Source organism: Prevotella sp. E13-17, from assembly GCF_022024035.1.
Taxonomy (GTDB): domain Bacteria; phylum Bacteroidota; class Bacteroidia; order Bacteroidales; family Bacteroidaceae; genus Prevotella.
The window spans coordinates 2,760,001-2,875,343 of the sequence record NZ_CP091787.1; the positions used below are offsets into that span (position 1 = coordinate 2,760,001).

Below are 115,343 nucleotides of genomic sequence, written 5' to 3' on the forward strand. Positions count from 1 at the left end.
TGCAACTTTCCAGATGCTTCTCCTCGTCATTCAAGTACCACACCGTGGTCCTACTACCCCGGCTATGCGTTGCCACACAACCGGTTTGGGCTCTTCCCCGTTCGCTCGCCACTACTAGGGGAATCATTGTTTATTTTCTCTTCCTGCAGGTACTAAGATGTTTCAGTTCCCTGCGTTTGCCTCTGTACTCGTGTACAGATAACAGGCCTTCAGCCTGCTGGGTTGTCCCATTCGGAAATCCTCGGATCAAAGATTATTTGCATCTACCCGAGGCTTATCGCAGCTTATCACGTCCTTCATCGCCTCCGAGAGCCAAGGCATCCACCAGACGCCCTAACTTACTTTCGCCTATTATAAAGATTGAAAAATTGAAAGATTGAAAAATTGAATTCTTCAAATCTTAAACTCTTCAATTCTCTATAGCTCATACCTTTAGCTGTATTGAGATTTAAAAATCTACTCAGTTCTGACTTAAAGTCTTTACTTACAGTCTTGTGTCACAATATGTCAAAGATCTCTTGAAGAAAATTGAAGAGCTAAAAAGTTGAAAGACTGAAGACTTCAATTCTTCCATTCTTTAATTCTTCCATTCTTCACAGTGGAGAATAACGGATTCGAACCGTTGACCCCCTGCTTGCAAAGCAGGTGCTCTAGCCAACTGAGCTAATCCCCCAATTTCAGAGTTTCATTTAGCTTGTAGTCCCAGGCAGACTTGAACTGCCGACCTCCACATTATCAGTGTGGCGCTCTAACCAACTGAGCTATAGGACTGGCTTCAAGCTGTGGGCGCTACATCTGCGCTCAGCTCATCTATTCTCTAGATATAAACAAAGTAAGTAGTAAGAAGCCTAGAGGTTAACTACGAACCTTTAAGACTTTCTTTTGTTCAGGCCCCCATCCCCCCTAACTTAGGGGGCAAAGGGAAGATAGTCATCTCCAGAAAGGAGGTGTTCCAGCCGCACCTTCCGGTACGGCTACCTTGTTACGACTTAGCCCCAATTACCAGTTTCGCTCTAGGCCGATCCTTGCGGTCACGGACTTCAAGCGCCCCCGGCTTTCATGGCTTGACGGGCGGTGTGTACAAGGCCCGGGAACGTATTCACCGCGCCATGGCTGATGCGCGATTACTAGCGAATCCAGCTTCATGGGGTCGGGTTGCAGACCCCAATCCGAACTGAGGAAGGCTTTAAGGATTTGATGCACCTTGCGGGACACCATCTCTCTGTACCTCCCATTGTAACACGTGTGTAGCCCCGGACGTAAGGGCCGTGCTGATTTGACGTCATCCCCACCTTCCTCACACCTTACGGTGGCAGTGTCTCCAGAGTGCCCAGCTTAACCTGATGGCAACTGAAGAGAGGGGTTGCGCTCGTTATGGCACTTAAGCCGACACCTCACGGCACGAGCTGACGACAACCATGCAGCACCTCCACAGGCGCCCCGAAGGGCCTCATCATCTCTGAATCGTTCGCCTGCAGTTCAAGCCCGGGTAAGGTTCCTCGCGTATCATCGAATTAAACCACATGTTCCTCCGCTTGTGCGGGCCCCCGTCAATTCCTTTGAGTTTCACCGTTGCCGGCGTACTCCCCAGGTGGGATGCTTAACGCTTTCGCTTGGCCGCTGACTGTATATCGCCAACAGCGGGCATCCATCGTTTACCGTGCGGACTACCAGGGTATCTAATCCTGTTCGATACCCGCACCTTCGAGCTTTAGCGTCAGTTGTAGCCTCGCCAGCTGCCTTCGCAATCGGAGTTCTTCGTGATATCTAAGCATTTCACCGCTACACCACGAATTCCGCTGACGTCGAATACACTCAAGGTAACCAGTTCGCGACGCACTTCCACAGTTGAGCTGCGGCATTTCACGTCACGCTTAATCACCAGCCTGCGCTCCCTTTAAACCCAATAAATCCGGATAACGCCCGGACCTTCCGTATTACCGCGGCTGCTGGCACGGAATTAGCCGGTCCTTATTCTTCAGGTACATGCAATAGGAAACACGTTTCCTTTTTTATCCCCTGACAAAAGCAGTTTACAACCCATAGGGCCGTCATCCTGCACGCTACTTGGCTGGTTCAGGCTCTCGCCCATTGACCAATATTCCTCACTGCTGCCTCCCGTAGGAGTTTGGTCCGTGTCTCAGTACCAATGTGGGGGACCTTCCTCTCAGAACCCCTACTGATCGTAGGCTTGGTGGGCCGTTACCCCGCCAACAACCTAATCAGACGCATCCCCATCCCTTAGCGATAAATCTTTGCTTTACTTCAGATGCCATCCGTAAAGAACATAGGGTATTAATTCGACTTTCGCCGGGCTATGCCCTACTAAGGGGAAGGTTGGATACGCGTTACTCACCCGTGCGCCGGTCGCCATCTTCAAAAGCAAGCTTTCGAAATGCTGCCCCTCGACTTGCATGTGTTAAGCCTGTAGCTAGCGTTCATCCTGAGCCAGGATCAAACTCTTCATTGTATATGTTTGTATCTTTAGACTGAATCCCAACCAACCTAAGCTGGAAAAGACCCATCTGTTATCTGTTTCAGAATGACTATCCAAAAAGTATCAAGTCTATCAACCTATATTATATATAGCATTGACGGTTCGTTTACTGTTACCCAAGTACCTCTCCATAAGGATTAGTACTCGCTTCTTGTACTACTTCTCTGTCTATGTAAATCTTTCAAAGAACTCTTTTTTGTTTTGCTTGTGAGGAGGTGTTCCTCGTAAGCGGATGCAAAGGTACGGCTTTTTTCGGAACCACCAAAACTTTTTCGAGAAAAATTTGAGAAATCATACAATTTTTATATTGGTCTTGATATATATCAATGTGGTGATTATACACTCTCCTTATATTATATATGCGCGCGAATGACGCCCCACCCTGAGCCGCCCGAGAATAAGATGACTTTTACCTTGATTTTTCATCGAAATCGAAGTATGAAGCTACTCACGGGCCAAAAAGAAATAAAGAAACCTGGCATCAGACCCCAGATTCGTGCCTTCGCAACACAGAACAAAAAGGATGGCGGTGCGAAAGCACAGCTCTCGCAACCCAATACTCACGCTTTTGTAACTTTCGACTTAAGTCAACAGATCTCACGACTTAAGTCAACAGTTCTCACGACTTAAGTCGAAAGATCTCACGGCATAAGTCGTAAGATACCAAAGTACCACTATTGCATTGCAACAGTGGCGCTATAAAACCGTAATAGTGGCCAAATAAGAAGAATAAGTAGTGTTTTTGCCGATGAATAAGTTTTTCAATCTATCATACGAAGCTATCCAATCGTTTCTTTATAGCCTCGAAATCAGTGTTCAAATCGAGAGTTCTGAACCTTTCATCGGTCAATTCCTTGCGCACCACAATACTCTTGATACGCTGATTGACCAACGCATTGGAATAGAAGTTTCTTTTCTGCAAATAAAAAACCAGCACCTCGTTTCAAGATGCTGGTTGTTATAGTGGGCGAAAATAAGGTTACTGATTATAGATAGTTTGAGGTTTTATGACGGAAGAAGTACGAAAAAGTTTGGAAGATAAGATAAATATACTTATCTTTGCAGTGCGAATGAGAGTTGCATATAGGCGCGATTACATCAAGCTCCGCAACCGTTCCTTATATACAAAGCCGTTGGTCGAGCACCTGCGGCTTTCGTTTTTAATAATTGAAACATGTACCAGGTACCTGTTTTATTCATTATTACCCAAGAACGCGATGCGCTTCAGAGGCAACAAATTCTTGTCATCGTCAGACATTTTATCGTAGTACTCTTGCCACATGTCAATGAAGTCATTACCGTCAATCAAGCGAATGAACTCTCGTGAACTGGTGCTAGTATTACGAGCGTCAGGCGAGAAGGTGCCACTGGTCACAAAGAGAGCAATATCACCAGTACGCAGTACGCCCAAGAGTGCTCGTATATCTGAAGCCCCAATTGCGGTCTCAGGCTTATGCTTTACCTGAACCTTGATACGAGGAGTCTGTGCCCCCAGCGGATCCACATAAGCTATGATATCGATACCACCATCTTTGCCCTTGGGAGCAATGAAAGGAGTATGATAGCCCATAGCCCGAAGTAGAGCAGCAACCATATCCTGAAACTCATAAGGACTCTTCGATACTATGAATTGCCGTATTCCTTCACGAGCGTCCGATTCCAGCAAATCAAGATTCATGCCATTGTCCTTTTCGGCAGTCTCATCGTCTGGTTCTGTTTCAGGCTTTTCTTCTTTGGGATTCAGTCGTCGCCATTCATGATATGCATCATTGGCTATGTTCATCACCGCTTCAGGTGTCTTCTTCAAAGCTGCCTCACCTTCTGGTGTCAAATACCAATTACCATTCTTCTTCACGATGAAGCCTGCTTTCTGATAGTCAATGGAGTAGAACTGGAAGCTGTTCGTCCAACGAATATACTTCATTTTTCCTGCTGGTTCCTTTTCCCAATCCGTCAGTTCTACGTTTTCATTCACAAATGGATAGAGTTCCTTAGCGGGCATACTACCACCACGGCGACTCATTTCCTTCATTACTGCGTATAGCGTCTTGGTAGCACAGGCTTTCGTCCTGCTGAATTTTTCTTTTGTCATATCTCGTTGTTTTATCTATTCCCTTTTGCTCTGTTATGCGTCTTGCAAAGCATTTGGCAGTTTTCGATAGAAGTGCTACCACCATTGCTCCAAGCCGTCACATGGTCGGCATCCATTTCTGTTATCTTATAGATCTTGGTGCGCACATTCTCATGTCCCTTTGCACATTCAGGACAGTTGCTGATGCCTTTCTCACGCGCTTCGTTTGTTTGACGTGCATAGACTGTTTTCTTCACGCTATCCTCAAAGACGCGTATATTTAGCAGACTATTCTCTATCTCACCGCCAAGCAGATATTCAAAAATACCACGTTTATTGGTCACGGCCTCGTCGGCATATAGCTCATTTACTCGTTGCTGCAAATGTGAAGGATTATAAGAATTGGCATGATATTTCTCATAAAACGCTCCCCATTCCAATCCTCTCATTTCACTCTTTGGCTCACCAAACAGAGTCTTTGCCCATTCAATTACGGTATCGAAATAGGTTTTCAGTTCTTCTATGCTATCCTCATTACGATGCTGACTCATGTAGCCGCCAACGTTTTCTTCTCCTTTTGCCACCCATACAAGCGCCTCATGAAGTATTTCCTGGCGATTAGCGTTCCCCTTAACATAACAGCTCCACTTTTGCAGTTGCGGATGGCGCGAGTTGCTGAAGGTTTCCTTTGCTTTTGTAACGAATGGTCCTGAATAGGTGGCATTCAGCAGTTCCTGCTTGTTTAGTGGCACACCAGCTATGTTGATAGTCTCAAACCATTCCTTTATTTCCTTCTCTGTACCATTACAGATGTAGATAAGGAGTTTATAGTTGAGTATTTTCTCTTGTTCTTCAGGGTTAAGTCCAGTGAAGTATTGCTCCATGCCAAACTTATCCTTTATAGCAAACTTTCCAGTAACAAATCTACCTATACTTGTAATACGCTGTTGCCCGTCAAGTATCTCATAGCGTCCAAATTCTGGTTCATTAAAATATATCAGTCCAATTGGATAGTCCTTCAGCATGCTTTCTATGACAGCAACTTCTTTCTTTCCGTCATTTTCAGCATATAGGTAATTGCGCTGATACTCTGGCTGAATAGTCAGTTTTCCAGACCATCCGAACAGGCCTTTGCCTTCTAATTGATTATATACAAAGCCCTCACATATTTCTTTGACCGTAAGGTCGGTCATCAATGTCGTTTGCATAGCTATTGTTTTTTGCGGATTATAATTCTACCAAAAGGCTTTTGCGGATAGCCGTTTTCATCAATATAATAAGGCTGACCATCTCGCAGACTTTTGTTTAATTTTCTCAATTCACGAGGATATGGCTTAAAGCCAAGTTCTTTACCAGAATCCCCCTCAGCGTTACCAATAATTTCAAACTGGTCTGGACAGTATTTATCTAGGAATGTTCGTGGAACTCCCATTAATCCATCATAGTCAGATGGAATTGCATCAGTGTAAGGAACATCGATTGCATCATAATTCTCATAATGGACATAGCCTTTACCTTTGATTTCTTTATGCTTTGAATAAAGGATATTATCCTCCATCGTCATTAAAGGAAGTGGTTCATGGCGTCGACCATGATCGATGTTGGTATACCAGCAACAATTGCGAAATTTTACGAGATTCGTCTTTGCATCATAAACACCTTCCACATATTCTTTTGATGCCGTCTCTGGAATTCCAAAGAAAGCATTTCCTGCATTAAAGCCATTTCCTAACCAAATCTTATTCGTTTTAATTAAAGGGAAAATCTCTTTATATGCTACCGCATTCATATTTCCGATGCACACAAATAATTTCCTAGATTCTATTACCCACATCATAAATTCTCGAAATAAAGAGAAAGGTGGATTAGTCACAATGATGTCGGCTTCATCTCGTAACGTCCTTACCTCATCACTACGGAAGTCGCCATCGCCTTCAAGATAATTCCAATGCAAGTCATTAATATTGAAACGTCCATCATTATTAATATCTTCATCAAGTACAAATATCTTTCCATTTGTCCGGCTCTTGTCCGCATCATAATAGGGACTATCAGTTTCAAAAAGTGTCGGTTGCCAGTCCTTTATCTTCTTCGATTCAACAGCATAGCTTGTACTGATAAGCTTTTTTATGCCAAATGTCTCAAAATTCTGTGCAAAGAACTTGGTAAAGTTACTCCATTCTGGATCGTCGCAAGGTAATAGCACTGTCTTACCACGAAATACATCTGGGTTGTATTCCAGGTAAGCATTTATTTCTTTCTGAATATCTGCATATTGTGTATAGAACTCATCGTTCTTTGCCGTCTTTGCATTTGCAAGGTTCGTATTTGCCATGATTCGATTGATAGTTTTAAGTCATAGCATTGACTATCAATCACGCCAAGACGCAAAAAAGGCGTGATGCACCTTATTGCGTTCAGCTTCGAGGCAGCCTCGGAATGGAAACCCCGGCAGTCTTACAAGTATGCACCACACCTAAGTGTCAGTGCATTCGTATTTATAAGACTACACAAGATGTTCCACACAGAAACACCTCACCACGTATTATCTCGTTGCGTTTTTATTTCCAAGAAGTTTCCGAGGCTTTTGGCTGAACGCGAAATAATAGCGAATGCTTTTTGAAAGTTCGGATTTCTCCCCGAACTATCTGCAAAAGTACAAATTATATTTGAAATTTAGGATTCAAAAGAGAAAAAAAATAAAAAAAGAATGTATCTCCTCCAAAACTATCCTTATACAACAACCGCTGTTAATTCTCTACCAATTTTGCGAATTGCCTTCAGAATACGTTTCATCTGATTTGGTCGCGCTTTCTTTAGACCATTTGCGTATTGTGAAATTTAGTAACCAAACTTTAAACAGATTACATTATGGGAGGTAACGGAGCATATGATAAATATCGTAGCTACTCACTAGACATTTATCAAAAAGACAGATTTAAAGAAGTCGCAATGATTGGAAGCAATAAAGTTATAACGACTTCCGTTTATAATAACACAAGCATTCCTATGAATAGCTTCAATTCAAAGATGTATTATGTTACATCACCAAAAGATCTGACCAAAATAGTTGCTATCGCATTCTATAGCGGACGGACTCATAAAATAGTTAAGTCCATCGACCTGGTTTATGACAAGTCTGATAACCTCGTTCCATTTAAAGTGGTGAAGCGAAAAGGCAAGATTCACAAAGTGGGTACACATACACACAATTGGAATGGAAATAAAGAAAAAGGAGAGGCGAAAAGAAAAGCCCATGATAAGAATAATTTCTTTGAACCTTCGAAAACTGATATGAAGTTTATCAAGAAGGCACTAAAGTACAATCAAGAGCATAAAAAAAATAAATTATGATACGTAGAATATTAAAAAAGGACTTTTGGTGCCCTACGTTATGGAACGATGACACCAATTTGTATGAGGATCAACTGGGGTGGAATGATGCAAACCGATCGGATGCACATGCTCACGACTCATATAACATCTTGAAATGTTATCTGGATCGATTTGGATTTGACTTGGCACTATATCTGGTTGAAAAAGATGAGTTCTACTACATTGAAAACACTCAGCATAACGAAGTATTGAAACTCAAGAATCGAGATGACTGGGACGGTAAATACATCTTTGAAAGAGTAGAGTTCTCACATAGTCCAGAGCCAGAGCCTGATGTGATATATGAATATAAAGATAGCCGTGACCTTTGGAACAATCTGAAGATACACGAACTATCTTTAAAAGAAGTCATTGAAAAATCTGTCGTTCTAATAATGCACTAAACCTACTCTGCGCATTAGATAGGTCAGTTAACTCAAAAAGATAATTATTAGAGAACCTTATGATAGCGTGCCAACAAGTCTTTCTCTTGTTGGTGCGTTTTTTCTATAAACTCGCGATAGGTATCGCTTTCTGGATGGAAAGGTCGATGACCTAAGGCCTCTTTGATGGGCTTCCATTCTTTCAGAAACTGCTTGGCGCTGTCGCTGAACAGCGTTTCTACCAGCTTCTCCCAGATATATTCTACGGCCTGTGTCGATGGATGAATCATATCGGGTTGATAGAAACGGTAGTCGCGCAACTCGTCGAGGACGATCTCGTAGGCGGGGAAATAGAAGGCGACACCGGGATTGCGAGCCACCAACTCGTGGACCGCCAACAACAATGTGGCCTTAGACAACTGGCTCTCGTGGAAGCCGTACTTCTGATAACGGATAGGACTGACGGTGAGAACAACCTGAACGTCTGAACGTCTGGCGGAAAGCTCATCGACCACCTGTTGCAAGGCATCAACGCACTGCTGCACAGACAGTTCCTCTTCCTGGAAAAGACGCTGCGGACGCTTCTGACAGTTATCAACAATCTCGCCCGTTTCCTTCAGGCGATAGACGTGGTTGGTGCCCAACGTCAGAAACGCCACACGCGGTTTGGCGTCGGTTCGCATGACGGTGTGAAGCACCGATACGGGGTTGTACATCACACCGTAGGGATTGACAACGACCGGAAAGCGCTCCTCCTTGAAACGACTGCCGATGCTGTCAGCAAAGCAAGAGCCCACGAAGAGAATCTCTTCGAGGGGCTCAATGCTGAATGGATAGCTGGGAATATGAACCTTGGTTCTGAATTCCATATTTATTTTTGTTTCTTACGATAGGTAAAGAACAACAGTACCAGAACCAGAAGCGCGATGATGACCAACGAAACATAGGCAATGGCCTCGGTCGTGGTGATGCTTTGCGGGAAGAAGCTGAGCACAACCTCGTGCTCGCCACCCTCGATACGCATGGCACGCAGCACGTAGTTGACGCGTCCCAGTTCTACGGGCTGACCATCGACGGTAGCCTCCCAACCGGGATAGTAGATTTCAGAGAACACCAGTACGCCACCCTTGCTGCTCTTAACCTGATATTTCAGCTGGTTAGGCTCGTAAGCCGTCATCTTCACCACGGCAGCCGTGTCGAGCGGCGAGGCCTGTCCGAGCACGTCGGCAAACTGCTTGTCGGCCACAGCCTCATGGCGAAGGTTGATGGTGCGCAGCGCGTTAATCTCGGCAGTGGCATTATCCACATAGCTCAGCTTATCAACAAACCAAGCATTGCCCTGTGCATAGGGGTTAGGACGGTAGAAGTTCTGCTGTGCCAAGAGGAAATACTTTGTGTTCAACATGTTGAGCACAGGCCACAAGCTGTCACCTGGTGCTTCTTGCAGTTCACCGTTATATTGCTGGAGCGCTGCAAACACCTGGCTGTGCTCCCTGCTGATATAATAGTCTATCAGGTCCTGATAGCGGCGAAGTTTGGCGGCATGATAGCCACCAATGCTCTTATGATAGTATGACGTCTCGTTCTCGTTGAAGAGATTGCCAGCCAGATTCAGCACACGATAGTCGAGCGACGAGTCGTTCAGTATCTGACGGTCGGCATCGGTCATCGGACGCACATAGCGGCGCTCCACCTTCTTGATGAACTGATGCTCGTCGTTAGGGTTCAGATAGCGACGGTTTACCTGCCACAGATCGACCAGACAGAGCACCAAAAGGACAGCCACGACAGGCAGTGCCTTCAACTTTTTGGCACGATAGAGCAACAGCATCAGCGTGCCAATGACAATGATGATGAACGAGCGCCAGCAGTCGGCCGTGAAGATAGCCTGACGTGCATGGCTCAGTGCCGTGAGCAAAGACTGCGCATCGGCAGGTGCAGGCAGGATGCCACTGGCCAGCTTGACCTCAGCATCGGAATAGAAATCGAAGAACAGCGTAGGCATCAGTGCAAAGAGCAGTGCCATGCCGCCCGTTGCAGCAAAGGCACCATAGAGATAATAGATATTCTTGCCAGACAGCACCTCGGGCTTCTCAATCACCTCTTTGAGTGCCAACATGGCCAACAGAGGAATGGTAAACTCGGCGATGACAAGGATGGACTCGACGGCACGGAACTTGGCATACATCGGCACATAGTCGATGAAGAGGTCGGTCAGCCCCATGAAATTCTTACCCCATGCCAGCATGATGCTCAGAATCGTGGCTGCCAACAGCGCCCACTTCATGGGACCTTTGACAATAAACAGTCCGAGCACGAAGAGCATCAGCACAAAGGCACCCACATAGACAGGCCCCATCGTGCCATGAGCGCCAGGCTCCAAGCTCTCCTCCCAATACTGGGTGAAATAGATGGGCTGTCCGCCGGTGGCATCCTTGAAGTAGCCATTGGGATTAGCCAGCTCGCCAACCACCGCCAAGGCAGGTGCTTTCTGTCCGCCGCCCAGCTCCACCTGTTCTTTCTCCAGGATATCCTTGGCTGCCTCATCCTCCCATATCACGTGCGTAGAGGTGCCACCCTTCACATTCGGAACCAGCAAGCTCCAGGTTTCGCCGATGCCATAACTATAGTCGGTGATGTACGAACGCTCCAGTCCACCGGCAGTCTGATTGCCGGCATCGCCTTTCACCAGTTCGCTACCCCCACGCATGGTTTCCTGCGAATACTGCCAAGTGTGATACAGATTAGAAATATTAGCCAGAATGCCAAGCAGTCCGCCCACGACAACCACCGCCGTGGCCTTGCAGAAATGTGCCATCTGCCTCTTACGAACGGCATCAACGAGATAGGCAATGAGCATGAAGAGGATGACAAATAAATAATAATAGGTCATCTGCACATGGTTGGCCTGCACCTCGAGAGCAGCGAAGATGCTCGTCACGACGGCACCCAACAGATACTTACCCCTGTAGGCCAGCACGATGCCGCCAATCATCGGCGGCAGATAGGCCAGCGCCATCACCTTCCAGATATGTCCGGCAGCAATGATGATCAGGAAATAAGTGCTGAATGCCCACAAGATGGAGCCTAACGCTGCCAGCTGCTGACGGAAGTCGAAGGCGCGCAACAGGATGTAGAAGCCCAGTAAGTAGGCAAACAGATACCACACGTTCAGCGGCAGCCACAGGTGATAGGCATCGGCCACCTTGCTGATGGCCTTATCGCTATTGTACGACGGTGACAACTGATAGGTGGGCATGCCCGAAAACAAGGCGTTGGTCCAACGAGTGCGATCACCCGTGCGCTCCATATAGTCGGCCTGCTCCTGACCAGCGCCCACGCCAGCAGAGATATCTCCCTGGTTCAGCACACGTCCCTCAAAGTCGGCCGGATAGAAATAGGCAAATGCCAACACAACAAAAAACAACACTGCCACTGCATCCAGTAGCCATGGTTTCAACGATTTCATAATCTTGCAAGTTATTATTTATTTGGGCGCAAAATTACAAAATAAATTCGTACTTCCCACTTGATTTTAAAATATTTCAATTAACTTTGCCGTCAAAATACAACAGAAAAGAATGAAAATAGGAATTATTGTCGCAATGGACAAAGAGTTGCAGCAGCTGCAACAGGTTTTCAAAGACAGTGACGTAAGAGTAGAGAAATGCGGCATCGGCAAAGTCAATGCGGCCCTTGGCGCCCAGCGCATGATCAACGAGTTCCAGCCCGACATCATCATCAGCAGCGGTTGTGCCGGTGGCAATGGCGATGATATCAACGTGCAGGACATCGTGGTGAGCTCTGAACTGTGCTATCACGACGTCTATTGCGGCGCAGCCATCGATGACAACACCGTTTACGGCCAGGTGCAAGGTCTGCCCGCCCGCTATCAGACAGACCGCGAGTTGCTGCGCAAAGCCGTCAGTTTGCAGACTGAAGACATCAAGATTCATGAGGGTCTCATCGTGACCGGCGACTGGTTTGTGGATTCCAAGGAGAAGGCACGCGAGATTATCGGTCACTTCCCCGAGGCGAAAGCCATAGACATGGAGTCGTGCGCCATCGCGCAGACATGTTATATTAATAAGGTGAAGTTCATTTCGTTCCGCGTGATCAGCGACATTCCCCTGCGCGACACCGACGCCTCGCAGTATCACGACTTCTGGAACACCGTAGCAGAGCATTCTTTCCAAACAACCCGTGCTTTCGTAGAAAGCCTGTAAATGCCCATTAACTTAAGAGGCAAAGGGGTCTGAACAAGCGCAGACTCCATAAACAAGTCAAACTACATAGGGGAACTGAAAACGCTTGTTCAGACCCCCATCCCCCTAACTTAGGGGGCATTAAAGAAATGGAAGTTATAAAGAGTTTTACAATAGACCATACCCACCTGAAACCCGGCATCTACATATCACGTGAAGACAAAGGGTTCACCACTTTCGACCTGCGCATCACCGAGCCCAACCATGAGCCTGCCGTGGCTCCTGCTGCCATGCATAGCCTGGAGCACCTGATGGCCACATGGTTTCGCAACAGCGAGGCCAAGGCCGACGTGGTATATGTAGGTCCGATGGGCTGTCTGACGGGTATGTATATCATCATGACCGGCACCTATACGGTGGAGGACATGCGCCGACTGACCATCGAATGCTTGGAGTGGATACTCACACAAGACCACGTGCCAGCCACCGAACCACAGACCTGCGGCAACTATCTGCTGCACGATCTGCCCATGTGCCACTGGGAAAGTCGCCGATACCTGGACCGTCTGAAAAACGATTTCCACAGCGAATACACGAAATTGGAAGTCAAGTTGGAAGACGGGCGCATCTTTGCCGATGCCTAAAAAGACAACATTATAAAGACAAAAGACATACTTGCCACCCGCTGGCAAGTATGTCTTTTTTTACATTCGATACTTTTTTAAAAACAGAAAAAAGATATTTACGAAAAAACAATGTAAATATTTGCATAACACTTAAAAAAACATTACCTTTGCCAAAATTTCAAACATACCTTAACATGAACAAACAAATAATGATGGTCATCGTGGCTGCAAGCCTGATGGTTGGCTGCGCACCAAAGATAACGACCGAGATGACTACGCAAGCACTGGCACCTAAAGCCACTAACCAGATCATGATACTAGGAGCCAAAGACACCATCCCCGACGAAGCACGCGCCATTGGACAGATAAAGATCAACAGCCGACATTCATCGTTGCGAAAAAACTACACCAAGATACTGAACTTAGCTGTCAAAGAAACGGCACAACAGGGAGGTAACATCCTGGTAGTGGACCATAGCGACATGGAGAAGAACACGCTAAAGGGCACGATGGCCTACTACGAAGGTGAAACAAACAGCGCACTGACAATCTCGCCCAGACGCATCAAATGCCTGTTGGCCATGGGAACACAGCAGAATCAGTCACCCATACGGGCCATAAGCAAAGAACAAGAGCAAATGGTGAAGCAGCGTCAGGAGGAAGCTGCACAGCAGGAAATGAGCAAATATAGCACATTGGCTGAGGTAGAAGAGCAAAAAGATGTGCAAGATACGACTATACAAGAGAGCTCTTTTGAAGATGCAAGCGACTATTTCGACATCAAGGAAGAGAACGAAAAACGAAAAGGCGTCATCAAGATTAGTGGTGGTCCGATGTGGACGCTATCGAAAATGTACCTCTCGTACGACGGTAGAGGCTACTTCACAGGCGCCAGAGGTACTGCTTTCGACCTGTCTATCCACAGCATTGGAGACCTGTGGGGCTATGGCTTTGACCTGTATGGCAGCCAAACAAACCTTTCAATAGGCAACTACTTCAAAACTTCGAAAGAGAGTTATAACTTCATCTATGCCGGTCCTAATCTGGTTATGGGCGGCACATTCGCACAACACTTCTATGCAGACCTTTCCGTGGGCATTGGCATCGGGTATTATCACGACAGTGGTTCCGACGAAGTGGGATTTGGCATGAGGGAATCGGTGGGACTCGGTGTGATGCTGAACAACCACTTTAGCGTTGGCATTGATGCAGCTATACAGATGGCCACATTCAAACGACCAGAAGGATTCAACCAACCTGAGAACGAAGCTTATGGCTTTAAATGTGCAACAGTGATGCTGACACTACGCACACACTTGTAAGACTACAACAATAAACCGAAAAACATACTAAAAATGAGAAAAAACAACGCGAGATGGATACTATGCATAGCCATGCTATTAGTATCACTAACAACCACCGCACAGAAGAAGTTCTGCATGACCTATGAAGATTTCATGGACAACAAATGGGAAGAACTGGACTCTATACACATCAAGACCCACAGTAAGTCGCATCAGATGTGGTGGGGCGGCAGTGACTTTGCCTTCACCACGGGCAACAAGTCTATTGACAAACTACTGAAAAAAGAAGCCTTTGCCATCGCTATCGACGACACACTCTACGTGAACTGTCGCGACCTAAGATTCGAAGGAACACCCTTTGGCAATGGTTATGTGAAGGCCAGACGCATTGGCAAGCGCAGTCTGCTGATAGTAAACAAGATTATCGGAAAGAAAATAGCCCAGTCAGAATTCGTATCTGCCTATATGTTTGGCGCCATTGGCGGAGCCATCAGTGCCAGCAACCACATGAAACGTCAGGTATGTTACCTCATCTCGCACGGTAGCAATGAGAAGGGTGTCATCGATCTGCGACTGATAAACGACAGACTAATGGAAAAGATGTTGAAGAATGATACCGATCTTTGCAACAAATACTACTCGGAAGAAAAGGACAACAAACGAATGCTGGCCAGCCATATCATCCCCATCTTGGAGGAAGCCGGCCTGTTCGACCAGAAACACGACAGTCAGGAATAAGACTGTAGCAAAAAAGGTCAGAATATCAGAATAAAAGAAGTGGCACAAAGGAATGAATCCTCTGTGCCACTTTTCTATTCCATCGAAAAGATGTATGTGCTTATTGCTTATTTGCCTTTTTGCGCTGGTCATGATCAAGGATCACCTTGCGGATACGCATAGACTTAGGTGTCACCTCTACCAGCTCGTCTTCCTTGATGTATTCCAGACACTCCTCAAGCGACATGACGACTTTAGGAATGATACGTGCCTTATCATCGGTACCAGATGCACGGACGTTGGTGAGCTGCTTGGCCTTGCAGACATTGACAACCAAGTCGTTGTCATGCACATGTTCACCCACAACCTCGCCCATATAGACGTCTTCTCCTGGATCGATGAAGAACTTACCACGATCCTGAAGCTTATCAATGGCATAAGCAAAAGAGGTGCCCGTCTCAAGCGCAATCATCGAACCATTGACACGACGTTCAATCTCACCCTTGTAGGGCTGATACTCCTTGAAGCGGTGAGCCATGATAGCCTCGCCTTGAGAAGCCGTAAGGACATTGGTACGCAGACCGATGATACCACGTGAAGGAATGACGAACTCAATATTGGTGCGCTCGCCCTGACTCTCCATCGAAGTCATCTCGCCCTTACGACGAGTAACCATATCAATCATCTTCGAAGCGAACTCCTCGGGAACATTAATCGTGAGTTCCTCGACTGGTTCGTGTTTCACGCCATTAATCTCCTTATAGATAACCTGTGGCTGCCCCACCTGAAGCTCGTAGCCTTCGCGACGCATCGTCTCGATGAGCACAGAGAGGTGCAGCACACCACGACCAGAAACCACCCATTTATCGGTACTGTCCTCAAAAGGTCTTACACGCAGGGCGAGGTTCTTCTCCAATTCTTTTTCAAGACGGTCGTTGATATGACGTGATGTCACAAACTTTCCTTCCTTACCAAAGAAGGGAGAGTCGTTGATCATGAAGAGCATAGACATGGTGGGCTCGTCAATAGCGATAGGAGGCAGTGGCTCTGGGTTCTCTATATCACAGATTGTGTCGCCGATCTCAAACTTCTCGAGACCGATGACGGCACAGATATCGCCACATTCTACTTCGTCGATACGCTGATGTCCCATGCCATCGAAAGTGTGAAGCTCCTTAATCTTGGTTTTCTCCATCGAGCCATCACGATGCGCAATGGTGACCTGCATGCCGTCTTTCAAGGTGCCGCGATGCACACGACCCACAGCGATACGACCTGTATAGCTGCTATAGTCGAGCGAGGTAATCAGCATCTGAGGTGTGCCCTCCAACTGTTTTGGTGCAGGGATCACCTCCACAATCTTGTCAAGCAGATAGGTAATGTCAGTGGTGGGGTTGTTGTAGTCTTCGCCCATCCAGCCATTCTTAGCCGAGCCATAGACAACAGGGAAGTCCAACTGGTCCTCAGTGGCGTTCAGAGAGAACATCAAGTCGAACACCATCTCATAGACTTCCTCTGGACGACAGTTAGGTTTATCTACCTTGTTGACCACAACAATAGGCTTCAAGCCAATCTCAAGTGCTTTCTGCAGCACGAAACGAGTCTGAGGCATGGGGCCCTCGAATGCGTCAACAAGCAACAAACATCCATCAGCCATATTCAAAACACGCTCCACTTCACCACCGAAGTCGGAGTGTCCCGGAGTATCAATGATATTAATTTTCGTTCCTTTCCAATTGATAGAAACGTTTTTAGAAAGAATAGTGATGCCTCGTTCGCGCTCCAAGTCGTTTGCATCAAGTACTTGGTTCGACAGGTTCTGTCCCTCACGGAAAAGATTTCCTGCGAGCATCATTTTGTCCACAAGCGTCGTTTTGCCGTGGTCAACGTGTGCGATAATCGCAATGTTTCTGATATCCTGCATAATTATTTTACGTAAAATCGGGTGCAAAGTTACAAAAAATGATAGTTTTAAGCAAATTTTTCACTTTTCACTTTTCACTTTTCACTTTTTTTTGTACCTTTGCACCCGCTTTTCGGAAAGTCCGAAGCATTCGACGACGTTTTGCACTCTGTGATTAAGGCGTCATGACGTCGGAAGAATGTCTGAGCAAAAAACGTATTAATCACATTTCAATTATGTATCTCGATCAAGCTAAGAAGCAAGAGATTTTCGGCCAGTATGGCAAGTCAACCACAGACACTGGTTCAGCTGAGAGCCAGATTGCTCTGTTCACCTACCGCATTAAGCACCTGACAGAGCACCTGAAGGCCAACCACAAGGACTTCGGTACTGCACGTTCACTGACCAAGATGGTAGGTCGTCGCCGCAAATTGCTGAAGTATCTCTACGATAACGACATCAACCGCTATCGTGCTATTGTGAAGGCTCTCGGTCTGCGTAAGTAATCGGCAGCACTTCGCGAAGCGGAATCATGACAAACTCCCTCTCCTGCATCAGCGGGTGAGGGATTTTTAGTTCCGGTTCATTGATTGTCAGGTCATCGTAAAGCAGTATGTCTATATCAATAGGACGATCCTGATATAGACAAACATCATGTGCCTGACGGATGGTGGCATGCGCTGATGTCTTCCCCAACAGGTGCTCGATGTGTTGAGTCTGGCGAAGGACCTCAAAAGGCGACAATGCCGTTTCCACGCGGATAGCACTATTAACAAAACCATTGGTCGATTGAAATCCCCATGGTTCGGAATAGAAAAAGGCTGATTGGCACACGATATGTCCAATCAGCCTTTCTATATATCCATAGGCCTGAAGAATATTCTCCTCACGCTGTCCGAGGTTTGACCCCAGACCTATATAGACATTATGCAATTTAATCATCGAGCATCAGCATGGCATCGCCATAGCATCCAAACTTATAGTCATTCTTCAAAGCCAGCTTATAGGCTTCCATCACGAGGTCGTAACCACCGAAGGCTGTTGCTGCCATCAGCATGGTTGACTCGGGATGATAGAAATTAGCGATTAACGCATTGGCCAGTCCATACTCATAGGGAGGGAAGATAAACTTATTGGTCCAACCCTCAAACTCCTTCAGCATGCCATCGGTGCCCACAGCCGACTCGGTGGCACGAGCAGTGCTGATGCCAACGGCACACACGCGACGACCATCAGCCTTGGTCTTGTTCACAATATCGCAAGCCTCAGCATTGATAATCATCTGTTCTGAGTTCATCTTGTGCTTGGTGAGATCTTCCACCTCAATGGGATCGAAAGAGCCCAGTCCGCAATGCACGGTGATATAAGCAAAGTTATAGCCACGAATCTCCATCATCTTCATCAGCTCTCGACTGAAGTGAAGACCGGTAGCAGGCGCCGTAACGGCTCCCTCATGACGGGCATAGATGGTTTGAAACTGCTCCATATCCTCGGGCTCTGCCTTACGGCGATCAACGATATATCGGGGCAAGGGAGCCTCGCCAAGGGAGAACAGTTCGCGCTTGAACTCATCGTGAGGACAGTCGTAAAGGAATCGTAGTGTACGTCCGCGACTGGTCGTGTTGTCGATGACCTCTGCCACCATGGGGCCTTCGCCATCGAAGAACAGCTTATTACCTATTCTGATCTTACGTGCGGGTTCAACGAGCACATCCCAAAGACGCAGTTCCTCGTTGAGTTCGCGCAACAAGAACACTTCGATCTTTGCATCTGTTTTTTCCTTTGTACCATAGAGGCGTGCAGGGAACACCTGTGTATCGTTGAAGATAAACGTATCACCCTCGTCGAAATAGTCCACGATATTGCGGAAAGTCATGAACTCCTCAGTATCATTGCCTTCAGCATCCTTCTTAAACATCTCGATCTTTTCGCTCTTACGGTGTATCACCATCAGTTTACACTGGTCACGGTTATAGACGCGATCAATCGTACCATCCTCATTCTCGAATGCGCGATGAGGAGGATAGAGAGCGACCTGGCTCTCTGGTAGTTTAAATTTGAATTGTGATAACTTCATTATCGTGTATGTTAATTGTTTGCTGTTTCTTTACTTCTCAAATCTTCTATATCCTGTTTTTCCAGCCACTCGTTGAACTCATCCAGCTTCACACAGTCCTCAATGCGCACTTGGCCCAAGCGGGTTCTGCAGAGAGCCGTCAGGAAAGCACCACTATTCAGTGCCTTTCCGATGTCGCGTGCCAACGAACGGATGTAAGTTCCCTTGCCACAAGCCACTCGAATGCTCATCTGCATGGTGTCAGGATTGAAATCGGTCAGCTCGATCTCATCAATTCTGACGGGCTTTGCCTTCAGCTCGACCTCATCACCTTTGCGCGCCAAATGATAGGCACGGTATCCGTCAACCATCACGGCCGAATAGACTGGGGGCACCTGCATGATATCGCCCTCAAACTGTTTCAGCACCTGAAGAATCAACTCGCGGGTGATATGCTTCGTGGGATAGGTCATATCCACCGTATGCTCGCGGTCGAACGACGGTGTCGTGGCTCCCAGTTGCAGGGTGGCAGTATATTCTTTACTCTGCAGTTGCAGCGACTCTATCTTCTTCGTAGCCTTACCTGTGCACAGTATCAGCACGCCTGTTGCCAGCGGGTCGAGCGTTCCGGCATGTCCTGTCTTCAGGCGTTTCACACGCAACTTCTTCGACAACCGGGTGCGCACAAAAGCCAGTGCGCCAAACGACGACATACGATAAGGCTTGTTGACGTAAATAAAAGCTCCTTCGTGGAAGTTCATATCAGTCAACCATTGCTAGTGAATGACCTGTCAACAGCAGTATGATGATAATGCTACCAACGATGATACGATACACCCCGAATGCCTTAAAGCCATATTTCGACAGGAAGTTCACAAACCATTTCATGGCAAGCAGTGCCACCACAAAGGCCACCACACAGCCCAAAAGCAGCATGGTGATGTTGTGAGTTGTGGCCCACGAGGTATCTTCCTTGAACAAATCCAGCAGGTCAAGCAATGTTGCACCAGCCATGGTGGGTACAGCCAGGAAGAACGAGAACTCGGCAGCGCGCTTGCGGGTCAGCCCTTGCGTCATGCCTCCCACGATGGTTGCCATTGAGCGCGACACGCCAGGAATGACCGAGATGCACTGATAAAGGCCAATATTGAACGCACGCTTCTCGTTGACAGCATTCTCGTCGGTTCCCTTATTAAAGAGTTTATCGCAGAACAGCATGAAGATACCGCCCAAAACCAGCATGACTGCCACCACTTCTACACTGTCGAGCAACCAGTCAAGCAGTCCCGACTTCTTCGCCAACAGGCCAATAACAACGGCGGGCAACACGCCAACAATCAGCAACCAGTAGAAATTGAACCGATGTTTCAACTTCTGCAGCAAGCTACTTCCTGCAGGCGCAGGACTATTGTCGAACTGAAAGAAATGCTTCCAGTAGAGGCATACCACCGACAAGATAGCGCCAAATTGGATGATGAACGTGAAGGCATGCACGAAAGGATCGCCCTGAGGCACACCCAACAGATTCTGGGTGATAATCATGTGACCTGTCGATGAGACAGGCAGAAACTCAGTGAGTCCTTCCACAATAGCTATGATGATGGTTTCAATCCAGGTCATTCGGCCTCCTCCTTCTCATCCTTCGACTTATAGACAACGGCATATATCATCGACACGAAGCCCAGCAGACAAACCACTGGAGCCACCTTGATGCGACGAGCGCTGAAGATATCAGGATTAAAGGCGTCGGCTGTTGAGCTGTCGCCACCCATCAGAATAAATCCTATGATGACAATGAGCATGCCAACTGCCAACAGGATGTAGTTCATCTTTCCAAATGCAAAATCTCTCTTATTCATGAGTTATTCAATCTTAGTTGCTATTTACTTAAATCTTATACACCTCGTTGGCTGTCATGCGCAGGAACTTGTTGACCGACAACAACGTGCAGAACAGCATAATGAGGAAGCCAGCCAAGAACACGCCACAGGCAGTGATGGCCATCTCGCGCCACGTCAGGATGTCGGTAATGCCGGGCTCGTAGCGGAACAAGGCATAGACCACGCCGCCAAGCACGATGCAAGCAATAAAAGCCGACAGCACTCCTATACAGAGCGAACTGCGCAAAAATGGTTTACGGATGAAGCCCCACGACGCGCCAACCAGCTTCATCGTGTGGATTAAGAAGCGACTGGAATAGACACCCAGCCTCACACTGCTGCTTATCAACGAGTAACTGACAAAGATGAGCAGCAGCGACAGGACCAGCAACACAACACTGATGCGCTGCACATTGCGATTGACGTCGTCTATCTGGTTCTCCATATAGGCCACATCCGTCACCTTGTCGTTGGTCATCAGTCGGTCGGATATCTTTCGCATGGAGTCGGTATCCACATAGTCGGCGTTCATCCGCACCTCCAGCTCGGCCTCAAACGGATTCACACCTGTAAACTCCTTGGGGTCGGCCCCCATCACTTCTGTCATGGTTTTCAGTGCATGCTCCTTGCTGATGTAAGTCACATGTTTGGCATAAGGCTGCGCCAAAATCATGTTGCCCAGTTCCACACCATCCTTGACAGACACTGTGTCGCCCAGCATCACGTTCATCGTCACGTTTTCACGCACAAAAGTAGAGAGGTTGCGGGCCGTCAATACAGATAGTACCACCAAGCCCAACATCACCAGCACCATTGTAGTGCTGATGCATAGTGTCACGACCTGCAAGCCATAACGGCGGCCGGTCTTCTTTTTTCTATTCTTCATTCGCTTTAAGGCGTAATACACCAAATTGTCTGCAAAGTTACGTCTTTTTTGGTAGTTTTGTACGACAAGCATGTTAAAAGGAGTTAAAGAGCCTCCTACTTTTTACCAAAGCTGCCAGAAAAAACTTACTTTTGCCGCCATTATGAGCACGATTATTTATCCTTCTCCTATCTTCGGACCCATACACAGCCGTCGTCTGGGCACCTCGCTGGGCATCAACCTGTTGCCAGCCGACGGCAAGGTGTGCACGTTCGACTGCATCTACTGCGAGTGTGGTTTCAATGCCGACCACCACCCCCGCCTGCCTATGCCCCACCGCCGACAGGTGGCAGAGGCCCTCGAGGCCAAACTGCAAGACATGAAGCAGAACGGACCCACGCCCGATGTGCTGACATTTGCCGGCAATGGCGAGCCGACGGCCAATCCAGAGTTTCCCGAGATTATAGACGACACGCTGCGATTGCGCGACAAATATTTCCCTCAGGCAAAGGTATCTGTGCTGAGCAACTCGACCATGATTCACCGTCAGCCAGTTCACGATGCCTTGATGCGTGTGGACAACAACATCATGAAGCTCGACACTGTTGACCCCACATATATTAATAAGGTCGATCGCCCCACTGGTCACTACGATGTGAATCAGATCATCGAAGACCTGAAGCGCTTCAACGGCCACGTCATCATCCAGACCATGTTTATGCATGGTGACCATAGCGACAACACGTCAGAGACGTATGTGGGTCCGTGGCTCGAGGCCGTCAAGGCGATTGCCCCTCGTCAGGTGATGATCTACACCATTGATCGCGAGACGCCCGACAAGCTTTTGCAGAAGGCCACCCACGAAGAACTCGATGCCATCCGCGACCGTGTGATTGCCGCAGGCATCCCCTGTCAGGCGTCCTACTAAGCAAAAGCAGTGCACTTCACATCAAAAAGCGCCACTTTGACGCCCCCATAGCGCCACTATTCGGATGGAATAGTGGCGCTTTTCTGCTGCAAAAGTGCCACTCTTGCATCGCATCCAGGGGCTGGAACTGGTCATTCTAGCCCCTGAAGCAGGTCGTTCCAGGGGCTGAATCAGGGTTCTCCAGGGGGTAGAAAATGTCATTCCAGGGGCTAGAATCGCCACAAGAGTGCTACTCTTGCATGGTCAGTGCATGACTTTTGCACCAAAAAAGTGCCACTATTCGCACGGAATAGTGGCACTACAAGAAGTTAAAAGTTTAATCTCTAAAACCATCCATGATGGCGGTGGGAGCACCTTTACTGCTGAAAGCCCCCAACTTATAAGCGCCAGGCAGACTCTGCGGTTCCCAGTAGAAAACGCCACGACAACGCCCGTTGCACTCATTGCGAGCTTCACGGATGATACGTCTGAGCTGCTCCCTACCCTGCTCCATCACCTCTGGATGCTGCTCGTCCACCAAGAAGCCTGTCTCCACAATCATCACGTCGCGATTAAACTTCTCTGCGACGCGACGGATGTTGGCCATACAGTCCATGATACACTGGTCAGCATCAGGCTCGCGGTTGGCTTCCATCGCCCAATAGGGATAGAGCGACATGCCAATCATGTCGAACTTGCCGCCATATTTCAGCACGATGCCCAGGTTCTCGTCGTAGAGATGCGGATCGAAACCATTGTCCAGATGAACGATCACGACAGACTCTGGCGACACTTTCTTCACGGCATCATAGCCAGCACGGATGAATCCTGCATAGCGACGCGGGTGCTTTTTGATATGTCCCATATCCCAGAGCATACCGTTGCTGGTCTCGTTGCCCACCTGCACCCAACGCGGTGTGACACCGTGTTGCTTCAAGAGCGTTATCACATCGGCCGTATGCTGGGCCAGCGCTCGGCGCATCTTGCGATAGCCGTACTTCTTCCAGGCCTCTGGAACAGGCTGTTTGCCTGGGTCTGCCCACGAGTCACTATAGTGGAAACAGAGCATCACATCCATGCCCAGGGCCTTTGCCCGCAGTGCTTTCTGCAACACATCATCGCGTCCGCACCATCCATCCTTGGGGTTCACCCACACACGCAGTCTGACGGCTCCCATCTGATAGTCGGTCTTCAGCAACTCGATGAGTTCTCGCTGGCGTCCAGTATTATCGTAGAATTTCTGTCCATGCTGTTCCTGTGCCGTCAGCCAACCAATGTCGGCTCCCTTCACAAAGTCTCCTTGAGCCTGCGCACTGCCGAGTGGCAAGAGCAAGAACAGCAAGAGTATTAGAAGTTCCATTTAACAGCCAATGTTGGGTTTACGAAGAACGACTTGTCGTTATATTCGTTATAAACGAAGTTGTTGCTCAGCTCCACCTCGGTACCAACACTCAGATGCTCATTGAAGTTGTACCACAACTGAGGTTCGGTCAGCACAACCAGCTGTCCGTGGCCGTCGGCCTTCTCGCCACGCCAGAAATCAATGAATCCGGCAAAGCGCCAGTTGTCGGCGAAGTTCAGTCCCCAGACGCCGGTCAACTGCAAAGAGTGGTAAGCGTTTGTATAATCATAGCTCTTGAAGTAGCGCTTATACATCAACTGCACAGAGTAAGTCTTCGAGAAGTCAGCATTATGACCGTTCCAAGCACCACCCAACAGAGCCGACTGCTGGAAGCTGCCGCCCTTGTTAAGGCCACCATCATACTCCACGTGGGCAGCAAAACCCTTGCTGCCGATATTGAACTCACGAGAGATTTCGGCGTAGGCAGCCTCCGTGAACTTACGGCTGAAGTCGATATCCACGAAGTAGAACCACGAACCCCACTTGTCTGCCTTAAACTGCTCCAGTGTCATGGTCACCTTCTGTCGGCCTGCCTCCTCATTAGAGTAGATATTACGACCGAAATCATAATGTAACTGTACATTCTGTGCACTTACGCACGTAGCGAGCATCATCAGCGCGCTCAAAATTGTTTTTCTCATTTAGTTTAATTGTTTAACAGGGAATGTAAAATAAGTATCTGGGAATGGCTCGTTCTTCAGTGTGAAGTGCCACCATTCGGAGTCAAGAGGATTGAAGCCATGACGCATCATGGCCTGGCGCAGAATCATACGGTTGGCGAACTGCTGTTCGGTGATTGAGCGTCCTTGCGGACTCTTGCTGTTATCACCGGTATATTCGCCAGTCTCTGGATTGCCGCAAAAGTCAGGATGGCTTTCAGGTCCGAACCAGTCGAACGTGCCACCCATATCGAGTTCCTTTTCCGTCTTCATGTCGAAGAGTGTCAGATCCAGGGTGCTGCCACGTGTATGGCCGCTGCGCTCGTAAATATATTCTTGTTCGAACAGTACGCTCTTGTTCAAGTCGGGATAGAAGTACTGCTTCATCAGTGTGTCTGCCACATCAGTAGCCCAGCGCACGAAGTGGTCCACTCCCTTCTGTGGGCGATAGGCATCATAGATTTTCAGTCGGTAGCCCTGTGCCATCACATCGTCGCTCACAGCCCGCAGACTGTCGGCAGCTACCTTGGTAAGCAGAGCTGTGGGTTGCTCGTAGCCATCAATGCGCTGTCCCACAAAGTTATACGTACCATAATAGCGTATCTCAAGAATAGCATCAGGCACCACGTCGGTCAGGTTCACAAACTGACTACTGTCGGCTGTTGGCAACAACCGGCTGTCATTGTTTTCATTGCAGGCTGCCACAGCATAGATGCCGAGCATCAGCACTGCCAATCGGAAGTAATAAATAGGTCTCATAGTAAATGATTTCACAGAATTTAAGTGCAAAGGTAGTAAATAAATACCAATATCAACACAAATCAACGCAAAAAGGTGCTCATGGAGCGAGCACCTTTTTACCGTCTTTTATCAGCAGTCCCGAACTGTTATCTCTTGCTTTCACGCCAGAGATACCATAAATCAGACCTGTCTGCTGACTTTTCTCACCGTTCTTGATACCTGTTTCAACGGGCAGTGGCTTGTAGCTGAGCGAGAAATTATCAAAGCAGCACCAGCTATCATCCTTGTGTCCACTGGCCTTCAGACCAATGCGCAACGACGACTTTGTTTTCTGCGTATATTCCATCTCGTTCAGATAAAGTCCCTCTGCGAAACGCATCTCGGCAGCGTGCATACTGTTGGGATATCCATTCAGATTGTCCACTCTGCCGTATTGCGAGGCCTCAGGCCACTCTTCCGAGTACAGCGACTTCACCTTTTCCATCTGGTTGTTCACGTAGAAATAGGCCTGCACGACTTCTGTTCCTGCTTTATACTTCCCATCGCCATCGTTCTTTTCTTCACGATAGAGGGCATGACACCTCACGGTATAGACACCCGGTTTCATGCCAGGAAGCATCTGATACATATCAAAGTCTTTATTGAACTCCTCGCCACAGCCAGAACGGTAGGTAGGACTGCCCATCCACCCCGTGTTAGATGAGAAGTCATAGTTGCTGATGAGCAGCGTCATATCGAGCGACTCGCCCTCTTTGGGTTGGGCATCAGCAGCCTTCAGGTAGTTTTTTACAGCGGTCTTCAGTGCATTCAGTGCGCTGTTGATTGCATTTTGCGTTTCGGCTTGCGAGAGCATTGTCTCGGAAGTTGCCATTGAGGTGTTCAGTGTGTTCAAGGCCTCCGAGGCAATGCTGACCGTCACGTTCTTCTCTGCTGCGTCTTTCCACAACTGAAACTCTTCGCAGAGGGGGACCACGGCATCCACCGTCTTCAGCATATTTTCGACCTCAGTCAGCACACCAGTCTTCTCGCTGGCTGCCAACTCGGCATCTGTAGCTTTTGCAACCAGACTCATGACCTTCTGTGAGAAGGCTGCTGGAAGACTGCTTTTGGCTTCCAGTGATTGCAGACGCGAGGCAGCCTCGTCCAGTCGGCGGTCAAGAACCGTCGTCTCACCCACCTTTTCCACCGTCATACAGTCGATGTTGGGCATCCAGGCATCTTCGTTATACAACTGGATACGGTTTGACCCGGCCTTCAGGGCCACCGTCATCTCATACTCTTTGAATTCGCCCCATCCAGGTGTCTGCACATCCACAGAGCCTGCAACGCCACCATTCACCTCGACGGTGAACGAGCGCTTGTCCTGAGAAGCCGTGCGGAAACGGACCACATAGTCGCCAGCCTCAGCCACATAGACGTCTTTCCACTCCAGATAGTTGCTGCGACGACCTCCCAGCCAGCCGGCAAAGGCGCGTCCACTGGCACCATCGCCCGTCTGATAGTTGGCGGTGCCCAGAGCTTCGTTGTTGGCCACCTCCTGGTAATCGCCCAGATAGGCGGTCTCTGCTTCATAGATATAGCGGGGCAAACGCTGTTCGGCAGTCAGGGTATAGATGCGGGTGCCATGGGCAGGCACCAGCACAGACAGGGCCTTTTCCATCGTTCCCAGATCCTGATGCTCGAACACATCGCGCACAGCGACCTTGCCACCCAAGTCCAGCTCACCGAAGCTGACACTCATCTGCACGGGCTTGTCTGACGGATTATAGAGGGCCACGGCACGTGTCGTGCCATGAAGCGTCAGGATGTCTTTTGCCATGACATAGGTGTCGCCAGTGTGCTGCACGACATATGCCTGCAGACACAGAGGGTCTTGGTTCAGTGCAATGAGTTCTTTGTTCTTCAGAAGTTCCAGTGCACGTTCGTTAATTGTGGCCATGTTGCAACCAATCAGCAGCGGACTGGCCATGATGCACCACATGCCGAAATGGGTTTTATCTTCTTCTGCTGTCATCGAGCGGCCGACCTCCAGCATGTCCATATCGTTATAGCAGCCGTCATAGCAATAGGCCGACATGTAGAGGTTCTCGTTCAGGATGCCCTTCACCGACTCCCATCCGTCGTAGATATCACCCGTGGTGCGCCACGATGTTGACACGTCGTGACACCATGTGCCGGGATAAGCCCAGCGACACAGGTTGTAGCGCACGTCGCGCCCTGTGTTGACAATGGCGTCATGAATGCGGGTGTATTGTTTCTGCTCATTCAGTCCAAGGTGGTTGCCACCGCAATAGTCCACCTTGATAAAGTCAAACTCACACTCTTTGAAGTAATAGTCGCAGTCAATTTGCTCGTAGCCATAGAGACCGACATTGGTATTCTTCACGTCGCCATTGCTGATACTGCCACAGGTGCAGTCGCCGGCATCACTATAGATGCCTGCCTTCAGACCCTTGGAGTGGATATAATCGCTCACCACCTTCAGTCCGTTAGGGAAGCGCTCAGGATGGATGCACACCTTACCTTCAGGCGTACGGCCATACTGGAAGCCATCGTCAATGTTGACATACTCGTATCCCACATCCTTCAGTCCCTGACTGACCATGGCATCAGCCTGTCCTTTGATGATGTCTTCGGAGATGTGAACAGAAAAGGTGTTCCACGAACTCCAACCCATGGTGGGACCTTTCACGTTTTTCGGAGCCGCGGCTCCATCGTCTGCAAGTGCACCAACAGTTGATGCCACAGCAAACACTGTCAAAAAGAATTTTCTCATTATTACTATTATTTAGGTTGATAAAACTAAGATCAAGTTATATTGGTTTTCAGTTCTTTGCAAAGCAAAGTTACATTAAAAATCCTTTAATCAGCCCTTCAACAAAAAAAAATGTGTAACTTTGCTCCCGATTTACGTAAATTAAACATAATTGCACATTTATTATGACTAAAATAAAGACTATCGGTATCCTGACTTCTGGTGGCGATGCTCCCGGAATGAACGCTGCTATTCGTGCCGTGACACGTGCAGGCATCTACAATGGTTTCAACATCAAAGGCATCTATCGTGGATACGATGGACTGATCAAGGGCGATGTCAAGCTGTTCACCACCGAAGATGTCAGTGGCATCATCAACCGCGGTGGCACCATTCTGAAGACGGCACGTTCGAAAGAGTTTATGACACCGGAAGGACTACAGCAGGCCTACGAGACCTGTAAGAAGGAAGAGATCGATGCACTGGTGGTGATCGGCGGCAACGGCTCGCTGACAGGTGCACGCAACTTCGGCATGGAGTTCGACTTCCCCGTCATCGGTCTGCCCGGCACCATCGACAACGACCTCTATGGCACCGACTCTACCATTGGCTACGACACCACCATGAACACCATCATGGAGTGTGTGGACCGCATCCGCGACACTGCCAACTCGCACGAGCGCATCTTCTTTGTCGAGGTGATGGGACGCGACGCTGGTTTTCTGGCGCAGAACTCTGCCATCGCCAGTGGTGCAGAGGCTGCCATCATCCCCGAGGACATGACCGATGTTGACCAGTTGTCGCAGTTCATGGGCCGCGGCATCCGCAAGTCTAAGAAGTCGTGCATCGTCATCGTCAGCGAGAGTCCTAAGTGCGGCGCACTCTACTATGCTGACCGTGTGAAGAAGGAGTTCCCCGAGTTCGATGTGCGTGTGTCAATCCTTGGTCACCTGCAGCGCGGTGGCACACCGTCTGCCCACGACCGCATCCTGGCATCACGAACCGGCGTTGGCGCCATCGAGGCCATCAAGCAGGGGCAGCGCAACGTGATGGTGGGCATCCGCAACAACGAGATTGTCTATGTACCCTTCTCTGAATGTATCCGCACCGACAAGCCTTTCGACAAGAAGCTCATCAAGGTGCTCGACGAACTAAGCATCTAATCACTGGGGGAACTACCTATGGAATATATGTCACAAGAGGGCTACGACAAGCTCGTAGCCGAACTGCGTCATTTGGAGAATGTGGAACTGCCACAGGTGAGGGATGCCATCGCCGAGGCACGCGACAAAGGCGACCTCAGCGAGAACTTCGAATACCATGCTGCCAAGCGTGAGCAGGGGCGACTGCTCAGCCAGATACGGTTCCGCCAGCGGGTGCTCGAGAATGCCCGTGTCATCGACAAAGCTGTACTGAACAACGATGGCATTGGATTGCTGAATAAAGTAGAGATGACCAATCTGGCCAACAATGCCCGCATGACCTACACCATTGCCAGTCCGCATGAGGCCAACCTGCGAGAGGGTAAGATATCTATCAAGTCGCCCATCGCCCAAGCTCTTCTCAACAAAAAGGTGGGTGACATCGTCGAGGTGCATGTGCCAGCAGGCATTCAACGCTTGCGAATAGAGAGCATCAGCTTATAAGCATCAGAACATGTCCTTCTGTTCCCCCACAGACCTCTGACTTATCAGCAAGGCAAAGTGGTCAGTCTCTCTTTGGAACTGGGGATTTGAGACTATCGGTTTTGTCACCGCTGTCTGTTACTTTTCGGCGGCAAAGGTACAATGATTCCGTCAAACGGGCTTTTCTATTTAGTCCAACTTTTGTTTAAAAGATGTATGTCTTCTCTACCCAATAGCACAGGATGCCGGCTATATAGCCCACGAAGGCAATCCAAGAGATGTGACGCATGTACCAGCCGAAGGTGATCTTCTCCAGCCCCATGACCACCACACCTGCAGCAGAGCCGATGATGAGCATCGAACCGCCCACACCGGCGCAATAGGCCAGCAACTGCCAGAAGATGCCATTGACGGCCATATCACCAGTAGGAGCCACGGGATACATACCCATGCATCCAGCCACCAGAGGCACATTGTCTACAATCGACGAGAGCATACCGATGATGCCAGTGATGAGATAGTGATTGCCGTCGAATGTCTCGTTCAGTCCTTGTCCCAGCATGGTCAGCACACCGATGGTCTCCAGACAGGCTACAGCCATCAGGATACCCAGGAAAAAGAGGATGGTAGACATATCGATGCGCGACAGCATCTGAGAGACACGCTTCTGCATGGCTCCTTTCTCCTCTGGCTCCTTCAGGTGGGCATAGAACACTTCCGTCACCGTCCAGAGCACGCCAAGCACGAGCAGGATGCCCACAAACGGCGGCAGATGGGTGATGCTCTTGAAGATAGGCACGAAGATGAGTCCGCCAACGCCCAGAAAGAAGATGACCTTACGCTGCGTGGCCGTGAGGTCGCTAGCCTGCACGGTCTGTGCCTGCTCGGCGGTGAAGGTCAGGCTGCCCTTCAGCGTGAGCGAGAGCACATAGGCTGGTATGACCATCGAGACGATGGATGGGATGAGCAGTTCGCTGATGACACCCAATGCTGTGATGACACCCTTGTTCCAGAGCATGATGGTGGTAACGTCGCCAATAGGCGAAAAGGCTCCACCCGAATTGGCAGCAATGATGACCAGCGAGGCATAGATGATGCGGTCCTTGTGGTCGCTGACCAGCTTTCGCAGAATCATGATCATCACGATAGAGGTGGTCAGGTTGTCGAGGATGGCCGAGAGGAAGAAGGTCATGAAGGTGATGCGCCAGAGCAGGCCGCGCTTGCTGTGGGTGTGCATCACGTCGCGCACAAAGTTGAAGCCGCCGTTCTGGTCTACCAGTTCCACGATGGTCATGGCACCCATCAGGAAGAACAGCGTGGTGGAGGTAGAGCCCAGATGACGCTCGATGACCTCGCTGACCACAGCGGCCAACTGTTCGCCAATGGCCGTCGGCAGATAGCTGTCTGGCGAAATCATGAACAGAGTCCAAGTTGCCACCAGCATCAACAAGGCAATGGCTGCCTTGTTGATTTTGGTGACGCTCTCAATGGCTATGAAGAGATAGCCGATGCAGAATACGATGACAATCGCTAACGTCAGTGTACTCATGACTTAGATCAGTTTGGTGAAGGGTTCCACATCCTTGCCTTCATAGAAGCGAGGCTCGAATACAGGCTTGTATTGGAAGTCGGCGAAGCGGAACAGTTGGAGGGCGCAGAACTGGTGGTCGTCGCTCAGGCAGAGCTCCAGCCGGAAGTTGCCGTTGGCACCAGCCACGGGCTTGCCCTTCTGCTGGATTTCGGCAGCCATCTTGTCGAGCGGCATGTCTAAAAGACGCGCTACGCGCTCTCCCTCCGAGGGACTATACTCCAAGATGATGGCCTTGGCCAGACTCTGTGTAGGCGTATAAATGGCCTTGGTGGAAAACAGTGATTTCTTGATCTCGATATGCTGATATGCGGAGAGGGCAGCAGCCATCTCCAAGTTTTTGATACTTGACATAGTTGTAGAAGCCCCCTAAGTTAGGGGGATGGGGGTCTGAACGACCACCCTTTAATTGATTAAATGTATTGTATTTTGTTAAACTCTTTCGGGTCTGCTAGTTCAGACCCCTGTTGTCCCCTAACTTAGGGGACTTTATTCAACGAATGATGTGCCTCAGTGCGATGACGTAATAGTCGCACGAGGCCGACAGGCAGAAGGGAGCCGTTTCCAGACGGCATCTGCTGTCGTAGTAGGAATAAAGGGGTGTGACTTGATGCTGCCGGTTGGCAAAACTGCCAAAGGGCGTGACAGTTCTTTCCGTCTTGGAACCTTGGGTAGGAAGGACACGCAGAGGACGGGAACTGCAGATGCGGTAAATTTGCGAGGCATCTGTCAGTGTGGCTTCCTGTTGATGCTGATGTTGCGGAGCCAGGACGGACGATTGGCGATGCTGATAGGATTCTGTGACAGCCGCATCATTATGGTTCTGCCAGTTTAGCAAAACCGTCAAGCAAACGGCGCAAAGAGCCGTTACTATTTTTGCAATTATCAGAGTCCGTCTCATTCTGGCAGCAAAGGTACTAAAATTATCTGTAATAAAAGAACTCTATCATAAAAAAGAGAGCAACACCCGATAGGATGCTGCTCCCTTTATTTATGCGGTTAATCAATGTCCGTTACGAGACCTCAATGGCCTTGGTGACTTTCTCCTTCGGCTCGGTCTTCGGCATCGTGATGGTCAGGATGCCGTCCTCCACCTTGGCAGAAATCTTGTCCTTCACAACATCGTCAGGCAGCACGTAGTTCTGCTCGTAGTTAGAGTAGCTGAACTCACGGCGCAGATAGTGATGATGCTTGTCCTCATGCTTGTGTTCTTGTTTGTTCTCAATGGCGATGGTGAGGTTGCCCTCGTCATTGATGCCTATGCGGCAATATTCCTTCTTGATGCCTGGAGCTGCAAGTTCCATCGTGTAGGCCTTCTCACTCTCCTTGACATTGACTGCGGGTGCTGTACTGTTGGCACGAGGCATGAAATCAGTGTTAAAGAAATCATCAAACATTGTTGGGAACCAACCATTGCTTTTCATTAATCCGTTCAACATAATCAATACCTCCTAATTATACTTTTGGTTTAACTTATTTGTTCTTTGACCTTTCGGTCGAGTCTGCTTTCGCTCGGAAGATTCAAAGCTCGCTTTAATCTTCTCTCGCTTAATCGCAGCCTTGATTGCCTCGGCTTTCGCTTCAGCTTTCACTTATAGATAAGCAAAGTACATGCCTACAGAACGAATCCGTGCCAGAATGACAATCGCGAAAGTCAATCTGGCACGGAATTTAAACTCGCTTAAACTATGCTGACAATTCTTTAAACTCAGTTAAACATTGAGGTGTTAACTTAATTCTTTCCCAAAAGGTGAAAGGGCCAGCTTTGACAGCCTAAAGTGCATCTTTCCGAATGGGATGCCAATGATGGTGATGCAAAATATGAGACCGTAGAAGATGTGGGTGAGCCATATCCAGATGCCGCCAACGAAGAACCACAGCACATTCATGAAGATGCTCAGACAGCCTGGTTGTGATGGTTTCCATTTCACCTTCGTACCGAACGGCCAGATGGCCAGCATACCCAGTTTCAGGCTCTGCAAGCCAAAGGGGATGCCGATGATGGTTATCATCAGTATCAGTCCTGCGATGAAATACTCCAAGGCTATGTGCAGGCCTCCGAATATGATCCAGATGATGTTTCCTAATGTCTTCATTGATCTGATTTCCTTTTAAAAGTTTCTATCTGTTAGACGCATGAAAGACAAGAAAAGTTCTTGCTTAGGCAAGCGGCAAAGCCGAGTGGCATCATTCTTCTTTTGTAAATTTGTAAATTGCCCACGTAGGAAGGATGACCAATAGCAGCGAAGCAATCTCGACAAAGATATACGAGTCAAAATAATCAACCAATGTCTGGAACTTCAGAACTCCATCTATAAGAAAGACCAAAAGGCCAAACCAACAGATAAAGAAGATGGTTGCGTAATTGATTTTTCTTTTCTTTAATTTCATTTGATGATTCCACTAAATTGGAATTTATTTGTATAGTCGATTTATCTCTTCTTGCAAATTGGAAAGGAACATTCCTGCGTGAGCACCATCCATCTGTGTATGGTGGAACTGGAAAGATATAGGAAGTTCGTACCGGAACCATCTCTTTCTGTATCGTCCCCATATCATAAACGGGTTATTGAAAATCCCGCTATTCATGCCAACGGCCCCGTCTATCTCAGTTTCTATAATGGCCGATGTGCCAATAACCATACACTCATCCGACAAATCCCTGTCAGTGCGACTTTCAGCAACCTTCAGTGTGTATTCCATATACTGCTGACTGAACACTTCTATGTTTTCGTTGAAGAGGATGTCACAAGAAGAAACCTCGCCCTCTTTGTTCTTGACGATGGTGTTGACTGCAAGACAGTCGTACTGCATTAGCTTGTCGCCGACAGGCAGTAGATAGAACTCTTTGACGGAAGAAGCGGCTTTGCCGATACACCAGTCCAGCAGCATGTTGAACTTGTATCCCTTCTTCCGGCTTATTCTTACCAATCGCGTAACATCAATCGTCTTGAAGAACGTGACCATCGGATTTGGAGCCTTCATCCATAACTCGAAGGCTTGGGCGCGACTGGTGTCTTTTGGATTTACTTCACGCATAAATTCCGATTTATCTGCCTTATTATTAAACTTTGTTCTTTTCCGTGAAAAGCGAATAAATTCGAGCGGCAAAATTAGTCATTTCCGCTAAAATCCGTGAATTTTGTGTAACCTCGTGCCTGATTTTAGGATGATTTATGAATTCTGGGATGACATGATGGATTTACGGAAAGCAAAGAATATCAGGTGATGGAACTTTTTCGATGCTTGAGCATCCCCAATTAACGGGGATGCGGTGGACTCCGACCTTTGCTCGCCTGAGCACCTACGGAGCGCAAGAAGCCAAAGGGGCAAACATACACGCGTAATTAACCCTAACTTAGGCCAGTCCCTTACAAAGGGGCTTCAAATTTTCATGCCATCGACTTACTTTATCGTTTCTCCGTATGCCTTGCCCATCTTTACACAGTCGCCGATGATGTCGCCTGTGCGCAGATACTTATAGGTGGGCATCTCGAAGAGCACGGGTTTCAGTTTCACATAGTCAGGCTTGCCCTTCTCATCGAGTTTGTCCTCCTCAACGTATGTGTTGAGAACAGTGCAAATGTAGTTCTTGAACCCATCAATCTCGTAGGTATCAATAACCTCACATTCCATCACGAGCGGTGACTGCTCAATGACAGGCATGCCTGCCTCGCCCAGATGATAGGGGAAGATGGCCGATTTGTCTGTCTTGGCTCCGCTGACGGTGCCCGTATAGTCGGCGGCAGAAACAAAAGCCTCGTCAATGATGTTGATGGAGAGCCGCTTCGTCTCGTCGATGGCCTTCACGCTGTGGTGTGAAGAATGTATGCTCAACAAGAGCTTCGAATGGCTGACGATGCCGACATGGGCTACGAGGAGCCAGTTTACCTTTCCCCCTTCTCCTACAGTCCCTACAACTGTGGCTGGCGTGGGATAGAGTGCCAGTTTCTGTCCGATGTTCTGTTTCATATTTGTTTCTTATATTTGTTTTTTGAATAACAGTTTCATTGGCGTTTTATTCTACGACTCGTTTCTTGCCATTTATAATGTAGATGCCTTTTGAAGGCTTCTGCTTTACTAACCGTCCGGCTATGTCGTAGATGCGGGTGTGGGCTGATGTGGTAGTTTTGACCTCACTGATACCCGTCACGGTATTATAGTTAATGGCAGTAAGCCAAGTCTGAATCAGCGATGAGCGGTTGGAGTGACTGGAGTGGTTGATCCAAAGATTCTCACTGAAGTACTTACCGTCAGGAACCAATCGCTTGCAATCGGCAACCACGCCATTGATGTCACTGCTGGAACTTGACACGATCAGTCCTATGTTCTTGCCAGCCATCTGCCCTCCGTAGTTGAAGAGATAGGTCTGCATCGGAGCCGCCATTTGGCTCCACCAGAGGGGTGTGACGATAATAATAGTTCCGTAGTCGCTCTGCGATGTGCTCACGGGGTCGATGGCAGGATAGCTGCCGGCATCGTTGGGAGCAGCCTTGATAGCATTGAGCAACTGCGTACCCAGGGCTTAGCCGTTGGCCTCGTACTTCAGTCCCTTCTCGGCGGGCTGAATTTCCAGCACGTCAGCTGCAATCTGACTAGTCAGTGTGGTCACAATCTCACGGCAGTTGTTCGTGTAACTGTAGTACACCACAAGTGTCTTTGCCGATGCCGTTGTACACAACAACATGAACAGCGAGAATATCATCACGATATAATTCCTTTTCATATTCGATATGTTTTTTATTTGTTGTTTCATTGTCGTTTATTGATGCTGCAAAGGTATGATGTTTCCATCAAATAACGGCTACACGATTTACGGATATATCAACCTATTTTACGGAATCTCGAATATTTGTCGTACCTTTGCCAGCGAATTACGAAGAACGGTGTGGCCAACCTGCGAGAGGGTAAGATATCTATCAAGTCGCCCATAGCACAGGCTTTGCTCAACAAGAAGGTGGGCGACATCGTCGAAGTGCGTGTGCCGGCAGGCATACAGCGGCTTCGCATAGAGAGTATCAGTCTTTAACTTCATTATGTAACCTTGGCCATGATAAAAAGACTTCTGCTACCGACCGTCATCGTGGTGCTGGGACTCGCATCCTGCACCAAAGACAAGCATTCTACATGTATGCTGGAGGAAGGCATACCGCATCATGCCGACTCCGTTATCCAAACTGTTGGCGACACGCGCAACGTGCCACTGATCTTGTCAACCATCGACAGTCTGGAACAGGAAGGAGAGTTATCAAAGGTCAGGGTCATCTTCTACAAGACCATTGCTTATAACCTCAGAGAGGAGTATCGCACATCGTTTGCACTCTACGAACAGCTAAACAACATCAACTTGAAGAAGCTGACGGACCTGTGCGACGTGGAGTGCTATGTTTATTCCTACAACAACTACGTACGTCTGCTCTGCGAGATGAAGCGCTACGACGAGGCTCTCAACGTGGCATTCACCGTAGACAAGAAGCTGAAGGCGGCTGGTCATAACTCTTTCATCGACCACCACGACATTGCTCAGATCATTGGCAACTGTCAGCTGAACCTGGGACATACACAAAAGGCGGCCGCCAGCTATCAACGAGCACTGCAAGGCATACACAACCGACTGAGTATTCACAGCGACCCGCTGGACTACCGCGAGTGCCAGAAAACGATGAATGCCATTGCTCGCATCTATATCGAGAAAGCGCTCTATAACGAGGCTGCACCATGGATTCAGCGACAAGACTCGCTCTATCTCCTGGCCGACAAGCATCCTCATAGGGATAGCGTCTTTCAAGACGAGATGAAAGCGGAAATCTGCTATTGCAAGGCATTGCTGGCTCATGCACAAGGCCGTAACGACGAAGCAGAAAAGGCCTACAACGACTACCTGTCAACGCAGACTTCTAAGGTGACAGGCAACATCATCAACAACAACGAATACCTATTGCAGACGCAACGCTACAGCGAGGCGGCCGACAACTATCGTCTGCTGGATCAATATATGCTCGAAGGCAATCTGGAAAACGACCTCGAGAATATTGGTCGCTACTACATCCCGAAATATCAAGCTAACATGCTGGCCGGCAGGATCGACTCGGCACTGAGCATCGCCAACCGCGTGGCTCAGATCTACGACTCGGCACTCAACCAGCAGAAGCTGAGCCTGGCGGCTGAAGTGGCTGCCGTCTATGACATTCAGGGCAAGGAGCGCCAGATAGCCGAACAGCGGTCGAAGCTCTATCAGATGCGACTGGTGGCCATCACGGTCTGCCTGTTCCTGATTGCCGTCTCCTTTGGCATCATCACCCTCAACCACCGCAACCACCTGAAGAAGTTGAGACAGGAACATCGGAAACTGGAGGATGCCTACGACAAGCTGGACACCACCAACCACCAGCTCATAGAAGCCAACAAGCGTGCTGAGGAGTCGGCAAGGATGAAGACGAACTTCATTCAGCAGATATCACACGAGATACGCACGCCACTGAATATCCTGACGGGCTTCACCCAGGTGCTGGCCAGCCCCAACATCGAATTGGGCGGTGAGAACCTGCAGGACATCAGCAAGAAGATGGTGGAAAACAGCAAGCGCATCACCGACCTGATAGACAAGATGCTGGACCTCAGCGACACCAACCACGAGATATGCGACTGCTGCCAGGACAACGTCATGCCCATCGAGATAGCAACGCAGGCCGTCGAGGAATGTGGCATCAAAGAGGCCTCGCACCTCAACTTCGACATCAAGTTGTCGCAACAGGCCGAGGCGCAGCACCTCATCACCAACAAGACACATGCCGTCAAGGCGCTGACCCTGATACTCGACAATGCCCGCAAGTTCACCCGCCCGGCCGAGGCCACAGGCGTGTCTGTAGGCAGTCGCAAGGAGCGCGTCACACTGCAGATAGAGGTGGCCAATAATCAGATATGCTTCATCGTGGAAGACACCGGCATTGGCGTGCCACCCGAGGAGGCCAACCACATCTTCACCGAGTTTGTGCAGCTCAACGAGTACTACGACGGCACGGGCATCGGCCTCTCCATCGCCCGCTCGCTAGCCAGAGGTTTGCATGGCGACGTCATCCTGGACACCACCTACACCGCCGGCGCAAGGTTTGTGCTAACACTCCCCATCAACCACTGATTCTTTCTGCCATCGCGCCCCTTTCGCCACCCAATAGTGGCACTCTGGCGCAGCCCAACCGCCACTTCTGCTCTGCAATAGTGGCACTATTGCATCGCTATAGTGGCACTATTGCCAACCGAAACCGCCCAAACCACAATAGCCTTCTGCCGAGGTTTGTGCCATATTTTGTTAAATATAGCTGCAATTATATGGAAAGCGATGATTTGTGAGTAACTTTGCACAAATATTATCACTTGAACAAATTATAATGTTGAAATAATGACGAAGTTAATAGCAATACCTACACGCGACGGCATGGTTGACGACCATTTCGGACACTGCGCTTATTATAGCATAGTAACACTCGATGAACAAAATCAGGTAGTAAAACAAGAGCGACTAGACTCGCCTGAAGGATGTGGCTGCAAATCGAACATAGCATCAGTTATGCAAGAGATGGGCATCACCCTGATGCTGGCTGGCAACATGGGGATGGGAGCCTACAACAAGCTGTCTGCTCACGGCATCACTGTGGTCAGGGGATGTCATGGAACAATTGAGGATGTGCTCCAGGCCTATCTGAATGGTGAACTGAAAGACTCTCTTGAAGCCTGCAATCATCACGACTGCAACAACCACGAAGAGAAGCCTGTGTATGTGATGCCGACATTAGGCAAGTGATTTGCATCGAAGCATGGAATGGACGGTATTATCAGATAACAGGACCATCAATCCAGCTTTTGAAACAGAGCATGGTCTTTCTATCCTTCTCGAAACGGAGAAGCACTGCATCCTGCTCGATACGGGAGCCAGCGACATACTGATCCGCAATGCAGAGCGATTAGGGAAAGATCTCAGCAGTGTTGACTATGTATTTATCTCACACGGACATAGCGACCATGCAGGAGGACTGAAGCATTTTATGGACATCAATAAGAAGGCAAAGGTCATTGTCTCTCCCGATGCCATCAGCGGCATGTTTTATTCTAAACGCCGCTATCTGCACTCGATTACCACCGAATGGCCAGAATTCCCGCAAGAACGGTTGCTGCAGATTAATCATAGTGGTAGCATAGGCGACGACATCTATGTCATAGCACACATACCCCACATTCATCCAATGCCAGAAGGCAATCAGCATCTTTTCGTTCAAGACAAGCAGGGGCAGTACGTTCATGATGATTTCCGCCACGAGCTGGCTTTGTACACAAAAGGCTTGTTGTTTACAGGATGTGCTCACAGCGGGTTGGAAAACATCCTTGCAGCATGTCCGTTGCCGGTAAAGATGGTTGTCGGAGGATTTCATCTGCTCGACAATCATGAGGACGAAGTCAAACTCACAGCACTTTCCTGCAGGTTGACGGAAGCCTATCCTCAGACACATTTCTACACCAGCCACTGCACTGGTGATGCAGCGTTTGCCATTCTGCAAGACGTGATGAGAAACAAAATACATCCATTTTCTTGCGGAACGCAAAATGTAACACGTTTCTGTTAGTCGTTTTTGACCACTACTTGACTTCCGCAGTAGTCTTCTTACGTGGGTACAAAGTTATATAGTGTGCGGAGAGAGAGGGATTCGTGCTCGACCCGAAGGGGCGCTTGCGGAGAGAAACAAAGCAAGAACTCCCGACCGGGGGTGGGATAACTGATTACCATCTTGAAGATAATATCCTCACCATCAACCAAAATACGGCATGGTGCGAACAGGAAGGATTTCGGGAGTGTATTGAAAAGAAATACCCATCAATCAAAGTTTACTATCAAGAGCAAGAACCTGGATGTGACGTATTCTATACAAATGATTCCAGCGGTACGTATTTCCCTGACCGCTATTCTCTTGACTCCTATGATGATTGGTACTATTGGGAAAAAATCGAAGATGCAGCCAAATTTGTATCAGGAATTGTCGGGCATGAGGTGGAGCAAACAGTAAAAGCTATCGACGAAGCACTGGAGGATTATATGGAAGAGCATGAGGATGAAGACATATTCTATTCTTTCCATGAGTTCACAATTGTAGAAGACTAATTTCAATAGAAGAGGTATATACTAAAAACGGTGTTATATCTCTTCTTTTTTTTCTTTGTGTGCCAAAAATTACATTTTTCCTGCATTTTTTATACATGATGAATCTAAATTCAAAATAAATTCGTACCTTTACCCTCACAAACTGAAAGCCCCCGTTGTAAGGGTGGTGAGGTAAGTATATATATGATTGGTGTTACGACGCTGATTTGACACGCCAAACTCGCAACTTGGACGGTCTTGGCCATTAAGGTCTGGATCTCTAGTCAAAAAGCAATAGTGACATCACTCTGGGTATGAATATAGGTGTTTCATCGTTATGTTTAATGATGTTATAGTCACTTATCATATTCGGTGTGGGTGTTCGCATTGCTTATCCTGACTAGAGAGGTAATGCGAGACCTGGCGTGTGGGATAAGTGAAGTTGAAGCCCACACTTTTTGTATATATCAAAATTCCTAAAGCTATTAACAGCCACGTTTGGGCTTGACACGGCATAAAAAACTACTAAAATGAAGAATTTAATTTTTATTTCTGTATTGTTACTTTGTTTTGTAAATGGTGAGGCATATGGACAGGGGTATGATGAAATCAAAAAGCTAATTAAGCAAGGTTATGTTGATTCAAATTTCTCAAAGTTATATACTAATCTAGACGGTGAGAAAATATACAAATTTGAGGATGAAGAAAATATAGCATTTCAAGGAAGGGCTTGTTGGAAAACAGAAATGCGATACATATTGTTTGGTGATGACAATTCTATGGGTATAATTACAGCAGTTACTTTTGACCTCATTACACCTGATGGGGGACATGGAAAAAGGGTATACAAGGCGGGGCCAAAAGGAGAAGAGTGTCGTTACATTTTAGTTAAAGGGATTATCTATAAATGGGAAAAAGAAGATTATAGCGACCTTCATGAATACCTATTATTTGATAGTGACAAAAACATTCTAACGTCTATAGACAAAAAATTAACATATAATTTGGTGAATAAAGATTTCAGCAAATAGCCTGATTAATAGCACAAATATAGAATTCTGTGAGAATTTCTATATTGGCTAGGAATGGAACATAAATACTCTATGAGCAAGTATGTAGTCAAAGAGAGAATACGAATAAGAATATTAATTGCAATTTTAAAAATACACTGAATATGAAAAGAATAATTGTTTCATTAGTAGCTACGCTAACATCTAGTTTCGCATTTTGTCAAGAGCCGACAACGGTACAAAAAGAAAACTTGAAAGGAAATGTGTTTTCTGTAATGACCTCGAAGTATGATTATTCAGAAAATTTTGGTAATCCTACAGAGGGTAAACTTCTGGACTTAACAGTTACAATCTTTGATAATTACGGGCGGGCTGTCCTATATAATTATGATACTAGAAGTATGGGAAGAGCATACGGACTTGTAAAGTATACAACAGATGGCGAAAACAGTGTCGCAAACATTTCTATGTTATCATCTGACAAAAATATTAAAGAACTGAGTTCTATAAACGAATTGATTAACAATCATTTTTTGAGGGAGAAATATTTCGTAAAGAGAGAGATTGCTTATAATAACAATATTGTAGTAAGACATGATATATTTTGGAGATCTATGCCGACTTCGAAATACCGACTCAGTTTTAGCAAGAGAGCAAAACTTATAGGTAATGGCACATACGAATGTAAATTATATCATGGGAATGGAGAATCATATATGGACTTTAAGGAAACTTATGATCCAAATGGACAGTTAATTGAATTAGATAATAACAGACAATTTAATAATGTTTATTCTTATGATAAAACTATAGAAATAGCTGATGCAGGAAAATACGATTATAACAGCAAAGGACAATTAGCATCATATATACCACAGAAGAAAAACACTCGCGAAAAGAAGGAATACGTTTACAATGACAATGGTGATATTATTCAAATAAACACCTTAGTATCTAAAGATAAATCGGACGTATATAAAAAAACTGGAGAAGTAATTTATAATGATTACAAATATGACGAAAATGGCAACTGGGTTTATCGTGTTAAATCCAATGGAAAAAAAACTTTGTATATCGAAAAACGGCAAATAGAATATTGTAAAACCTTAGAAGAAATTGATTCAAAAGTTCAGGATTTGTATTCGAAACTTCCTGTAAATGATATGAAAGCTGCAGAAGAATTTTCAGATTTCTATGAAAAGTACCTCAAAGGGGAAGGTTATACTGGCCAGATACCACTGATTGAATATGATTCAAAATATGCCACAGTGAAAAATGCAGATAAAGCATCAGTTGTTGTTACCGTAGATTTTAGTGATGCCAATTGTTTGGGCAGACAACATTTGAGATTAACCATGCCTGAGAAATACTCTTTCAAATTGAGAAAATTAAGTGATGAAATTGAATACGAAGGATCAAAAGAAGAGTTAAAATACGAATATAAAGATGGAAAATTGATAATGAATAACGAAGAGTACGTTATTGATACTTCGACTGGCGAGATGAAAAATATTACAAGAAATTTTATATTAAAAAAAGAATAGCTCTAAGTATAAATGTTGTCACGGCCATCTTCACTTCTGAGGATGGCTTTTTGTATAATTCTGCCCCCCTACCCAATAACAGCCTTTAACATTTTTACAACAGCCAAAATTCCAAATCGCTAAAACGCGGTTCATCGCCATTCAACCCCTTACTATTGATATGTTGATAAGGAGCTTAATGTCTTTGTTTGGATCTGTTAGAGGCCAGACAGAGCGGCAGGACACAAAGCTTGCACCTGTCGTTACCGCCAAAGCGAGCAGATTGGGTAATTATGAGCCAGACATAATAGCCATTACTAAAAAGTGGGGCGAATTGAGAAACGGACTCTGCATAGAAACCACGCTGCAAGAACTACTGACCATTGTACCACGTCATCGTCCTAGGATAGATGCTTATAATGGCCTACGAAGTCTGCTGCGTGACAAATACGGGGTAACACTATTAATTAACGCATGACTAGAGACATTCTAATTTATGGAGGACTATGTGCTATCAGTCTTGACATGATTGAGGGAAATGGCGACATAGCGAAAGGTTTGAACGATGAATACGAAAATCGTACTAATATTAAAGTGAGATTCGATGCTCTCACAACAGGCAACCAGGGAGAGGTTCTATTAGTCTTTCTGATGGGTGGTGATTGGAACAACAAGAACATCAATCAAAACTATGTTGACATCGGTCAAGCGTATATCATTACTGGTGACAATGGCGAAGACAATCTTCCGTACCCGTTCGTTGGTGACTTGAAGTATAAAAAACTTCTAGCCATTGATTACTTTGAGAAGATGTGGAGGAAGAATTCAGATGCGATAGGGGGAGATCTATTCGTCTTGAAAGATATCTGGTACACGGCAAACGGTATGTATGTTTTGGTGAAGTTTGAGGTATAAAGCATCTAGGTTATAAACAGTATATCGTCATAGATATACAGAAATTTGCTGATTTGCCCCTTTTAGCCCTTAAATAATCTTAAATGTTTGAGGGGGAGCAGAAAGAGGGAGCAGATTTTTAAGAAACTATGAAACCCGCTGAAAATCAGCTGGTTTCATTTTGATTAAGCGGAGAGAGAGGGATTCGCGCTCGACCCAAAGGGGCGCTTTCACAAAGCAAAGCGACTGAAAGAACGTGAGAACCCGGGTCGCATACGCAAACAAAAAAGACGTCAAGTAATGCTTGACGTCTCTTGTTTGCGGAGAGAGAGGGATTCGAACCCCCGGTGCCTCTCAGCACGGCGGTTTTCAAGACCGCTGTAATCGACCACTCTACCATCTCTCCAGTGCTCGAACTGCTTCAAAGCGGGTGCAAAGGTACGAGTAATTTTTCACTCCTGCAAATTTTTAAGCAACTTTTTTGCAATATCACTGTAAATTTGTAACTTTGCACCATGATTTATCCGAATAATTACGAACATAAAATTGGGTTCGAAGACATTCGTTCGCTCTTGCGCGGCCATTGTCTCAGCTCATTGGGACGTGAGAAAGTTGACGAGGTACATTTCTCTGATTCTGCCAATGAGGTGAACGAATGGCTGGAACAGATTCGCGAGTTCCGCCGACTGCAAGAGACCAAAGACGACTTTCCACTACAATATTTCTTCGATGTGCGTGAGGCTGTGACACGCATCCGCATGTCGGGCACCCACTTTGAAGAGCAAGAACTCTTCGACCTGCGACGTTCGTTGGAGACCATCTGCAACATCGTAGCATACTTGAATAAGGACGGCGAGGAAAAAGGCGAGACAACGACCTACCCCTACCCCGCCCTGCAACGACTGACGACCGGCATCACGACATTTCCTGCCATGATTCGTCGCATCGATTCCATTATTGATAAATACGGAAAAGTAAAGGATGGTGCCACCATGACGCTGGCCAGCATCCGCCACGAGCTGGCCAAGACCGAAGGCAGCATCTCGCGAACCTTATATAGTATATTGCATAGTGCCCAGCGCGAAGGGCTGGTAGATAAAGATGCAGCCCCAACGATACGCGACGGTCGCCTGATGATACCTATTGCCCCAGGACTGAAACGCAAGATCAGCGGCATCGTGCACGACGAGAGTGCCACCGGAAAGACCGTCTTTATCGAGCCCACAGAAGTGGTGGAGGCCAACAACCGAGTCCGCGAGCTGGAAGCCGAGGAACGCCGCGAGATTATACGCATCCTCACTGTATTCTCTGACGAGGTTCGTCCTCACGTGAAAGACATCCTCGCCTCGTACCAGTTTCTTGCCCAGATAGACCTCATCAGGGCAAAGGCAGAGTTAGCTAAAGCACAGAAAGCCTACGAGCCAACCGTTGCCGACACGCCACACATTGACTGGATCCAAGCCGTACACCCGTTGTTGGCTCACTCTTTAGAGAAGCAAAACAAGAAGGTTGTGCCGCTGGATGTCACCCTGCTTGGCAGTATGAAAAACGCCGAAGGTGCTTCCATCCTCATCATATCCGGTCCGAATGCGGGCGGAAAATCGGTTTGTCTGAAGACCGTGGGACTGTTACAGTACATGTTGCAGTGCGGTCTGAGCATCCCTTTGAGCGAGCGTTCTGCTTGTGGCATCTTCAAGAACATCATGATAGACATTGGCGACGAGCAGAGCATCGAAGACGACCTGTCAACCTACTCCAGCCATCTGATGAACATGAAACAGATGATTCGCAACTGCAACGAGCACACCCTGCTGCTGATCGACGAGTTTGGCGGTGGAACTGAGCCACTGATTGGCGGTGCCATAGCCGAGGCCGTGTTGCGACAGTTCTGGAAAAGACATGCCTTTGCCATCATCACCACTCACTATCAGAACCTGAAGCACTTTGCCGATGATCACAAAGGAGTGGTCAACGGCGCCATGCTCTACGACCGTCATCAGATGAAAGCACTCTTCCAACTGAGCATCGGTCAGCCTGGCTCATCGTTTGCCATTGAGATAGCCCGCAACACAGGACTGCCCGAGGAGGTGATCAACGATGCCTCAGAGATTGTTGGAACAGAATATATCCAGAGCGACAAGTACCTGCAAGACATTGTCCGCGACAAGCGCTACTGGGAAGGCAAGCGCCAAACCATCCATCAGCACGAGAAACGACTGGAGCAGAAAGGCGAGAGACTGGAGGCAAGCATCGAAGAGATAGAGCAAGAGCGCAAACAGATTCTGCGCCGTGCCAAGGAACAAGCCGAGGAACTGCTGGCCCAGACCAACAAGAAGATAGAGAACGCCATCCGCGAGATTCGCGAGCAACAAGCCGAGAAAGAGGCCACACGCCGTATCCGCGAGGAACTGGAGTCCTTCAAACAGCAGGTCACCGACATCGACACACGTGCCAACGACGAGATGATAGAACGCAAGATGCGCCAAATACAAGAGCGCAAGAAGCGAAAGGAAGAGAAGAAGAAGAAAGCTGCCCTCTCTGACGCCACGGCAGATGCCATTGCACAATCACTCAAGACGCCAAACGCTACCCAAGCGCCCACAGCGTCGGCTCCCATCACCGTCGGCAGCACCGTGCGTATCAAAGGGCTCACCTCACTGGGAGATGTCGAGAAGATCGATGGCAAAATGGCTACCGTCATCTTTGGCGGCATGCGAACCAAGATGCGAACAGACCGCCTGGAGACGGTTTCGGAACAAGAAAAGGCCAAAGCTAAAGCCAATGCCGAGCAAGCTGCCAACAAGCACGAAGGACTGACCATCAAGACCTCGCGCATGACACGCAACACCATCGACGAGCGCAAGACCAACTTCCGCCAGGATATCGACGTCCGCGGTATGCGTGGCGACGAAGCCATCAATGCCGTCACCTATTTTATCGACGACGCCATCCTGATGGGCGTGTCGAGCGTACGCATTCTACATGGTACAGGCAGCGGTATTCTGCGCCAACTCATCCGTCAATACTTGGCTACCGTGCCGAATGTCAGCCACTTCCGCGACGAGCACGTGCAGTTTGGAGGTGCCGGCATCACCGTCGTCGAACTGGATTAATCCTCACTTGATATAAATCAATAAATCATTTGTGCACGCACACAAAACTTTTCTTCTTCAATTGTTTTTCAGAAGAATCTTCATAACTTTGCACCGCGATTCAGGATAACAAGCGTTCCCCGCGACGGGCATGCGCACTGTAAGCAAAGAAACGAGGGCCTTGGCAAAGCCCCTTAAAATAGAGTATATGAAAAGATTTGTGAAGCTATTAAGTCTGAGCTTATCGATTCTAACCCTGATGCCCCTTAGTGTTGGGGCAGCCACAAGAAACGAGAGCTCAGCCCCGTTTGATTGGAGACCAGTGATGGAAGCCATCATTCAGGTAGAGAGCGGAGGAAACCCACGCGCCGTGAGTGGGAACTCGGTAGGCGCCATGCAGATCACTCCTATTTGCGTGAAGGAATGCAACAAGATTCTGAAGAAACTTGGCCGTGATTTGCGATACACGATGAATGACCGCTATGATGTCAAGAAGTCGAAAGAGATGTTCCTCCTGATTCAGTCGTATCACAACAAGTCGAACAACGTCGAAAAGGCTATACGTTCGTGGAATGGCGGTCCCCGCTACAGCAAAAAAGCGACAAACCGCTACTATCAGAAAGTGATGCGTTGCATAAAGTAGGCATTGTCGGTTTCGGTGGTTACAGCCCATCAACAGGAAACCTAAAAAATGCCCGCAAACGTTCAAAAGAGAACAATTTGCAAGAAGATGCTATAGACAAGTCCGATTGACAGGAACAAAACTGTCAATCGGACTTATTTTTTAGTTAAAAATTTGTTAAGAAGAAAAAAATGTGTATCTTTGCAGATGAATGCTACCTAAAACAAATGAAATAACGTTATATTTGACATGACCACCGAAGAAAGAATTATTACGAGCGCGCCCAACAATGATACGGAGCACCGCAAAACAATCATCAATTTTCATCTCAACACAACCTCTGTCCGCAGTGCTAATGCCATTGCCGGCGATGTTTCTGAATCAGGAAGACCCATGCGCGAAGGTAATCAACCCACTGGTGCCATCATCTACGACGACCAAGGGCGACCCTTGATGAAGCCCGGTACGCTGAAATGCACCGAGGCAACAGGCAGCTATGTCGATGAACATGGCATTGCCGAACTAACAATGACTATCACCGATCTGGATGTCACGCCGCTCCACATCGCCTTCGACGAGGTTTGCCGCTGTGCTCAAAGCCGTGGCATCCGCGTCACTGGGACAGACATTGTAGGTGTTGTCTCAAAGAAAACGTTGATTGATGCGGGAAAATACTTCCTTGAAAAGCAGCACCGCTCTATTGGTGTCCCGGAAGATGACATTATCAAAATTGCCATCAAGTCGATGGGACTCGACGAACTGAAGCCTTTCAACACGCGCAAGCAGGTGATTGAATACCTCATGGAGGACGAAAAGAACGGCAACGACCATGCAACTTGCAGACTTGTCAACATGCCCGTGAAAGCATTCACCGAAGAAATCACTCGCGAGAAGCCCACTCCTGGCGGCGGAACCATTGCCGCCTACATGGGCACGCTGGCTGCAGCCTTAGGAACCATGGTTGCCAACCTATCCTCTGCCAAGATTGGGTGGGACGAACGGTGGCAAGAATTCTCAGATTGGGCAGCCATGGGACAAGAACTGACGAGAAAACTGCTCCAACTGACAGACGAGGATGCCACCGCCTATGACAGACTAAGGACTGCCATTGGCTTGCCCCATTTTAGCGAACAAGAGAAAGCCATACGGGCAGAAGCCATTCAGGAGGCCACCCTATATGCCACCCAAGTGCCACTACGCATCATGAAAGCCGCCATGCAAGCATTTATCATCTGCAAGGCAATGGCCAAAGAAGGCAATCCTGCCAATGCCAGCGATGCAGGTATTGGAGCACTGGCAGCCCGTGCTGCAGTCATTGGTGCTGGACTGAAGGTGAAAATAAATGCTGCTCAACTGAAAGATCGCACAACAGCCAAGGCACTCATCGCCGAAGCTCAGGATCTCATCAGCCGTTCCGACCTTCATGAGACAGAAATAATGGATATCGTCAACGACAAGCTCTCATTTTAAAACTTCTTCCAAAGGGGATCTGACGGCAGTGGTGCCTCTACACTGATGAGCTGTTTCGACACAGGATGCACAAACTCCACCCTGTGCGACTGCAACGAGATACTGCCATCCGCATTGCTACGTTTGGCACCGTATTTCAAGTCTCCCTTGATAGGACAGCCTATGGCCGACAGCTGACAGCGTATCTGATGGTGCCGTCCCGTCATCAGTTGCACCTCCACCAGCGAGTAGTTGTCGCCACGACTCAGCACCCGATACTCCAGCTGTGCCTTCTTCGAGCGAGGCACCTCGCGCTGGTATGCATAGCTTTTGTTCTGCTGCTCGTTGCGCGTCAGCCAATGCGTCAGCATGTCTTCTTCTTTTTCAGGACAGCCCTGCACCAGTGCCCAATAGGTCTTGTGCACCTGTCCCTCGGCAAACATCTTGTTCAGACGTGTCAGCGCCTTCGACGTTCGGGCAAAGACCACGAGTCCGCTCACCGGTCGGTCCAACCTGTGAACCACTCCGAGAAACACCTCGCCAGGCTTCTGGTATTTCTCTTTGATATAGTCTTTCACTATATCCGAAAGCGGACGGTCGCCAGTCTTATCGCCCTGCACGATCTCCCCACTCTGCTTGTTTACTATGATAACATGGTTGTCCTCGTAAACTACTTCCATAGTTCTTTTAATCAAAAAGCCCCTCCTTGGTGGAGGGGTTGGCGTAGGATTCTTTCTGACTTACATATTCATACCGCCATCAACCTGGATGACCTGTCCGCTGATATAGCTTGACATGTCTGAAGCCAGGAAGGTAGCACAGTTAGCGATATCCTCAACAGTACCGCCACGACGCAAAGGAATCTTGTTGCACCACTCCTTGCGCACCTCTTCGGGCAGAGCCTGAGTCATTGCGGTGTCGATGAAACCAGGAGCAATGGCATTAGCACGGATACCCTTGGGACCCATCTCCTGACCGATAGACTTGGCCAGTGCAATCAGTCCAGCCTTTGAGGCGGCATAGTTGGCCTGACCAGCATTGCCATGAACACCGACAACCGATGCCATGTTGATGATCGAACCACCACGCTGACGCATCATCACGGGCACACAAGCATGGATGAAGTTGAATGCCGACTTCAGGTTGACGGCAATCACAGCATCCCACTGCTGCTCTGTCATGCGCAGCATCAGTCCGTCTTTCGTGATACCTGCATTGTTCACCAGAATATCTATAGAACCAAATTCCTCCTTGACAGCCTTCACCACTTCCTCTGTCTGAGCAAAGTCTGCTGCGTTCGAAGCATAGCTCTTTGCCTTTACGCCCAGAGCTGCAATCTCCTGCTCGGTCTCTTCGTTGACTTGCAGGTCGGTGAATGCAATGTTTGCGCCTTCAGCGGCGAACTTCAGTGCGATAGCTTTACCGATACCGCGTGCTGCACCAGTGATCAGTGCAGTCTTACCTTCTAACAATCCCATTTTTCGTTTTTAATTATTTAGATTACTAATTCTTACTCTTCTTTCCCAATGCACCATACACGAACTTGGCCACCTGCGGCTTCGTCGCCTCCTCGGTCATGCCTCGAGCCAGACGACCATATATATAAGGTACTTCCAGGCCTTTGATACAATAGTGGGTAATATCGGCCACCAGGTCAACATTGTCTATGTCGAACTCGCCATCTTCCTTACCCTCGGCAAACACCTTGCGAAACAGTTCCACCTCGGCATCGTCGAAATGACGGCGCACCTTCTCCACCATCCATATATTACGAAAGAACTCGGCACGCAGGTTTCCATTGCGTACCACCGTCTCGCGAATCATGCTCAGATGGGTATAAATCAGTTCAATGACCTTTTCTTGCGGACTAATCTTGCGTGCAGCCACCTCATCGAGCTTGTCACTCAATCGTTCCAGCTCTGTTTCGATGACGGCATAGTAAATATCCTCCTTCGACTTAAAATAGGTATAAAGCGTACGTCGCCCTTTGCCAGAAGCTTGGGCGATATCGTTCATTGTCGTATTCTCAAGACCATTCTTTGCAAACAACTGTCTTGCTACGTCAACTAGTAATTGTCGGGTTTTGGATATTGACATTGCACACTAATTTAGTATGTGCAAAAGTACGGCTTTTATTTTAAACAGCCAAGCTTTTAGGCGGAAAAGATGCCAAAAATGAAAAAAGATACAGAAAAATTTGGCTATTACAAAAAATAGTCGTACCTTTGCAGCCGCAAATGAGGGATACCCCTCATCAAAGCATAGAAATCACATCGCGGAGTGGAGCAGTTGGTAGCTCGCCAGGCTCATAACCTGGAGGTCGCATGTTCGAGTCCTGCCTCCGCAACTCTCAGAAGCCAGTCCGTCCGACTGGCTTTTTTCGTTTTGCTTCGGCAAGACTCTTCACATGCTCCTGGTCGCAGTTCTTCCGGAGATCAATAGTTTTTTCGTAGGAATTCTTTTAAAAACCACAATGCCATCAAAAATGGTGGTTTGACGCCTGAAAAGTGGCGGTATGACGATGCAATACCTTTGGTTTGATGATGTCATTCGGTAAGTTTTACTCCGCATCCAGCCCCTGAAAAGGTCAAATCCAGGGGCTGGATGTGGTCGTTTCAGCCCTTGGATGCGGTCGGTCCAGGGGCTGAAAACAGGCTTTCCAGGGGCTGGAACAGAAATGATTGCTTGGGTTTTAGACTTCAAAACTGCAACTTTCAGACTCTAAAACCACTACTCCTATACTTCAGAAATAACGCTCCAAGACTCTGGATTGGAAACAAAAGGAATCGTCACTTTTGACAACTATTTGCGCAAAAAAAGAACAAATAATTTATAAAAACCGACGGAAACAGAAAGTTTTTTGCTTTTATTTTGCTTTTGTTTGACTTTTTTTGCTACTTTTACAACGATTTTCCGCATTCTCTGTTGGATAATTGTCGTTTTAAGCGACTATTTGAAAACAAAACAGCTCACGCCGTGCTGAGAGAGGCGAAGTCTTCGGACGGAGTCGAACGAGGCGGGCTGCATCGGAAAAGCCGCAAGGCGATTCCGCCAGAGGTGGGAAGCGGGGAATGACATAGAAAGGCGTTTACGACGCTTTTTGTGTCAAGCATCGAGCTAACGCAAAAAACGTTCGATTTGAGCACATTGTCTAATGTGGAAACTGGACGAGGCCAGGCAAATCCTCCGAGTGTCAGGCTTGCCCCTGATACCATCCCCGAAGCCAAAAGCTCACAAACAGGGGCGTCGGTGAAATATGTGCCTGCACCAGACAAGCGCTGGTATGTGTTCCGCGCCTCTTACGGCAGAGAAGATAGAGCATCGGACTATATCGTAGCCGACGGCACATTTGTCTATATCGCTAAGCGTTACACTCACAAGTTGGTAAATGGTAAACAAAAGAAGGTTTTGGAGACTTTAATCCCGAACCTTCTTTTCGTATATACCACAGAAGACAAAGCCAAGGAATATGTAAAGGACACTCCCGCTCTATCTTATCTCACCTATTACTACAATCACTTTGAGTTGGACGATGACCAGAAGAATCCTCCGTTGACTGTTTCCCACAAGGAGATGGAGAACTTCATCATTGCCACCTGCAACCAGAGTGAGCATCTGAAGTTTGTCACCGAATCGCAGTGCCATTTCAAGGGCGGCGAGACGGTCGAGGTCATCGACGGCATGTTCAAGGGAGTCGAGGGGAGGGTGGCTCGTGTGTCGGGCCAGCAGCGGGTGGTTATCTCTTTGACTGATGTCGGACTCATTTCAACCGCATATATACCAACCGCCTTTCTGAGAATAAAGAATGAAGAGTGAAGAATGAAGAATGAAGAAGGTTTAGCTCGGCGGCCCGAAGGGGAAAGCCAATTTGCTACCGCTGTAAATAAAATTACTGTTACCTCACCGTTGCTGCCCGACCTCGAAGAGTTTCACGGACTGCTGAAAGAGATTTGGGCGAGCAAGTGGGTGACGAACATGGGACAGTTCCACCGTCAGTTGGAACGCGCCCTTGCCGAGTACCTGAAAGTGCCCTATATCAGCTTGTTCACCAACGGAACCCTGCCGCTCCTGACGGCCCTTCAGGCTCTACACATCAAGGGTGAAGTCATCACCACGCCCTACAGTTTCGTGGCCACCACCCACGCCATCTGGTGGAACGGCTGTACGCCGGTGTTTGTGGATATTGAGGAAGATACATGCGGCATCGACCCAGAAAAGATTGAAGCCGCCATCACCCCTCGCACCACAGCCATTTTGCCAGTGCATTGCTATGGCCATCCGGTGAAGATGAAGCGCATACAAGAGATTGCTGACCAATACGGCCTGAAGGTCATCTATGATGCTGCACATGCCTTTGGGGTGGAAGTAGCCCCCCAGCCCCCTAAAGGGGGTGCTATGGACGGCGCAGCCACTCCCCCTTTAGGGGGCTGGGGGGCTGCTACTGGGCGAGTTCAACATTCTGCAGATCCTGTCTATTATGGGAAATTGAAAGATTATGCAAAAGAGAATCGGAATCATCCTACCGATGCCGAGGAGCTACTATGGAACATTCTTAGTGGGAAAGGCCTTGACGGAGTGAAGTTCCGCAGGCAACATATAATAGGTCAGTATATAGCTGATTTTGCTTGTATAGACAAGGGGCTTGTCATAGAGTTGGATGGTCATCATCATAGCTTACCTCCTGTTTGTGAGGACGACGCTATACGAACCGAGTATTTAAATAATGAGGGCTATAAGGTTATCCGTTTTACAAACGAACAAGTCCTTCATCATCTTGACGACACTATAAAACAAATTCGTTCAGCTCTCCAAGCTCCCCAAGCCCCCCCACCCCCTAAAGGGGGAGCTACGTACGGCGCAGCCACTCCCCCTTTAGGGGGCGGGGGGGCCGGTCGGGGGGCTTGCTCTGTTTTGTCCTTTGGCGATATGAGTACCCTATCTTTTCATGCCACCAAGGTGTATAACACGCTGGAGGGCGGGGCTCTCGTGGTGCATGATGAGGAAACCAAGAAGCACATCGACCATCTGAAAAACTTCGGGTTTGCAGGAGAGACAGAGGTGGTGGCTCCTGGCATCAACAGCAAGATGGACGAAGTGCGAGCAGCCTACGGGCTGCTTAACCTGAAGCAGGTGGATGGCGCCATCGAAGCCCGCCGCAAGGTGGCACTGCGTTACCGTGAGGCACTTCGAGGTGTTCCCGGCATCCGTTTCTTTGAAGATATGCCTGGTGTCCGCCACAACTACAGCTATTTTCCCATCTTCGTCAGTGCCAAGGAATATGGCATGACACGCGACGAGCTCTACTTCAAGTTGCAAGAGCGGGGCATCTTCGGCAGACGGTACTTCTATCCGCTCATCAGCACCTTCAACACATACCGCAATCTGCCATCCGCAGCCCCTGCTAACCTGCCCGTGGCTACAAGGATTGCCGACGAGGTCATCTGTCTGCCCATGCACCACGCACTGAGTGAGGAGGATATTGAAAGAGTTGTGAGTGTAGTGAAAAATCCCAAAAAGTAAAAGACAATAAAGAAACGCATTATGCTTTTCAATTCTCTTGAGTTTCTTATTTTCCTGCCTATAGTATTCCTGCTCTATTGGTTCGTTTTTCGTGGACGACGATGGCAAAACCTATTGGTAGTCGTTGCGAGCTACGTATTTTATGGTTGGTGGGACTGGCGTTTCCTACTGCTGATAGCCTTTACTTCGCTTTGTAGCTATGGAAGTGGCAGGTTTTTGGAGCACTATGAGGGTCAACGACGGAAACAACAGTTGATAAGCGCACTAAACATCGTGCTAAACCTCGGCATTCTCGGCGTTTTCAAGTACTACAACTTTTTCGTTGAGAACCTGGATGCGCTATTCAGAACTATAGGATGGCATTTAGACGGGGTGACGATGAACATCATTCTGCCCGTCGGCATCAGTTTCTATACCTTTCAAGCACTTAGTTATACGATTGATGTCTATAAGAAAAAGTTGCCGGCTACCCATGACATAGTAGAGTTCTTTGCTTATATCAGTTTCTTCCCGCAGTTGGTGGCAGGACCTATTGAACGGGCAACGAATCTGCTGCCCCAGTTTCAGCGGCAACGCCACTTCGACTATGCCAAGGCCGTGGATGGCATGAGGCAGATGCTTTGGGGATTCCTGAAGAAAATGGTCGTTGCCGATAATTGCGCAACAGTAGTCAACGACTATTATCCGCAATATTCAGAACTTCCAGGAATAACGCTTCTCCTTCTTGGCATTCTGTTTACAATTCAGGTCTACTGCGACTTTTCTGGCTATTCGGACATTGCCATCGGTTGTGCGCGGTTGTTCGGCTTCAATCTGATGCGCAACTTCAACATCCCCTTCTTCTCGCAAAGCGTGCCTGAATTCTGGCGACATTGGCATATTTCGCTGACCACATGGTTTCGTGACTACGTTTTCTTCCCTCTCGGTGGCAGCCGGTGCAGCCAATGGAAAACCGTCCGTAACGTATATATCGTCTGGGGCATCAGCGGCCTGTGGCATGGCGCCAACTGGACCTTTGTCTGCTGGGGACTTATCCATGCCACTCTGCTTGTTATCTACACACTGTTAGGCATCAATACCAAATATAAGAATATAGTGGCATACAACCGTTATCTGCCAAGCATCAAAGAAACATTGCAAATGGTATTGACATTCCTCCTTTTTGCCATGAGCATGATCGTCTTCCGTGCCGAAAACATGGGGCAGGCAGTTGACTATCTGACGGCGATGGTAACCAATAAGTTTTTTGATGCGACAATGCTTCAGGGGAAACAACCTTTGTGCTTCGCCCTGTTGCTTCTTAGCGTAGAATGGCTGCAAAGAGACAAACTACACGCATTGCAGTTCACGGACATAAAGCCTTTCAAATACAGATTTGTCCGTTGGAGTGTATATTACGTCATTCTATTGGTCATATTCAAATACGCCGGTTCAAGCCAAACATTTGTATATTTTCAATTCTGAATAGCGATGAAAAAATTCCTCACATATTGCGCTATTTTTTGCTTGCCTGTCCTGATTTGTGCTTTTCTCGCAGAGTATCTGACAAGACAAGTCCCCAATCCATACAAATACAAATATGAGTGGATGCAAAAACATGCAGAAGACGTTGAAATCCTGGTCTTGGGCAGCTCACAAACATTTTATGGCGTTCGACCAGAATTGTTTGAAGGCAAAGTGTTTAATCTAGCCAATGTCAGTCAAGGAAACAAGCAGAACCTCTTCTTGCTGAAATATTGGGCTGACAGATATAAACAGTTAAAAACGGTCATCATCCCCATATCTCTATATACTTGGTTTACGCCTGGATTGGAACAAGGTGTAGAATCGTATCGTTGCAGATATTATAAAATTTACATGGATTGTGACCTGTATTCCGATTGGTCGCTCAACAATCTGGAATTGTCTGATAGGCGGACGGCATTAGGGAAATTGGAAAAATACTTTTCTGGCGACAGTTCTCTTGGCTGTGACAAGTTTGGATGGGGCAACATATACAAACTGTCGGAGAAGAATATGGGGAAATGGGATGATGAGACTGAAGTTGAGACTGCCGTCAAAATGAACACTGCCGGAAACTGGGATTATATAGAGCCGAACTACAACCTACTGAAAGAGATAGCAGAATTCTGCCAAAGCTGGAACATCGAACTGATTCTTGTTACCCCTCCCTGCTGGACTTCATATAATAAAAAATGTGATAGCAAACAACTAGCAAAAATGTATGAGCTGACACACAAATTCCAACAGGAATACCATCTGACATATCTGGATTACCTGAAAGACCCGCGCTTTGACGCTGATGACTTCTATGACTGCAACCATTTGTCGGATGTTGGAGCCATCAAGTTTACAAAGATACTTATTGGGGATATATAAAACAATATGCAAATCGAAAGAGGAAATACAGCAAATTCTTAACGAATACGATATATTGTAATGAAGAGTGATGAACTAAAAGGTAAACGGCTTGCTGTATTCGGTGCCAATAATGTGGTGGACGAAGTCACTGATTTTGCTCACCGACACGGCATTGTCTTGATTTCTGTAGGCAACGTGCCGGAGGCTCCGATCCATCAGGTTACCGATGAACAGTATTACCTGGACTGCACAGAAGAGGCTACAATGCTGCCCTTCTTCAAGGAGAAACACATCGATGGTCTGTTGTCATGTTCCGGCGAGATGGTTATCCGAAAGACGGTTGGATTCATCGGCAAGACGGGATTTCACTATTATGCCACGCCTGGACAGTGGGATGTGCTGATGAACAAGCAGCATTTCAAGGAGGCATGTCTTCGCTACGGCATGCCTGCCATACCAGCCTTCCGCTTAGAGGACAAAGACATTCCCTTCCCCGTCATCGTGAAGCCTGTGGACAATGGCGGCTCATTCGGCATTACTGTCTGCCATAGCCGGACAGAGATGGAAGAGGCCATCGCCAAAGCCGTCCGGCACTCTACCGTGGGCGAATACCTCTGCGAGAAGTTCATAGAGGGCCCTTATTTCCAGTTTGAGATATGGCGGCAAAACGGGAAGTCGTTTTTTCCCTATACCAAGGGACGTGTGTTCTACGATGCCATCGGCACCTCTCCCCAACAGCCGTTCTTAGACCTTTACCCTTCGCCTGAGGCTGACATCATCAAGAGGCTTTATGAACCCATGTCGCGATTGTTCGACGACCTTGGCATCGACAATGGTTCCTGTATGTTCCAGGGTATCATCAGTGACGGCGTGCCTTATATCATGGACAATGCTTTCCGCCTGAGCGGAGGCATGGACTTTCGTGTGGTTCACGAGGACAAGGGTATCGACCTTGTTGCCTGCTATATGCAACATGCGCTGACGGGGCAGTTTGGCGACGACTTCTCAGCACTTTCAGAGCCTCTTCACAGTCGGTATGCCACTGTCTGCATCGGCCTGAAGAATGGTCATATCACCCGCATCAAGGGAATAGACGCAGTGAGACAATTGCCCTTTGTCTATAGTCTGTACCAATATTACCATGAGGGCGACACCATGCAGCACTCCGGCCTCTTCCTGCAAGTGCTGTGTCGCATCTTTGTGCGAGCCAACAGCCGGCAGGAACTTCAATCAAACATCAACACCATTCTTGGCCTCATTGAAGTGGAGGGAACTGATGGTAACTCCCTGCTCCGTGATTATCCAAGTGCATTTAAATAATAATAATGTTACATATTATGAAAGAGAATCAAGCCCCCTTGCTAGCCCCCCAGCCCCCTGAAGGGGGAGCTTCTAAGAGCGCAGCCACTCCCCCTTCAGGGGGTCGGGGGGCTGGTCCCTACATCGCCATCATGCAGCCGTACTTCTTCCCTTACATCGGCTATTGGCAGCTCATCCATGCTGCCGACTTGTTTGTGGTTGGCGACAGTGTTCACTATATCAAGCATGGCTGGATTAACCGCAACCGCATCTTGGGCGAGGGTGGCCAGCCTCAGTACTTCGGCATTGAAGTAAGCCACGCCTCCTGCAACCACCTCATCAGCGAGACGAAACGGGTGGTCAGCCGCAAACAGGCAGAATACCTCTGTCGGGTGCTGAAGTTCTACTATGGCAAAGCACCACACTACAACGAAGCGATGGAAGTCATCAAGCCTATATTGCTGGACGAAGAACCCGACCTGACGCGCTATCTCGTCAGCGGCTTGCGGACCGTGGCTGACTATCTCGGCATCACGACGGAGTTCCGTATGCTCTCGGAGGTGTCAGACCGCTGGGAGTACAGAGCACCCGAGATTATCAGTCGCACGTGCGAGCATTTCGGCATTACCGACTATATCAATCCCTCAGGTGCCGGAATGGGCTATTACGACAAGGATGCTTTCCGCGAGATGGGCATCAACCTCCAGTTCCTGCGGCGCGACGAGGACATATGGTATAGGCAAGGCAAAGAGCAAGCCCCCCGGCCCCCTGAAGGGGGAGTGGCTGCGCGCTTAGAAGCTCCCCCTTTAGGGGGCTGGGGGGCTTGCTCTTTCGTTCCCGACCTGAGCATCATCGACCTGATGATGTTCTGCTCACGCGATGAGCTCCACGACATTCTGAATCGTTATCATTTCTTATGATTAGATGGCTGAATCGCTGAAACAGAAAACGGTGAAGGGCTTGGGCTGGTCGGCATTGGACAATGCCGCCCGCTATGGCATGCAGTTCGTCATCGGCATTGTGCTGGCTCGTCTGCTGTCGCCCGACGACTACGGTCTGCTGGGACTGGTGGGCATCGTCAACGTTGTCTGTACGGCATTGGTCAATGGCGGTTTTACTACAGCACTGATACGCAAGAAGGATGCCACCGAGGAGGACTATAACACCGCCTTCATCTGCAACCTCTTGATGAGCCTGCTGCTCTATACCGTGATATTCCTCTGTGCCCCGTTGATTGCCGACTTCTTCGGGCGCGTCGAGTTGACGGCTTTGGTGCGGGTATCGTCGTTAGGTCTGATCATCGGTGCCTTAGGCATGGTGCAGCAGACACGCCTGACCAAGCGCATTGACTTCAAGACGCAAACGAAGATTACGATTGCAGCCACTGCTTTGAGCGGCATCATAGGCATTGGCATGGCGCTGACGGGCTTTGGCGTATGGTCGCTGGTAGCCCAGCAGCTCACTTCACAGGTCGTGACCACCATGCTGCTATATATATATAATAGGTGGATACCCGGACTGCGCTTCTCGATGGAAAGTTTTCACGATTTGTTCGGATTCGGCTGGAAGATGATGTTGAGCGGAGTGCTTGATTCGGTGTGGAAAGAGTCGTACCAAATGGTCGTGGGCAAGGTTTACACGCCTGGAGCATTGGGACAATACACCCGTGCCAAGCAGTTCTCCTCGCTGTTTTCGAGCAACCTGACCGCTGTCATCCAGCGCGTCACCTATCCCGTACTCAGCAATATCCAGGACGACAGGCAGCGTATGGTCTCTGCTTATCGGCGCATTATCAAGGTCACGATGTTTGTCACTGCCACGGGAATGTTTTTCCTTGCAGCCATTTCGGAACCGATGCTCTATTGTCTGATTGGCCCCCAATGGCATGAGGCTTCGACCTATCTCCCGCTGATTTGTCTGAGCAGTACGCTTTACCCGCTCCATGCCATCAACCTAAACATGCTGCAGGTGCAAGGACGCAGCGACCTATTCCTCGGTCTGGAAATCGTCAAAAAGCTGATTGGCCTTATTCCTCTTGCGGTATGCGTCTTTTGGGGAATTATGCCCATGCTCTATGTGAATCTTGCCGTTGGAGTCGTGGCATATCTCCTTAATTCGTATTATTCAGGCCGCCTGATAGGCTATAGTTCGTGGATGCAGGTAAAAGACATTGCCCCTTCTTGTCTGGTTGCCGCCATTGTAGCCGTCAGCGTATTTTTCGTCAAGTATCTTCCTGTAAGCTATTGGGTGATATTGCCGCTACAGATAGTAACGGGGGCCGCCGTCTTCATGGTGTTGTGCCAGCTGACAAGAAACCCGGAATACATAGAGATGAAAACGATGCTTGCTGTATATAAAAGCCCCCCTGCCCCCCCTGAAGGGGGAAATCCGACGCACAAGCCTCCCATTAGGGGGGACAGGGGGGCTTTTAAATGGATGGTCTGCACAAGGTGTGTCACTTTCAACCAAGCACCCTATATCGAGGATGCCATGAATGGCTTCACGATGCAGCAGACCACATTCCCATTTGTCTGCACGATTATTGACGATGCCAGTACCGACGGCGAGCCGGAAGTCATCCGCCAATATCTGCAGGAACATTTCGACTTGGAAGACAAATCTGTAGTACGTAACGAAGAAACAGACGACTACGTGCTTTGTTTCGCCCGGCATAAGGAAAACCGGAATTGCCACTTTGTTGTGCTGTGGTTGAAATACAATCACCACAGCATACATAAGTCGATCATGCCGTATATTGCAGCATGGAAGGAAAACTCGAAATACTATGCGCTATGCGAGGGCGATGATTACTGGACGAGTCCCCAAAAGCTGCAGCGGCAAGTTCAGTTCCTTGAGCAGCATGACGATTATGTCATGTCGTACTCGCAAGCTGCGGTTCGCAGCGGCGACGACATTGTGGGGCTTAGAAAGTTCAAGACATGCGACTTCGAGTCGATTATCTGTTTCAATGGAATAACGACCTTAACCGTTTTATTCAGGGAGGAACTGAGGAAACGGTTTGGGGATGAGATTAGACCGATAGCCCCCGGTGGTTGGCTGATGGGCGACTATCCTATATGGCTCTATCTGAGTCTGAAGGGTAAAATCCATTATATCGCAGAACCCTTGGGCGTGTATCGGCTGCAGTCTGAAAGTGCTTCTCATAGCGCAGATTTGCAAAAATCGTTGGACTTTGCTGATAATGTCTGCCAAGTAAGACTGTTTTTCATGGACTATGCGGAAAGAATAACGGGAGTTCGAAATGCGAAGTTGAGAAAGAAGGTAGCGGTCGAGAATATGAAAAGATTGTTGTCGGTCTATTATTCCTTTAATGATTTTGCAGGCGCAAAGAATTATTTGGAAGGAAATAGGAAAAAACTTTCATTCTTGTCTTTTTTTATATTGAAACTGAAAGTCATTAAGGAAAGTTATATTGCTGGATGGAAAAACGTATATCGATAATATTTGAATCGGATATTTATGCCCAGTACGGTGTATTCAACTCCGTACGCAATCGGGTTTTGTATTTAAGTAAAATATCAGATTACGTCATAGATGTTTATATCGTTACAAAATACCTTCCATGGTATCTGCGCTTATTACGCAATATTAATAAACAGGACAGGAAAAAAGAAATCATTCTTGATGGAATAACTTATCACATATTGTGGTATCGCAAATCCATTTTGGAACATATCATAACAGAATGGTTTAGATTGCCTCCCTATTTTCTGAATCGGTTTATATGTAGAATGGCAAAGGAAATGCGCAACTATGATTTCCTGTCTGTCCATTCTGGTTTAGCTGGCAAAATAGCACAAAAAACAAAGGAACTCTATCATATACCATATTGTATAACTTGGCATGGCTCAGACATACACACGCATCCATTCCAAAGCAAATTGGCTTTTGCGCAAACAAAGTTATTGCTTAATAATGCATACTGCAATTTTTTTGTGTCACAGGCATTATGTGACAAAGCCACAACGATAACAGACAGTTTTCGGAGTGAAATACTGTATAATGGGATTAGTAGTAAATTCTGTTGCTATAGTGTTGAAGAAAAGAAAAAACTAAGAAAAACAAAAGGTGTGCCTGACGGGAAAAAAGTAGTTGCCTTTTGTGGTGCATTGTTAGATGTAAAGAATCCACTATCATTGCCACCTATTTTCAAGTCTGTGATGGATAATAGGGAAAACAATTTGATTTTTTGGATAATAGGTGATGGCCCTTTAAAACCACAAGTGGAGAGTGAGGTGGAATCCCTTCATCTGCCATGCGTTTTTTGGGGTAACCTCCCTGCAGAAGAAATGCCTGTAATGATGAATTGTATCGACGTTTTAGTACTTCCAAGCAAAAAAGAGGGGTTGCCTCTCGTAGTGATAGAGGCATTGGCTTGTGGCTCAAATGCTGTTGGTAGTAATGTTGGGGGGATAAAAGAAGCGGCAGGTGAAGACAATGTATTTGATTTGGATGATAGTTTTGTTAGTCAAATATCAACTCGTATAAATTATTTGCTTCATCATACTGTTGAACAGCCTTTAAATGAAGTGTTTGACTGGAAAAAAACAGCAAGCAAAGAAAAAAGTGTTTATGACGCCATTTAGAATGACAAAGATGATCAGATACATATTGCTAATTATATGCTTGTTGATATATATTTATAACATCCAACTGCTAGCAATACCTATTGCTGCGAAGACATTGTTAGCTGTTCCTGGGTTTATTTATTTCCTTACAGACAAAAAAAGCAAGGTAACATACCAGAAGTTGCAAAAGTACATTAAACTATTTGGCGTCGCACTTCTACTTTTTTTATGGGGTCTTTTCACAATGGTCATTAACGGGTCTGACGAAATGCTTTATCTCGCATATATCAAGAATTTCCTCTTGTGGTTTTTTGAAGTTTATTTTCTTTGCCATTTAGCCAAAAGCTTAGTAAGCTCTTTCCTTGACCTGTGTAAAATCATCACAATAGTGGTTGCATTTGAAAGTTTATTAGCTCTCTGTTTGAAGTTTAATCCTTCATTTGCTGAGATAGTTAGTAATATAGTAGAAATGAAAGTGTATCAAGTTAGTTCCGATAATTATATGGATACAAGTGATATGACGGACTTTTCACGAATCATCGGTTTTGGTAATGCCGTATACTTTGGTGTTTTGACATCTTGCACGCTTGGTTTGATTTCGTGTGCATACGTATTATATCACAGCAAAAGTATTTTTATTTATATCGTTTGCTATAATATCATATCAATTGTTTCTATTATGACAGCACGCACTGCGGTCGTTCCCATTGTACTCGGATTGGCTCTGGTATTGTTTTATCATGCGAAAGAACGTAATGGCCATGTCATCAGAACAACCATTTTGATTTCCTTGAGCGCATTTGTAACAATTCACCTTGCTCTGACATTTTTACCAGACGACATGCTTGAATGGCAGATGAAATTATTTGGAAATATGACTGAAAATTCAGAATCAGAGCATTTGCTAAAATGGCTAATAAATACGAAATTTGAGGATAAAACATTATTTATAGGAGATGCTCATTATAAGGTGGATGATTTCGAATACTATAAAAATGTTGATATTGGCTTCTATAGGCAAATTTTCTACTCTGGGTTAATCGGACTAAGCATCATTCTCTATTATAATATAATGATACTGAAATACATTAAAAAGAGTGATATCTCAGACAAAAGCCTTGGCCCATACGTTGCGGTACTCTTTATTTGTTACTTGATATCCATGTTTAAAGGTGATATTAATTATGTGGAGCTGTATTTGCTGGTCTTAATGATGTTTGATTTTTCTATTAAAAAGAATATTCTTACAAAATGAAACTATTGATCGTTTGTGTGAACTATAATTCATACGGGGAACTATGCAACTATCTTCAGTCGGTTGACAAATCTGCATCAAATGTAGAGGGTGATTTACAACTGGATGTAATAATAGCAGATAATTCTTCCTCAAAAGAGGTCGTTGATTGTGGCGCATATAAAGCTATACAGGTAAAACAGGTCGAACTGCAAAACCTTGGATATTTAGGTGGAGCTCAGGCTATCATTAACAACCTTGAAGATGTCAGTCAATACGACTATATAATCATTTCTAATGTGGATTTACAGTTTGAAGATGAAACCATCAAACAGCTGAAAGACTTTAAAGCAGGAGACGACGTAGCATGGGTTGCTCCGAGTATTTATTCCGAAAAGTTCAAAAGAAATCTTAATCCGAGTATTATAAATAGATATAAACGGTGGAAATTATCTTTGCTGAAGCTAACGTACAATAGCTTATTCTATAGTATTTATACAAAGTATTACTATGCCAACAAAGGGAAGAATGTGGTGTACCCAATGATGGATATTTATGCAGGTCATGGCTCCATTATTATACTCACCACCAACTTCTTTAGAATCTATCCAAAGATAGATTATCCAATATTCCTTTATGGTGAAGAGATATATCTTGCAGAACTCATCAGAAGAAAGCGAATGAGGGTAGTGTACGCTCCTTCGATTGAAATAAAAACGACAGGAGGGGTTTCTACATCTAAGATGCCGTCAGACTCTTACTTTAAGTTCAATAAGGCAGCAATCAATTTCATATTGAAAACCTTCTATTAATGGACAATAATAATTTGGTGTCAATCATTATGCCTTCATATCAATGTGGGCGTTTTATAGAAGAGAGTATAAGGTCAGTACGGGCCCAGACGTATCCGTATTGGGAGCTGATAATAGTCGATGATTGTTCAGACGATAGTACCGTTGAGATTGTTTCGGAAGCAAAAAAACATGATAACAGAATATGTTTCATTCGGAATGGTTCCAACCTTGGAGCTGCAGTTTCCCGTAATTTGGCAATAAGAAAAGCAAAAGGGCGTTGGATTGCTTTTCTTGACAGTGATGATTTGTGGGAACCGACAAAATTAGAAAAACAAATCAAGTTTATGGTAGAGAATGGATATGTTTTCTCTTATCATGAATATGTTGAGATAGACCTACATGGTAATGAACTTGGCATCCATGTAAGCGGTAAAAAACACGTGAAGAAGTTTGATGTATTTGCGTGTTGCTGGCCAGGATGTCTCTCTGTAATGTATGATGCTTCGGCAGTTGGTCTTATTCAAATAAAAGATATTAAGAGAAATAATGATACGGCATTGTGGCTGAAAGTGATCCGTAGGGCTGATTGTTATCTGCTGCCAGAGATTCTTGGTAAATATCGTAGACGTGATGGCAGTATTACCCCAAAAAGGTTATGGGATCGCATTCTGGCCCACTATCCGTTGTTCCGTGTTGCAGAGGAAATGAATCCTATCTCGGCAATATTCTGGGTGATTATGAATATGTTTGGAAATGCATATAAGAAGATGAAGTATGTTAAACAGTATGAGGTGAAAGGCCCCTATCGCGTGTAATGGAAATGATTAGCATCATCATACCTTGCTATAACCAGGCCGAATTTTTGCCTGAAACGTTGAAATATGTTCAAAGCCAGACCTATGCCGACTTCGAGTGCATCATTGTCGATGATGGTTCCACAGACAACTCGGCAGAAATAGTCCATTCATTTATGGTCAATGACCCTCGCTTTTGCCTGGTTTCAAAACAGAATGGAGGAACTGCCACGGCACGGAATGTCGGCCTAAAGGCTGCATCTGGCGACTATGTGATTTTCCTCGATGCCGATGACTTCCTGCATCCAGAGGCATTGGCCAGGCAATTGGAGCATACGACGAAGCGTCAGTTGGACGTCTCGCTCATGGAGTGGAGTTACTTTGTCGAGAGGGAGAACCGCGAGATTGTCTTTATGAAGCATACGCCCATTAAGACGCGCATCTTCGTTTCGCTTCATGTCTCAATGCTGACGCGCTGGGGCTTAGATTTTACTTATCCGCCACACGCCATAATGTATCGTATGGATTTCTTGCGTTCGCTCGGATTGACCTTTTCCGAGAAAATCCGTTACCGCGAAGATTGGGATTTCCTGCTTGACGTGAGCGGTATCCACGGTGTGCGTGTGGCTCAATTGCGCGATTATGAAGGTGCCTACTATCGGCAGAACCCGAAAGGAAAGACCTGCTCGGGCAGCAAGATGTCGAAAGGCAATTTCATCTATCTTCAATATAAGTGTCGAGAGGTGGGGTTTGCCGATTTCCTCCTGCTTTCCTACAGGTTGTCAAGTGAAATGGTCTTGTTGGTGGGACGAATGGTGAAGTTCCGTGACTATACGATGCTGTCACACCTCGGCATCCTATTCAGACATTGGCGTTCGGTTCTGATGCTTTTTGGAGGCATCTGTTTTCTGCCTTTAGCTGTTTTGCATGTGGCAGTACGTTCTGTGTGGGAATATAGCGCTTGATTATTAAATTAAGATAAAAGAAACGTTATATAACAAAAATGAAATCGATGAAAATTCCTTTCTCTCCTCCCGATATGAGTGAGGAGGAGGCTAAAGAAGTAAGAGAGGCTATATTGTCTGGATGGATTACGACAGGGCCGCGAACCAAGAAACTGGAAGCACAGATATCAGAATACGTTGGAACAGCCAAAACCGTTTGCCTGAGTTCGGCAACAGCTTCTATGGAAATGGTGCTTCATTTGCTGGATGTACAACCAGAGGACGAGGTAATCGTTCCGGCATACACCTATACGGCTACGGCCTCAGTTACACAACATGTGGGTTGCCGGTTGGTCATGGTGGATAGCCAGAAGCACAATGTTGAGATGGACTATGAGCAGTTGGAGCAGGCTATCACGGAGAGAACCAAGGTGATTATGCCGGTGGATATAGCAGGCATCGTGGCCGACTATGACAGGGTGTATGAGATTGTAGAGCGGAAGAAGAGCCTGTTCAGACCTGCCAATGCGCTGCAGGCGAAGATAGGCAGGATTGTTGTAGTGGCAGACTGCGCCCATGCATTTGGTGCTGTAAGAAAAGGAAAGATGGCTGGAGCCATTGCGGATTTCAGTGCATTCAGTTTCCATGCAGTGAAAAACTTCACTACTGCTGAGGGGGGTGCTCTGACATGGAGATTGCCTTTCGGGAATGATATTGTACCGACTGATGTTGATTATATGCCGATTGTACCCAAGAAAGAAGGTGAAACCTGGAATGAGATGCTATACAGGATATCCCAACTGTTCAGTCTGCATGGACAGAACAAGGATGCCCTTGCCAAAACAAAGGTCGGAATGTGGGAATACGACATCATCGGCCCATGGTATAAATGTAACATGACGGACATCATGGCATCTCTTGGCTTGGTGCAGATGCGGCGTTATCCCAAGATGCTGGAGAGAAGACAGCAGATCGTGGCTCGCTACAATGCTGCACTCGACGGCCTGAATGTGGTATTGCTGAATCACAAGGATGCAGAGCATTGTAGTTCGCATCACTTGTATATGGTTCGTCTGCCGGGTAAAAGTCGCGAGGAGGTGAACCGGGTGATGGAGCAGATGGCAGAACGAGGCATTGCCACGAATGTACATTTCAAACCACTGCCGATGATGACGGCATACAAGGCACTGGGCTTTCGTATTGCTGATTATCCGAATGCGTACCATCTGTTTGAAAATGAGATAACACTGCCATTGTACACCCGTCTCAACGACGAGGAAGTGGACTATGTGATAACTAACTTCGTAGATATCATCAAGAATTTGTGAAAAGATTATTCGATATAGTCGCGAGCGGACTTGGACTCATTCTGCTAAGTCCCCTCTTTTTGGTTCTTGCCATTTGGATTAAGGCAGATTCAAAGGGACCGGTGTTTTATCGCCAGATACGTGTAGGAAGGTACAACAGGGATTTCCGTATCTTTAAGTTCCGCTCCATGCGAGCCGGTTCTGACACGGGAAGCCTTATTACGATTGGTGGCCGCGACCCTCGCATCACGCGTTCCGGCTACTTGATCCGTAAGTTCAAGCTCGACGAACTGCCTCAGCTCATCAATGTTTTTGTGGGCGACATGAGTCTGGTGGGGCCGCGGCCGGAGGTTCGCCACTATGTGAACTACTGGACACCCGCGCAGATGCACGTGCTGGATGTCCGCCCTGGTATCACCGATCCTGCGTCTATTAAATTTCTTAACGAGAATGAATTGTTGGAAAAGACTGAAGACCCGGAAAAATACTATATAGAGGTCATCATGCAGGAGAAGATAAGGTTGTATTTGGAATATGTCGAGAAGCATAACTTCTTTTATGACCTGGCGTTAATATTTAAAACCTTTGGGGTAATCGTGAAAGAAAAATTATTCAGCGGCTCCTCTATGCAAAGTTAGCGAATTTCACAAATTATGGATAAGATAAACTTGAATGATAAGACCTTATTGGTTACTGGTGCTGCCGGGTTTATCGGTAGTAATTTAGTAAAGAGACTGCTTAGAGATGTGAAAGGAGCTACCATTATTGGCATTGACAATATCAATGACTATTATGACGTACGACTGAAAGAGTATCGTCTCAGTGAACTGAATAAGAGTGTACCAAAAGTACAATATGGGAGTTTATAAATACAGAAGGCATCGACGCCGATGTTCGTCACCGTAGAGGGGATGGTGATTGCGCATTTAGTTGTTTGCAAGGCAAAAAAGCCGAGTACGGCTACCAGATACTGATAGCTTTAAACAGAAATCCACCGAGACATCAAGTAAGACGTCTCGGTGGATTTCTGTTCAGGTATAGGGTAGGCATCACGCCTACCCTATCGTATTACTTCAAAACAACTTTTTTGCCGTTGATGACATAGACAGCACCCTTCTTCAATGCACCTGTCACCTTGCGGCCTCTCAGGTCGTAAACCTTACCAGCCTCAACAGCAGCCTTGATATTAGCGATACCAGTTATCAACGTTCTAAAGCTATCCTCTGCACTGATCAGTGCCTGTTTGGCAGCAGTCAGCGACTCTACCGTAGCATCAGTAGCATCGAGAGCAGCTTTGGCGGTAGTAATCGCCGTAGCCAGTGCCTGATTGGCCTCTGTTCCCATGTCGGTCTTAGCCAACTCTTCGGCAGCGGCAATCTCTTCGGCCAGAGCCTGCTTGGCAGCAGCCAGCTCGGCAGCAGCCTTTGTCACCAGTGCATCTACCACAGCCTTGAGAGCAGCCTTGGCGGTGGTCAGCGACTCTACGGTCGCATCGTCGGCATTCAGGGCAGTCTCGGCAGCGGTAATACCGTCAGCCAATGCTTTAGCACTTGCCTCAACATAGTCGTCAGCATTCAGTGCCTTGGCAGCAGCGATCTCATCAGACAGAGCCTGCTTGGCAGCAGCCAGTTCGGCAGCAGCCTTTGTTACAAGTGCGGCAACCACAGCCTCGAGGTCGGTCTTAGCCGTAGTCAGCGAAGCAACCGTAGCCTCAGCAGCATTCAGGGCTGTCTCGGCAGCAGTAATACCGTCGCTCAGAGCATTTGCGCTGGCCTCGGTATAGTCATCTGCATTCAGAGCCTTGGCTGCATTGATAGCAGTCAGCAGACTATCCTTAGCAGCATTCAGGTCGGCAGTAGCCTTGTCGATGACCTTCACGTACTTCACATTATTAATAATGAACCAGCCATTACCAACAAATGAGGGGTTGTTGACAGTGAGGTTCAGCACGCCATCCTCGCCTACATAAGCGAAGGTCTCAACCAGGTACTTACCCTCGTCAAACTTAGCCTTAGCCTGCTGCATAGAGTTAGGATCATTGCCCTCACCCTTGTCGGCAGCCCAGCTCTTCACTTGCACCTTGTTGCCGTTAGCATCCAGGTAAGCCTGTACGGTGTTATAACCAGACTCATAACGGGCTACACACTCTTCAGCGCCACCATTACGATAGAAGGCCTGCATGGTCACCTTGTAAAGTCCCTTCTCAAGACCCTCTACGGTCTGTGTATAAGAACCCGTAGCCTGCCACATCTCCGTACCGTTATCATTGGTAGCGGGCTGATTGTCTTGTGGTCTTACCACGGTCTGTGTCCAGCCGTGACCAGCAGCGAAGGTCAGCTCATTAGCCTCGCCTTCAACCAGTTCGGCATCGTTGGCAATGCCGGCAGCAGTCTTGGCAGCAGCAATCGCAGCAGCCTCGCGACCAGCAATCAATGTATTGTACTCATCCTTCGTCAAGAACTGCCATTCGGCCTGAGCCTCATCAGAGATATTTTCGCCCATGATAGCATTGCCAGCCACAGCCCACTTGTCGGCATCGTCCTTCGTGTAAACATAGAGACGGTTGTCGGCCACGTCGCGACTGCTGTTGTGCAGGTAGAAGCCGTTCTGTGTTCTCTCAAGCTTATAAGCGCGAACACGGTCGCCAGAGCAGTCTGCATACATCCAGTAGTCGTCACCATAGTACAGACCATTGTCAAACGACTGCAGTTTGTAGGTCTCATTGGTCATGTCAACCGTCACGTTGACAGCCACGCCATAGTCGTCGGCCACGGCACGAGTGCCATGAGAGCTACCACGACTGAGGAACTTCTCGGAGAACGGATTGTAAACATAGTAAGTACCCTCCTGCAGAGGCAGGTTAGCAACGAGGAAGGTTTGTTCGGCCGTCTTCAAGGCCTCAACGGCAGCATCTACAGCAGCGGCATCGTCGGAAGTGAGCAACTGCTTAGCAGCGTCGATAGCACCATCGAATGCGGTAAGTCCTTCTGTACGTGTTGCTGTCTTCAGAGCCTCTGCCTTAGCAATCTCGTTGGTCAGCACTTCCTTAGAAGCCTCAAGCAAGAAGAGCAGCTTCACATTGTCGAAGCCAACAACGTTTTCGTTGGCAGCCGTCTGCTTGATATTCAGGCTGATCGTAACGTCTGACTTCTCGGTCAGTGTGAAGTCAACAGCATAGTTACTCCAAGTGCTGTTGCCAGCAACATTCTTGCTGACGCCAGCAGCACTGATCGTTGCAGAAGCGCCGCCAGCACCATTGAAGAATGCGTCTGCCATCAGGCGGTAATCGCCAGGCAGCAGTTTCACGGTCTGCGAGAGTGTCAGGTTCTCGCTGTTACCCCAACGGAAGCGCGTCCAGTAGGTGTTGGCACCACCATTTTCAGGTTGTGGTCTGTTTTGGAAGTTGTTCCATGCCTGACAGTTGGCGTTCAGCGCCGTCATATCGTTCGACTCACCATTCTCGTAGGCAACATTCCAGCCTGCAGGCTGATAGATAGCACGGTCATTCTTGGGTGTAGCATATACAGAATACTCACCCTCGAAGTCGCCATTAACCAGTTGCTTAGAAGGATCGAACTTCAGCACGAAATCCTTTGTCAGACTGCCCTCTTCGAACGATACGTCAGCAACGGTTTCCTTCTCGTAAATGTCATATTCAGCCTCTACATCGTAAGTACGTCCGTTCTGGATGACGTTAATGCTGTAAGCACCCTCTGCATCAGCTGTTCCCGTGTACTGCACACCAGCACCATCGTTGCTGGTCAGTGTGACAGTGGCACCAGCCAGAGCTTCACCCTTGCCGTTCTTCACCGTGCCAGAATAGGTAGTAGGAGCTACCTCCAAAGCTATATGGAGCACAGGCAGAGCAGACGATGACCAACTATTTGTTTCAAACGTAGTCCGGGTATCATTTTGGTGATAGTATGCCAGATTGTTGGTTGCCGAAGTACCAGCCTCGAAGCTTGCTGACTTCCACTGATCAGAATTAGAACGCATCAGCAGACGAAGCGATTTACCTGTATGGTAAACAAGAGGTTCAGCGAAATTCAGCGTAATAAAGTCAACTGGCTCAGAAGAAGAACCCAGCTTAGGCCAAGTCATTTCCTTGTCTGCAACAATCTGCGTGAGAGATTCTGTGTTATAAAGACCATCAGCAGGCTTTTCCTGCGCAGCGTCATCAGTCCACTCATACCACACGTTAAATGTTGATTTAGTCTCATCTGTTGTCTTGTAGCCCTTGATGGTGATCGACTTGATCTTTGCACCATCTGACAAGCCATAAGAGCCAGACAGCACTGCAGAAGTGAACAGAGAAACAGACTCACTATTATAATAGCTGAGGTTCAATGGTACGCTCGTTGAGAATCCACCTGTTTCGGCAGTTGCCTCAGCCTTAGCCTCTTCTGCAACGAATGTCACATCAACAGGAGCAGTAGCAACCTTATAGTCGCCAGCCTTCACCTCTACATAGACGGGGAAGGTACCAACCTTAGATGTCATGAAACCTACAGAGAGTGCAGTGCCAGCATCGCTGAGCTTGTGAGTTGCGGGGATAGTCACCGTAGTGCCTGTGCCAGCAGCCACACCGTTCACATAGGCTGTCACGGTATAGCCCTCGGCAGGCTCATCGGCCAAGCCCAGGTTCAGCACATTGACGGTAGCCGTCTTGGTTATGTTCTGCATGGCTTCGGCAGGGATGTTGCTCGAAACGATGGTCAGGTCGTGAGCTACGGCAGCAGCCTGCTTCAGACCATAGATCTCATCAACATAAGAACGGCCACTAATCTCGAAGGCTACATAATAGTCGCCAGCCTCAGCAAATGACACCTCAAAGGTCTGGAAGTCGGTGGTCAGAGGATTCTCTTCATCCTTACCGCTGACACTGAACAATGGTGTGCGAGTATCGTTCTCTGGATCAAAGTTCACCAGTTCGTCGCGGGTTGCAGCGGCATAAACCACCACTTTACCCTCGTTCCAGCTGTCGCTATAGATCTTTGCATCAAACATCAGTTTATCGCCGGCAGTAGCCGTCAGCTTTGGAGTGATAAAGAGGTTGTTGGTGGAACTCGACGAATTGATGGCATAGTTGCCCGTAGCCACATAAGTAGTGCTGACATTGCTCTGATAGACAGAACCGGCAGGCCACTGATTACTCTCTGCGCCGAAGTTGGCATAGAACTTGGTAGGATCCAGTTTCACGCCGCTGATAGGCAGCGTGAAGGTCTTGTCGCCACTATAAGTGATGACCATATCGCCACTGTAAGAGCCGGCTGTCTCGGCAGAGAATGTGATGTCGAGCGCCTGCGATGCAGTAGCCAATCCACTATTCTCACCATTAAAGGCAGGCACCGTCATGGGGAACTGAGCTGTTGTGGTGAAGCCCTCGGGCAGCGAGATGCTGTTCACGGTCAGAGGTGCTGGTCCCCAGTTGAAGATAACGAAGTTCTGCGTATCGGCCGTATTGGTCTTGCCAAACGTGATGGCTTGCGTACGGTCATTGGGCTCATACCACTTAGAAGTGGGAACACTGTTCAGGAAGTGGAAGATAGGTTCGTTGGTCACGGTGAGGTCGAAAGGCTCGCTCTCGAACTTCACGCCGCCACCGAAATCTATCACCACCTTGGTGCCCTCGTAGGTCGTGGTGTTCTCGACAACAGGCGTCCACGAGAACGAGAACGACTTCGACGAAGTGGCGCTGGCTGTCAGAGCTACAGGTGTAGCCTCTGCCAGAACGGTCTCACCATATACGTACTTCACGGTGTAGGCACTGGCCATCTCATCGGTCAGAGGAATCACATCCAGGCTGGGCTTCTGCAGTGCTGTTCCGCTCTTCACTGAAGCATCGGGCCAGCTGACGCTCTTGATATAGAGGTCGTGAGCCACATCCACCTTGGTCAGTCCGACCAGGTTGTCAATCTTAAACTCGCCATAGAGTGCGAAGGCCACATAGTAGTCGCCCTCGGCAGGGAAGGTCACCGACTTGCTGACCCAGTCAGAAGAACCGATAGCCTCGGCACCTTCTTTCTCGGCTGCTGTGAAGTAAGCCACAGGCTCGCCCCAGTTCTTGCGGTCGGTAGAAATATAAACCTTAGCATAGTAATTGTCACCACTGACGCCTTTCACACTGAACGACAACTTCTCGCCGGCTGCAGCGTGCAGCTTTGGCGTTATAAAACGATTGTTTTCCGTAGCGTAACTGCTGCCAGTGCGACCCTTCAAGAAGATGTCATACTTGCCTTCTGAATAATTATAGTCAGTATTAATACCGCCCTCGGCAACGACACCTGCGGGATATGTCACCGCCGATGACTTGCCCTCACCATTGAAATCGGCAAACCACGTATTACTGCTGATCACATTGGCAGAGAAAGGCAGCGTATAGGTCTGCTCGGCTTTGTCCTTGTCAAGATAGGCAATGACCAGATTGCCGCCTAAATCACCAAAGGCTGTAGCTTCCTGCGTGATGCTCAGAAGCTGCTTGCCTCCCTTTTCTATAACAAGTCCACCTTCTGGAATCACCGGCATATTGGCACTGGTGAAGCCCGCAGGCAGAGTGATGCTCTTGATCATCAGCGGAGCCGTACCCGTATTGGCAATCTCATATTCCTTCGTGGTGCTCTCCTTGATGACGCCCCAGTTCTCTGCAGCATCGATGCTTGAGGTCGAGGTGGTGTTGGCTTTGCGGAAAACGAACTTTGGCTCGTAGGCTATCCAGTACGACTGAGTACGCTGAACAACCGTTCCGAACAGGTTCTCCTTCAGGTCCATATTAATATAGGTATAGGTGTTGGGCCAGATTGTAGGATCTACCTCGGCTGATACCTCAAAAGGATCAGACGTTTCACCAACAGCCAGGGCCTGGGGAACGGACACTGTGCTATAGACAAAGCCCGTGCTACGGTTGAAGATAGAGACGCTGAAGTTCTCATCGCCCTCTTTCAAATCCACATCGCCCGTGTTCTCTACCGTCACGGTATATTTCACGAGCACTTTGCCGTTGGCCTGCTGCTCCCAGTAGATGGTACCGTTGGTGGCAGAAGGAACGGCCGAAACAATCTTAATCTTGCTTTCGGGAACAATCACGGCTTCGGTTGCCGAGAAATTATCCAGATAGACATACGAGCTGCGAATACCAATACGCTCGCCGGCATCGTCAACAGGAATAGTGAACTCGGTGAAAGCATTACTCGTCAGACTTGTTACATCTACAGCAATCTTGTCGCCACGCGTCAGATTGCCAGCACCATCTTCATTGATTTTATAGAATTCAAGAAGCGGTGTATAATAAGAAGCAGTCCCTTTTGCAGCAATCTTCACAGTACCCTTCACAACAGGCGTTACGAGCAAGTCGTAGGTGCTGTTACTTTTTTGGTTAGTACTGCAACTCAAGGCACCGCTTCCATCCACGCCCGCTGACGACGAGTAGGAATAGCTGACATAGACTTCATCGTCAGTGTAGCTACTTGTGTAGGTACTGACAATGTGCCGCCAGTTGGAAGCCACCTGGAAAGCATGATCGCTGGTTTCAATCTTCGTGTTGAAGTCAGCCAAATAAGCATCAGCCATGACGCCTTGGCCTGATAGCAATGCTACCAGCGTTAAAAGTAGAAATCGAATTCTGTTCATACGCGTAAAATTAAAGTTAGTATTTTATAAAACAGGTATATTTGTTACACATTGTTAGCGTATATCTATGCAAAATTATGAATTATAATCGAAATATACAAATAATTATTAAATTATTTTTAAAAGTATGAGTACGCCAATGACATTTTTGAACACAAAAAAAAGTGAATAAGTCACGAAATCGCTGATGGAACCGATGTTTTTTTAACCAAAACAGTGAAAACCCGCCTACGGCCATGAGGCATTCTTTTGATAGAAATCAATTAAAGTAGAAATCAGATAGAAAAAGGACAGGATTACCCCCTCCCTTGGGAGGGTCAGGGTGGAGTTGTTCTTGGTCGGGATAGGAACGGTTTCGCACTGTCATAGTGCTGCTTTCGTCTTGTTATAGTTTCGCTTTTGCGTTGTAATAGCTTTACTTTTGATGTCCGTCCAGCCCCTAGATGTGGCGCATCCAGCCCCTGGAACGGGTCGTTTTAGCCCCTGGATGCGGTTGTTCTAAGGGCTGGATGTAGAGCATCCAGGGGCTAGACCAGAAATGATAGCTTCGGTTTTAGACTTCAGAAACGCCTCTTCAAGACTTTAGAATACGTGCTTTTAGACTTTAAAACGACCCTCTCCAGACTCTGGAAAGGACAGAATTACTCCCTCCCTCGGGAGGGCCGGGGTGGGGTTCGGTTTTGTTCAATGAGCAAAAAAATGGGAGCAACGCCAACATAATAGCATTGCTCCCATACTTGATTCTACCAGTCAGGGAATCACTTGACAACGACCTTACGGCAACGGCCGTCGGCCTGTCGTTCAACGACGATGCCACGATGACCCTTGGCTGCATCCAGACGCTTACCATCGAGCGAGAAATACTGCGAAGCACCAACCGAGCCCGTTACCGTTGAATGGACAGCAAGCAGAGTGCTCAAAGAAACGCTGTTGGCATTGATGATATCCTCCTCCAGCACGTTATCGTCGGTCACACGGTCGGTGGCCTTTGTCAGCAGTGCTATCACGCTGAGGTTGGCAGGCACGAAATCAGTTGGCACCGTATAGCTGACCTGTTCATGATAGTGTCCTTCGGCATCGGGGGTGAGTTTCTGGCCCAATGGAGCCGTCAAGAAAGCCCGCAACACGTGGTCGTGCAGGTAGTTCTTGTTGGTGGTAGCACGATCCAGAAGCATGTCATAGCTCACCTGCGGACTCTTCACCCGATCCTCGGTGAGCAGCAGCGTGAGTGCCACATCACCGTAGATGGCACGTGCCTCCTCCAACAACTGTCCGTCTGCCTGGATAGTCAGCTGACGAGAGTTCTCATTATAGTCGGCCAACACACCCACCGTGGCAAACGACGGGAACTCCAGGTCTTGCATCACCACATCGCCAATGATGCCAGCCGACATCTCGACGGGGATAGCAGGCAGGTAGTCGTTGACGTCATAGGCTATATAAGCCTCGCCTGGGAAGTATGAGCGGTTGCTGGTGAAGGTGGGATAGGCATAGGCATAAAGTTCCTCCAGATAGCTGGCGCCATCGACTGCCAGTTCGTTGCCCTTGCGGAACACATTGGCAACACAAACCTGTGGAGCTTGCTCCAGCATTTTGCCGACAGCCTTATCAAGGAAAGGCACATAGACCGAGTTCTGGTCGCTATAGATTTCCAGATAGGCCTGACTGCGATTGACGCGCTCGCGATAGATGGCAAACTGTGCCGTCAGGCTCTTCTCCTTATCGTTGGACAACGCCTCACCCTGCAAACTCTTGATAAAAGCCTTGATGGTGTGCATGCCTATAGCCAGATTCTCAGGCAGTGCCACCTCATACTGCCAAGAATAAGGCATCGCACTGGGTACATTTTCGTTAACGGTGGCCTCGACGACAGGCAGGTTGTCTATCTGATAACCCACCACAAAGGTGGTCAGCGTGTCGCGTCCCACATTTTCGAAGTTGGCCAACAGGTCGAATTTTTCGTTAGGCTGCTTGTATTTGAAGCCCGCATCAAAATACGTGATCTGCATGTCGTGAGCAGGCAAATTGCTCACATCGATAATCAGCTGCACACAGAGACGACCGATGCCTGAGATGGGATAGAAGGCCTCGCCGCTACCAAAATTGCCATAGACCATGAAAGAATTTTCCAGATCTTGACCAAAACCGCAGAGAGCACCCTCACCAGCTTGGGCCATCTCACTACTCTCGTGGTAGTCGAAGCCAAACAGATACTGTACATTTTCCTGTATCGTGATGCCCTCGCCATTGAAGAAGACAGTGTTCCAGCCTTCATAGGTTTTCTGGTTCTGCGTGTAAAGTTCAACGACACCCGTTTCTCCTACCTTATTAAGAAACACGCGCGTGCGTCCAACGCTCTGACTGACGGCAAAACGGATGCCCACAATCTTGCATCCCACATAGGGAGCAGTGGTCTTGGCCGACAACAGTGCACCAACAGGATAGACGCCTTCCTGACCAATATAGCCACCCTTTGTGGTGATGCTATCGGTCTGAGTATAGCCCAACACGCGCTGGTTGGGAGCCAAGCCCTGCGCCCACGCTACCGAGAATGACAGCAACAGGGTTGAGAGCAGTGCAACAATGGTATTCTTTGTCATCACTTAACTACTTTTTTATGATTCATAATATACACGCCTTTAGTGGCATTCTTCACTTTCTGACCAGACAATGTGTAGATGTCGGTTGGCAGAGCAACGAGGTTGTAGGTGCGAGGTGTTGCGATGCCATCAACGATGTCCAACTGATACTGGGCCATCTCTGACTCGCCATTCTTATAAATGGCCTTGATGCCAACCACATGACTGCCGGGCTGGACAGCCTGAAGCACATAGCCTGGTGTCTCGGCAGAACCGACCAACTGATTGTCGAGATAGATGTCGAAGCGCACCACATTGCCATAATCGATGACCTCGCCACCATCTTCCTTCCCTACCGTGAAGTCATCAACCTGGGCCAGGAAGGTGTCGTAAGACGTATAGTGCACAGCCAGACGCACGGTCTGACCAGCATAGTCGGCCAACGATGTGTTGTAGCGCGACCACTGACCTGCACTGACAGGATCGGCAACACTCAGCACACGGAAGTCCTCGGGACGCGTGCTGCCATTGCTGATACAGAACTCCATGGTCTCGGGGTAGTTCATGTCGTAGCCTTTGGCGGTGATGGCGAAAGAATAGTCCTCGTGGATGTCGAACAAAGGCGAGATGAGCCACTTGTCATTCTTGCCACGCTGTGCCGAGAAGAAAATCACGGTCTTGTCACCCGTGGGAGCCATGATGGCAGGATCATTGGGAGCCATCGCCGGACGGGTGTTCTTGGGATTGAACACCATAGGTGCGATAGCGGTAGGATTGGTGGCTGTGCCAGAACCAGGGAAGGCCACAATATTGGTCATGCCGCCAAGAGCAATGGGATAGACGGGTTGCTTGTCGTTGTCGATGCTTATCCAATCGCCAAAAGAGCCGGTGGCAAAGTCTTCGTATTCCTCGAAACTGTCGGAGAAGCTCAGCACCTGATTCCAACGCAACGTATAGGTGCCATTCTCGCCCTTTGTTGCAGTGATGTTATAGGGCAGGATGATATGGTCTGTCAGTTCCACTTGAACTTGCCTATCGGCAGAGACCTCGATGGTCTGCTGGTAATCGTTAAAGGCGCCTTCTGCCACATTGAGCAGGTAGGTGCCATTGGGCAGCGAGGCAACCACGGCCTTACCGTCGGCCACCACCAGTTCGTAGCTCTCGCTGGTGGCAGCGTTGACCAACTGCAACAGTTGTCCATCGACCGTCAGCTTGCTGTTGGCCGAAACCAGGAACTCCACCTTCGAGAAATCGGCAGCAGCAGCAATCTCGACAGGAATGGTCACGAGCTCACTTTGTGCTGCTCTATAGACAGCCTTCACACCCAAAGTGTGAGAACCCGAGGGGATATTGTCGATGGTATAGGAATAGGCCTCAGTAGTGGCTATCTCCGTTTCGTCGAGGAAGATATGGAACACCTCGTTGGGGTTGGCGGGCGAACGCAACTGACGAGCAGCAGGAGGAAGTTGCGATTGTCCCACATAGACATTATCCACCATCAGCATGAAAGAGCCGTTGGCATTATAATGGCTGATGTAGCGAATAGCAAACTTCACCTGCTGACCGGCATAATCAGAGAGGTCGTAGGTGAAGGCTTTCCAACCAGTATAGTCAACCGACTCATAGTTGCCTTTGTCCAGACGGACGAAGTCTGACTGAACGGGGTTGTCGGTCTTGGTGGTGACATAGACCATGAAGCGCTCGGGGAAACGGTCGGCAGCCTTAGCCATGAACTCCAGGATATTGTCGGTGCCCACCGTGATGACCGGCGAGATGAGCCAGTCGTCATTCTGATTGCCCGAGCTGGTGCGGGTGAAACCGACATACTGTTTTCCGTCATAAGGACGAAGTATGGGGTAGTCGTACCACCAGGTGGGTTCTACGGTCAGGGGATTGATGATCTGGGCATACTGCATCACGTTGCGGTTGGGATACATACCCAACAGGGCTGCGGCAGCCTCTTGGTCGCCATCGATACCGGTCCAGTCACCAAACTGTGTGAGCCAGCCATCGTAACTTTCGAAATCGTCAAAGAATGCAGGTGCCTCTTTGTTCCACGACAGGGTCACACTATTCTTGCCGGTAAAGACATCATGCTGTGTTGCGGTCTGGAGCGAGAACGGTGTGCGGGTCTTCTCGACCAGTTGCACCTCGACCGTGGCCTCTGCTGTCTCAACCAGAAATTCCTTTTCAGCCTTCTCGAAGCCGGCACGCTCGATGGTCACACGATGCTTTCCGGCAAACACCTTCAGTGTGCAACGGCCCTCGGCATTGAGCGTGAGAGGACCATAGTCGGCCTGATATTCGGTCTGCTCGAGTTTGACCGACTGTCCATTTAATAGGTCGCCTTCGACACTGCTAACCTGAATGGTGAGTGTTTTATCACGGTTCTGTGCCAACGCAGACACACAGAACAAACAAAAGAATAATAAAAGTTTGATATGTTTCATAGCTTTGATAAAGAAAAAGGGTAATGAGCGCACCAACAGTCGGTGCATGGCTCACTACCCTTAAATACTATTCAGTTTAACGGCGAATGGTCTTCACAGTCTTACCGTTTGCGGTCTTAACAACATACATACCCTTACCAAGGTTCTGCATAGCCTGAACAGCACGGCCCTTGGCCACGAGAACACCATTGACGCTATAGACGGTCACCTCGCTATCGGCAGTCATCATGTTGTCGATGGCATTGGGAGTCTGACCCGGCGTCACGTGCGTGAAGGTGAAATCGTCGAAGAATGCCATCCAGTTGGCAGTACCAGTGGTGTGGCGCACAGCAACATAGACATCCTTACCAGCAAAGGCAGAGAGGTCGGCCGTGAAGTGGTGCCACTGGTTCTCGGGGAGATATTCCATCTCGCGGGCAGGCAGCACAACCTTGAAATCAGCGGTTTTGGTGTTGCTCTCCTCGCTGACAAGCACTGTTACCGTGTGGAGGTCGTTGTCGCCAACGAACACGCTGTTCTGTGTGCCCAGGTTGCGAGCATAGAAGTCGAAGGTGGCACCCTGGCCAATCTTCAGCGGACGGCTGATGAGCCAGTCGTCGGCTGCCGAGTTATCATCAGGAGCTGTAGCCACAATAGTACCAATGCCAGAATGAGCTGCCAAGTTAGGATTGTTGTGAACAGCCTGCGTGAAGGCATAACGGCCACCATCGTTCTCAATCTCGGTGAGGTAGTAGTTGGACTGATAGGTCACCTTCTTATCCACATCGATTGTGGTGAAGTCGGCAGTCCACTCATAGTCGAGAGAATTCTTTTCGAAGCCATAGAAGATGACATCCTCAGCCAGCCCCTCGCCCTTGACGGGGAACTCTGCCTTCAGACCACTCTCAAACTCGACGGTCATCACATCCTGAACCTCTTTGGCTGCCTCCTTGGCTGTGAAGGTCACATTGAAAGAGATGCCACCCTCGACAGGTATCTCGGTACCTGCAGCAATAGAACTCTGGAAACTGTTGGTGCCGAAAGTAACGCTCTTAACCTTCTGGGCATTCTTACCGCGGTTCAGCATGGTGATGTCGGCAGACTTAGCGCCCTTGTTGTAGTTCACTTGACCAGCATCCCAACCGTCTTTATTGAAGATGACATAGTCGCCCACGATGCCGTTGATAACAATATTATCGAGGGCTGCTTCGCCTGTAGAGTTGCCATAAGTAGTGTTGACCCAGCGGAACTGAACACGCTTGCCGGCATAGGCTGTCAAGTCGATGGTTTCGTGACGCCAGTATTTCTTGCCGTCAGTACCATCAATCGTGTTCTCTGAGATATAAGAAGCCTGGGTCCAGTTACCATTGACACCAATCTCGAAGACGATATCGCTCACACCATTGCCACCAGGCACGTTCTGTTTCTTCAGCAATCCAGTCTCATCAATCAGCAAATCGGAAGGATGAGCATCACCCCAATCGAAAGAGATGTTCATGTTCTGGCCCTCTGCTGGAAGTACGAATTCGGGCGAAACCAAAATTGAGCTCTCACCCTTATTCTTCCAACCTGTTGCCAGCGAAACGCCCTTACCACCATAAGGATAGATATTATTGGGACTCCATGGCTGGAAAGTGGGGTATGAGCCTGTGGTTGTGCTCAACCAACCTGTAGGAACAGGCATATCCTTATTACATTTGTCGAAATTCTCCTCCCAAGGGAACTCAAGTACTGACGCATCGGGCTGCGTTGTGAACGAGAAAGTGTTAGAAGCGGTTTCACCCTTGTCGTTATAAGCCACGATCTTCCACTTATAAGTGGTCTCATAGGCTGCTTCGGGGATTACAATTGAGAGGGCGTTGTTGACATTTGCACCATCAACGAGGTTGTTCACCTCTGAATTGCTGCCTACAAAAACTTTATAACCAGTAGCGAACTGGGCAGGGCCCCACTCCAGCTTAATGTTCTTGGGATAGATATTGGCTGCGCCACTGGTTGGTGTCAGCAAGGTGGCCTTGCCAGGGGCATCGTTCATGCCATAGACATTGGGCAGCAGCACGCGGTCGAGGGTAAAGTTTGACAATTCGGGAACCTCTTCCTCTTCACCAGAAACAGCAACGGGATATACAAAACGAACATAGCACTCATCACTACCAGTAGGCAGGGTGACCTCAGCGGTGAGAAGCTTATTCAGATGAGCCTCATCGTATTCGCTCTTCCACACTTCGTTCCAGTTGTCGCCGCCATCGGTGCTCACTTCAACAGAAACATCGAGGTCGGGTACGCTCTCGCCCTCATACTGATTGAAATAGGTGAAGACCAGCTTGCCGCCGTTGGTCAGGTCGAGACGGGGTGAACGCAGGGTAGCCTTTGAATAGCCACCACCGCAATAAGCACTGTGATCGCCCTCGATGGCTGCATTGGCCCAGCTCCAACCGTTGTTCTTCCAGCCTGCAGGTGGGAAGTAGTCGTTGAAGGTCTCGATGAGATAGCCATCGGGCAGGAACTGTTTGTTAGCACTCAATGCAATCTTCACATCACCGCCTGTGGTGTGAATGGTCACGTCAGCCTGACTAGGGCTGGTCAGCGTGGCCGTATATGACAACTGGAAGCGCACCTGATCGTTCTTGTCGAGGTTCACGCTCTCGGTATCAATGTTGATACCCACGTTCTCTGGCTTGTCAATACCAGTAATCTTCAGACCATTCTTACCAGTGTTGGTCATGGTGATCACCTCTGTATAGAGTTTCTCACCAATATACATATTGCCGAAGTTGTAACGATCCAAATTAACAGTCGCAACAGGACCTGTAGGCGGTGTGAACTGCTTGACACTGATGTCATCCAGCCAAGCGATGTTGGCACTGGTGGTAAACATCTTATAGACAAAAGCCAGCTTCACCTTCTGCCCCTTCCAGTCGGAGAGGTCCACCTTAGACACATGACGGTCCCAGGTGTTGATAGGGAACACGGTGACACCGCTCTCTTTCAGCATGTTCTTATCCTGAATAGAGAAGACGGTCTCGGCACCTGCCAGATTATCATTCTCGACAACACGCACCTGAAGGTCGTAGCGAGAGTTATCCTGACAGTTCATAGGACTAACCATCCAAGTGAACTGCAACTCGTAGGTGTTGTCCAGATTCAGTTCGGGCGACAACAGGATTTCCTCACGGGGACCCGAACCATCTACAACATTGACATTGACGGGAGCATCGCAAGCAGCACAGCCGGCGCCGCTGATGACGGGACCCGACTGACTGGTGGGATCACGATATTCATTAAACCAGTTATAGCGATAGTTCTCGCCCTTGTAACTATTTACCGTGGTCCATCCAGTACCACGAGTGAGGGGAGATGACTGCGACACTGTTGCGCCAGTCTCGAAATCTTCTTCGAGAATGGTCTGTGCTTGTGAAGTCAAAACGCCAAGAAAAATGGCAGAAATAATTAGTAGTTTTCTTTTCATCTTTGTTGAACTTACATTGTTTATTGTTACTATTTTGGCGACAAAGTTACACATTTTTATTGAATCAACATCATTTTTATGCATAAAACTTTCATTTTATAAGTACAAACCCGCATTTCATGGGGATTACAGGAATGAAAAAAAGGACTTATAATACTTGTATATATCGAAAAAAACATTTACTTTTGCAGTCGTTATAAATATGCAGAATATGAGTAGAAAGGTCAAGCGGATAGGGATTGTGGTCCTCATTCCTGTTTTATTGTTTCTTTTGCTCTTTATATTAATATATGTGCCACCCGTGCAAAACTGGATGGTGCAGCAGGTTGCTCACGTCGCTTCGGAGCAGACGGGCTACGATATTTCCGTGGAACATGTGGATTTGGACTTTCCTCTGGATTTGGGAGTGGACGGGGTCGTGGTGAAAAGCGAGACTGCCGACACGCTGGCCGACATCAAAAGAGTGGTGATCGACGTCAGACTGCTGCCACTGATAGTGGGCAACGTGGTGGTTGACGAGCTGAGCATCTGTGAGGCGAAAGTAAACACACTAAGCCTGATACCCGACATTCAGGTGAAAGGCCAGATAGGACGACTGCAACTGGAGCCCAGCAAGATACACCTGCTGGCTGGCAAGGCGGACTTGAGCACAATCTCACTGGGCGATGCCGACGTGACCATATTGATGAGCGATACGGCTGCCGTAGATACAACAGAGTCTGAGCCCTTACTTTGGCGCATAGGCATTGAGAAACTGACTGTAAGAAACACGCAGGCAACGCTGCACATGCCGGGCGACTCCATGCTCGTGGGTGGCTATATCGGTGAGGCAAACCTACTGGATGGTGACATTGACCTGGGCAAAGAGGACTACAGGATAGGTCATTTCGAATGGAAGAAGGGCCGGGCCTACTACGACCTGCCCTACGAACCACGCCAGGAACGGGGCATGGACTACAACCACATTGCCGCATCAGACATCAACATCAGCATCGACTCAATAGCCTTCAAGAGCCCACTGACGCAACTGATCGTCAGACAGGCCACACTGAAGGAGCAAAGCGGACTTGACATCACCGAACTGCGCGGCGCTGTCAGCGTGAGCGACGCCAACGTCAAACTGGCTTCACTGCTGCTGCGCACGCCACAATCAGACATCAGTGGCAATGCATATGTGGACTTCAGCATTGCAGACTCTGTCAATCCTGGAAAGATGCACATCGACATGATGGCGCATCTGGCGATGAAAGACATGCTGGTGTTTGCACCCGACCTCGATGCAACGATGGTGCGCCACTGGCCCGCCATGCCGCTGACACTGACAGGGCGCATGGATGGCAATATGAAAGAGGCTGAAATCCATGAGCTTTCGGCCGCAATTCCCATGGTTTTCCGCATGGAAACCAACGGTAAAGTGGCCAACTTGATGGACACCGACAAACTGATGGCTCAACTCGACATGAGGGCTGAGACGTATAACATGGGCTTTTTGACACCGATGTTTGGTCTGCCAGCCAACATACGCATTCCCGGTGGCTTATCGCTGAACGGAGATGCTGACATCAACGGGCCTCAATACCATGCAAACCTGTTTGCTCAGCAATGGTCAGGGGAACGTAGCGTCACCGCGAACCTGCAGTTTAACAGAAACACGGAGGCTTACCAAGCTGACATAGACATACACAGACTGGACCTGCATGCGTTCATGCCCAAAGACTCGCTCTACGACCTGAGTGCTATGTTCTTTGCCAAAGGACAAGGACTGGACTTCCAGAACCGCAAGTCGTGGATGGATGCCGAGGGCGAGATCAGCAAGTTGCAATACGGCAAGCTACACTTGGACAGCATCCTGCTGATGGGACACCTGAAGAACGGTCACGGTCAACTGGAGGTGAACGGCAGGAACCGTGTGATTGATGGCGACATCTGTCTGGATGCACGCATCGGTCAAAAGGAGGCTATCTCGCAACTGGGCGTCAGCACCCAACTGAACCTGCTGGACCTCTATGCGCTGGGAGTGATGGACGAACCGCTGCAGATAGGACTGGCGGGCAACTTCAACGTGAACAGCGACCTGAAGCAGAGTCACAAGCTGAGCGGACTGTTCAGCGACATCTATCTGCGGGACTCTGCCAACACGTTCCACCCAGAGAACCTCGGCGTGCTGATCAGTGCACAACCCGACACCACCTATGCCCGACTGCAGAACGGCAACCTCATCGTGAAGTTTGATGCCAGCGGTAACTACGAGAAGCTGATAGACAAGCTGACCATACTCGGCGACACCATCATGGAGCTGAACAATCGCAGGGCGATAGACCAGCAGGCCATCAAACGACTACTGCCAACCATGCGACTGTACGTGACAAGTGGCAGAGAGAACCCGCTGGCAGACATTCTGCGCGTATCGCAAAACATTGATTTCAAAGATTTGGCTATCGACCTGTCCACCTCTGCAGAGAGGGGTGTCAACGGGCAGGCGCATCTTTACGGTCTGAATGCCGACTCGATACGCATTGACACCATTCAGGTAACGCTGAAAGACAGTGACCACGGACTGACGTTCCAAAGCAGGGTGGCCAACAATCGTCGCAACCCTCAGTTTGTATTTACGGCAACTGCAGATGGACTGTTGCAAGAACATGGGCTGAGCCTGGGCGTGCGTTTCTATGACAGCAAGGGCGACTTGGGCTTGCGACTGGGCTCAAAAGTGGAAATGGAAAGCGACGGTCTGCGCTTCACGCTGATGCCCAGCAGACCAACTATCGGTTATAAGGAATTTGCTCTGAACAAAGATAACTTCTTGTTCCTGCGCAACGACTTCAAACTTCAGGCTAAGGTAGATCTGCTGGCCGACGACGGGACGGGTATCAAGGTATATTCGGAAAGTCAGGACTCAACTCTCCTTCAGGACTTGACCGTCAGCCTGCACCGCATTAACTTGGCACAACTCACCGCTGCCCTACCCTACGTGCCACGCATCACAGGACAGCTGGATGGCGACTATCACTTGATGATGGACCAGAAGCGACAAATCTCTGTGGCCAGCGACATGCAGGTGAAGGAGATGACCTACGAGGGAAGCCCGATGGGAACCATCGCCACGGAATTTGTATATCTGCAACGAGAAGACCAGACGCACGCCGTGGAAGGCACGATGATGCAGAACGGCAGAGAGGTAGCCACGCTGAAAGGTAACTACCGTAACAAGAAGGAAACGGGCGGAAAGGAACAACTGGACGCCGACCTGTCGTTGATGCATGCGCCACTATCGCTTATCAACGGATTTATTCCTGACCAACTGATCGGTCTGGAGGGATTTGCCGACGGCGACATCAGCGTGAATGGCTCGTTAGACAAGCTGGACATGGACGGCGAGGTGATGCTCGACTCGGCCTACCTGATCAGCATCCCCTACGGTGTCCGTCTGCGATTTGACAACGATCCTGTGCTCATACAGGATTCTAAACTGCTGTTGGAGAACTTCACGATGTATGCCTACAACGACAACCCTTTGAATATTCAAGGAGTCATCGACTTTGGCGACATGGACAACATGAGCATGAACGTACGCATGAAGGCTACGAACTACCAGCTTATCAATGCCAAACAGACGGCCAAGTCGCTGGCTTTCGGTAAAGCCTTCGTGAACTTCTTTGCCGTGATGCGCGGCCCAATGAACCAACTGAAAATGATGGGCAAGCTGGATGTGCTGGGCACCACAGACCTCACCTATCTGTTGTTAGACTCGCCACTATCGTCAGACAATCAGTTAGACGAACTGGTGAAGTTTACGGACTTCAGCGATTCTACGCAAATGGTTATCGAACGTCCCGCGCCCGAAGGCATGGACATGGACCTCCGCATCAGCATTGATCCCGGCGCACACGTGAAATGCGGACTGAATGCCGACATGAGCAACTATGTAGATCTGTTTGGCGGTGGCGACCTGCGCATGCGTTACAACAACACCGAGAGCCTGACACTGAACGGAAGGTACACACTGACCAGCGGTGAGATGAAGTATTCGCTGCCAGTCATCCCGCTGAAGACGTTCACCATACAGGACGGTAGCTATGTGGAATTTACGGGCGAAGCCATGAACCCCACACTAAACATCACGGCGACAGAACGCAACAGAGCCAGCGTGGGCAGCGATGGTCAGGCATCGAGGAGTGTGCTGTTCGACTGCGGCGTAGTGATTACACAGACACTGAACAACATGGGATTGCAATTCATTATCAATGCGCCTGAAGACATGAGCATCTCGAGTGAACTGCAGGCTATGACGCCCGAGCAACGGGGCAAGCTGGCAGTAACCATGCTGACCACTGGTATGTATCTGGCCGACGGAAACACGAGTGGGTTCTCGATGAACTCGGCACTGAGCTCATTCTTGGAAAGCGAGATCAACAACATCACGGGCAATGCCCTGAAGACCATTGACCTGAGCGTTGGTCTGGACAACAGTACAGACGCCACAGGACAGATGCACACAGACTACTCGTTTAAGTTTGCCAAGCGATTCTGGAACAACCGCCTGAAAGTACAGATTGGCGGTAAGGTCTCATCGGGAAACGAAGCACAACAGAACGGACAGAATCAGTCGTTCTTTGACAATGTGACCATGGAATATCGACTAACACCAACATCGAATCAGTATGTAAAGCTGTTCTACAACCAGAACTTCTACGACTGGTTGGAGGGTTACACCGGTGAATATGGCGGTGGCTATATCTGGAAGCGCAAACTGGATTCGCTGTGGCCACGCAAAGAGGATAGCGACACCATCAAGACTCCACAACCATATGAAAAGAAGAAATAACTATATAGCATGCTTACTGTTGATGGTGCTTGCCGTGTCGTGCTCCACCACCAAGCTGGTTCCCAAGGACGATAAGTTGTTCACGGGACTCACGAAGATAGAATATAAGAACTATGTGGACAATGACTACTTCATTGAGACACAGGAAGAGATAGAAGCGGCCCTGGCAACTGCTCCTAACGGAGCGTTGTTTGGTTCAAGCTATTACCGCACGCCCTTCCCCTACAAGCTGTGGATATACAACTATGCACACGGCTCGAGCGGGAAATTCAAGCAGTGGCTCAACAAATCGTTTGGAAGAGCTCCTGTATTGATGAGCCAGGTGAACCCTGCTTTGCGAGCCTCAGTGGCACGCTCGGTATTAAGAAAGAACGGATACATGCACGGTGACGTGACCTATCAGGAGGTGCCTCAACGCAATAGGAAGAAGATGAAAATCGGCTACACGGTAGTGCTCGACACACTGTACACGATAGACACACTGCAGTACGTCAACTTCCCCGAAAGAATGCAGGCACTCATCGACTCGACCAAAAACGAAGCGAAAATCGTGAAGGGCTCGCCATTCTCGGTGGCATCGCTTGACGGTGAAAGAAACCGACTGAGCCAACTGTTCAGAAACAATGGCTACTATTACTATCAAGCGGGATATGCTTCGTATCTGGCTGACACATTTGATATTGAGAACCACGCTAAACTGCGTTTGCAACTGGCCGACTCGCTGCCCAAACAGGCCTTGCGCCCATGGTATGTGGGTAACGTCACCGTGAACCTGCGGAAGTCCTTCCGTGAGGAGATGACCGACAGCATCGGCCGTAGTTTCCTGAAGGTGTTCTGGGGCGGAAACAAGAAGCATGCGCCCATCAGACCACGCGTGATCTTCCGTGACATGAAATTGCGCTCAAGAAAGGCTTTTAGCTATGAAGACTATCAGCAAACGGTACAGAAGCTGAATGCCACCGGCGTGTTCTCATCGGTTGACCTGCAGTTTGCACCACGCGACCGCGACACACTTGACATGACACTGAACTGTACGTTCGACCAACCATGGGACATCTACGTGGAAGGGAACTTCGTCAACCGCACGATAGGACGCATGGGACCTGGAATAAAGGCTGGTATTGTGCGCAGAAACGCATTTCGTGGCGGGGAGAAACTGGACATCAACGTGCATGGCTCGTATGAATGGCAGACCAGCTCGCAGGAAAGAAACATGAACACGTATCAATATGGTGCCGATGCTTCTGTTGAATTTCCACGCATTGTGGCGCCATTTGTCAGCGAACGACTAAAGCGAGATAAGAACGGACGCTTCAAACGTCCTCGTCGTTTCTTTGCCACGCCATGGACCATTGCAAAGATATCTACCGACATCGTCAATCGTCCTGACTACTATAAGATGCACATCGTCAGCGGTGAATGGACCTATCGATGGCAGATGAGAGAGAGTACACGGCATGAATTCTCACCACTGACACTGAAATATCAGTTTATCAACACCCGCACTCAGCGCTTCGACGAGATGCTGAATCAAAATCCGTACCTGATGACATCCATGGATGACTACTTCATCCCGAAAATACGCTATACACACATCTACCAAGGTTCGGCCAGCAAACATCGTTCACCGGTGCACTGGGAAACCGTCATTGAGGAGTCTGGCAATGTAGTGGCTCTTTATGATGTGCTGATCCAGGGTCACGGATGGAACGAGAAAGGAAAGAAACTCTTTAAAAATCCCTACTCACAATATGTGAAGATTGAGACAGACCTGACCAAGACATGGAAGATAGACAACAAATCGCAACTGGTGGGTCACCTAAATGCTGGCCACATGTGGTGTTTTGGCAACTCGGATGATGCGCCCTTCAGCGAACGCTTCTATGTTGGCGGTGCAAACAGCATCCGCGCTTTCACGGTGCGCAGCATTGGCCCCGGAGGGTTTGGTGGTCAAGTCAACAAACAGATGTCGTACTTGTTGCAGAATGGTAACACGAAACTGGTGATGAATCTGGAATACCGCCGCCAACTGTTCGGCAGTCTTTACGGTGCCATCTTTCTTGATGCAGGCAACGTGTGGAACAACACTGACTACAGTATAGACCAAAGCACCGCGACAAACAGCGACGAACTGTCATTCATTGAGAATTGGAACAAAGCAGCCAGCGAAACAAAATTCGATGCAAGAAATCTGCTGAAGCAGTTGGCGACCGGCACTGGTCTGGGACTGCGCTACGACCTCGACTTCTTGGTGGTGCGTATTGACTGGGGCTTTGGTCTGCATGTGCCCTATCAAACGTCGAAAAACGGTTATTTCAATATCCCACGTTTCAAAGATATGCACTCACTGCATTTTGCCATCGGATACCCATTCTAAAGGTGTGAGACAGAGACGTATATGGCACTTTTCCAAAAAATCATTTGGCTACTTCAACAATTAATAGTAACTTTGCAGCATTAATATTTCAACTATAATTAAAAAGAAAAGAACAATGAAGCCTACTTTATTCTTGCTCGCTGCTGGCATGGGCAGCCGCTACGGTGGCCTGAAGCAGCTTGATGGTCTGGGTCCCAATGGTGAGACTATCATGGACTATAGTATCTACGACGCCATTCAGGCTGGATTCGGCAAAATCGTATGGGTCATCCGTAAAGACTTTGAAGAGCAGTTCCGCACTCAGATTCTGGCTAAATACGAAGGACAGGTACCTTGCGAGCTTTGTTTCCAAGCTCTCGATGCACTGCCCGAAGGTTTCAAAGTACCCGAAGGACGCGTAAAGCCTTGGGGCACGAATCATGCAGTATTGATGGGTAAGGACGTTATCAAGGAACCTTTCTGCGTCATCAACTGTGATGACTTCTATGGTCGTGATGCTTTTATGCAGATTGGTAAATATCTGAGCAACCTGCCCGAAGGTGCCAAGAACCAGTATGCGATGGTTGGCTTCCGCGTAAGCAACACGCTTTCTGAGAATGGCACGGTAGCTCGTGGCGTATGTGCATACAACGACAAGCGTCATCTGACCGATGTTGTTGAGCGCACCGAGATTGTACGTTGTGCAGAAGATGGTTCTAAAGCAGGCGATGCCAATCAGCCTATCCGCTTCAAGGATGAGAACGGCAAGTGGGAGGCACTTGGCGAAAACGTCCCTGTATCTATGAACATGTGGGGCTTCACTCCTGACTACTTTGAGTACTCAGAGGCATACTTCAAGGAGTTCCTCAGCGATCCTAAGAACATGGAGAACCTGAAGGCTGAGTTCTTCATTCCCTTGATGGTCAACAAACTCATCAACGAAGGCACCGCCACCTGCGAAGTGCTCGACACAACCAGCGTTTGGTTTGGTGTTACCTATGCAGCCGACCGCGAGGCAACAGTGGCACGCATCAAGAAGTTGGTTGACGATGGCGTATATCCCAACAAGCTGTTCTAAGCTTTAACAGATAGCAAGCATAAAAATAGCGACCTCATCTTCGGAATGAGGCCGCTATTTTATTAGCTATTATAATAATATAATGTGGGATTTTCCATCCTAATGCGCAAGACACGCATTAGATAATATGGAAAGTGCCCATCAGATAAACCAAGCCAAAGCCCAATATCATCGATATGAAACCCATGATGATACCTATCTTCGACATTTCTTTCTGCTTGACATAACCAGTTGCGAAAGCAAGAGCATTTGGTGGAGTAGAGATAGGCAGAATCATGGCAGATGAGGCAGCGATAGCCACACCGATAAGAACGGTTGGTGTACCTCCGATAGGTGCAAGTTTGTCGCCCATTGCACCGCAGACCATTGCCAAGATTGGCATCAGCAAGGCTGCAGTAGCTGAATTTGAGATAAAGTTAGACAACAGATAGCAGATAGCACCACCGATGAGCAGGATAAGTAGTGGTGAGAACTCACCGAAGGGGATGCTCTCTACGGCATTGGCCGCCAGACCAGACGCGTTAAGACCATAACCAAGTGCGAAACCGCCTGCAACCATCCAGATAACGCTCCAGTTAATCTGCTCAAGGTCGCGCTTGTTGATAACGCCTGTGAGTGCAAAGATGCAGAATGGAATCATTGCCACTGTGTTGGCGTTAATACCAGTATAACGGTCAGAAAGCCAAAGGACTACAGTAATGATGAATGTAACGATAACTACCCAAGAATGGAATCCCTTCTGCATACCACCATCAATCTTTAGCTCAACAGTCTTCTGACTGAAGGGGAAGAACTTAAGCAACAGACGCCAGCTGATGAACAACAGCAACATAACCAGTGGGAACATGAACATCATCCACTGTCCGAAGCCAAGGCCCATATTCAATCCCTCAGGATCATTAAGATACTTCAAGGCAATAGAGTTTGGAGGCGTACCGATAGGCGTCCCCATGCCACCGAGATTGGCCGCTACGGGGATAGACATTGCCAAGGCAACACGGCCCTTACCTTCTGGAGGAAGCTGATGGAATACAGGTGCGAGGAATGTGAGCATCATTGCTGCTGTAGCGGTGTTAGACACAAACATGGAGAACAGACCCGTGATGAGCAGAAAACCCAAAAGTACCATTTCACTTCGTGTTCCGAACGGACGGAGCAGCACTTTAGCCAACTGTGCATCGAGGCCAGTCTTTGTGGCGGCTATAGCCAACACAAAACCACCGATGAACAGCATGATGATAGGATCGGCAAACGATGCCATCACACCTTTATGAGAGAGAAGAGTTCCAACTTCGTCTGGGTTTACCAGCGGTGCTATGCCACTGTCAGAACAGAATAGCAGCATCAGTACGATGATAGAAATAGATGTTGCCCATGAAGAAACGATTTCTAAGATCCACATCAGCGTAGCAAAAGCGAAAATGGCTATGATGCGCTGTTGAATGACTGTTAACCCGTCAATACCAAACATGTCGGATGGCAAGAACCAAAGCAGCAGTGTGACGATAGCTACCGTTGCAATCTTTGCTGCAGTCTTACATTTGTTACCTGGGTGATATTTACGTTCGTGACGCCATTTCCTGGCTACGTCAACAAGTTGAGTACCTATGTGTTGGTGTACCATTTTGTTTAATTGTTTTTGTAATTTTTATAGTTTGATTACTAAAATTCGAGCGCAAAGGTACAAAAAAAATACTTATAAACACAAATAATTATTGCATTTTATTTTCGTTCACGTTTTTCTTTGTAATAACCTTTTTTTTTCATACCTTTGTAGGCGAAAATACTATAATATAATAATGTTCTATTAAACTATGAAGAAGATTCTAGTTACAGGAGGTGCTGGATTTATTGGCTCTCACCTGTGTGAACGTCTGGTAAACGAAGGAAATGATGTAATATGCCTAGACAATTTCTATTCTGGTTCGAAAGAAAACGTGTGGCACCTGATTGGCAGGCCTAACTTTGAATTGGTGCGCCATGATGTCGTAAATCCTTATTGGGCAGAAGTCGATGAGATATATAACTTGGCTTGTCCAGCATCGCCCATCTACTACCAAAACGATCCCATACAAACGACCAAGACTTCAGTATTCGGAGCCTATCACATGCTTGGCCTTGCACGTCGAACACACTGCAAGATACTGCAGTCGTCAACAAGCGAAGTGTATGGCGACCCCAATATTCATCCACAACCAGAGAGCTACTGGGGCAACGTGAACCCAATAGGCCGCCGGTCTTGCTACGACGAAGGCAAGCGTTGCGCCGAGACTTTATTCTTTGACTACCACCGTTTACATGGTGTTCGTTCAAAGGTGATACGTATTTTTAACACCTACGGACCTCGCATGGCCACTAACGATGGGCGCGTAGTTTCCAATTTTGTCGTTCAGGCACTTCGCGGTGAAGATCTGACCATCTACGGTGACGGCCAGCAAACACGCTCCTTCCAATACGTCAGCGACCTGATCGAAGGCATGATTCGAGTTATGGCTACAGACGATTCATTCTTGGGCCCAGTGAATTTAGGAAACCCCGGCGAATTCACCATGCTTGAACTTGCAGAGAAAGTGATCAAGAAGGTCGGTGGCAAGAGCAAGATTGTCTTTCGCCCCCTGCCCAGTGACGACCCAAAGATGCGCCGTCCAGACATCACACTGGCCAAAGAAAAGCTTGGTTGGGAACCCAAAGTAAAGCTTGACGAAGGACTTGATTATATTATTGAATACTTCCGTGAGAAGCTAAACACTTGACCTTGAATAAAAAAAAAGCAAGCGCTGTTAATTATTGAAAAGAAAAAACCGCGTTTTACGAATTATTTTGTACCTTTGCAGCTCGTTATAATATATCACATATAAATACTATGGCTGAAGTAAAAAAGATTAAGACTGCCTTGATTTCGGTCTTCCACAAAGACGGACTCGACGAGTTGCTGAAAAAGCTTAATGCTGAAGGAGTTAGCTTCCTGTCAACAGGTGGCACACAGAAGTTCATTGAAGAACAGGGTTACAAATGTCAGAAGGTGGAAGATGTCACGACCTACCCTTCTATTTTGGGCGGACGCGTTAAGACCTTGCATCCAAAGGTATTCGGAGGAATCCTTGCACGTCGCGACAACGAAGGCGACCGTGAGCAGATGGCACAGTATGAAATCCCCGAGATTGACCTGGTTATCGTTGACCTCTATCCCTTCGAGCAGACCGTAGCAAGCGGTGCAAGCGAAGCCGACATCATTGAGAAGATTGACATTGGCGGTATCTCACTGATTCGCGCTGCTGCCAAGAACTTCAAAGACGTAGTCATCGTTCCTTCAAAAGCAGAATACAGCGTGTTGCTCGACATTCTAAACAAGAAGGGTGCTCAGACCGACATTGAGGACCGCAAGATGTTTGCCACACGCGCATTTGGTGTCAGCAGCCATTACGACACAGCCATTCACAGCTGGTTTGAAAAATAATAATTGATTCATAACATTAATGGGTTTCTTCAGTTTTAGACAAGAGCTGGCCATGGACCTTGGCACAGCAAACACAATTATCATCAGTGATGACAAGATTGTGGTGGACGAGCCTTCTGTCGTAGCGCTCGACCGTCGTACGGACAAAATGATTGCCGTAGGACAAAAGGCCAAGTTGATGTACGAAAAGACACACGATAACATTCGTACCATCCGCCCTTTGCGCGATGGTGTGATTGCCGACTTCTCTGCTTGCGAACAGATGATGCGTGGACTCATCAACATGGTTCACACGGGGCATCATTTCTTTTCACCTTCACTTCGCATGGTCATCGGTGTACCTTCTGGTTCTACTGAGGTTGAGTTGCGTGCCGTACGCGACTCTGCCGAGCATGCTAACGGCCGCGATGTCTATCTGATTTTCGAGCCCATGGCCGCAGCTATCGGTATTGGTGTTGATGTTGAAGCACCCGAAGGCAACATGATTGTTGACATAGGTGGCGGTTCAACCGAGATTGCCGTCATCTCATTGGGTGGCATCGTATCCAACAACTCCATCCGCACAGCTGGTGACGATTTGACTACCGACATTCAAGAATACATGCTTCGTCAGCATAACATCAAGGTTTCCGAGCGTATGGCCGAGCGTATCAAAATTCACGTAGGCTCTGCTCTGACAGACCTTGGCGATGAAGCTCCCGAAGACTATATCGTACGTGGTCCCAACCGCATCACAGCACTGCCTATGGAGGTGCCTGTATGCTATCAGGAGATTGCCCATTGCCTAGACAAGACGATTGCTAAGATTGAGAATGCCGTTCTGTCTGCATTGGAAAGCACACCTCCCGAATTATATGCAGATATCGTCAAGAACGGTATCTATCTCAGTGGCGGTGGCGCATTGCTGCGCGGTCTTGACCAGCGTCTGACGGACAAGATGAACATTCAGTTCCACGTTCCCGAAGATCCTCTCCGTTCTGTTGCTAAGGGTGCTGGTATTGCACTTAAGAATGTTGATCGATTCTCGTTCCTGATGCGATAGTGAATAACCTGCTCGCATTCATCATCAAATACTACCACTGGCTGATTTTCCTCATTTTGGAAATCGTCAGTGGTGTGATGTTGTTTGGATACAACAACTATCAGGGGAGCATGTGGGTATCCTCATCGAATGCCATTGCAGGAAATGTATATAAATGGCAGTCAAGTTTTGCACAGTTTTTCTCACTGACAAAGCGCAGCGAACAACTAACGCAACGCAACATCTACTTAGAAGAAAGACTGCATGAACTCAGAAAGGAGAATGCCAGATTACGAGGAGACACCACCTTATTCTTACCCGACGAGAAACAAGTATTGAGTCAGGTAAGATGGATTCCTGCCAAGGTGGTTGACAATTCTGTTAATAATCCCGACAACTTGATAACTATTGACCGTGGCAGTGCTGATGGCATTAAGCGCGACATGGGTGTGGTTTGCGGCAAGGGCATCGTTGGCGTTGTATATATGGTCAACGACCACTACTCTGTAGTACTACCCGTGCTGAACCGCCATTCACATATCAGCTGCACTATCCGCGAGAGCGACTATTTCGGTTATTTGGTATGGGATGGCAAGGATCCAGCCATCGCCTATCTGGAAGACGTGCCCCGCCACGCAATCATCAAGAAAGGCTATTGGGTAGAGACCAGTGGTTTCTCTACCATCTTTCCCCCAGGCATCTCTGTAGGCAGGATTTTAGCCATCTACAACTCACCAGATGGTCTTTCTTATCGAGTGAAAGTCCGTCTCTCTACAGATTTTGGTAAGCTACGCGATGTGTGTGTATTCGACGACCCCTCCATAGCCGAGCGTGCTCGTTTGAATACCGCAGCCAATGATTCACTATCAAAATTGAAGTAAGCAATGATATACGAACTATTAAAACGGGTGATGCAATTCTTGTTGCTTGGACTTGCTCAGGTTCTTGTTTTCAACGGCATGGACATCCTTTATGGCGCCCTTCCCCTTATCTATGTTTACTTCGTCATCATGTTTCCACGTAATTATCCCAAGTGGGCTATTTTACTTTGGAGTTTTGCCATGGGCGTCACCATGGACATGTTCACCAACACGCCTGGCGTTGCTGCTATGTCACTCACACTGATTGGCGCATTGCAACCCTATCTCTTAGAATTGTTCCTACCCCGCAATGCAGATGACTACATCAAGACATCCGTCCGCACATTGGGCTTCGGCAAGTTCCTTTCGCTGACATATATCCTGATGATCATCTATTGCGTCACATTTTACACCATCGAAGCCTTCAGCTTCTTCAACTTCTTCCATTGGTTCATGTGTATCATTGGAAGCAGTCTGCTGACAACCATCTTAATTCTGGCATTAGAGAGTCTTAGAAAGAAATAAAAAAGGAGAAAGTGAAAGATAACTCAGGCGAATATAGGAAGCTTGTCATTGCGATGGTGGCTGTTGCGATTGTCACCATCTATATCCTGCGTCTTTTTTCACTGCAGCTGATGAGCGATGACTATAAGAAGAATGCCGACTCTAATGCCTTCCTAAAACGTATCGAATATCCTGCACGCGGCATTATCACCGACCGCAATGGCGAGCTACTGGTTTACAACCAGCCCGCCTACGACATCATGGTGGTGGTCAACGAAGCAAAAGACCGATTTGACACCCTTGAGCTCTGTCAGGCACTGAACATCACCCGCGAAGAGTTCGACCAACGGATGACCATGATGAAGGACCGCAACAAAAATCCTGGTTACTCACGTTTCACCCAACAGATGTTCATGAGTCAGCTGTCCGATCAGGAGTTCAGCATCTTCCAAGAAAAGAAATACCGTTTCCCCGGCTTTTACGTACAGAAGCGCAGCATCCGTCAATACCGATACCCCTTTGCAGCCCACGTTTTAGGCGACGTAGCAGAAGTATCACCTGCTGATATAGAGAACGATGACTACTATCAGCCGGGCGACTATATAGGTAAGCTCGGAGTCGAACGCTCTTACGAGCAACAACTGCGTGGCCAAAAAGGCGTACAGATATTGTTGCGCGATGCCCATGGACGCATCCAAGGCAGCTACCAGAATGGCATCTACGACCGCAAGCCTGTGGCCGGCAAGAACCTGACCCTCAGCATTGACTATAAGTTGCAAGAACTGGGCGAGCGACTGTTAGAAGGCAAAATTGGTTCTATCGTTGCCATCGAACCAAAGACCGGCGAGGTCCTCTGTATGGTCAGCTCACCCAGCTATGACCCACGCATGATGGTGGGCCGTAAGCGCTCCAAGAGTCACAACCAACTGAGTCGGAACGCCTGGAAACCCCTGCTCAACCGCAGTATCATGGGTCAGTATCCTCCCGGTTCAACCTTCAAGACCACCCAGGCACTCACCTTCTTGAGCGAGGGCATCATCACCGCCCAGACAGCCTACCCCTGCTACCACGGGTTCGTCTTCAAGGGCCTTCGCGTGGGTTGCCACGGTCATGCCTCTCCCCTTCCCCTTGTGCCAGCCATCTCCACCTCGTGCAACGGCTATTTCTGTTGGGGACTCTACCATATGATCGGCAATCGTCAGAAGTACCACACTGTACAGGATGCCATGAACACCTGGCGCGACTATATGGTCTCCATGGGCTTTGGCTATCAGCTGGGCATCGACCTACCGGGCGAGAAGCGAGGTCTTATCCCCAACGCACAGTTCTACGACAAAGCCTATAAAGGCTCATGGAACGGACTGACCATCATCAGTATCTCCATTGGTCAGGGCGAGGTAAACGCCACACCGCTGCAGATTGCAAATTTGGGGGCTACCATAGCCAACCGCGGCTATTTCATCACCCCACACGTAGTCAAAAACATCAAAGGCGAAAAGCTGGACACACTCTATACCAACAAACGCTACACCATGGCCAACAAGCAAGCCTACGACTATGTTGTGCAGGGCATGCGCTCAGCCGTGCTGGGCGGCACATGTAAGGCATTGTCTGCTTACGACTTCATGGCATGTGGCAAGACAGGTACGGCACAGAACCGTGGTCACGACCACTCCGTATTTATGGGCTTTGCGCCTATGGACGAGCCTAAGATTGCCGTTGCTGTCTATGTAGAAAATGGTGGATGGGGTGCCACCTATGGCGTGCCCATCGGTGGACTTATCATGGAACAATTCATCAATGGCGAGCTCTCGGCAGCATCGCAGAGCAAAGCCAGCGAAATACAACATAAACGTATTGACTATGGTGCAGGCAACAGATAAACATCCCGGTGTATTGCAGTCTATTGACTGGTGGACCATTGCCATATACATGGCGCTGCTCATCTTTGGCTGGATCAGTGTCTGTGGTGCCAGCTATAGTTTTGAAGAGCCCAACCTCTTCTCTTTGTCAGCCCGTTCCGGCATGCAGATTGTATGGATAGGCACGTCGCTGTTTCTGGGTCTCGTACTTCTGTTGCTCGACGACAGATTCTACGACACCTTTGCCTTTGTCATCTATGGTGTCCTACTGCTGCTACTGTTTGGCACCATATTCAATCCTCATAGCATCAAAGGCTCACATTCTTGGCTCGTATTAGGTCCACTGCGACTGCAGCCAGCCGAGTTTGCCAAGTTTGCCACCGCACTGGCTTTGGCCAAGTTCATGGGGCGATTCCGCTATAATATCCACAACACCAAAGACTTTCTGCTGACGTTGGCAATCATCTTCGTGCCCATGTTCTTCATCATCATGCAGCGAGAGACAGGTTCCGCCCTGGTCTATCTGTCCTTCTTTCTCATGCTCTATCGTGAAGGCATGACCGGCAGTGTCTTGTTCACCGGTGCAGCCATGGTGATATACTTCGTCATAGGCATCCGTTATGCCGAACCGCTTCTGCTCAACACCCCCACATCTATTGGCAGGTTCGTTGTATTGTTGCTGATACAGATATTCTCCTCAGCCTTGATAGGTATTTATTGTCGCAATCTGAAACAGGCCATCCATTGTCTGGAACTATGCTTAGGCATCACCGTGCTCTGCCTACTGTTCTCTGTTTACGTCATCCCCTTCGACCTTTACTGGGTCCAGATGGTACTCAGCCTCATCCTTGTGGGCTACCTTTTGTGGCAGTCCCTGCTCACCAGGTTCCAGAACTACCTGTGGATAGCCCTGTTTGCCATGGGATCTATTCTGTTTTTCAGTTCTGCCGACTATGCACTGAACAACATCCTCGAGCCTCACCAGCGCACACGTATCAACGTGCTATTAGGTTTGGAAGAAGACCTGAAGGGTGCTGGTTATAACGTGCACCAGAGCGAGATTGCCATTGGTTCTGGCGGTCTCCGCGGAAAGGGATTTCTGAATGGAACGCAAACCAAGTTAAAGTATGTGCCCGAGCAAGACACCGACTTTATCTTCTGCACCGTGGGAGAAGAAGAAGGTTTTGTAGGAGCTGCCAGCGTACTGCTTCTGTTTCTGGCGTTGATCTTACGTTTGATACAACTGGCCGAACGTCAATCAACAGCCTATGGGCGTGTCTATGGCTATTGTGTGGTGTCAATCTTCCTATTCCACGTCTTTATCAACGTAGGCATGGTGTTAGGACTAACCCCCGTTATTGGCATTCCCCTTCCATTCTTCTCGTATGGAGGTTCTTCGCTATGGGGTTTCACCTTCTTGCTGTTCATCTTCCTACGCATTGATGCCGGCAGAAACATGGCGCATCGCTAATCCTACTTCAGTTTCTTCAGTGTGACACCGACATCTGCGACACCTGGCAGATCATTATCCAGCATGAAATGATTTACACGGACATATAAAGTATCACTGTCGCTCAGCGTCACCTGTCCCAGTGGCAGACAATGATAATAACGGCTGATGCCCGTCCCTATCAGCTTACCAGTACGGTTAGCCATGTCCACCTGCAGTGTGTCTGTGCGCTTCATTCCCGACACCGACTGTTGGTTAGCGATCATGCTCAACTGCATATACGGATACTCCACGCTGTTGCGCAGTCCCAGTTCCTCCTGATAAGTACCGGCAGGTATGCCAAATATCTCAAAAACCAACGTATCATTCTGTTCCCAGCCATCCAGTTCCACATGTTCGTAATGGCTGAAAACAGTCTTACGATTGCACCCGACAATTGTCAGGGCAATCGTAAGAAAAATAAGGATGAGCCCTCTATTGCTGTTGCTCATTATTGTTATTGCGTCTGTCAGACGGCTTTTTCTTTTTCTTCTTTTTCTTCTTAGACTTATCGAAGCGCGTAATACTGTCGCCTGCCAACAAGTCAACAGGTCCACTCTCCTTTTTCTGATTACCCTCCTCCTGCAGGTTTTCGGGTTTCTCACCGCGGCGGTTCATCTCGATCACCTCTTTGGCTCGTTCGGCAGTAATCGTCTCCAAGTTGGCAGCAATACGCTTATCTGTAGAGTATGTGACAAGACCAGCCAGTATGTCTGCCTTGAAATAATAGTAGTCCGAGTCAAGCGTCTGCAATACGGCATCGCGACTTGGCAACTGGCGTCCAGCCTCCATGTATTCATCCACCTCATAGTTCAGACAGCATTTCAGCTTGGCACACATGCCAGCCAGCTTCTGCGGGTTCAGCGAGATGTCCTGATGACGGGCAGCACCTGTCGCCACACTAATGAAGTTCTTCATCCACGTGGCACAGCACAGCTCACGACCGCAAGGTCCCGTACCACCGATACGACCAGCCTCCTGGCGGGCACCAATCTGTTTCATCTCAATACGCACGTGGAAAGCAGCAGCCAGGTCCTTAATCAACTGACGGAAGTCCACACGCTCGTCGGCGATATAATAGAAGATAGCCTTATTGCCATCGCCCTGATACTCCACATCACCAATTTTCATATCCAGCCCCAGTCCCTTCGCTATTTTTCGACTCTCAATCATGGTCTGATGCTCAAGAGCCTTAGCCTCATGATACTTGTCCATGTCCACCTGGCGGGCCAGTCGATAGATGCGTTTGATGTCGTCTGCCGATTTCAGATTAGCCTTCTTGATCTGCAGTGCCACCAAGCGTCCTGTCAGCGTTACCACACCGATATCATGTCCCGGACTGGCCTCAACAGCCACGATATCGCCTTTTTTCAGAGGCAGTCGGTTGATGTTGTGATAGTAGCCCTTGCGTGTATGCTTGAACTGAACCTCGACCAAGTCGGTCGAGTCAGCATTGCCCGGCACGTCGGCCAGCCAGTCATAGGTGTTCAACTGGCGGTCCTGTCGGCCGATTGCCTGATGACAGAGTCCACGGTCACAGCCTGTACGTATTTCTAATTCTTTTTCCATTTCACATTCATTGTTTAGGCGGTATCAGCAGTACGATGATTTTCAGTACGAAATCGAAGAACACGATTTTGGCATTAGCGTTCTGTCCGATGTCGCGAATGGCCACGTTGGCCAAATCGTAAAGCTGTAATATATTGTTTTCGTTGATAAAACGTGCAAAGTTGCGTGCGAACTCTTCCTCCTGCTGCGACATGTAGCACAGATCCTGCTGATGGAAATTATACATGAAGTTCTCGCGCAGCATACGCATAAAGAACTGCAAGAAGCGCTTTTGCTTCTCTCGTCCGAAGCCACTCAGCGTCTCACTCCATTTACGCAAGTCCTTCACTTTGCGCATATAAGCCAGTCGCATCAGCACCTTGAAGAGGTCCAGAAACTGTTCGTTCTCTGTACCTTCCTTCAGTTCTTGAAGTGCCTTTAGCCACGAGCCTCCACACAGTCGGCTGATGCGTATGGCCTTGTCGGCATCCACGCCGTGGCGTTCCACCAGTGCCTGTTGCACCTCCTCGTTGGCAAGCCGCTTCACGTCGATGCGCTGCACACGGCTTCTGATTGTTTCCAACAGTTTGTCGGGCTCCTCGCACACCATCAGGAATACTGTCTGCAGCGGTGGTTCCTCAATGAGTTTCAGCAACTTGTTGGCACATTCAATGTTCATGCGTTCTGGCAACCAGATGACAGCCACCTTGTAACCACCCTGACTCGACTTCAAACTGAGCTTGCGCACCAGTTCATCACTTTCGCCCGCCGTGATGATAGCCTGTTGATTCTCACCCCCCATGGCTGTCATCCACTGATCCATCGAGAAGTACGGTCCTTGCATCATCAGGTCGTGCCACTCGTGAGCGAAGTCATCGCTCACCGGCTTGTGGTCGCTGCTCATCGATGGTAGCTTGATCGTTGGGAAGGTGAAGTGCAGATCGGGATGCTCCAGTTTTGCCAACATCGGGTGCTCCTTCACGTTGTCGTCATCGTTGCCTTCCAACAAATAGCAACCAAAGGCCACCGCCAATGCCAACTTGCCCACACCCTGCGGACCGCAAAGCATGATGGCATGCGGCAGACGGTCTTCTGCCACCATCTGCTTCAAGCGCGTCTTGCACTCCTGTTGTCCTATGACCTCACCAAACCTCATTATGCCAACTGCTTTACTATCTCCACAACCGATTCAACAGCACTGATGGTATAGAAATGTATATCGTTCACACCATGTGCATACAGTTCGCGACACTGCTGGGTAGTCCATTCAATACCCAACTGACGGGCGTCCTCGTCGGTCTTACATTTCACGATTTCACGGGCCAGCGCCTCGGGGATATCACAATGGAAAGTACGCGGCACTACGGTCAACTGCGTGAGCTTTGCCAGAGGTTTTATGCCGGGAATGATCGGAATGGTGATGCCCATGCCTCTGGCTTTATCCACAAACTGGAAATATTTCTCATTGTCAAAGAACAGTTGCGTCACCGCATATTGCGCGCCCAGGTCTTGTTTCTGTTTCAGGTATTGCATGTCCATCTCCAGATTGGGTGCCTCCTCATGCTTCTCGGGATAGCAAGCTACCCCAATATCAAATTTCTTTCCAGGGTTCTTGATGGGCGAGCCATCCGCAAAGAAGCCCTCATTGAAACTCATCACCTGCTTAATCAGATCGGTGGTATGTGCATGTCCACCAGGAGTAGCCTTGAACACACTATCCTCCTTAGCTTTGTCACCGCGCAACAGCAGCAGGTCGGTGATTCCCAGAAACTGCAAGTCCAGCAACTCATATTCGATATCCTCAATCGTAGCACCGCTACAAATCACATGAGGCTGAACAGGCACATTGAAGCGCTGTTGAATGGCGGCTGCAACAGCTATCGTGCCGGGGCGCCGACGTTGTCGCTGACGCTCGAAACGTCCGTCGCTCAGTTCTTTATATACATATTCACTATGATGTGTAGTGATATTGATAAAAGCGGGGTTCAGTTCGCACAGTTTAGCGATGTCACCAAACAGCTTATCGGTGCCCGTACCTTTCAGTGGTGGAAGCACCTCAAATGAGAACTGCCGCTGTTGGCTTTCCTGGTTGATAATATTTGCAACTGCCATTCTTTGTTATTCTTAGCACATTTCGGTGCAAAGTTACGAAAAAAACTTGTAAAAGCGAAGCGATTTTGGAAGAATAACGCTAACCGTTTCTAAGAAACGCTTGCCAAAGCAAGAATTCGGCCTAAAATATAGGAAAGACAGGGATTTAGAGCCCCTTGATAAGGGGCGGCTATAATGCAGCGATATGCAAATTGGGGAGAATCGGTGAAGAAGTTAGGTTTCTAAATCGTAACCTCATTTAGCCATCTCCTTCATCTTTGTGACGAAACTGTTGAAGCTCGTCAGCAGTTCTTCGACGAGCGAAGCGGCAAGCCGATTACCTCGTAGGTACTGCGCTCAATTGAAATTACTTCCATGTCTTGTTTCGTTTTTATAATCTGCGGACAAAGGTACATCATGATTTCCGGATAAGATCACTCTGAAAATTTCTTGTTGTGAAATAACAATTCAGGGAAACAAAAGCCTAATGTCTGCCGAGCTTGCTCATCAGAAAGCAGACACGCATCTTTGTGTGGCACTCCACAGAAAAGTGCGTATTAGGCTACACCCTTCTACGGGAACTGTTTGCGGTATGGCAAACAAAAGGGAATAACAGGCGACCGCTATTGTGGCATATGTTCATAAAAAACTCTAAAAAAAGAACTTTCTTCTTTGTAGGATGAATAGTTTTCACTAACTTTACACCCAAACAACAAATCTGAAAGATATGCAAGACGTAAATCGCCTAAAAATTGTGCTCGTAGAACAGAAGAAAACCAGCAAATGGTTATCAGAAGCATTGGGGGTAAATCCATCCACCGTTTCCAAATGGTGCACAAATTCGTCGCAACCAGACATCGAGACATTAGCAAAAATCTCGAAGCTATTAGATGTGAGTGTAGAGGAACTATTTAATAAGAAGTTCATGGAGTCTGTTGCAAAATAACTACTATGCCAGTAGATAATAATGAAATAGAAATTAACAGAATCAGAATTATATGAGCAACAAAGAACCTGGCTATGTTTACATACTGACTAATCCCAGTTTTCGCGAGGATTGGGTGAAGATCGGCAAGAGTTCACGTCCTGTGGATGTGAGAAGCAAGGAACTGGATAATACTGCCGTTCCCTTGCCCTTCGAGATATTCGCCACAATGAAAACCACGAAATACAACGAGGTAGAGAAGTTGGTACATAAGACCATTGACCGCCTTACTGACTTACGCATCCGCCAAAACCGCGAGTTCTTCAATGTGGCTCCACAGATGGCCCTCGACATCTTCCGCGATATTGCCAGTGCGATAGACGATGCCGAAGTAACACTCTACGAAGATAACAAGCCCATCGTGGAAAGCGAACACAAGGAGCCACAGAAGCGAGAGGTGAAACGCCCCCGTTTTAAGTTCTCCATGTGTGGCATCAAGATTGGTGAACAAGTCACCTTCGACCCAACGGGTCTTGTCGTGAAAGTAGCCTCCGATGACAGCATCGAATACGAAGGACGCATCTATAAACTCTCCCCCTTCGTTGGCACCTTCATGCCAGAGGAACATTGTAATGCCTCTGGTGCCTATCAAGGTGCCAAATATTTCTCGTATAATGGGAAAGTACTGGATGAGATTAGGAAAGAAAAAGAAATAAGTTAGTATTTCAATAATATGGCAAACAAACAGACGCATAGCATAGAAGAAATCGTAGAGCAATGGGCGAAAGAACAACTAAAAGGAATCAAACTCTACGCTAAAAACGATTTTATCAATGCACAAATAGAGAAAGCCCTCAAAACTGCTCCATCTAAAAAAGGTGGTAAAGGTCCCAATTATCCTGATATTAAATGCATCATTCCAGCAGCAGATGGTGATATTCCCGTCATGATAGAGGTAAAGGGGATGAAAGATGCGCTCATCAAGCTCAATGAAGAAACAGGATTGCCTGACAATGTGACAAAAAAAGGTGAGCCAAACTTTACGAATATCGCTAAGTATGCTGTCAATGGAGCTGTCCACTATGCAAATGCCATCGTTCGTCATACGACCTACAAAGAAGTGCTTGCCATAGGAGTGAATGGATATAAAGACGAAACTGATGAAATTATCTATGAAGTCAGCGCATGGTATCTTTCACGTAAGAATCTTTTCCTACCCAAAGAGATTGGGCGTTACAGCGACCTGTCTTTCCTGTTAAAGAAGTATCAGCAGACATTGTTGAAGCAACTTGCCAATATTGACCTAACCGAAGAGGAAATAGAACAACAGAAATCCAACTTAGAGGATGATATTGAGCGCAAGCTTAAGGAACTAAACCAAAAGATGCAGGACGAACTGCGGATTGTTGTTAACCAACGTGTACAGCTTGTAACGGGCTTGATTATGGCTGGGCTTGGGGTAAAAAATGATGATGGAACATTCAAAGTTCATCCATTGCAAGAAGACGAATTACGTGGTAATACTGACTCGGAAAACAATGATGGAGCCGTTATTATGAGCAAAATCAAGTCTTACTTGAAGGACAAGAGTCTTCCTATGGAAAAAATAGACATGATCGTCCGTATACTTAAAGTTGTATTTGTCGATTCTGGTTTAGAGGTGCCTGTCAATGGAGAAAGTAAACTTAAAACATTGTATCATGACATCAAAATTGATATTATCCCCTTCCTGACTGGCGAACTGCATAATCTTGACTTCACAGGTAGATTGTTTAATGTTCTGAATGCCTGGGTCGATGTACCAGATGGAGCAAAAAATGACGTTGTACTCACGCCACGTTCTGTTACAGAATTAATGGCGAAACTCTGTCAGGTGAATAAAGACTCATACGTTTGGGACTTTGCAACAGGTTCTGCAGGATTTCTCATTTCCGCAATGCATTTGATGATTGCCGATGCCAAAGCTAATATCCCCAATCCGGATGAAAGAACAGAGAAAATCCTACACATCAAGACAGAACAGTTGCTTGGTATAGAGAAACTGGCCGATATATATCTGCTTGCCGTATTGAATATGATTCTGATGAAAGATGGATCAGCGAACATCATTCAGGGGGATTCCTTGAAGGATTTCAAAGGCAATTATGAACAAGGTGAATTGAAGGGAAAGCCCTTCCCTGCTGACGTGTTCCTACTGAATCCTCCATATTCCGCTGCAGGCAAAGGTTTTGTATTCGTAAAACGTGCCCTCGGCATGATGACACATAAAGGAATGGCCGCCGTACTCATCCAAGAAAATGCTGGCAGTGGCAATGGTTTGCCATATACGAAAGAAATTCTTAAAGGGAATACGCTTGTGGCTTCAATTAAGATGCCAATAGACTTGTTTATAGGAAAATCATCAGTACAGACAGCTATCTATGTGTTTAAAGTGGGCACACCCCATACGAAGAATTCAGTAGTGAGGTTTATTGATTTCTCAAATGACGGCTATTCACGTATGAACCGTCGTCATTCCAGTCAAAGTGTAAATCTCCGTGATACCGATAATGCTCATGGGCGTTATGCTGAAGTCGTAAATTTGGTGCGATATGGAAAGGGTGTTAACAATGAGAATATTAAATACTATAATGGCTCCTATATAGAAGACTATATAACACTTAAAGGTAACGATTGGACTTATGGTCAGCACAAAAATATTGACCCCATTCCTACAGATGCAGATTTCCGAAAAGTGGTGAAAGAGTATCTCTCATTGCGAATATTAGAAATCATTAAGAATGAAGGAGGAAGTGGTTTGGGCATAAAAGACTGTACCTTAACTAGAAAAGACTATGAAGCATTGAGTTTTATAGAAACAGGACGAATAAAAACTAAGCCAGTGATAATAGGTGATATTCTCACCGGGGAAAAAGGTGATGTTGACATTCAGAATAAGGATATTAATGGTAGAGGATTCTATTTTATCAATTCAGGTGTTCAAAACTTTGGAATTAAAGGTAAGACGGATTGCATAGCTAAAGTATTTCCTCCGAATACCATCACAATAGATTTCTTTGGTAATGCCTATTATAGACCTTTCCACTATGTCATGGCTACACATAACCATGTGTTTTCTCTGTCAGGAGATATAATTAAAAATGAGAATGTGGGATTATATCTCAGTGCTTCCATGTCATATTTGAGCAAAATTTACTCATTTAATAACATGGGGACTTGGCCCATTTATAAGACATCTTTGATTTATTTGCCCACAACAACCGAGGGAAATATTGACTACGTTTTCATGGATACTTGTATTAGTGCTATCAAGAAACAATGTATCGCAGCACTAATGAAAGCCATAACACAGGATGCTATTGTAAATGATCAGGTTTTAGAAATACAACCAACATCTAATAATGTGGTTGAGATGTCTAATCCATCAAGCCATTATTCAGAATATGACTTTGCCCCCTTAATGGCAGCCGAACCTTTCGAGTGCTATAAGTGGGAAGGGTTTGACCAAAGCATTTGCGATTTCTTTGGAGGTGACAAAACTATTCTTATTGGGTGCTATAAGGGGAAGAAATACAAAGATTGGATTCACACCCATAACATTTATACCATAAGGTTAGGGGATACCAAAGGTTCTATGGAAGCTAATCGAAAACTCTTTGAAAGTACCTCGTTGCTGGTCTTATATGAACTTGGCAAACCTAACAAACTTTCTGCATATAAGATTGTAGGCAATAAGGAGATGAGTAAAGAAGAACTCTTGGCTATGGAATATCCAAATAAAAAGCCACGAAAGAGTTATATGACATTTAGCGTCAAACTTCTTGAAATGGATTTGACTTTCTTAATAGAGCACCATCTTGTTGAAAGGTTGATTGAGCTTAATCCAGAAAATGCGAAAGGTACTCCAGTTTTTATCCAACCTTAATTAATGTATTTATGGGTAAGTAACAACATATTTGATAGACGGAGATCCGAAAGGGACTCAATATTTGTTCATCAGCAATAAGATTTGCCAGATGTATGTGATAATTGGAGTATAATTTGTAACGTTTGCAAACGTGATATTAGTATGGACGAGAAAACGATAAAAGAAGCTCTACGGAAAGGTGAACGGGTTACGCTGGAGTGTAAACGGGCTAAGGCAGAGGTCCCGAAGTCGGTTTGGGCAACTTATTCGGCCTTCGCTAATACGATTGGCGGACTGATTCTGCTTGGCGTGAATGAAGACCTGCAGGAGAGAAACATCTTGAAGCGTTACCAGATAGTTGGTGTGGATGAGCCGATGAAGATTATCACGGACTTCTGGAACACCCTCAACAGCGACAAGGTGAATGAGAACATCCTTCTTGACAACGATGTTGAGGTGGTAAATGTGGATGGAGCGCAGATTGTTTGCATTCATGTTCCGCAGGCAGACTGGAGAGCAAAGCCCATCTATCTGAACGGAAATGTATATAAAGGTACGTATAGGCGCAACAATGAAGGTGACTATCATTGTACAGAGGCTCAGGTGAAAGCGATGATACGTGACTCCAATGTGGATGGCAACGATAGCATCCTGATAGAATACTATGGTATGGATGACATTGATCCAGATTCCTTGCGTCAGTACCGTACCGAGTTTAGGCAGGAGAATAGTACCCACGTTTGGAACAGGGTTGACGATAAGACTTTCCTCAGAAATCTTGGTGGCTATACTGAGGACAGACAGACTGGCAGAGAGGGATTGACGCTGGCCGGACTGATGATGTTTGGAAAGGGACTTGCCATAAGAGACAGGTTCTCCAATTTTCGTATGGACTATTTAGACATGAGCCATCTGGTGGGTGATGAGCGGTATCATGACCGACTGACATACGACGGGTTATGGGAGAATAACCTGTATCAGTTCTTCCGCATCGTATCACCAAAGGTTCAGTTCGACCTGCCGAGACCTTTCAAATTGGAGAAAGGCGGCAAGAGGAATGATGACACACCTCAACATGAGGCTGTTCGTGAAGCCTTTACCAATGCCATTATCCACTGCGACCTGATGATGGATGCTGGCATTCTGAGAATAGAGAAGCATGATGACCGTCTATGTTTCCGCAATCCAGGACTATTGAAGTTGCCAGTAGAGGCCATCTATCGGGGCGGTAACTCAAAGGCTCGTAATCCAAAGATTCAGAATATGCTTCGGATGATTGGTTTTGGTGAGAATGTCGGCTCTGGATTCCCCAAGATTATTGCAGCATGGAAAGAAACCAACTGGGGTGAGCCACAGCTGATGAATAAACTGGATGTTGACGAAGTGGAACTTGTACTGCCTGTGCCATCGGTTAAGTCAAGCACGACCGAGTTGTCTAATGAGTTATCCATAGAGTTGCCTGAAGGGTTGTCTATAAGGTTATCTAAAGAGTTGTCTAAAGGGTTATCTGAAACTGCTGCTAACATATATAAGATGATATATGCAGATAATTATATCACAAGAAGTGATATTGCGAATAGAATCGGAATATCTGTAACAGCAGTCCAAAAGCATATCAATAAACTTAAATCATTGAGATTCATTGACCGTGACGGATCTACTGGTCATGGTAATTGGAGAGTAATAAAGTGACAGGCAAACTCAGAAGAAAAAGTGATGGGTTGATTTGACGCTTTCAAAAAGAATGCTTACCTTTGAGCCTGCATCTCGAAGTTACTCACGTTCGAAAATACTCAAATAAATTTGGTATTTTGCTCACTCATTCGTAACTTTGCACCCGATGATGAGTCATAGTACGGCTGGTGGCTCACCGTCGGGTGTTCTTTCTTGCGTCCCGTTGGTAGCAAGCGAGCATAGCTCGAGCGGATGCAGTTTATAGCAGGATGCGGAATTGAGTACGGTTGCCAATTCGTAACCCAGTTTTTCCTCAATCCTCCAGACAGCCTTTATGCAAAGAAATTCTGCGATTTCTTACAAAGCAACGAAAAAAACGAGGGAAGAACAAAAGAAATAACAGGAAAAAGTGGCAGTTTTAAGGCATAAAAGGGCAACTATTATTAGATGAGAGTTAAGGAATAGGCGTGCAATAGTTTTACTTTTGGTGGCAATCTAGAGTCTAGAAAGGATGATTCTAGGGGCTAGAAATGACTAATCTAGGGGCTAGAATGAACTCATCTAGGGGCTAGAATAGACTGATCTAGGGGCTAGAATCAAACTAAAAGTAAAGGTATTGCAAGATAAAACGGATGCTTTAAGTGAGGAAAAGTGTAGGTTTAAGCCCCCCAAAAGGGCTATTTTCCTCAACAAAGACGTTAGAAATGGAAAATGGAAATTTAGCGATGAAATGGGCGAAAAATAAAAATTGCAGGTCAGAAATATTACAATTTTTCACGTTTGGCACAAACGGAAAGTACTTTGGCACAAACGGAGAGTGAAATTAATTCCTAATCGCATAACTTTGCGGTCGAAAAAACCTAAAATCGCTAAATAGTAATAATGAGTCAACACAAAACCTTAATTAGGTTGTATTTATTGTTTCTACTGGTCATGCCTCAGCGCATGTCTGGTCAGACGGCTGAGGGTACGCTCTTCTTCATCTCAAATTCACATTTAGACACACAATGGAACTGGGATGTGCGTACCACCATTAGCGAATACGTGCGCAACACGTTGCAACAGAACTTCACACTACTAGACAAATATCCCAACCTGGTTTTCAATCACGAAGGAGCCATCCGCTACATGTGGATGAAAGAATACTACCCCGAACTCTATGCCCAACTCAAAGAATACGTAGCCCAAGGGCGCTGGCACATTAGTGGCTGCGCTATAGATGCCAACGACGTGATGGTGCCATCGGCAGAGTCCGTGATGCGCAACTGGCTCTGTGCCAATCAGTTCTTCAAGCAGGAGTTTGGCGTGCGTGGAGGCTACGACGTGATGCTGCCCGACTGTTTCGGTTTCTCATACGCCCTACCCTCGCTGATGCACCACTGTGGTTTCAAAGGGTTTCACACGGCCAAACTGGCATGGGGTTCGGCCGACTACGATCAACTGCCTCCCTTCGGCATTTGGCAGGGTGTTGACGGTTCGCAGGTGTATGCTGTCTATAAGCCCGGTGCCTACGACAACCACGAGCAGTACAACAAAAACATGGCCACCGACAGCGAGATGGCAAGCATCATTGCTGACAACCATCATAAATATGGTGTGGCTGCCGAGATTCGCTATGTCGGTCCACGAAGCGACCGTGGCGGCGGTCTGCAAGACAATGCCTCGCAGCAAGGTGAAAACACCCCCTATTGGCTGAACCTCAGCGCCAAGACCGAGGGTGCCACCAACGTCAAGATGGCCACACCCGATGAAATCTTCGATTTCCTTGACCAGCACAAAAACAGTAAATATCACGTAAAGAATGGTGAGCTGCCCATGCGCACTCACGGCGTAGGTGCCTATACCTCGCGCACCATGCTGAAGCGGTGGAATCGCAAGAACGAGCTGTTGGCTGACGCCTGTGAAAAGGCTGCCTCGCTGGCCCAGTGGTTGGGCGTTCAAGCCTACCCACAGACTGAGATCAACGAGGCTTGGGTGCGCAATCTATGGCAGTCGCACCACGACGGCATCACGGGCACCAGCATCCCCAACGCCTACTATTACTCCGTAGGCGACTACGTGCTGGTCAACAAATCGCTGGCACAGACCATGGCCACAACAGCAGGCAGCATCGTCAGCAGAATGAACACACAGACAGAAGGACTACCAGTGGTTGTCTTCAACCCTCTGTCGTTCACCCGTACAGACATTGTGGAAGGCAAGCTAAAAACCGACGAAAATCCCGATGGAATCGCCGTTTTCTGCAAAGACGGCACCGAGGTTCTTTCACAGATAAGCCACTACGACGAGACCACCGGCGAACTGACGTTCATCTTCGCCGCCACCGTACCTTCGCTGGGCTACGCCACCTACGACGTCAGACTGGGCGAAGCCTCGTCCATGACATCCGACCTGCAGGCCAGCAAGCGCACCCGCCAGTTGTCCAACGGCCAATACCGCTTGACACTCTCTAGCACGGGCAACCCCATGCAGCTTATCAACATGGCCACAGGCACCAACCTGCTCGCCAACTCGCAATTGCAGATGATCTACGACCATGAAGACGCATGGCCCTCGTGGGAAATCTCCTATACCGACATACAGCGCCAGCCAGAGCTTGTAGACGAGAATGTCACCATCGAACTGGCCGAAGACGGTCCGCTGCGCAAGAGCTTCCGAGTGGTCAGAGAGAAAAACGGTTCTACTTTTGTGCAGTATGTACGCATGAACGCGCTGAACAACCGCATAGACATTGACAACGAAGCCGACTGGCAGTCGCGTGGACGTATGCTGAAAGCCTGTTTCAAGACACCCTTCGGCACCCCGAAAGCCACCTACGACCTCTCGCTGGGCACCATCGAGCGTGGCAACCGCAACAGGAACCAATACGAGGTGCAGGGCCACCAGTGGGCCGACCTTTCGACCACCGACGGCAGTTATGGCCTGTCTATTCTCAACGACTGCAAATATGGTTGGGACAAGCCCGACGACTACACCCTTCGACTGACCCTGATTCACACGCCATCTACAGGCAACAACTACACCTACCAGGCCGATCAGGACTTAGGTGTGAACCTGTTCACCTACGCCCTTTTTCCCCACGATGGGGCATGGAGCCAGCAGACGCAGATGGCAGCTGCACAGCTCAACCAGCCATTGCTGGCGTTCACTGCGCCGAAACACGACGGTACGCTGAATCCCAAGGCCAGCCTCGTCTCGCTGAACACCGACCAGGTATCGGTGAAGGCTGTGAAGAAAGCCGAGGAGAGCGACGAGCTGATTGTGCGCGTCTATGAATGGAGCGGACAGCACCACGACCGCGTCAGCATGACATTCCCCGCCGACATCCTCTCGGCTCGTGAGGTCAACGGACTGGAAGAATCACTTGGCGAAGCCAGCTACGACGGTCGTACGCTGGTCTTCGACATCGAGAAATACCAACCCAAGACCTTTGCCGTGAAGTTGCAGACGACCGGCGTACAGCCCTCGTCAACCGACGAGACTTCAACAACCATCGCCCTACCCTACAATGCCGACGTGATG

At 47.9% G+C, this 115,343-nt stretch carries 84 protein-coding genes, 4 tRNA genes, 2 rRNA genes and 6 pseudogenes (2 of these 96 only partly in view); 54 read left to right on the forward strand and 42 right to left on the reverse strand.

The genetic code is table 11. The features are described 5' to 3' along the window. The 7 genes from L6472_RS11175 to L6472_RS11205 all read right to left on the reverse strand — a co-directional run. Positions 1-348: ribosomal RNA gene (locus tag L6472_RS11175) — 23S ribosomal RNA — on the reverse strand; it reaches 2,549 nt to the left of the window's first position. A 251-nt stretch (positions 349-599) separates the two neighbouring features. Then, a tRNA-Ala gene (locus tag L6472_RS11180) sits at positions 600-673 on the reverse strand. 24 nt (positions 674-697) lie between these two features. Further along, a tRNA-Ile gene (locus L6472_RS11185) sits at positions 698-771 on the reverse strand. 169 nt (positions 772-940) lie between these two features. Then, a 16S ribosomal RNA gene (locus L6472_RS11190) occupies positions 941-2,470 on the reverse strand. Together the 16S and 23S rRNA genes with 2 tRNA genes alongside form the textbook arrangement of a ribosomal RNA operon. A gap of 1,219 nt (positions 2,471-3,689) precedes the next feature. Beyond that, positions 3,690-4,589 (reverse strand): restriction endonuclease, encoded by a 900-nt coding sequence (locus L6472_RS11195; RefSeq protein WP_237805118.1) that lies wholly within the window; start codon positions 4,587-4,589, stop codon positions 3,690-3,692. An 11-nt stretch (positions 4,590-4,600) separates the two neighbouring features. After that, the gene (locus tag L6472_RS11200; RefSeq protein ID WP_237805120.1) at positions 4,601-5,776 is read right to left on the reverse strand and encodes a DUF262 domain-containing protein; all 1,176 of its coding nucleotides are present in this window, start codon (positions 5,774-5,776) and stop codon (positions 4,601-4,603) included. Positions 5,777-5,778: 2 nt separating this feature from the next. Next, complete coding sequence (locus L6472_RS11205) at positions 5,779-6,903, reverse strand: adenine-specific methyltransferase EcoRI family protein (RefSeq protein ID WP_237805122.1); 1,125 nt, start codon at positions 6,901-6,903, stop codon at positions 5,779-5,781. A gap of 536 nt (positions 6,904-7,439) precedes the next feature. Between L6472_RS11205 and L6472_RS11210 the strand changes: the two genes are divergently transcribed. Together L6472_RS11210 and L6472_RS11215 are read left to right on the forward strand one after the other, a co-directional pair. Beyond that, positions 7,440-7,922 carry a hypothetical protein gene (locus tag L6472_RS11210; RefSeq protein WP_237805124.1) on the forward strand — a complete coding sequence of 161 codons (483 nt, stop codon included), beginning with the start codon at positions 7,440-7,442 and terminating at the stop codon, positions 7,920-7,922. Further along, positions 7,919-8,347 carry a hypothetical protein gene (locus tag L6472_RS11215; RefSeq protein ID WP_237805126.1) on the forward strand — a complete coding sequence of 143 codons (429 nt, stop codon included), beginning with the start codon at positions 7,919-7,921 and terminating at the stop codon, positions 8,345-8,347. Before L6472_RS11210 ends, L6472_RS11215 begins: the two co-directional genes overlap by 4 nt. Positions 8,348-8,394: 47 nt before the next feature. On the opposite strand, the gene L6472_RS11220 is transcribed toward L6472_RS11215, so the two are convergent. Both L6472_RS11220 and L6472_RS11225 read right to left on the reverse strand, forming a co-directional pair. Continuing rightward, positions 8,395-9,195 carry a GSCFA domain-containing protein gene (locus L6472_RS11220; RefSeq protein WP_237805128.1) on the reverse strand — a complete coding sequence of 267 codons (801 nt, stop codon included), beginning with the start codon at positions 9,193-9,195 and terminating at the stop codon, positions 8,395-8,397. 2 nt (positions 9,196-9,197) lie between these two features. Then, positions 9,198-11,795, reverse strand: coding sequence for a YfhO family protein (locus tag L6472_RS11225; RefSeq protein WP_237805130.1), 2,598 nt, complete (start codon positions 11,793-11,795; stop codon positions 9,198-9,200). Positions 11,796-11,907: 112 nt separating this feature from the next. Here L6472_RS11225 and mtnN point away from each other — a divergent pair, with 112 nt between their 5' ends. From mtnN to L6472_RS11245, 4 genes are all read left to right on the forward strand, one after another. Continuing rightward, on the forward strand, positions 11,908-12,552 hold the full coding sequence (mtnN, locus tag L6472_RS11230) for a 5'-methylthioadenosine/S-adenosylhomocysteine nucleosidase (protein WP_237805132.1): 645 nt from the start codon (positions 11,908-11,910) through the stop codon (positions 12,550-12,552). Between the two features lie 128 nt (positions 12,553-12,680). Next, positions 12,681-13,175: an S-ribosylhomocysteine lyase gene (locus L6472_RS11235; RefSeq protein WP_237805134.1), complete on the forward strand. Its 495-nt coding sequence runs from the start codon at positions 12,681-12,683 to the stop codon at positions 13,173-13,175. 176 nt (positions 13,176-13,351) lie between these two features. After that, on the forward strand, positions 13,352-14,479 hold the full coding sequence (locus L6472_RS11240; protein ID WP_237805136.1) for a porin family protein: 1,128 nt from the start codon (positions 13,352-13,354) through the stop codon (positions 14,477-14,479). Between the two features lie 33 nt (positions 14,480-14,512). Continuing rightward, the gene (locus tag L6472_RS11245) at positions 14,513-15,199 is read left to right on the forward strand and encodes a DUF6563 family protein (protein ID WP_237805138.1); all 687 of its coding nucleotides are present in this window, start codon (positions 14,513-14,515) and stop codon (positions 15,197-15,199) included. A 100-nt stretch (positions 15,200-15,299) separates the two neighbouring features. Here L6472_RS11245 and typA read toward each other — a convergent pair whose 3' ends face one another. After that, on the reverse strand, positions 15,300-17,102 hold the full coding sequence (gene typA / locus L6472_RS11250; protein WP_237805140.1) for a translational GTPase TypA: 1,803 nt from the start codon (positions 17,100-17,102) through the stop codon (positions 15,300-15,302). Between the two features lie 215 nt (positions 17,103-17,317). On the opposite strand from typA, the gene rpsO reads away from it, so the two are divergent. After that, positions 17,318-17,587 (forward strand): 30S ribosomal protein S15, encoded by a 270-nt coding sequence (gene rpsO, locus L6472_RS11255; RefSeq protein WP_027449853.1) that lies wholly within the window; start codon positions 17,318-17,320, stop codon positions 17,585-17,587. Here rpsO and folK read toward each other — a convergent pair. Genes folK through L6472_RS11285 form a run of 6 tightly spaced genes read right to left on the reverse strand, consistent with a single transcriptional unit; the run spans position 17,556 to position 21,903 of the window. After that, on the reverse strand, positions 17,556-18,023 hold the full coding sequence (folK, locus tag L6472_RS11260; RefSeq protein WP_237805142.1) for a 2-amino-4-hydroxy-6-hydroxymethyldihydropteridine diphosphokinase: 468 nt from the start codon (positions 18,021-18,023) through the stop codon (positions 17,556-17,558). The genes rpsO and folK overlap by 32 nt on opposite strands. Next, complete coding sequence (queA, locus tag L6472_RS11265) at positions 18,016-19,158, reverse strand: tRNA preQ1(34) S-adenosylmethionine ribosyltransferase-isomerase QueA (protein WP_237805143.1); 1,143 nt, start codon at positions 19,156-19,158, stop codon at positions 18,016-18,018. Before queA ends, folK begins: the two co-directional genes overlap by 8 nt. A gap of 11 nt (positions 19,159-19,169) precedes the next feature. Then, on the reverse strand, positions 19,170-19,898 hold the full coding sequence (gene truB / locus L6472_RS11270; protein ID WP_237805145.1) for a tRNA pseudouridine(55) synthase TruB: 729 nt from the start codon (positions 19,896-19,898) through the stop codon (positions 19,170-19,172). Position 19,899: 1 nt separating this feature from the next. Then, the gene (locus L6472_RS11275) at positions 19,900-20,757 is read right to left on the reverse strand and encodes an undecaprenyl-diphosphate phosphatase (protein ID WP_237805147.1); all 858 of its coding nucleotides are present in this window, start codon (positions 20,755-20,757) and stop codon (positions 19,900-19,902) included. After that, positions 20,754-20,996, reverse strand: coding sequence for a DUF3098 domain-containing protein (locus L6472_RS11280; RefSeq protein WP_237805149.1), 243 nt, complete (start codon positions 20,994-20,996; stop codon positions 20,754-20,756). The genes L6472_RS11275 and L6472_RS11280 overlap by 4 nt, the downstream gene beginning before the upstream one ends. 28 nt (positions 20,997-21,024) lie before the next feature. After that, positions 21,025-21,903, reverse strand: a complete 879-nt coding sequence (locus L6472_RS11285) for an ABC transporter permease (protein WP_237805151.1) — start codon at positions 21,901-21,903, stop codon at positions 21,025-21,027. A gap of 142 nt (positions 21,904-22,045) precedes the next feature. Between L6472_RS11285 and L6472_RS11290 the strand changes: the two genes are divergently transcribed. Continuing rightward, entirely contained in the window at positions 22,046-22,810 is a 765-nt protein-coding gene (locus L6472_RS11290; RefSeq protein WP_237805152.1) for a radical SAM protein, read from the forward strand. A gap of 316 nt (positions 22,811-23,126) precedes the next feature. On the opposite strand, the gene L6472_RS11295 is transcribed toward L6472_RS11290, so the two are convergent. The 4 genes and pseudogenes from L6472_RS11295 to L6472_RS11310 all read right to left on the reverse strand — a co-directional run. Beyond that, positions 23,127-24,149: a glycosyl hydrolase 53 family protein gene (locus tag L6472_RS11295; protein WP_237805154.1), complete on the reverse strand. Its 1,023-nt coding sequence runs from the start codon at positions 24,147-24,149 to the stop codon at positions 23,127-23,129. Next, on the reverse strand, positions 24,137-24,832 hold the full coding sequence (locus L6472_RS11300; RefSeq protein WP_237805157.1) for a DUF5020 family protein: 696 nt from the start codon (positions 24,830-24,832) through the stop codon (positions 24,137-24,139). Before L6472_RS11300 ends, L6472_RS11295 begins: the two co-directional genes overlap by 13 nt. Next, positions 24,833-25,609, reverse strand: coding sequence for a M15 family metallopeptidase (locus tag L6472_RS11305; RefSeq protein WP_237805159.1), 777 nt, complete (start codon positions 25,607-25,609; stop codon positions 24,833-24,835). A gap of 1,150 nt (positions 25,610-26,759) precedes the next feature. Further along, positions 26,760-28,367 (reverse strand): annotated as a pseudogene (locus L6472_RS11310) (carbohydrate-binding protein); the annotation flags it as partial. Between the two features lie 164 nt (positions 28,368-28,531). On the opposite strand from L6472_RS11310, the gene pfkA reads away from it, so the two are divergent. Together pfkA and greA are read left to right on the forward strand one after the other, a co-directional pair. Then, positions 28,532-29,509, forward strand: coding sequence for a 6-phosphofructokinase (pfkA, locus tag L6472_RS11315; protein WP_237805161.1), 978 nt, complete (start codon positions 28,532-28,534; stop codon positions 29,507-29,509). Between the two features lie 18 nt (positions 29,510-29,527). Next, the gene (greA, locus tag L6472_RS11320; protein WP_237805163.1) at positions 29,528-29,992 is read left to right on the forward strand and encodes a transcription elongation factor GreA; all 465 of its coding nucleotides are present in this window, start codon (positions 29,528-29,530) and stop codon (positions 29,990-29,992) included. 184 nt (positions 29,993-30,176) lie between these two features. Here greA and nhaD read toward each other — a convergent pair whose 3' ends face one another. The 9 genes from nhaD to L6472_RS11365 form a co-directional block, all read right to left on the reverse strand. Then, a complete protein-coding gene (nhaD, locus tag L6472_RS11325; RefSeq protein WP_237805165.1) occupies positions 30,177-31,520 on the reverse strand; it encodes a sodium:proton antiporter NhaD in 1,344 nt (447 codons plus the stop codon). A 3-nt stretch (positions 31,521-31,523) separates the two neighbouring features. Then, positions 31,524-31,913: a hypothetical protein gene (locus L6472_RS11330; protein WP_237805167.1), complete on the reverse strand. Its 390-nt coding sequence runs from the start codon at positions 31,911-31,913 to the stop codon at positions 31,524-31,526. Between the two features lie 139 nt (positions 31,914-32,052). Continuing rightward, on the reverse strand, positions 32,053-32,397 hold the full coding sequence (locus L6472_RS11335; RefSeq protein WP_237805169.1) for a hypothetical protein: 345 nt from the start codon (positions 32,395-32,397) through the stop codon (positions 32,053-32,055). A gap of 175 nt (positions 32,398-32,572) precedes the next feature. Then, complete coding sequence (locus L6472_RS11340) at positions 32,573-32,998, reverse strand: Hsp20/alpha crystallin family protein (protein ID WP_237805171.1); 426 nt, start codon at positions 32,996-32,998, stop codon at positions 32,573-32,575. Between the two features lie 288 nt (positions 32,999-33,286). Next, positions 33,287-33,655 (reverse strand): YccF domain-containing protein, encoded by a 369-nt coding sequence (locus L6472_RS11345; protein WP_237805173.1) that lies wholly within the window; start codon positions 33,653-33,655, stop codon positions 33,287-33,289. Positions 33,656-33,974: 319 nt separating this feature from the next. Then, positions 33,975-34,598 (reverse strand): CatA-like O-acetyltransferase, family 2, encoded by a 624-nt coding sequence (locus L6472_RS11350; protein WP_237805175.1) that lies wholly within the window; start codon positions 34,596-34,598, stop codon positions 33,975-33,977. 366 nt (positions 34,599-34,964) lie between these two features. Further along, on the reverse strand, positions 34,965-35,531 hold the full coding sequence (locus L6472_RS11355) for a flavin reductase family protein (protein WP_237805177.1): 567 nt from the start codon (positions 35,529-35,531) through the stop codon (positions 34,965-34,967). 46 nt (positions 35,532-35,577) lie between these two features. Continuing rightward, on the reverse strand, positions 35,578-36,069 hold the full coding sequence (locus tag L6472_RS11360) for a hypothetical protein (RefSeq protein ID WP_237805179.1): 492 nt from the start codon (positions 36,067-36,069) through the stop codon (positions 35,578-35,580). Between the two features lie 15 nt (positions 36,070-36,084). Continuing rightward, complete coding sequence (locus L6472_RS11365) at positions 36,085-36,285, reverse strand: hypothetical protein (RefSeq protein WP_237805181.1); 201 nt, start codon at positions 36,283-36,285, stop codon at positions 36,085-36,087. A 126-nt stretch (positions 36,286-36,411) separates the two neighbouring features. Between L6472_RS11365 and L6472_RS11370 the strand changes: the two genes are divergently transcribed. From L6472_RS11370 to L6472_RS11405, 8 genes are all read left to right on the forward strand, one after another. Then, positions 36,412-36,588 carry a GreA/GreB family elongation factor gene (locus L6472_RS11370; RefSeq protein WP_370640848.1) on the forward strand — a complete coding sequence of 59 codons (177 nt, stop codon included), beginning with the start codon at positions 36,412-36,414 and terminating at the stop codon, positions 36,586-36,588. A 21-nt stretch (positions 36,589-36,609) separates the two neighbouring features. Beyond that, complete coding sequence (locus L6472_RS11375) at positions 36,610-38,697, forward strand: ATP-binding protein (protein ID WP_237805183.1); 2,088 nt, start codon at positions 36,610-36,612, stop codon at positions 38,695-38,697. A gap of 261 nt (positions 38,698-38,958) precedes the next feature. Further along, positions 38,959-39,360 carry a NifB/NifX family molybdenum-iron cluster-binding protein gene (locus tag L6472_RS11380; RefSeq protein ID WP_237805185.1) on the forward strand — a complete coding sequence of 134 codons (402 nt, stop codon included), beginning with the start codon at positions 38,959-38,961 and terminating at the stop codon, positions 39,358-39,360. Positions 39,361-39,373: 13 nt separating this feature from the next. Next, complete coding sequence (locus tag L6472_RS11385) at positions 39,374-40,177, forward strand: MBL fold metallo-hydrolase (RefSeq protein ID WP_237805187.1); 804 nt, start codon at positions 39,374-39,376, stop codon at positions 40,175-40,177. A gap of 83 nt (positions 40,178-40,260) precedes the next feature. Next, on the forward strand, positions 40,261-40,710 hold the full coding sequence (locus tag L6472_RS11390) for a hypothetical protein (protein ID WP_237805189.1): 450 nt from the start codon (positions 40,261-40,263) through the stop codon (positions 40,708-40,710). Between the two features lie 509 nt (positions 40,711-41,219). After that, positions 41,220-41,720 (forward strand): hypothetical protein, encoded by a 501-nt coding sequence (locus L6472_RS11395; RefSeq protein ID WP_237805191.1) that lies wholly within the window; start codon positions 41,220-41,222, stop codon positions 41,718-41,720. A 143-nt stretch (positions 41,721-41,863) separates the two neighbouring features. Beyond that, positions 41,864-43,243, forward strand: a complete 1,380-nt coding sequence (locus L6472_RS11400) for a hypothetical protein (protein ID WP_237805193.1) — start codon at positions 41,864-41,866, stop codon at positions 43,241-43,243. Between the two features lie 453 nt (positions 43,244-43,696). Further along, entirely contained in the window at positions 43,697-44,137 is a 441-nt protein-coding gene (locus L6472_RS11405; RefSeq protein WP_237805195.1) for a hypothetical protein, read from the forward strand. 300 nt (positions 44,138-44,437) lie between these two features. On the opposite strand, the gene L6472_RS11410 is transcribed toward L6472_RS11405, so the two are convergent. After that, positions 44,438-44,522 (reverse strand) — tRNA-Ser (locus L6472_RS11410). Between the two features lie 109 nt (positions 44,523-44,631). On the opposite strand from L6472_RS11410, the gene L6472_RS11415 reads away from it, so the two are divergent. From L6472_RS11415 to L6472_RS11425, 3 genes and pseudogenes are all read left to right on the forward strand, one after another. Next, entirely contained in the window at positions 44,632-47,229 is a 2,598-nt protein-coding gene (locus tag L6472_RS11415; RefSeq protein ID WP_237805197.1) for an endonuclease MutS2, read from the forward strand. 187 nt (positions 47,230-47,416) lie between these two features. Next, positions 47,417-47,851 (forward strand): transglycosylase SLT domain-containing protein, encoded by a 435-nt coding sequence (locus L6472_RS11420; RefSeq protein WP_237805199.1) that lies wholly within the window; start codon positions 47,417-47,419, stop codon positions 47,849-47,851. 297 nt (positions 47,852-48,148) lie between these two features. Beyond that, positions 48,149-49,300, forward strand: a pseudogene (locus L6472_RS11425) (cyclodeaminase/cyclohydrolase family protein); the annotation flags it as partial. On the opposite strand, the gene L6472_RS11430 reads toward L6472_RS11425, so the two are convergent. From L6472_RS11430 to L6472_RS11440, 3 genes are read right to left on the reverse strand one after another with little or no spacing between them, the layout of a single operon-like run. Further along, entirely contained in the window at positions 49,297-49,959 is a 663-nt protein-coding gene (locus L6472_RS11430) for an RluA family pseudouridine synthase (protein ID WP_237805201.1), read from the reverse strand. The pseudogene L6472_RS11425 and the gene L6472_RS11430 sit on opposite strands and share 4 nt — an antisense overlap. A gap of 60 nt (positions 49,960-50,019) precedes the next feature. Continuing rightward, a complete protein-coding gene (gene fabG / locus L6472_RS11435; RefSeq protein ID WP_237805203.1) occupies positions 50,020-50,757 on the reverse strand; it encodes a 3-oxoacyl-[acyl-carrier-protein] reductase in 738 nt (245 codons plus the stop codon). A gap of 25 nt (positions 50,758-50,782) precedes the next feature. Then, positions 50,783-51,376: a TetR/AcrR family transcriptional regulator gene (locus L6472_RS11440; protein WP_237805205.1), complete on the reverse strand. Its 594-nt coding sequence runs from the start codon at positions 51,374-51,376 to the stop codon at positions 50,783-50,785. Between the two features lie 177 nt (positions 51,377-51,553). Between L6472_RS11440 and L6472_RS11445 the strand changes: the two genes are divergently transcribed. From L6472_RS11445 to L6472_RS11530, 18 genes and pseudogenes are all read left to right on the forward strand, one after another. Beyond that, positions 51,554-51,626: transfer RNA gene (locus L6472_RS11445), tRNA-Met, on the forward strand. Positions 51,627-52,417: 791 nt separating this feature from the next. Then, the gene (locus L6472_RS11450) at positions 52,418-53,095 is read left to right on the forward strand and encodes a UpxY family transcription antiterminator (RefSeq protein WP_237805207.1); all 678 of its coding nucleotides are present in this window, start codon (positions 52,418-52,420) and stop codon (positions 53,093-53,095) included. A 72-nt stretch (positions 53,096-53,167) separates the two neighbouring features. Next, positions 53,168-53,647: pseudogene (locus tag L6472_RS11455) on the forward strand (DegT/DnrJ/EryC1/StrS family aminotransferase); the annotation flags it as partial. Between the two features lie 27 nt (positions 53,648-53,674). After that, positions 53,675-54,076, forward strand: a pseudogene (locus L6472_RS11460) (endonuclease domain-containing protein); the annotation flags it as partial. A gap of 108 nt (positions 54,077-54,184) precedes the next feature. Beyond that, a pseudogene (locus L6472_RS11465) lies at positions 54,185-54,799 on the forward strand (DegT/DnrJ/EryC1/StrS family aminotransferase); the annotation flags it as partial. Positions 54,800-54,820: 21 nt separating this feature from the next. After that, the gene (locus L6472_RS11470) at positions 54,821-56,263 is read left to right on the forward strand and encodes an MBOAT family protein (RefSeq protein ID WP_237805209.1); all 1,443 of its coding nucleotides are present in this window, start codon (positions 54,821-54,823) and stop codon (positions 56,261-56,263) included. Between the two features lie 6 nt (positions 56,264-56,269). Further along, the gene (locus L6472_RS11475) at positions 56,270-57,178 is read left to right on the forward strand and encodes a hypothetical protein (RefSeq protein WP_237805211.1); all 909 of its coding nucleotides are present in this window, start codon (positions 56,270-56,272) and stop codon (positions 57,176-57,178) included. A gap of 60 nt (positions 57,179-57,238) precedes the next feature. Beyond that, positions 57,239-58,480 carry a hypothetical protein gene (locus L6472_RS11480; protein ID WP_237805212.1) on the forward strand — a complete coding sequence of 414 codons (1,242 nt, stop codon included), beginning with the start codon at positions 57,239-57,241 and terminating at the stop codon, positions 58,478-58,480. Between the two features lie 17 nt (positions 58,481-58,497). Continuing rightward, the gene (locus L6472_RS11485; RefSeq protein WP_237805215.1) at positions 58,498-59,379 is read left to right on the forward strand and encodes a WbqC family protein; all 882 of its coding nucleotides are present in this window, start codon (positions 58,498-58,500) and stop codon (positions 59,377-59,379) included. 4 nt (positions 59,380-59,383) lie between these two features. Continuing rightward, a complete protein-coding gene (locus tag L6472_RS11490) occupies positions 59,384-61,921 on the forward strand; it encodes an oligosaccharide flippase family protein (RefSeq protein WP_237805217.1) in 2,538 nt (845 codons plus the stop codon). Further along, positions 61,900-63,066 carry a glycosyltransferase gene (locus L6472_RS11495; RefSeq protein WP_237805219.1) on the forward strand — a complete coding sequence of 389 codons (1,167 nt, stop codon included), beginning with the start codon at positions 61,900-61,902 and terminating at the stop codon, positions 63,064-63,066. The genes L6472_RS11490 and L6472_RS11495 overlap by 22 nt, the downstream gene beginning before the upstream one ends. Further along, the gene (locus tag L6472_RS11500; protein WP_237805221.1) at positions 63,005-64,303 is read left to right on the forward strand and encodes a hypothetical protein; all 1,299 of its coding nucleotides are present in this window, start codon (positions 63,005-63,007) and stop codon (positions 64,301-64,303) included. The genes L6472_RS11495 and L6472_RS11500 overlap by 62 nt, the downstream gene beginning before the upstream one ends. Beyond that, a complete protein-coding gene (locus L6472_RS11505) occupies positions 64,300-65,094 on the forward strand; it encodes a glycosyltransferase family 2 protein (RefSeq protein ID WP_237805223.1) in 795 nt (264 codons plus the stop codon). The genes L6472_RS11500 and L6472_RS11505 overlap by 4 nt, the downstream gene beginning before the upstream one ends. After that, complete coding sequence (locus L6472_RS11510; RefSeq protein WP_237805226.1) at positions 65,094-65,891, forward strand: glycosyltransferase family 2 protein; 798 nt, start codon at positions 65,094-65,096, stop codon at positions 65,889-65,891. The genes L6472_RS11505 and L6472_RS11510 overlap by 1 nt, the downstream gene beginning before the upstream one ends. After that, on the forward strand, positions 65,891-66,835 hold the full coding sequence (locus tag L6472_RS11515; RefSeq protein WP_237805228.1) for a glycosyltransferase family 2 protein: 945 nt from the start codon (positions 65,891-65,893) through the stop codon (positions 66,833-66,835). The genes L6472_RS11510 and L6472_RS11515 overlap by 1 nt, the downstream gene beginning before the upstream one ends. A gap of 38 nt (positions 66,836-66,873) precedes the next feature. Further along, positions 66,874-68,142: a DegT/DnrJ/EryC1/StrS aminotransferase family protein gene (locus L6472_RS11520; protein WP_237805230.1), complete on the forward strand. Its 1,269-nt coding sequence runs from the start codon at positions 66,874-66,876 to the stop codon at positions 68,140-68,142. Then, on the forward strand, positions 68,139-68,759 hold the full coding sequence (locus tag L6472_RS11525) for a sugar transferase (RefSeq protein ID WP_237805232.1): 621 nt from the start codon (positions 68,139-68,141) through the stop codon (positions 68,757-68,759). The genes L6472_RS11520 and L6472_RS11525 overlap by 4 nt, the downstream gene beginning before the upstream one ends. Before the next feature lie 15 nt (positions 68,760-68,774). Further along, a pseudogene (locus L6472_RS11530) lies at positions 68,775-68,954 on the forward strand (NAD-dependent epimerase/dehydratase family protein); the annotation flags it as partial. A gap of 235 nt (positions 68,955-69,189) precedes the next feature. On the opposite strand, the gene L6472_RS11535 reads toward L6472_RS11530, so the two are convergent. The 4 genes from L6472_RS11535 to L6472_RS11550 all read right to left on the reverse strand — a co-directional run bounded on the left by L6472_RS11535 (position 69,190) and on the right by L6472_RS11550 (position 84,224). After that, positions 69,190-75,747, reverse strand: a complete 6,558-nt coding sequence (locus L6472_RS11535; RefSeq protein ID WP_237805234.1) for a choice-of-anchor J domain-containing protein — start codon at positions 75,745-75,747, stop codon at positions 69,190-69,192. Between the two features lie 758 nt (positions 75,748-76,505). Continuing rightward, positions 76,506-78,347: an Omp28-related outer membrane protein gene (locus tag L6472_RS11540; RefSeq protein ID WP_237808022.1), complete on the reverse strand. Its 1,842-nt coding sequence runs from the start codon at positions 78,345-78,347 to the stop codon at positions 76,506-76,508. Further along, on the reverse strand, positions 78,347-80,776 hold the full coding sequence (locus tag L6472_RS11545; protein ID WP_237805236.1) for a choice-of-anchor J domain-containing protein: 2,430 nt from the start codon (positions 80,774-80,776) through the stop codon (positions 78,347-78,349). The genes L6472_RS11540 and L6472_RS11545 overlap by 1 nt, the downstream gene beginning before the upstream one ends. Before the next feature lie 76 nt (positions 80,777-80,852). Continuing rightward, positions 80,853-84,224, reverse strand: a complete 3,372-nt coding sequence (locus L6472_RS11550) for a choice-of-anchor J domain-containing protein (RefSeq protein ID WP_237805238.1) — start codon at positions 84,222-84,224, stop codon at positions 80,853-80,855. A gap of 313 nt (positions 84,225-84,537) precedes the next feature. On the opposite strand from L6472_RS11550, the gene L6472_RS11555 reads away from it, so the two are divergent. The 3 genes from L6472_RS11555 (at position 84,538) to L6472_RS11565 (ending at position 92,483) form a co-directional block, all read left to right on the forward strand. Next, positions 84,538-89,049 carry a translocation/assembly module TamB domain-containing protein gene (locus L6472_RS11555; protein WP_237805240.1) on the forward strand — a complete coding sequence of 1,504 codons (4,512 nt, stop codon included), beginning with the start codon at positions 84,538-84,540 and terminating at the stop codon, positions 89,047-89,049. Then, positions 89,033-91,426: a BamA/TamA family outer membrane protein gene (locus L6472_RS11560; protein WP_237805243.1), complete on the forward strand. Its 2,394-nt coding sequence runs from the start codon at positions 89,033-89,035 to the stop codon at positions 91,424-91,426. Before L6472_RS11555 ends, L6472_RS11560 begins: the two co-directional genes overlap by 17 nt. Positions 91,427-91,541: 115 nt before the next feature. Next, positions 91,542-92,483, forward strand: a complete 942-nt coding sequence (locus L6472_RS11565) for a nucleotidyltransferase (protein WP_237805245.1) — start codon at positions 91,542-91,544, stop codon at positions 92,481-92,483. Positions 92,484-92,601: 118 nt separating this feature from the next. On the opposite strand, the gene L6472_RS11570 is transcribed toward L6472_RS11565, so the two are convergent. Next, on the reverse strand, positions 92,602-94,107 hold the full coding sequence (locus L6472_RS11570) for a DASS family sodium-coupled anion symporter (RefSeq protein ID WP_237805247.1): 1,506 nt from the start codon (positions 94,105-94,107) through the stop codon (positions 92,602-92,604). Between the two features lie 190 nt (positions 94,108-94,297). Between L6472_RS11570 and L6472_RS11575 the strand changes: the two genes are divergently transcribed. The 7 genes from L6472_RS11575 (at position 94,298) to rodA (ending at position 101,658) form a co-directional block, all read left to right on the forward strand. After that, the gene (locus L6472_RS11575) at positions 94,298-95,236 is read left to right on the forward strand and encodes a UDP-glucuronic acid decarboxylase family protein (RefSeq protein WP_237805248.1); all 939 of its coding nucleotides are present in this window, start codon (positions 94,298-94,300) and stop codon (positions 95,234-95,236) included. Between the two features lie 110 nt (positions 95,237-95,346). Further along, the gene (locus L6472_RS11580) at positions 95,347-95,940 is read left to right on the forward strand and encodes an IMP cyclohydrolase (RefSeq protein WP_237805250.1); all 594 of its coding nucleotides are present in this window, start codon (positions 95,347-95,349) and stop codon (positions 95,938-95,940) included. 19 nt (positions 95,941-95,959) lie between these two features. Continuing rightward, positions 95,960-96,982 carry a rod shape-determining protein gene (locus L6472_RS11585; RefSeq protein ID WP_237805252.1) on the forward strand — a complete coding sequence of 341 codons (1,023 nt, stop codon included), beginning with the start codon at positions 95,960-95,962 and terminating at the stop codon, positions 96,980-96,982. After that, entirely contained in the window at positions 96,982-97,842 is an 861-nt protein-coding gene (mreC, locus tag L6472_RS11590; RefSeq protein WP_237805254.1) for a rod shape-determining protein MreC, read from the forward strand. Before L6472_RS11585 ends, mreC begins: the two co-directional genes overlap by 1 nt. Positions 97,843-97,845: 3 nt before the next feature. Then, positions 97,846-98,346 carry a rod shape-determining protein MreD gene (mreD, locus tag L6472_RS11595; RefSeq protein ID WP_237805256.1) on the forward strand — a complete coding sequence of 167 codons (501 nt, stop codon included), beginning with the start codon at positions 97,846-97,848 and terminating at the stop codon, positions 98,344-98,346. 11 nt (positions 98,347-98,357) lie between these two features. Next, complete coding sequence (gene mrdA, locus L6472_RS11600) at positions 98,358-100,208, forward strand: penicillin-binding protein 2 (protein WP_237805258.1); 1,851 nt, start codon at positions 98,358-98,360, stop codon at positions 100,206-100,208. Beyond that, positions 100,189-101,658 (forward strand): rod shape-determining protein RodA, encoded by a 1,470-nt coding sequence (gene rodA, locus L6472_RS11605; RefSeq protein WP_237805260.1) that lies wholly within the window; start codon positions 100,189-100,191, stop codon positions 101,656-101,658. Before mrdA ends, rodA begins: the two co-directional genes overlap by 20 nt. A 2-nt stretch (positions 101,659-101,660) precedes the next feature. Here the strand turns inward: rodA and L6472_RS11610 are convergent, their stop codons facing one another. The 4 genes from L6472_RS11610 to metF are packed head-to-tail and all read right to left on the reverse strand — an operon-like array spanning position 101,661 to position 105,336. Continuing rightward, positions 101,661-102,128 carry a gliding motility lipoprotein GldH gene (locus L6472_RS11610; RefSeq protein ID WP_237805262.1) on the reverse strand — a complete coding sequence of 156 codons (468 nt, stop codon included), beginning with the start codon at positions 102,126-102,128 and terminating at the stop codon, positions 101,661-101,663. Next, positions 102,112-103,245, reverse strand: a complete 1,134-nt coding sequence (locus L6472_RS11615) for a regulatory iron-sulfur-containing complex subunit RicT (RefSeq protein WP_237805264.1) — start codon at positions 103,243-103,245, stop codon at positions 102,112-102,114. Before L6472_RS11615 ends, L6472_RS11610 begins: the two co-directional genes overlap by 17 nt. Positions 103,246-103,252: 7 nt before the next feature. Then, positions 103,253-104,380, reverse strand: a complete 1,128-nt coding sequence (locus tag L6472_RS11620; RefSeq protein WP_237805266.1) for a DNA polymerase III subunit delta' — start codon at positions 104,378-104,380, stop codon at positions 103,253-103,255. Next, complete coding sequence (gene metF, locus L6472_RS11625) at positions 104,380-105,336, reverse strand: methylenetetrahydrofolate reductase [NAD(P)H] (protein WP_237805268.1); 957 nt, start codon at positions 105,334-105,336, stop codon at positions 104,380-104,382. The genes L6472_RS11620 and metF overlap by 1 nt, the downstream gene beginning before the upstream one ends. Positions 105,337-106,042: 706 nt before the next feature. Here metF and L6472_RS11630 point away from each other — a divergent pair. From L6472_RS11630 to L6472_RS11650, 5 genes are all read left to right on the forward strand, one after another. After that, positions 106,043-106,261, forward strand: coding sequence for a helix-turn-helix transcriptional regulator (locus tag L6472_RS11630; protein WP_237805270.1), 219 nt, complete (start codon positions 106,043-106,045; stop codon positions 106,259-106,261). 52 nt (positions 106,262-106,313) lie between these two features. After that, a complete protein-coding gene (locus tag L6472_RS11635) occupies positions 106,314-106,961 on the forward strand; it encodes a GIY-YIG nuclease family protein (RefSeq protein ID WP_237805272.1) in 648 nt (215 codons plus the stop codon). 12 nt (positions 106,962-106,973) lie between these two features. Beyond that, on the forward strand, positions 106,974-110,165 hold the full coding sequence (locus L6472_RS11640) for an N-6 DNA methylase (protein ID WP_237805274.1): 3,192 nt from the start codon (positions 106,974-106,976) through the stop codon (positions 110,163-110,165). Positions 110,166-110,309: 144 nt separating this feature from the next. Beyond that, positions 110,310-111,839, forward strand: coding sequence for an RNA-binding domain-containing protein (locus tag L6472_RS11645; RefSeq protein WP_237805276.1), 1,530 nt, complete (start codon positions 110,310-110,312; stop codon positions 111,837-111,839). An 864-nt stretch (positions 111,840-112,703) separates the two neighbouring features. Then, positions 112,704-115,343 carry the 5' portion of a glycoside hydrolase family 38 C-terminal domain-containing protein gene (locus L6472_RS11650; RefSeq protein WP_237805277.1) on the forward strand. 1,332 nt of this gene lie beyond the right edge of the window, so only the first 2,640 of its 3,972 coding nucleotides appear in the window; it begins with the start codon at positions 112,704-112,706; the stop codon falls past the right edge of the window.

Excerpts from the sequence above, each read along its gene's own strand:
- L6472_RS11195 (WP_237805118.1), bottom strand. The coding sequence starts at position 4,589 with ATGACAAAAGAAAAATTCAGCAGGACGAAAGCCTGTGCTACCAAGACG.
- L6472_RS11200 (WP_237805120.1), bottom strand. The coding sequence starts at position 5,776 with ATGCAAACGACATTGATGACCGACCTTACGGTCAAAGAAATATGTGAG.
- L6472_RS11205 (WP_237805122.1), bottom strand. The coding sequence starts at position 6,903 with ATGGCAAATACGAACCTTGCAAATGCAAAGACGGCAAAGAACGATGAG.
- L6472_RS11210 (WP_237805124.1), top strand. The coding sequence starts at position 7,440 with ATGGGAGGTAACGGAGCATATGATAAATATCGTAGCTACTCACTAGAC.
- L6472_RS11215 (WP_237805126.1), top strand. The coding sequence starts at position 7,919 with ATGATACGTAGAATATTAAAAAAGGACTTTTGGTGCCCTACGTTATGG.
- L6472_RS11220 (WP_237805128.1), bottom strand. The coding sequence starts at position 9,195 with ATGGAATTCAGAACCAAGGTTCATATTCCCAGCTATCCATTCAGCATT.
- L6472_RS11225 (WP_237805130.1), bottom strand. The coding sequence starts at position 11,795 with ATGAAATCGTTGAAACCATGGCTACTGGATGCAGTGGCAGTGTTGTTT.
- mtnN (WP_237805132.1), top strand. The coding sequence starts at position 11,908 with ATGAAAATAGGAATTATTGTCGCAATGGACAAAGAGTTGCAGCAGCTG.
- L6472_RS11235 (WP_237805134.1), top strand. The coding sequence starts at position 12,681 with ATGGAAGTTATAAAGAGTTTTACAATAGACCATACCCACCTGAAACCC.
- L6472_RS11240 (WP_237805136.1), top strand. The coding sequence starts at position 13,352 with ATGAACAAACAAATAATGATGGTCATCGTGGCTGCAAGCCTGATGGTT.
- L6472_RS11245 (WP_237805138.1), top strand. The coding sequence starts at position 14,513 with ATGAGAAAAAACAACGCGAGATGGATACTATGCATAGCCATGCTATTA.
- typA (WP_237805140.1), bottom strand. The coding sequence starts at position 17,102 with ATGCAGGATATCAGAAACATTGCGATTATCGCACACGTTGACCACGGC.
- rpsO (WP_027449853.1), top strand. The coding sequence starts at position 17,318 with ATGTATCTCGATCAAGCTAAGAAGCAAGAGATTTTCGGCCAGTATGGC.
- folK (WP_237805142.1), bottom strand. The coding sequence starts at position 18,023 with ATGATTAAATTGCATAATGTCTATATAGGTCTGGGGTCAAACCTCGGA.
- queA (WP_237805143.1), bottom strand. The coding sequence starts at position 19,158 with ATGAAGTTATCACAATTCAAATTTAAACTACCAGAGAGCCAGGTCGCT.
- truB (WP_237805145.1), bottom strand. The coding sequence starts at position 19,898 with ATGAACTTCCACGAAGGAGCTTTTATTTACGTCAACAAGCCTTATCGT.
- L6472_RS11275 (WP_237805147.1), bottom strand. The coding sequence starts at position 20,757 with ATGACCTGGATTGAAACCATCATCATAGCTATTGTGGAAGGACTCACT.
- L6472_RS11280 (WP_237805149.1), bottom strand. The coding sequence starts at position 20,996 with ATGAATAAGAGAGATTTTGCATTTGGAAAGATGAACTACATCCTGTTG.
- L6472_RS11285 (WP_237805151.1), bottom strand. The coding sequence starts at position 21,903 with ATGAAGAATAGAAAAAAGAAGACCGGCCGCCGTTATGGCTTGCAGGTC.
- L6472_RS11290 (WP_237805152.1), top strand. The coding sequence starts at position 22,046 with ATGAGCACGATTATTTATCCTTCTCCTATCTTCGGACCCATACACAGC.
- L6472_RS11295 (WP_237805154.1), bottom strand. The coding sequence starts at position 24,149 with ATGGAACTTCTAATACTCTTGCTGTTCTTGCTCTTGCCACTCGGCAGT.
- L6472_RS11300 (WP_237805157.1), bottom strand. The coding sequence starts at position 24,832 with ATGAGAAAAACAATTTTGAGCGCGCTGATGATGCTCGCTACGTGCGTA.
- L6472_RS11305 (WP_237805159.1), bottom strand. The coding sequence starts at position 25,609 with ATGAGACCTATTTATTACTTCCGATTGGCAGTGCTGATGCTCGGCATC.
- pfkA (WP_237805161.1), top strand. The coding sequence starts at position 28,532 with ATGACTAAAATAAAGACTATCGGTATCCTGACTTCTGGTGGCGATGCT.
- greA (WP_237805163.1), top strand. The coding sequence starts at position 29,528 with ATGGAATATATGTCACAAGAGGGCTACGACAAGCTCGTAGCCGAACTG.
- nhaD (WP_237805165.1), bottom strand. The coding sequence starts at position 31,520 with ATGAGTACACTGACGTTAGCGATTGTCATCGTATTCTGCATCGGCTAT.
- L6472_RS11330 (WP_237805167.1), bottom strand. The coding sequence starts at position 31,913 with ATGTCAAGTATCAAAAACTTGGAGATGGCTGCTGCCCTCTCCGCATAT.
- L6472_RS11340 (WP_237805171.1), bottom strand. The coding sequence starts at position 32,998 with ATGTTGAACGGATTAATGAAAAGCAATGGTTGGTTCCCAACAATGTTT.
- L6472_RS11345 (WP_237805173.1), bottom strand. The coding sequence starts at position 33,655 with ATGAAGACATTAGGAAACATCATCTGGATCATATTCGGAGGCCTGCAC.
- L6472_RS11350 (WP_237805175.1), bottom strand. The coding sequence starts at position 34,598 with ATGCGTGAAGTAAATCCAAAAGACACCAGTCGCGCCCAAGCCTTCGAG.
- L6472_RS11355 (WP_237805177.1), bottom strand. The coding sequence starts at position 35,531 with ATGAAACAGAACATCGGACAGAAACTGGCACTCTATCCCACGCCAGCC.
- L6472_RS11365 (WP_237805181.1), bottom strand. The coding sequence starts at position 36,285 with ATGAAAAGGAATTATATCGTGATGATATTCTCGCTGTTCATGTTGTTG.
- L6472_RS11375 (WP_237805183.1), top strand. The coding sequence starts at position 36,610 with ATGATAAAAAGACTTCTGCTACCGACCGTCATCGTGGTGCTGGGACTC.
- L6472_RS11380 (WP_237805185.1), top strand. The coding sequence starts at position 38,959 with ATGACGAAGTTAATAGCAATACCTACACGCGACGGCATGGTTGACGAC.
- L6472_RS11385 (WP_237805187.1), top strand. The coding sequence starts at position 39,374 with ATGGAATGGACGGTATTATCAGATAACAGGACCATCAATCCAGCTTTT.
- L6472_RS11395 (WP_237805191.1), top strand. The coding sequence starts at position 41,220 with ATGAAGAATTTAATTTTTATTTCTGTATTGTTACTTTGTTTTGTAAAT.
- L6472_RS11400 (WP_237805193.1), top strand. The coding sequence starts at position 41,864 with ATGAAAAGAATAATTGTTTCATTAGTAGCTACGCTAACATCTAGTTTC.
- L6472_RS11405 (WP_237805195.1), top strand. The coding sequence starts at position 43,697 with ATGACTAGAGACATTCTAATTTATGGAGGACTATGTGCTATCAGTCTT.
- L6472_RS11415 (WP_237805197.1), top strand. The coding sequence starts at position 44,632 with ATGATTTATCCGAATAATTACGAACATAAAATTGGGTTCGAAGACATT.
- L6472_RS11420 (WP_237805199.1), top strand. The coding sequence starts at position 47,417 with ATGAAAAGATTTGTGAAGCTATTAAGTCTGAGCTTATCGATTCTAACC.
- L6472_RS11430 (WP_237805201.1), bottom strand. The coding sequence starts at position 49,959 with ATGGAAGTAGTTTACGAGGACAACCATGTTATCATAGTAAACAAGCAG.
- fabG (WP_237805203.1), bottom strand. The coding sequence starts at position 50,757 with ATGGGATTGTTAGAAGGTAAGACTGCACTGATCACTGGTGCAGCACGC.
- L6472_RS11440 (WP_237805205.1), bottom strand. The coding sequence starts at position 51,376 with ATGTCAATATCCAAAACCCGACAATTACTAGTTGACGTAGCAAGACAG.
- L6472_RS11470 (WP_237805209.1), top strand. The coding sequence starts at position 54,821 with ATGCTTTTCAATTCTCTTGAGTTTCTTATTTTCCTGCCTATAGTATTC.
- L6472_RS11475 (WP_237805211.1), top strand. The coding sequence starts at position 56,270 with ATGAAAAAATTCCTCACATATTGCGCTATTTTTTGCTTGCCTGTCCTG.
- L6472_RS11480 (WP_237805212.1), top strand. The coding sequence starts at position 57,239 with ATGAAGAGTGATGAACTAAAAGGTAAACGGCTTGCTGTATTCGGTGCC.
- L6472_RS11485 (WP_237805215.1), top strand. The coding sequence starts at position 58,498 with ATGAAAGAGAATCAAGCCCCCTTGCTAGCCCCCCAGCCCCCTGAAGGG.
- L6472_RS11490 (WP_237805217.1), top strand. The coding sequence starts at position 59,384 with ATGGCTGAATCGCTGAAACAGAAAACGGTGAAGGGCTTGGGCTGGTCG.
- L6472_RS11495 (WP_237805219.1), top strand. The coding sequence starts at position 61,900 with ATGGAAAAACGTATATCGATAATATTTGAATCGGATATTTATGCCCAG.
- L6472_RS11500 (WP_237805221.1), top strand. The coding sequence starts at position 63,005 with ATGAAGTGTTTGACTGGAAAAAAACAGCAAGCAAAGAAAAAAGTGTTT.
- L6472_RS11505 (WP_237805223.1), top strand. The coding sequence starts at position 64,300 with ATGAAACTATTGATCGTTTGTGTGAACTATAATTCATACGGGGAACTA.
- L6472_RS11510 (WP_237805226.1), top strand. The coding sequence starts at position 65,094 with ATGGACAATAATAATTTGGTGTCAATCATTATGCCTTCATATCAATGT.
- L6472_RS11515 (WP_237805228.1), top strand. The coding sequence starts at position 65,891 with ATGGAAATGATTAGCATCATCATACCTTGCTATAACCAGGCCGAATTT.
- L6472_RS11520 (WP_237805230.1), top strand. The coding sequence starts at position 66,874 with ATGAAATCGATGAAAATTCCTTTCTCTCCTCCCGATATGAGTGAGGAG.
- L6472_RS11535 (WP_237805234.1), bottom strand. The coding sequence starts at position 75,747 with ATGAACAGAATTCGATTTCTACTTTTAACGCTGGTAGCATTGCTATCA.
- L6472_RS11540 (WP_237808022.1), bottom strand. The coding sequence starts at position 78,347 with ATGACAAAGAATACCATTGTTGCACTGCTCTCAACCCTGTTGCTGTCA.
- L6472_RS11545 (WP_237805236.1), bottom strand. The coding sequence starts at position 80,776 with ATGAAACATATCAAACTTTTATTATTCTTTTGTTTGTTCTGTGTGTCT.
- L6472_RS11550 (WP_237805238.1), bottom strand. The coding sequence starts at position 84,224 with ATGAAAAGAAAACTACTAATTATTTCTGCCATTTTTCTTGGCGTTTTG.
- L6472_RS11555 (WP_237805240.1), top strand. The coding sequence starts at position 84,538 with ATGGTGCAGCAGGTTGCTCACGTCGCTTCGGAGCAGACGGGCTACGAT.
- L6472_RS11560 (WP_237805243.1), top strand. The coding sequence starts at position 89,033 with ATGAAAAGAAGAAATAACTATATAGCATGCTTACTGTTGATGGTGCTT.
- L6472_RS11565 (WP_237805245.1), top strand. The coding sequence starts at position 91,542 with ATGAAGCCTACTTTATTCTTGCTCGCTGCTGGCATGGGCAGCCGCTAC.
- L6472_RS11570 (WP_237805247.1), bottom strand. The coding sequence starts at position 94,107 with ATGGTACACCAACACATAGGTACTCAACTTGTTGACGTAGCCAGGAAA.
- L6472_RS11575 (WP_237805248.1), top strand. The coding sequence starts at position 94,298 with ATGAAGAAGATTCTAGTTACAGGAGGTGCTGGATTTATTGGCTCTCAC.
- L6472_RS11580 (WP_237805250.1), top strand. The coding sequence starts at position 95,347 with ATGGCTGAAGTAAAAAAGATTAAGACTGCCTTGATTTCGGTCTTCCAC.
- L6472_RS11585 (WP_237805252.1), top strand. The coding sequence starts at position 95,960 with ATGGGTTTCTTCAGTTTTAGACAAGAGCTGGCCATGGACCTTGGCACA.
- mreD (WP_237805256.1), top strand. The coding sequence starts at position 97,846 with ATGATATACGAACTATTAAAACGGGTGATGCAATTCTTGTTGCTTGGA.
- rodA (WP_237805260.1), top strand. The coding sequence starts at position 100,189 with ATGGTGCAGGCAACAGATAAACATCCCGGTGTATTGCAGTCTATTGAC.
- L6472_RS11610 (WP_237805262.1), bottom strand. The coding sequence starts at position 102,128 with ATGAGCAACAGCAATAGAGGGCTCATCCTTATTTTTCTTACGATTGCC.
- L6472_RS11615 (WP_237805264.1), bottom strand. The coding sequence starts at position 103,245 with ATGGAAAAAGAATTAGAAATACGTACAGGCTGTGACCGTGGACTCTGT.
- L6472_RS11620 (WP_237805266.1), bottom strand. The coding sequence starts at position 104,380 with ATGAGGTTTGGTGAGGTCATAGGACAACAGGAGTGCAAGACGCGCTTG.
- metF (WP_237805268.1), bottom strand. The coding sequence starts at position 105,336 with ATGGCAGTTGCAAATATTATCAACCAGGAAAGCCAACAGCGGCAGTTC.
- L6472_RS11630 (WP_237805270.1), top strand. The coding sequence starts at position 106,043 with ATGCAAGACGTAAATCGCCTAAAAATTGTGCTCGTAGAACAGAAGAAA.
- L6472_RS11635 (WP_237805272.1), top strand. The coding sequence starts at position 106,314 with ATGAGCAACAAAGAACCTGGCTATGTTTACATACTGACTAATCCCAGT.
- L6472_RS11640 (WP_237805274.1), top strand. The coding sequence starts at position 106,974 with ATGGCAAACAAACAGACGCATAGCATAGAAGAAATCGTAGAGCAATGG.
- L6472_RS11645 (WP_237805276.1), top strand. The coding sequence starts at position 110,310 with ATGGACGAGAAAACGATAAAAGAAGCTCTACGGAAAGGTGAACGGGTT.